99 protein-coding genes, 2 pseudogenes and 1 riboswitch (1 of these 102 running past the window's edge) are annotated in these 115,343 nt (G+C 73.1%); of the genes and pseudogenes, 68 read left to right on the top strand and 33 right to left on the bottom strand.

Translation table 11 applies throughout. The features are described from left to right. The 3 genes from AB0K25_RS13615 to AB0K25_RS13605 all read right to left on the bottom strand — a co-directional run. Positions 1 to 923: the 5' portion of a DNA-processing protein DprA gene (locus tag AB0K25_RS13615; protein ID WP_357534542.1), read on the bottom strand. 241 nt of this gene lie to the left of the window's left edge; the window shows 923 of its 1,164 coding nt (coding positions 1-923); the start codon lies at positions 921 to 923; its stop codon lies off the left edge, out of view. Continuing rightward, positions 920 to 2,440, bottom strand: coding sequence for a YifB family Mg chelatase-like AAA ATPase (locus AB0K25_RS13610; RefSeq protein WP_208567181.1), 1,521 nt, complete (start codon positions 2,438 to 2,440; stop codon positions 920 to 922). Before AB0K25_RS13610 ends, AB0K25_RS13615 begins: the two co-directional genes overlap by 4 nt. A gap of 154 nt (positions 2,441 to 2,594) precedes the next feature. After that, on the bottom strand, positions 2,595 to 2,954 hold the full coding sequence (locus AB0K25_RS13605; RefSeq protein WP_208567180.1) for a YraN family protein: 360 nt from the start codon (positions 2,952 to 2,954) through the stop codon (positions 2,595 to 2,597). Between the two features lie 235 nt (positions 2,955 to 3,189). Here AB0K25_RS13605 and AB0K25_RS13600 point away from each other — a divergent pair, with 235 nt between their 5' ends. The 8 genes from AB0K25_RS13600 (at position 3,190) to AB0K25_RS13565 (ending at position 12,351) form a co-directional block, all read left to right on the top strand. Continuing rightward, positions 3,190 to 4,374, top strand: coding sequence for a hypothetical protein (locus AB0K25_RS13600; protein ID WP_363820311.1), 1,185 nt, complete (start codon positions 3,190 to 3,192; stop codon positions 4,372 to 4,374). A gap of 445 nt (positions 4,375 to 4,819) precedes the next feature. Further along, entirely contained in the window at positions 4,820 to 5,719 is a 900-nt protein-coding gene (gene rpsB, locus AB0K25_RS13595) for a 30S ribosomal protein S2 (protein ID WP_363820308.1), read from the top strand. Positions 5,720 to 5,851: 132 nt separating this feature from the next. After that, entirely contained in the window at positions 5,852 to 6,679 is an 828-nt protein-coding gene (tsf, locus tag AB0K25_RS13590; RefSeq protein ID WP_208567177.1) for a translation elongation factor Ts, read from the top strand. A gap of 170 nt (positions 6,680 to 6,849) precedes the next feature. Beyond that, the gene (gene pyrH / locus AB0K25_RS13585; RefSeq protein WP_219468356.1) at positions 6,850 to 7,617 is read left to right on the top strand and encodes a UMP kinase; all 768 of its coding nucleotides are present in this window, start codon (positions 6,850 to 6,852) and stop codon (positions 7,615 to 7,617) included. An 84-nt stretch (positions 7,618 to 7,701) separates the two neighbouring features. Beyond that, positions 7,702 to 8,259: a ribosome recycling factor gene (frr, locus tag AB0K25_RS13580; protein ID WP_219468359.1), complete on the top strand. Its 558-nt coding sequence runs from the start codon at positions 7,702 to 7,704 to the stop codon at positions 8,257 to 8,259. A gap of 261 nt (positions 8,260 to 8,520) precedes the next feature. Further along, positions 8,521 to 9,834, top strand: a complete 1,314-nt coding sequence (locus AB0K25_RS13575) for a phosphatidate cytidylyltransferase (protein ID WP_219468362.1) — start codon at positions 8,521 to 8,523, stop codon at positions 9,832 to 9,834. Between the two features lie 104 nt (positions 9,835 to 9,938). Next, entirely contained in the window at positions 9,939 to 11,090 is a 1,152-nt protein-coding gene (gene rlmN / locus AB0K25_RS13570) for a 23S rRNA (adenine(2503)-C(2))-methyltransferase RlmN (protein ID WP_357534534.1), read from the top strand. A 22-nt stretch (positions 11,091 to 11,112) separates the two neighbouring features. After that, positions 11,113 to 12,351 carry a DivIVA domain-containing protein gene (locus tag AB0K25_RS13565; RefSeq protein ID WP_219468369.1) on the top strand — a complete coding sequence of 413 codons (1,239 nt, stop codon included), beginning with the start codon at positions 11,113 to 11,115 and terminating at the stop codon, positions 12,349 to 12,351. 67 nt (positions 12,352 to 12,418) lie between these two features. Here AB0K25_RS13565 and AB0K25_RS13560 read toward each other — a convergent pair whose 3' ends face one another. Next, on the bottom strand, positions 12,419 to 12,640 hold the full coding sequence (locus AB0K25_RS13560; protein ID WP_091245943.1) for a DUF2631 domain-containing protein: 222 nt from the start codon (positions 12,638 to 12,640) through the stop codon (positions 12,419 to 12,421). 340 nt (positions 12,641 to 12,980) lie between these two features. On the opposite strand from AB0K25_RS13560, the gene AB0K25_RS13555 reads away from it, so the two are divergent. Beyond that, positions 12,981 to 14,549, top strand: a complete 1,569-nt coding sequence (locus AB0K25_RS13555) for a Rieske 2Fe-2S domain-containing protein (protein ID WP_219468373.1) — start codon at positions 12,981 to 12,983, stop codon at positions 14,547 to 14,549. 173 nt (positions 14,550 to 14,722) lie between these two features. Continuing rightward, the gene (locus AB0K25_RS13550) at positions 14,723 to 15,394 is read left to right on the top strand and encodes a TMEM175 family protein (protein ID WP_219468375.1); all 672 of its coding nucleotides are present in this window, start codon (positions 14,723 to 14,725) and stop codon (positions 15,392 to 15,394) included. Between the two features lie 135 nt (positions 15,395 to 15,529). On the opposite strand, the gene AB0K25_RS13545 is transcribed toward AB0K25_RS13550, so the two are convergent. Continuing rightward, the gene (locus AB0K25_RS13545; protein ID WP_363820300.1) at positions 15,530 to 17,131 is read right to left on the bottom strand and encodes an NAD(P)/FAD-dependent oxidoreductase; all 1,602 of its coding nucleotides are present in this window, start codon (positions 17,129 to 17,131) and stop codon (positions 15,530 to 15,532) included. Between the two features lie 202 nt (positions 17,132 to 17,333). On the opposite strand from AB0K25_RS13545, the gene AB0K25_RS13540 reads away from it, so the two are divergent. Next, positions 17,334 to 19,754, top strand: a complete 2,421-nt coding sequence (locus tag AB0K25_RS13540) for an MMPL family transporter (protein ID WP_219468383.1) — start codon at positions 17,334 to 17,336, stop codon at positions 19,752 to 19,754. Here AB0K25_RS13540 and AB0K25_RS13535 read toward each other — a convergent pair. Next, positions 19,712 to 20,533: pseudogene (locus AB0K25_RS13535) on the bottom strand (YhjD/YihY/BrkB family envelope integrity protein); the annotation flags it as partial. The gene AB0K25_RS13540 and the pseudogene AB0K25_RS13535 overlap by 43 nt on opposite strands. Positions 20,534 to 20,584: 51 nt before the next feature. Here AB0K25_RS13535 and AB0K25_RS13530 point away from each other — a divergent pair. Continuing rightward, a complete protein-coding gene (locus tag AB0K25_RS13530) occupies positions 20,585 to 21,151 on the top strand; it encodes a GNAT family N-acetyltransferase (protein WP_357534527.1) in 567 nt (188 codons plus the stop codon). A 367-nt stretch (positions 21,152 to 21,518) separates the two neighbouring features. Then, positions 21,519 to 23,138, top strand: a complete 1,620-nt coding sequence (locus AB0K25_RS13525) for a pectate lyase (RefSeq protein ID WP_363820296.1) — start codon at positions 21,519 to 21,521, stop codon at positions 23,136 to 23,138. A gap of 183 nt (positions 23,139 to 23,321) precedes the next feature. Here AB0K25_RS13525 and AB0K25_RS13520 read toward each other — a convergent pair whose 3' ends face one another. Both AB0K25_RS13520 and AB0K25_RS13515 read right to left on the bottom strand, forming a co-directional pair. Next, positions 23,322 to 23,654, bottom strand: a complete 333-nt coding sequence (locus tag AB0K25_RS13520) for a hypothetical protein (protein WP_357534871.1) — start codon at positions 23,652 to 23,654, stop codon at positions 23,322 to 23,324. 89 nt (positions 23,655 to 23,743) lie between these two features. Then, positions 23,744 to 24,004, bottom strand: a complete 261-nt coding sequence (locus AB0K25_RS13515; RefSeq protein WP_363820294.1) for a hypothetical protein — start codon at positions 24,002 to 24,004, stop codon at positions 23,744 to 23,746. A 188-nt stretch (positions 24,005 to 24,192) separates the two neighbouring features. On the opposite strand from AB0K25_RS13515, the gene AB0K25_RS13510 reads away from it, so the two are divergent. The 6 genes from AB0K25_RS13510 to ispG all read left to right on the top strand — a co-directional run bounded on the left by AB0K25_RS13510 (position 24,193) and on the right by ispG (position 29,922). Then, complete coding sequence (locus AB0K25_RS13510; RefSeq protein ID WP_240762669.1) at positions 24,193 to 24,999, top strand: helix-turn-helix transcriptional regulator; 807 nt, start codon at positions 24,193 to 24,195, stop codon at positions 24,997 to 24,999. Continuing rightward, positions 24,990 to 25,199 carry a DUF397 domain-containing protein gene (locus AB0K25_RS13505; RefSeq protein ID WP_219468388.1) on the top strand — a complete coding sequence of 70 codons (210 nt, stop codon included), beginning with the start codon at positions 24,990 to 24,992 and terminating at the stop codon, positions 25,197 to 25,199. The genes AB0K25_RS13510 and AB0K25_RS13505 overlap by 10 nt, the downstream gene beginning before the upstream one ends. 302 nt (positions 25,200 to 25,501) lie before the next feature. Continuing rightward, complete coding sequence (locus tag AB0K25_RS13500) at positions 25,502 to 26,245, top strand: Uma2 family endonuclease (RefSeq protein WP_363820290.1); 744 nt, start codon at positions 25,502 to 25,504, stop codon at positions 26,243 to 26,245. 43 nt (positions 26,246 to 26,288) lie between these two features. Next, entirely contained in the window at positions 26,289 to 27,500 is a 1,212-nt protein-coding gene (dxr, locus tag AB0K25_RS13495) for a 1-deoxy-D-xylulose-5-phosphate reductoisomerase (RefSeq protein ID WP_208569277.1), read from the top strand. Next, positions 27,500 to 28,741: a site-2 protease family protein gene (locus tag AB0K25_RS13490; RefSeq protein WP_363820287.1), complete on the top strand. Its 1,242-nt coding sequence runs from the start codon at positions 27,500 to 27,502 to the stop codon at positions 28,739 to 28,741. The genes dxr and AB0K25_RS13490 overlap by 1 nt, the downstream gene beginning before the upstream one ends. Before the next feature lie 8 nt (positions 28,742 to 28,749). Further along, positions 28,750 to 29,922, top strand: a complete 1,173-nt coding sequence (gene ispG / locus AB0K25_RS13485; protein WP_219468397.1) for a flavodoxin-dependent (E)-4-hydroxy-3-methylbut-2-enyl-diphosphate synthase — start codon at positions 28,750 to 28,752, stop codon at positions 29,920 to 29,922. 324 nt (positions 29,923 to 30,246) lie between these two features. On the opposite strand, the gene AB0K25_RS13480 is transcribed toward ispG, so the two are convergent. Further along, positions 30,247 to 30,825, bottom strand: coding sequence for a helix-turn-helix transcriptional regulator (locus tag AB0K25_RS13480; protein WP_219468400.1), 579 nt, complete (start codon positions 30,823 to 30,825; stop codon positions 30,247 to 30,249). A gap of 159 nt (positions 30,826 to 30,984) precedes the next feature. Here AB0K25_RS13480 and AB0K25_RS13475 point away from each other — a divergent pair, with 159 nt between their 5' ends. Then, positions 30,985 to 31,824, top strand: a complete 840-nt coding sequence (locus tag AB0K25_RS13475) for a DUF4081 domain-containing GNAT family N-acetyltransferase (RefSeq protein ID WP_219468403.1) — start codon at positions 30,985 to 30,987, stop codon at positions 31,822 to 31,824. Between the two features lie 364 nt (positions 31,825 to 32,188). Next, a complete protein-coding gene (locus tag AB0K25_RS13470; protein ID WP_363820283.1) occupies positions 32,189 to 35,983 on the top strand; it encodes an ATP-binding cassette domain-containing protein in 3,795 nt (1,264 codons plus the stop codon). Between the two features lie 126 nt (positions 35,984 to 36,109). Here the strand turns inward: AB0K25_RS13470 and AB0K25_RS13465 are convergent, their stop codons facing one another. The 4 genes from AB0K25_RS13465 to AB0K25_RS13450 form a co-directional block, all read right to left on the bottom strand. Further along, positions 36,110 to 37,177, bottom strand: coding sequence for an NADH:flavin oxidoreductase/NADH oxidase (locus AB0K25_RS13465; RefSeq protein ID WP_363820281.1), 1,068 nt, complete (start codon positions 37,175 to 37,177; stop codon positions 36,110 to 36,112). A gap of 65 nt (positions 37,178 to 37,242) precedes the next feature. Then, positions 37,243 to 38,559, bottom strand: coding sequence for a dicarboxylate/amino acid:cation symporter (locus AB0K25_RS13460; protein WP_363820477.1), 1,317 nt, complete (start codon positions 38,557 to 38,559; stop codon positions 37,243 to 37,245). A gap of 206 nt (positions 38,560 to 38,765) precedes the next feature. Then, positions 38,766 to 39,467, bottom strand: coding sequence for a DUF998 domain-containing protein (locus AB0K25_RS13455; RefSeq protein ID WP_357534516.1), 702 nt, complete (start codon positions 39,465 to 39,467; stop codon positions 38,766 to 38,768). Then, positions 39,460 to 40,425 carry a glutathione S-transferase C-terminal domain-containing protein gene (locus AB0K25_RS13450; protein ID WP_357534514.1) on the bottom strand — a complete coding sequence of 322 codons (966 nt, stop codon included), beginning with the start codon at positions 40,423 to 40,425 and terminating at the stop codon, positions 39,460 to 39,462. The genes AB0K25_RS13455 and AB0K25_RS13450 overlap by 8 nt, the downstream gene beginning before the upstream one ends. Positions 40,426 to 40,624: 199 nt before the next feature. Here AB0K25_RS13450 and pcaF point away from each other — a divergent pair, with 199 nt between their 5' ends. From pcaF to AB0K25_RS13430, 4 genes are all read left to right on the top strand, one after another. After that, positions 40,625 to 41,830: a 3-oxoadipyl-CoA thiolase gene (gene pcaF, locus AB0K25_RS13445; RefSeq protein WP_219468417.1), complete on the top strand. Its 1,206-nt coding sequence runs from the start codon at positions 40,625 to 40,627 to the stop codon at positions 41,828 to 41,830. A 377-nt stretch (positions 41,831 to 42,207) separates the two neighbouring features. Continuing rightward, positions 42,208 to 43,026 (top strand): SAM-dependent methyltransferase, encoded by an 819-nt coding sequence (locus AB0K25_RS13440; RefSeq protein ID WP_208569286.1) that lies wholly within the window; start codon positions 42,208 to 42,210, stop codon positions 43,024 to 43,026. Between the two features lie 7 nt (positions 43,027 to 43,033). Further along, positions 43,034 to 45,196, top strand: a complete 2,163-nt coding sequence (locus AB0K25_RS13435) for an EAL domain-containing protein (protein ID WP_363820278.1) — start codon at positions 43,034 to 43,036, stop codon at positions 45,194 to 45,196. Between the two features lie 200 nt (positions 45,197 to 45,396). Beyond that, positions 45,397 to 45,897 (top strand): DUF456 domain-containing protein, encoded by a 501-nt coding sequence (locus AB0K25_RS13430; protein WP_219468422.1) that lies wholly within the window; start codon positions 45,397 to 45,399, stop codon positions 45,895 to 45,897. A gap of 39 nt (positions 45,898 to 45,936) precedes the next feature. On the opposite strand, the gene AB0K25_RS13425 is transcribed toward AB0K25_RS13430, so the two are convergent. Then, the gene (locus AB0K25_RS13425; protein ID WP_219470768.1) at positions 45,937 to 46,131 is read right to left on the bottom strand and encodes a DUF397 domain-containing protein; all 195 of its coding nucleotides are present in this window, start codon (positions 46,129 to 46,131) and stop codon (positions 45,937 to 45,939) included. Beyond that, the gene (locus AB0K25_RS13420; protein WP_219468425.1) at positions 46,128 to 46,895 is read right to left on the bottom strand and encodes a DUF5753 domain-containing protein; all 768 of its coding nucleotides are present in this window, start codon (positions 46,893 to 46,895) and stop codon (positions 46,128 to 46,130) included. The genes AB0K25_RS13425 and AB0K25_RS13420 overlap by 4 nt, the downstream gene beginning before the upstream one ends. A gap of 191 nt (positions 46,896 to 47,086) precedes the next feature. Here AB0K25_RS13420 and AB0K25_RS13415 point away from each other — a divergent pair, with 191 nt between their 5' ends. The 3 genes from AB0K25_RS13415 (at position 47,087) to AB0K25_RS13405 (ending at position 49,575) form a co-directional block, all read left to right on the top strand. Then, on the top strand, positions 47,087 to 47,221 hold the full coding sequence (locus tag AB0K25_RS13415; RefSeq protein WP_255597924.1) for a hypothetical protein: 135 nt from the start codon (positions 47,087 to 47,089) through the stop codon (positions 47,219 to 47,221). A 5-nt stretch (positions 47,222 to 47,226) separates the two neighbouring features. Beyond that, positions 47,227 to 47,478 (top strand): flavin reductase, encoded by a 252-nt coding sequence (locus AB0K25_RS13410; protein WP_363820276.1) that lies wholly within the window; start codon positions 47,227 to 47,229, stop codon positions 47,476 to 47,478. 453 nt (positions 47,479 to 47,931) lie between these two features. Continuing rightward, positions 47,932 to 49,575, top strand: a complete 1,644-nt coding sequence (locus AB0K25_RS13405) for an amino acid permease (protein ID WP_363820274.1) — start codon at positions 47,932 to 47,934, stop codon at positions 49,573 to 49,575. Between the two features lie 113 nt (positions 49,576 to 49,688). On the opposite strand, the gene AB0K25_RS13400 is transcribed toward AB0K25_RS13405, so the two are convergent. Beyond that, positions 49,689 to 50,237 carry a hypothetical protein gene (locus tag AB0K25_RS13400; protein ID WP_219468429.1) on the bottom strand — a complete coding sequence of 183 codons (549 nt, stop codon included), beginning with the start codon at positions 50,235 to 50,237 and terminating at the stop codon, positions 49,689 to 49,691. 570 nt (positions 50,238 to 50,807) lie between these two features. Between AB0K25_RS13400 and AB0K25_RS13395 the strand changes: the two genes are divergently transcribed. From AB0K25_RS13395 to AB0K25_RS13370, 6 genes are all read left to right on the top strand, one after another. Then, a complete protein-coding gene (locus AB0K25_RS13395) occupies positions 50,808 to 52,172 on the top strand; it encodes a glutamine synthetase family protein (RefSeq protein WP_219468431.1) in 1,365 nt (454 codons plus the stop codon). 119 nt (positions 52,173 to 52,291) lie between these two features. Further along, entirely contained in the window at positions 52,292 to 53,638 is a 1,347-nt protein-coding gene (locus tag AB0K25_RS13390) for an aldehyde dehydrogenase family protein (RefSeq protein WP_308291133.1), read from the top strand. Positions 53,639 to 53,643: 5 nt separating this feature from the next. Beyond that, positions 53,644 to 54,411 carry a 3-oxoacyl-ACP reductase gene (locus AB0K25_RS13385; RefSeq protein ID WP_219468438.1) on the top strand — a complete coding sequence of 256 codons (768 nt, stop codon included), beginning with the start codon at positions 53,644 to 53,646 and terminating at the stop codon, positions 54,409 to 54,411. Next, positions 54,408 to 55,142 carry a gamma-glutamyl-gamma-aminobutyrate hydrolase family protein gene (locus tag AB0K25_RS13380; RefSeq protein ID WP_363820272.1) on the top strand — a complete coding sequence of 245 codons (735 nt, stop codon included), beginning with the start codon at positions 54,408 to 54,410 and terminating at the stop codon, positions 55,140 to 55,142. Before AB0K25_RS13385 ends, AB0K25_RS13380 begins: the two co-directional genes overlap by 4 nt. Positions 55,143 to 55,202: 60 nt before the next feature. Beyond that, a complete protein-coding gene (locus AB0K25_RS13375) occupies positions 55,203 to 55,754 on the top strand; it encodes a pyridoxamine 5'-phosphate oxidase family protein (RefSeq protein WP_219468441.1) in 552 nt (183 codons plus the stop codon). Positions 55,755 to 55,928: 174 nt separating this feature from the next. After that, entirely contained in the window at positions 55,929 to 59,603 is a 3,675-nt protein-coding gene (locus AB0K25_RS13370; RefSeq protein ID WP_219468443.1) for a SpoIIE family protein phosphatase, read from the top strand. A 22-nt stretch (positions 59,604 to 59,625) separates the two neighbouring features. Here the strand turns inward: AB0K25_RS13370 and AB0K25_RS13365 are convergent, their stop codons facing one another. After that, positions 59,626 to 59,940, bottom strand: a complete 315-nt coding sequence (locus AB0K25_RS13365) for an STAS domain-containing protein (protein WP_219468445.1) — start codon at positions 59,938 to 59,940, stop codon at positions 59,626 to 59,628. Between the two features lie 92 nt (positions 59,941 to 60,032). On the opposite strand from AB0K25_RS13365, the gene map reads away from it, so the two are divergent. Beyond that, on the top strand, positions 60,033 to 60,890 hold the full coding sequence (map, locus tag AB0K25_RS13360) for a type I methionyl aminopeptidase (protein ID WP_219468448.1): 858 nt from the start codon (positions 60,033 to 60,035) through the stop codon (positions 60,888 to 60,890). Beyond that, the gene (locus tag AB0K25_RS13355) at positions 60,887 to 61,603 is read left to right on the top strand and encodes a VIT1/CCC1 transporter family protein (protein WP_208569298.1); all 717 of its coding nucleotides are present in this window, start codon (positions 60,887 to 60,889) and stop codon (positions 61,601 to 61,603) included. The genes map and AB0K25_RS13355 overlap by 4 nt, the downstream gene beginning before the upstream one ends. An 86-nt stretch (positions 61,604 to 61,689) precedes the next feature. Here AB0K25_RS13355 and AB0K25_RS13350 read toward each other — a convergent pair whose 3' ends face one another. The 7 genes from AB0K25_RS13350 to AB0K25_RS13320 form a co-directional block, all read right to left on the bottom strand. Continuing rightward, positions 61,690 to 62,421, bottom strand: a complete 732-nt coding sequence (locus AB0K25_RS13350) for a nucleotidyltransferase domain-containing protein (RefSeq protein WP_308291054.1) — start codon at positions 62,419 to 62,421, stop codon at positions 61,690 to 61,692. Then, positions 62,418 to 62,897, bottom strand: coding sequence for a nitroreductase family deazaflavin-dependent oxidoreductase (locus AB0K25_RS13345; RefSeq protein ID WP_208569299.1), 480 nt, complete (start codon positions 62,895 to 62,897; stop codon positions 62,418 to 62,420). Before AB0K25_RS13345 ends, AB0K25_RS13350 begins: the two co-directional genes overlap by 4 nt. A 69-nt stretch (positions 62,898 to 62,966) precedes the next feature. Beyond that, entirely contained in the window at positions 62,967 to 65,687 is a 2,721-nt protein-coding gene (locus AB0K25_RS13340; protein WP_363820268.1) for an ABC transporter permease, read from the bottom strand. Between the two features lie 275 nt (positions 65,688 to 65,962). Beyond that, the gene (locus AB0K25_RS13335; protein ID WP_208569300.1) at positions 65,963 to 66,700 is read right to left on the bottom strand and encodes an ABC transporter ATP-binding protein; all 738 of its coding nucleotides are present in this window, start codon (positions 66,698 to 66,700) and stop codon (positions 65,963 to 65,965) included. Beyond that, a complete protein-coding gene (locus AB0K25_RS13330) occupies positions 66,697 to 67,284 on the bottom strand; it encodes a PadR family transcriptional regulator (protein WP_088645558.1) in 588 nt (195 codons plus the stop codon). Before AB0K25_RS13330 ends, AB0K25_RS13335 begins: the two co-directional genes overlap by 4 nt. A 57-nt stretch (positions 67,285 to 67,341) precedes the next feature. Next, complete coding sequence (locus AB0K25_RS13325) at positions 67,342 to 67,791, bottom strand: ferritin-like domain-containing protein (RefSeq protein ID WP_208569301.1); 450 nt, start codon at positions 67,789 to 67,791, stop codon at positions 67,342 to 67,344. Next, positions 67,788 to 68,237, bottom strand: a complete 450-nt coding sequence (locus AB0K25_RS13320; protein WP_208569302.1) for a hypothetical protein — start codon at positions 68,235 to 68,237, stop codon at positions 67,788 to 67,790. The genes AB0K25_RS13325 and AB0K25_RS13320 overlap by 4 nt, the downstream gene beginning before the upstream one ends. Positions 68,238 to 68,466: 229 nt before the next feature. Between AB0K25_RS13320 and rimP the strand changes: the two genes are divergently transcribed. From rimP to AB0K25_RS13235, 17 genes are all read left to right on the top strand, one after another. Further along, positions 68,467 to 69,177, top strand: a complete 711-nt coding sequence (gene rimP / locus AB0K25_RS13315) for a ribosome maturation factor RimP (protein ID WP_219468451.1) — start codon at positions 68,467 to 68,469, stop codon at positions 69,175 to 69,177. Next, positions 69,174 to 70,217 (top strand): transcription termination factor NusA, encoded by a 1,044-nt coding sequence (gene nusA / locus AB0K25_RS13310; protein ID WP_208569304.1) that lies wholly within the window; start codon positions 69,174 to 69,176, stop codon positions 70,215 to 70,217. The genes rimP and nusA overlap by 4 nt, the downstream gene beginning before the upstream one ends. A gap of 16 nt (positions 70,218 to 70,233) precedes the next feature. Then, entirely contained in the window at positions 70,234 to 70,566 is a 333-nt protein-coding gene (locus AB0K25_RS13305; RefSeq protein ID WP_208569305.1) for a YlxR family protein, read from the top strand. 81 nt (positions 70,567 to 70,647) lie between these two features. Beyond that, positions 70,648 to 73,665 carry a translation initiation factor IF-2 gene (gene infB, locus AB0K25_RS13300; RefSeq protein ID WP_363820265.1) on the top strand — a complete coding sequence of 1,006 codons (3,018 nt, stop codon included), beginning with the start codon at positions 70,648 to 70,650 and terminating at the stop codon, positions 73,663 to 73,665. A 90-nt stretch (positions 73,666 to 73,755) separates the two neighbouring features. Next, positions 73,756 to 74,049, top strand: a complete 294-nt coding sequence (locus AB0K25_RS13295; protein WP_219468453.1) for a DUF503 domain-containing protein — start codon at positions 73,756 to 73,758, stop codon at positions 74,047 to 74,049. Positions 74,050 to 74,339: 290 nt separating this feature from the next. After that, the gene (rbfA, locus tag AB0K25_RS13290; protein ID WP_219468455.1) at positions 74,340 to 74,822 is read left to right on the top strand and encodes a 30S ribosome-binding factor RbfA; all 483 of its coding nucleotides are present in this window, start codon (positions 74,340 to 74,342) and stop codon (positions 74,820 to 74,822) included. Beyond that, a complete protein-coding gene (locus AB0K25_RS13285; protein ID WP_219468458.1) occupies positions 74,819 to 75,919 on the top strand; it encodes a bifunctional oligoribonuclease/PAP phosphatase NrnA in 1,101 nt (366 codons plus the stop codon). Before rbfA ends, AB0K25_RS13285 begins: the two co-directional genes overlap by 4 nt. Positions 75,920 to 75,938: 19 nt before the next feature. Continuing rightward, the gene (locus AB0K25_RS13280; RefSeq protein WP_219468461.1) at positions 75,939 to 76,346 is read left to right on the top strand and encodes a hypothetical protein; all 408 of its coding nucleotides are present in this window, start codon (positions 75,939 to 75,941) and stop codon (positions 76,344 to 76,346) included. Next, positions 76,346 to 76,555: a DUF6186 family protein gene (locus AB0K25_RS13275; protein WP_208569311.1), complete on the top strand. Its 210-nt coding sequence runs from the start codon at positions 76,346 to 76,348 to the stop codon at positions 76,553 to 76,555. Before AB0K25_RS13280 ends, AB0K25_RS13275 begins: the two co-directional genes overlap by 1 nt. Before the next feature lie 739 nt (positions 76,556 to 77,294). Beyond that, positions 77,295 to 78,620: an MATE family efflux transporter gene (locus tag AB0K25_RS13270; protein WP_208569312.1), complete on the top strand. Its 1,326-nt coding sequence runs from the start codon at positions 77,295 to 77,297 to the stop codon at positions 78,618 to 78,620. A gap of 80 nt (positions 78,621 to 78,700) precedes the next feature. Then, the gene (truB, locus tag AB0K25_RS13265; RefSeq protein WP_219468467.1) at positions 78,701 to 79,585 is read left to right on the top strand and encodes a tRNA pseudouridine(55) synthase TruB; all 885 of its coding nucleotides are present in this window, start codon (positions 78,701 to 78,703) and stop codon (positions 79,583 to 79,585) included. Between the two features lie 122 nt (positions 79,586 to 79,707). After that, the gene (locus AB0K25_RS13260; protein ID WP_208569314.1) at positions 79,708 to 80,634 is read left to right on the top strand and encodes a bifunctional riboflavin kinase/FAD synthetase; all 927 of its coding nucleotides are present in this window, start codon (positions 79,708 to 79,710) and stop codon (positions 80,632 to 80,634) included. 217 nt (positions 80,635 to 80,851) lie between these two features. Beyond that, positions 80,852 to 81,121: a 30S ribosomal protein S15 gene (rpsO, locus tag AB0K25_RS13255; protein WP_091246098.1), complete on the top strand. Its 270-nt coding sequence runs from the start codon at positions 80,852 to 80,854 to the stop codon at positions 81,119 to 81,121. 221 nt (positions 81,122 to 81,342) lie between these two features. Then, positions 81,343 to 83,727, top strand: a complete 2,385-nt coding sequence (locus tag AB0K25_RS13250) for a polyribonucleotide nucleotidyltransferase (protein ID WP_219468470.1) — start codon at positions 81,343 to 81,345, stop codon at positions 83,725 to 83,727. Positions 83,728 to 83,931: 204 nt separating this feature from the next. Beyond that, the gene (locus AB0K25_RS13245; protein WP_219470775.1) at positions 83,932 to 85,218 is read left to right on the top strand and encodes a pitrilysin family protein; all 1,287 of its coding nucleotides are present in this window, start codon (positions 83,932 to 83,934) and stop codon (positions 85,216 to 85,218) included. A gap of 172 nt (positions 85,219 to 85,390) precedes the next feature. Next, positions 85,391 to 86,158, top strand: a complete 768-nt coding sequence (gene dapB / locus AB0K25_RS13240) for a 4-hydroxy-tetrahydrodipicolinate reductase (protein ID WP_219468473.1) — start codon at positions 85,391 to 85,393, stop codon at positions 86,156 to 86,158. Between the two features lie 215 nt (positions 86,159 to 86,373). Beyond that, complete coding sequence (locus AB0K25_RS13235) at positions 86,374 to 86,844, top strand: GNAT family N-acetyltransferase (RefSeq protein ID WP_363820260.1); 471 nt, start codon at positions 86,374 to 86,376, stop codon at positions 86,842 to 86,844. A gap of 11 nt (positions 86,845 to 86,855) precedes the next feature. On the opposite strand, the gene AB0K25_RS13230 is transcribed toward AB0K25_RS13235, so the two are convergent. Both AB0K25_RS13230 and AB0K25_RS13225 read right to left on the bottom strand, forming a co-directional pair. Then, positions 86,856 to 87,236, bottom strand: a complete 381-nt coding sequence (locus tag AB0K25_RS13230) for a VOC family protein (RefSeq protein ID WP_219468478.1) — start codon at positions 87,234 to 87,236, stop codon at positions 86,856 to 86,858. A 129-nt stretch (positions 87,237 to 87,365) separates the two neighbouring features. Further along, positions 87,366 to 87,971: a GNAT family N-acetyltransferase gene (locus AB0K25_RS13225; protein ID WP_208569320.1), complete on the bottom strand. Its 606-nt coding sequence runs from the start codon at positions 87,969 to 87,971 to the stop codon at positions 87,366 to 87,368. 36 nt (positions 87,972 to 88,007) lie between these two features. Here AB0K25_RS13225 and AB0K25_RS13220 point away from each other — a divergent pair, with 36 nt between their 5' ends. Next, positions 88,008 to 89,375, top strand: a complete 1,368-nt coding sequence (locus AB0K25_RS13220) for a glycosyltransferase 87 family protein (RefSeq protein WP_363820258.1) — start codon at positions 88,008 to 88,010, stop codon at positions 89,373 to 89,375. Here the strand turns inward: AB0K25_RS13220 and AB0K25_RS13215 are convergent. Further along, entirely contained in the window at positions 89,274 to 89,825 is a 552-nt protein-coding gene (locus AB0K25_RS13215; RefSeq protein ID WP_219468488.1) for a GNAT family N-acetyltransferase, read from the bottom strand. The two genes, AB0K25_RS13220 and AB0K25_RS13215, sit on opposite strands and share 102 nt — an antisense overlap. A gap of 78 nt (positions 89,826 to 89,903) precedes the next feature. On the opposite strand from AB0K25_RS13215, the gene AB0K25_RS13210 reads away from it, so the two are divergent. From AB0K25_RS13210 to AB0K25_RS13190, 5 genes are all read left to right on the top strand, one after another. Continuing rightward, positions 89,904 to 91,133 carry a crosslink repair DNA glycosylase YcaQ family protein gene (locus AB0K25_RS13210; RefSeq protein WP_357534490.1) on the top strand — a complete coding sequence of 410 codons (1,230 nt, stop codon included), beginning with the start codon at positions 89,904 to 89,906 and terminating at the stop codon, positions 91,131 to 91,133. A 4-nt stretch (positions 91,134 to 91,137) separates the two neighbouring features. After that, positions 91,138 to 91,851, top strand: a complete 714-nt coding sequence (locus tag AB0K25_RS13205; RefSeq protein WP_219468496.1) for a DUF2752 domain-containing protein — start codon at positions 91,138 to 91,140, stop codon at positions 91,849 to 91,851. A 215-nt stretch (positions 91,852 to 92,066) separates the two neighbouring features. After that, a complete protein-coding gene (gene thyX, locus AB0K25_RS13200) occupies positions 92,067 to 92,810 on the top strand; it encodes an FAD-dependent thymidylate synthase (protein ID WP_208569371.1) in 744 nt (247 codons plus the stop codon). A gap of 46 nt (positions 92,811 to 92,856) precedes the next feature. Continuing rightward, on the top strand, positions 92,857 to 93,783 hold the full coding sequence (dapA, locus tag AB0K25_RS13195) for a 4-hydroxy-tetrahydrodipicolinate synthase (RefSeq protein ID WP_357534488.1): 927 nt from the start codon (positions 92,857 to 92,859) through the stop codon (positions 93,781 to 93,783). A gap of 52 nt (positions 93,784 to 93,835) precedes the next feature. Beyond that, positions 93,836 to 95,524 (top strand): ribonuclease J, encoded by a 1,689-nt coding sequence (locus AB0K25_RS13190; RefSeq protein WP_145918435.1) that lies wholly within the window; start codon positions 93,836 to 93,838, stop codon positions 95,522 to 95,524. A gap of 73 nt (positions 95,525 to 95,597) precedes the next feature. Here AB0K25_RS13190 and AB0K25_RS13185 read toward each other — a convergent pair whose 3' ends face one another. Both AB0K25_RS13185 and AB0K25_RS13180 read right to left on the bottom strand, forming a co-directional pair. Next, entirely contained in the window at positions 95,598 to 96,578 is a 981-nt protein-coding gene (locus tag AB0K25_RS13185; protein ID WP_219468500.1) for a hypothetical protein, read from the bottom strand. Positions 96,579 to 96,757: 179 nt separating this feature from the next. Further along, positions 96,758 to 97,642: a helix-turn-helix transcriptional regulator gene (locus AB0K25_RS13180; RefSeq protein ID WP_357534486.1), complete on the bottom strand. Its 885-nt coding sequence runs from the start codon at positions 97,640 to 97,642 to the stop codon at positions 96,758 to 96,760. Positions 97,643 to 97,827: 185 nt separating this feature from the next. On the opposite strand from AB0K25_RS13180, the gene AB0K25_RS13175 reads away from it, so the two are divergent. Next, positions 97,828 to 99,063 (top strand): S1 family peptidase, encoded by a 1,236-nt coding sequence (locus tag AB0K25_RS13175; RefSeq protein ID WP_219468506.1) that lies wholly within the window; start codon positions 97,828 to 97,830, stop codon positions 99,061 to 99,063. A 179-nt stretch (positions 99,064 to 99,242) separates the two neighbouring features. On the opposite strand, the pseudogene AB0K25_RS13170 reads toward AB0K25_RS13175, so the two are convergent. Together AB0K25_RS13170 and AB0K25_RS13165 are read right to left on the bottom strand one after the other, a co-directional pair. After that, positions 99,243 to 100,855 (bottom strand): annotated as a pseudogene (locus tag AB0K25_RS13170) (YbjN domain-containing protein). Then, on the bottom strand, positions 100,852 to 101,328 hold the full coding sequence (locus AB0K25_RS13165) for a YbjN domain-containing protein (protein ID WP_357534482.1): 477 nt from the start codon (positions 101,326 to 101,328) through the stop codon (positions 100,852 to 100,854). Before AB0K25_RS13165 ends, AB0K25_RS13170 begins: the two are co-directional and overlap by 4 nt. Positions 101,329 to 101,441: 113 nt before the next feature. Here AB0K25_RS13165 and AB0K25_RS13160 point away from each other — a divergent pair, with 113 nt between their 5' ends. Further along, on the top strand, positions 101,442 to 103,913 hold the full coding sequence (locus AB0K25_RS13160; protein ID WP_357534480.1) for a DNA translocase FtsK 4TM domain-containing protein: 2,472 nt from the start codon (positions 101,442 to 101,444) through the stop codon (positions 103,911 to 103,913). A gap of 160 nt (positions 103,914 to 104,073) precedes the next feature. On the opposite strand, the gene AB0K25_RS13155 is transcribed toward AB0K25_RS13160, so the two are convergent. After that, positions 104,074 to 104,319, bottom strand: a complete 246-nt coding sequence (locus AB0K25_RS13155) for a hypothetical protein (protein WP_208569332.1) — start codon at positions 104,317 to 104,319, stop codon at positions 104,074 to 104,076. A gap of 159 nt (positions 104,320 to 104,478) precedes the next feature. Between AB0K25_RS13155 and AB0K25_RS13150 the strand changes: the two genes are divergently transcribed. After that, positions 104,479 to 105,006, top strand: a complete 528-nt coding sequence (locus AB0K25_RS13150) for a DinB family protein (protein WP_219468516.1) — start codon at positions 104,479 to 104,481, stop codon at positions 105,004 to 105,006. Positions 105,007 to 105,091: 85 nt separating this feature from the next. On the opposite strand, the gene AB0K25_RS13145 is transcribed toward AB0K25_RS13150, so the two are convergent. After that, positions 105,092 to 105,406 (bottom strand): SMR family transporter, encoded by a 315-nt coding sequence (locus tag AB0K25_RS13145; protein ID WP_219468518.1) that lies wholly within the window; start codon positions 105,404 to 105,406, stop codon positions 105,092 to 105,094. 54 nt (positions 105,407 to 105,460) lie between these two features. Continuing rightward, a riboswitch (guanidine-III (ykkC-III) riboswitch) is annotated at positions 105,461 to 105,524 on the bottom strand. A 127-nt stretch (positions 105,525 to 105,651) separates the two neighbouring features. Between AB0K25_RS13145 and AB0K25_RS13140 the strand changes: the two genes are divergently transcribed. The 6 genes from AB0K25_RS13140 to AB0K25_RS13115 all read left to right on the top strand — a co-directional run. Continuing rightward, positions 105,652 to 106,575 (top strand): ornithine cyclodeaminase family protein, encoded by a 924-nt coding sequence (locus tag AB0K25_RS13140; RefSeq protein WP_363820472.1) that lies wholly within the window; start codon positions 105,652 to 105,654, stop codon positions 106,573 to 106,575. 182 nt (positions 106,576 to 106,757) lie between these two features. Further along, positions 106,758 to 108,299, top strand: coding sequence for a 30S ribosomal protein S12 methylthiotransferase RimO (rimO, locus tag AB0K25_RS13135; RefSeq protein WP_255597929.1), 1,542 nt, complete (start codon positions 106,758 to 106,760; stop codon positions 108,297 to 108,299). Between the two features lie 77 nt (positions 108,300 to 108,376). Further along, positions 108,377 to 108,964 (top strand): CDP-diacylglycerol--glycerol-3-phosphate 3-phosphatidyltransferase, encoded by a 588-nt coding sequence (gene pgsA / locus AB0K25_RS13130; protein ID WP_219470779.1) that lies wholly within the window; start codon positions 108,377 to 108,379, stop codon positions 108,962 to 108,964. Positions 108,965 to 109,222: 258 nt separating this feature from the next. Then, positions 109,223 to 112,414, top strand: coding sequence for a hypothetical protein (locus AB0K25_RS13125; protein WP_219468523.1), 3,192 nt, complete (start codon positions 109,223 to 109,225; stop codon positions 112,412 to 112,414). Positions 112,415 to 112,780: 366 nt separating this feature from the next. Then, positions 112,781 to 113,242 (top strand): hypothetical protein, encoded by a 462-nt coding sequence (locus AB0K25_RS13120; protein ID WP_219468526.1) that lies wholly within the window; start codon positions 112,781 to 112,783, stop codon positions 113,240 to 113,242. A 45-nt stretch (positions 113,243 to 113,287) separates the two neighbouring features. After that, positions 113,288 to 115,343: histidine kinase (locus AB0K25_RS13115; RefSeq protein WP_363820248.1), on the top strand; the 2,056-nt coding region annotated here is incomplete at its 3' end.

Below are 115,343 nucleotides of genomic sequence, written 5' to 3'. Positions count from 1 at the left end.
ACCTCCTCCAGCACGTGCGCCAGCCCGGTCACGAGTCGGGTGCGCTCGTATTCACGGAGCAGTTCGTGCGCGCCGACGGACAGCGCCGAGGTGACGGGGCCGGGCACCACCATCGCCGGTCGTCGCAGGGCGATCGCCCGGTGCATGGTCTGGGCTGCGCCGCTGCGGGCCGCCGCCTCCACCAGCACGCTGCCCCGGGTGCCGGCGGCGATCACCCGGTTACGGATCAGGAAGCGGGGACGCAGCGGCTCCGCACCGGGCAGCCACTCGCTGATCAACAACCCGGTCTCGGCGATCCGGTCGAACAGGGCGGAGTTGCCCATCGGATAGGGGCGGTCCACCCCACATGCCAGCACCGCCACCGTCACCCCACCGGCGTTCAACGCGCCCCGGTGGGCGGCGGCGTCGATGCCGAACGCGCCGCCGGAGACCACCGTCCACTCCCGGTCGGCCAGGCCGTAACCGAGTTCCGTGGCGACGTGTACGCCGTACCCGGTGGCGGCCCGCGCGCCGACCACCGCCACCGAGCGGTCCAGCACCTGGGCCAACGGCCACCCGCCGCGTACCCAGACGCAGAGCGGTGGGGCGGTCTCCCGGTCGACCTTCCGGCTTGCCCCGGGCAGCACCAGCCCTTCCAGGTCGCCCAGCGGGGCGGGCCACTCGTCGTCGTGCGGGGAGACGATCCGCGCGCCGAGCCGGTCGGTGAGCGCCACCGCCTCGGCGGCTGCCGCCCGGGGGTCGCCCGCGTGCAGCCGGGCCGCCACCGCCGCCCGCAACGTCTCGTCGGGTGCCCCACCGTCGAGCAGGAGGTCCAGCGTGGCGACCGGACCGAGCCGGCACACCAGCCGGTGCACCAACCGGGTGCCCGGCTCGGTCAGCCAGGTCAGTGCCACCCGGGCGTGCAGATCCTCGGTGCTGTTCACACTTCCTCCCCCGTTCTCAGGCCGGTGGCCTCCCGGACGTCCTCAAGATCGGGCCGTGGCCGGCCGTCAAGATCGGCGATCGTCCAGGCGAGCCGGATGATGCGATCGAAGCCCCGGGCCGACAGCGAGCCCCGGTCGAGCCGCCCCCGTAGTTCGGCAGTGGCCTGGGCGGCGAGCCGCCACGGTGGTCGGCGCAGCAGCGGGCCCGGCACCTCCGCGTTGAGCCGGTGCCCGACCGGGGCCCACCGTTCGGCGGCAGCCGCGCGCGCCACCGCCACCCGGGCGGCGACCACCGCCGACGGTTCGCCGTCCGGGTCGACGCCCATCAGTTCGGCCGCCCGTACCGGCAGCACCCTGACCTGTACGTCGATCCGGTCGAGCAGGGGACCGGAGAGCCGGCCGAGGTAGCGCCGTCGCACCAGCGGACTGCACTCGCAGAGCGAGTCGCCACCGGGCTTCGCACAGGGGCAGGGATTGGCCGCCATGATCAACTGAACCCGGGCCGGGTAACGGGTGCTGCCCCGGGCCCGGGTGAGATGGACCTGCCCACTTTCCAACGGCTGGCGCAGCGCCTCCAGGGCTCCTTTGCTGAACTCGGCTGCCTCGTCGAGAAAGAGCACCCCCCGGTGGGCCAGCGACACCGCGCCCGGCCGGGCCAGCCCCGAGCCGCCGCCGACCAGCGACGGCACGGTCGCCGAGTGGTGGGGTGCCTGGAAGGGCGGCCGACGCAGCAACCGGCCGTCAGGTGGCAGTGTGCCGGCGATCGAGTGCAGTGCGGTGACCTCCAACGCGGCCTCGTCGTCGAGCTCCGGCAGGATCGACGGCAGGCGCTCGGCGAGCATCGTCTTGCCGGCGCCGGGCGGCCCCAGCAGACAGAGGTGGTGCCCGCCGGCCGCCGCCACCTCCAACGCCCGCCGACCCAGCCCCTGCCCGGCGACGTCGGCGAGATCCGGCCCGGACGGCGTCCCGGCGGGAGCAGCCGGCGGCGGCTCCAGCAGGGGAGCGCCGTCCCGGACGAAGGCGACGAGCCGGTGCAGGGTGTCGACGGCGCGCACCTTCACCCCCGGGATCACCGCCGCCTCCGCCGCGTTTCCCACCGGCACGACCACCCGGCCCAGCCCGGCGCGTACCGCCGCGGTGACCATCGGCAGCACGCCGCGGACCGGGCGGACGGTGCCGTCGAGCCCCAACTCGCCCAGGACCACCACCCCCTCCATCGGCAGCAGCGGCAGCTCACCGGCGGCACCGAGCAGGGCGACCGCGATGGCCAAGTCGAACGCCGAGCCGTACTTGGGGAGCGTGGCGGGAAGCAGGTTGAGGGTGATCCGGCGGTTGGGCCAGCGCTGGCCGGAGTTGACCACGGCGGCGCGGACCCGGTCCCGGGCCTCGTGCAGGGCGGTGTCCGGCAGCCCCGAGATGACCACGGCCGGTAGCCCGGGGGAGAGGTCCGCCTCCACCTCGACCAGGTGGCCGGTGACCCCCACCAGGCCGACCGCGTGCACCTTGGCGTAGCTCACCGTGCCACCCCCGCCCCCGGCCGCCCGGCGTGGTGCCGGATGACCCGACGGGCGCGGTGACGGGCCAGGGCCGGCCGGACGCGGTGGCCAGTCGGGGCCGACCGGGCGCGGTGGCGGGCCAGAGCCGGCCGGGCGCGGTGGCGGGTCGGGATCATCAGAAGGCCCCCTTGAGGTGCTCGACCTGTGCCGGGCCGGCCGGCGGCAACCGGACCGACAGGACGTCGAAACGCACCTCGTCGGTGGTCGTCCCGGTCTCGGCCAGCCAGCGGGCGGCGAGCCCCCGCAGCCGTCGGGCCTTGGCCGGGACGACCGCCTCTGCGGGGCTGCCGTAGGCGTCGCCGCGTCGGGTCTTCACCTCGCAGAAGGCGAGGACCGGGCCGTCCCACGCGATGACGTCGATCTCACCTTCGCGGCAGCGCCAGTTGCGGGCCACCGGGCGCAGCCCGGCCCCGATCAGATGCCGTACGGCGCACCTCTCGCCGTACGCGCCGATCGCCTGGTTCCGCTTCGTCATGCCCGTCAGGCTGCGGGTGGGGCGGGGGTGGGCGCGACATCCGAGGCCGCACCTGTGGACAACTCGACGCCCTGTGGACGAGCGGACGATCAAGGCCCAGACCTGCTATGTGATCTGCTGATGCCCTGCTCCCGGGGGGTGGCCGGCGATCGTCCGTCGACCCGTCCGATCGGTCCCGTGCGCCGGTACGACCTGCGAATGGCGCCGGGCGGGTCGGTCGCATACGGTGCCGGACGTGGACGCACGACGGAGCTACCCCGAAGATCAGGAGTCACGCTGGTACCCGGCCGGCCGGGAACGCGCGTACGACGACTCCGACTGGCGGACGGCGAGCGGGGTGCGCCGGCGCGACGACGAGGCCCGCACCCCCGACCAACGAGCTGCCGAGGAAGGCCGGTACGGGGACGCCAGCCGTTTCGACTCGGGACGCCTCGACACGGCTGATCCCTTGGGTGCCGCCGGGGGCGAGAGCACCGGATACCGGCCGACCCGGTCCCGCCGGGACGACCCGGATGTCTCCGGCGAACTGCCCGGTGACCGGGTGGGTCGACGCGCCGCCCGCGAGGCCGCAGTCAGTGGCGTCGGCCCGCTCGGGGACACCGGTGCGGGCCCGCTCGGCGGCATCCCGGTGCGGGGCGTGGGCGACACCGGCACCGGCCGCCTGTCCGACACCGGTATTGGCCGGGGCGTTGGCGACACCGGCACCGGCCGCCTGGCCGACACCGGCACCGGCCGCCTGGCCGACACCGGCACCGGCCGCCTGGCCGACACCGGCACCGGCCGCTTGTCCGACACCGGCACCGGGCGGCGTGTCGGCGATACCGGTACGGGTCGGTTGGGTGGTACCGGGGGTGGTCGGCTCGGCAGCGGTGACAGTGGCACCGGCCGGTTCACCGCCGATTCCGGACTGTTGGGGGTCAGCGGGGTCGGCCCGCTGGCGGGGACCGATCCGGTCCGGCCGGCGGCGCTGGGCAACTACCCGATCGTCGAACCCACCCGACCGGCGGAGCCCTCCCCCCTGGAGGTGCCGACCGGCCCGATGGTGCCGGTCACGCCGCGGGCGGATGACCTGGCCAGCCCGGACGGGGCGTACCGCACGGGTGGCCCGACCTCCGACGGCGTGTACCGCACCCGGCGGCCGGCGCTGGCGGTGCTGCTGGGGTTGTCGGCCCTGGTCTTCGAGGTTCCCGCGCTGCGGGTGCTGCTGCACGGACTCACCGGTGACCCGGTCTCGGCGTCGCACGTCGTCGTGGGCACCTTCCTGGTGATCGGGTTGCCGGTCTTCGCCGGCGGCCTGTACGGGCTGCGCACCGGTGGCCTGGCGATGGCCGACGGGGCCCGGGGCTGGCTGCGCCCGCCGACCGCCTACCTCACCGTCGGGCTGGTCCTCTTCCTCGCCGCCGCCCTCGCCGCCCGCTGAACCGCCCCCGGACCGCCCCCGGACCGCCCCTGAACCGCCCCCGGACCGCCCGTCGAACGGCGGCCTGCGGAGAACCGTCACCGTCCCCGACCCGCTGGACCCCCGTCGCCTGCCGACACCTCGGCACCCACCCGATCCAACCCGAGACCCGAGACCGGGAGCCGGGAGCCGGGAGCTGAGCCCCGAGAGCCGAGAGCTGGGGGCGGGAACCGGATGCGCGGCTGGATGGTGGGGCGGGGGTCGGGTGGCAGGGCGGGGGCGTACACTGGCCTCTTGGCGACCGCCTCGGCGGTCGACCTCGCGTGCCCTCTCCACGTCTCGTCGTGGGGCGACGGCCTCCCTGGTCCCGATCTCCTTCGGGCCCACCATGGGCCGGCGACCAGGCACCAGGACGCCCGGCCACCGGCCGGGCGTGACAACCAGGGATCTTGAGGAGTACCCCACCATGGCCGTCGTGACCATGCGTCAGCTGCTGGAGAGCGGTGTCCACTTCGGGCACCAGACCCGGCGCTGGAACCCGAAGATGAAGCGCTTCATCATGACCGAGCGCAACGGCATCTACATCATCGACCTGCGCCAGACCCTCGACTACATCGAGAAGGCGTACGACTTCGTGCGCAACACGGTGGCCGAGGGCGGCAGCATCCTGTTCGTCGGCACCAAGAAGCAGGCTCAGGAGGCCATCTCCGAGCAGGCCACCCGGGTCGGCCAGCCGTACGTCAACCACCGCTGGCTCGGTGGCATGCTGACCAACTTCCAGACGGTGTACAAGCGGCTCCAGCGGATGAAGGAGCTTGAGGCGCTCGGTGACCTGACCGGCACCGCCGCCGGCTACACCAAGAAGGAGACCCTGCAGCTGTTCCGCGAGAAGACCAAGCTCACCAAGACCCTTGGTGGCCTGCGGGACATGCAGAAGCTCCCGGCCGCGGTCTGGATCGTCGACACCAAGAAGGAGCACATCGCCGTCGACGAGGCCCGCAAGCTGGGCATCCCGGTGATCGCGGTGCTGGACACCAACTGCGACCCGGACGAGGTCGACTTCCCGATCCCGGGCAACGACGACGCGATCCGCTCCGCCGAGCTGCTGACCCGGGTGGTGGCCGCCGCCGTCGCCGACGGTCTGATCGCCCGGTCCGGCCGTCGTCGTGGTGGCGACGAGAAGCCGGAGGCGGGTCAGGTCGGCAGCGACGAGCCGCTGACCGAGTGGGAGCGTGAGCTGCTGGAGCCGAAGAAGGCCGACGAGCAGCCCGCCGCCGAGCAGCCGGCCGCCGAGCCTGCCGCCGCCGAGCAGCCTGCCGCCGAGCAGAAGCCGGCCGAGCAGCCGGCGGCCGCCGCCGCCGAGTGACCCGTACCGCCGGATCCCCGCCGCTCGTCCGGGCGGCGGGGTCCGGCGGTCACCGCCGGGCGCATCCGGCCTGTTCCGGGTAGCCGGCATCCCAGACCACCCACCGCAGACTCAACACCCGAAGAGAGAGTCATGTCCAACTTCACCGCCGCGGACGTCAAGAAGCTCCGCGACCTCACCGGCGCCGGCATGATGGACTGCAAGAAGGCGCTCACCGAGGCTGAGGGCGACTTCGACAAGGCCGTCGAGATCCTGCGCGTCAAGGGCGCCAAGGACGTCGGCAAGCGGGCCGGCCGGACCGCCGCCAACGGCCTCGTCGCGCACTCCGGCAAGGCGCTGCTGGAGCTCAACTGCGAGACCGACTTCGTGGCCAAGACCGACGCGTTCGTCGCGCTGGCCCAGCAGCTGGTCGAGCACGGTGAGCGCAGCGGCGTCGGCACCGCCGAGGAGCTGCTCGCCACCGAGCTGGACGGCAAGACCGTCGCCGACCTGATCCAGGAGCAGTCCGCCAAGATCGGCGAGAAGCTGGTGCTCAACCGCTTCGCCAAGCTCGACGGCACCGTCGCGGTCTACCTGCACCGCAAGAGCCAGGACCTGCCGCCGGCCGTCGGTGTGCTGGTGGAGTACAGCGGCAAGACCGACGAGGCCGGCGACGCCGACGCCCGGGGCACCGCCATGCAGATCGCCGCGATGCGGCCGAAGTACGTCACCCGTGACGAGGTGCCGGCCGAGGTCGTCGAGTCCGAGCGGCGCATCGCCGAGCAGACCGCCCGCGAGGAGAACAAGCCCGAAGCGGCCCTGCCGAAGATCGTCGAGGGTCGGGTGAACGCCTTCTTCAAGGACTACGTCCTGATCGAGCAGGCGTCGGTCTCCGACAACAAGAAGACCGTCAAGCAGGTGCTGGCCGAGGCCGGCATCGAGGTGACCCGCTTCGTCCGGTTCGAGGTCGGCCAGGCCTGAGCCGCCACCGTCCGGGCGCGCGTGCCGCGCCCGGACGGGCACGCAACGTCGACGAGGAGGCCGCAGGTGTACGCGACAGGCACCGCGGCCTCCTCGTCGCATAGGGTCGGCAACGGGCAGGTACGCGGTGACGCGGCGCGGTCGACGCGCACGCGGGAGGGGCGGGGCGGATGACACAGGTTGTGAACGACCGGAGCCTGGAGGCGGACGACCCGACGGCGCCGCCGGCCGGCCGCGCCCGCCGGGTGGTGCTGAAGCTCTCGGGTGAGGTCTTCGGCGGTGGGGCGATCGGTGTCGACCCGGACGTCGTGCAGGCCATCGCCCGGCAGATCGCCACCGTGGTCCGCCGTGGTGTGCAGGTCTCCGTGGTGGTCGGCGGCGGCAACTTCTTCCGTGGGGCGGAGTTGCAGAAGCGCGGCATGGACCGGGCCCGCGCCGACTACATGGGCATGCTGGGCACGGTGATGAACTGCCTGGCGTTGCAGGACTTCCTGGAGAAGGAGGGCATCGAGACGCGGGTGCAGAGCGCGATCACGATGGCCCAGGTCGCCGAGCCGTACATTCCGCTGCGGGCGATCCGGCACCTGGAGAAGGGACGTGTGGTGATCTTCGGTGCGGGCGCCGGGATGCCGTACTTCTCCACCGACACGGTGGCCGCCCAGCGGGCGCTGGAGATCCGCGCCGACGTGGTGCTGATGAGCAAGAACGGCGTGGACGGCGTCTACAGCGCCGACCCGCGGATCGACCCGGCCGCCAGCAAGTTCGACTCGATCACCTTTTCCGAGGTGTTGCAACGCAACCTGCGGGTGGCGGACGCGGCGGCGTTCAGCCTCTGCATGGAGAACGGGCTGCCGATGCTGGTCTTCGGCGCCCAGGGCGAGGACACGATCATCCGGGCCGTCGGCGGCGACACGATCGGTACGCTGATCACCGCCTGACCGGTCCCGGCGACCCGAGCGGTCCTCCGCACCAGAGCAGCAGCTTCAGCCCACGACGAGCAACAGAAGGAGGCGAGGAGACCGGTGATCGACGACACCCTCCTCGAGGCCGAGGAGAAGATGGAGCGTGCGGTCGAGCACGCCAAGGAGGAGTTCGGCGCCATCCGTACCGGTCGCGCCAACGCCGCCATGTTCTCCAAGGTCATCATCGACTACTACGGCACGCCGACCCCGCTGCCCCAGATGGCGTCCATCGGGGTGCCGGAGCCGCGCATGGCCATCATCAAGCCGTACGACAACTCGCAGATCAACGCCATGGAGAAGGCGATCCGCGACTCCGACCTGGGGTTGAACCCGAACAACGAGGGCAACCAGCTGCGCATCCTGCTCCCGCAGATGACCGAGGAACGTCGCCGCGAGATGATCAAGGTGGCTCGGCACAAGGGCGAGGAAGCCAAGGTGGCGGTCCGCAACGTCCGCCGCAAGGGCAAGGAAGAGCTGGACCGCCTGGTCAAGGACGGTGAGGTCGGCGAGGACGACGGCCGCCGCGCCGAGAAGGAACTCGACGACATGACCCAGCGTTACGTCGCCACGGTCGACGAGCTGGTCAAGCACAAGGAGTCGGAGCTGCTCGAAGTCTGAGCCCGGCCCACGGCACCGGCGCGTCACCGCTCTGCGGAGGCAGCGCCGGTGCCGTCGTCGTCCGTCGGCCGGACGGCCGGGCCGACGTCCACCGTGCCCGGCTGGCCGGTGCAGTAGGCTCGGCAGGATTCCTGGCCACCGGGCGGTGAACGGCGGGGATCGATCGGTCGTCGGGCCGGTCAACCGGAAGTAGTCACGCGGGTAGGGGATGGTTGTGGTCTTGCGTCATGTGGTGGCACTCGTACCCTCGTCCGGTGCGTGATGTCCCCCCTCGACCCCTACAGCGGCACCGAGCCCCGTGGCTGGGAGCGGTCCGACCGTCCCCCGGCCCTGCCCTGGCCGGAACGGGAGGTCGAACCGTGGTCGCCCCGGCAGTCCGGCCCCGGATTGTCGGCCGGGCCGCAGGCCCCGCTCCGGCCACCGGTGCGTGGCCACGACGAGCCGAACGGCGGGCCGTACGACGAACCGGTCGGTGACCTCTTCGGTGCCGATCACCCGGGCGGGCCGCTCGCCGACGACGCCTCGACCGCGCAGTTCGCCGCGGTGCGCGACGACGACGCCCCGACCGCGCACCTGACGCCGGTGCGCGACGGCGACCTGCCGACCCCCCAGTTCGTCCCGGTCGGTGACGACGGCGGTACCGGGTCGCGCTTGCCGTCGCCCGATGCCGAGGCGGATCCGGAGCCACCGGCCGGTCGACGGTTCCGGGGCCGACGGCGGGCCAGTGCCGACCGGCCGGCCACCCCACTGCCGGCGACCGGGCGGGCCGGCCGTAACCTGCCGGCCGCCATCGGCGTCGGGCTGGGGCTCGGCGCGTTGGTCCTGGTGCCGCTCTTCTTCTTCCTGCCCGGCTTCCTGGCCGTGCTGGCCGGCGCGATCGGGGTGGGCATCTGGGAGATGACCCGCGCGGTCCGGCGCAGCGGAGCGCACCCGCCGCTGGTGCCGCTGCTCGCCGGTGGCGTGCTCACCATCGGGTTGGCCTGGTTCGCCGGGCCGGACGCGCTGAGCCTGGGGCTGCTGGTCACCGTGCTGGGCGCGATGGTCTGGCGGCTGGGTGACGGCCCGGCCGGCTTCCAACGGGACATCACCGCGGCCACCCTGATCGCGGTCTACGTGCCGTTCCTGGGTGGTTTCGCGGCGATGCTCGCGGCGGCTCCGGGCGACGGCCACCTGCGGGTGCTGGTCACCGTGGTCGGCGTGGTGCTCTCCGACACCGGCGGGTACGCCGCCGGGGTGTCCTTCGGTAGGCACCCGATGGCACCCAGGATCAGCCCGAAGAAATCCTGGGAGGGGTTCGCCGGCTCGGTCGCCGCCGCAGCGCTCGGCAGTGCCCTGCTGATCTGGCTGCTCTTCGACGTGGCGCCCTGGTGGGGTGCGGTGTTCGGGATGGCGGTCTCCGTCGCGGCGGTGCTGGGCGACCTCGCCGAGTCGATGATCAAACGGGACCTCGGCGTGAAAGACATGAGCACCCTGCTGCCGGGGCACGGTGGCCTGATGGACCGGCTGGACTCGATCCTGTTCGCCGTACCCACCGCCTACCTGCTGCTGGCGATCCTCGTGCCGGTGGTGGGCTGAGGGATGAATCACGCCGCGCCACCCGGGTGGTCCCCCTGGTGGGGGCCGATTCGGCACCTCCGGACGGGTGGGTCCGGCGACCGGCGTGACAGACTGGACCAGCCATGACGAGCCTGCCTGTGATCCCCGTTGACCCGGACGCCCCCGGCCGCCGCCCGGCGATGCCACCCCGACACCTCGCCGACCTGGACCTGCCGGGCCGGCGGGCGCTCGTCACCGAGCTGGGTGAGCCAGCCTTCCGGGCCAAGCAGGTCTCCCACCACTACTTCGGGCGACTGGTGCGCGACCCGGCCGAGATGACCGATCTGCCGGCGGCCACCCGGGACCGGTTGGCCGGGGCGCTGCTGCCCCGGCTGCTCACCCCGGTCCGCGAGCTGGCCTGCGACGACGGGGCCACCCGTAAGGCGCTGTGGCGGTTGCACGACGGGTCGCTGGTGGAGAGCGTGCTGATGGGTTACCCGGACCGGGTCACCGTCTGTATCTCCAGCCAGGCGGGCTGCGGCATGGCCTGCCCGTTCTGCGCCACCGGCCAAGCCGGGTTGACCCGCAACCTGTCCGCCGCCGAGATCGTCGACCAGGCGGTCTATCTCGCCGGGGTCGCCGCCTCGGGCGCGGTGGCCGGGTCGCCGCCCCGGTTGTCGCACGTCGTGTTCATGGGCATGGGTGAGCCGCTGGCCAACTACTCCCGGGTCGTCACGGCGATCCGGCGGCTGGTCGCGCCGGCCCCGGAGGGGCTGGGTCTGTCGCAGCGGCACATCACCGTCTCCACGGTCGGTCTGGTGCCGGCCATCCGCCGACTGGCCAGCGAAGACCTCGCGGTGACCCTTGCGTTGTCGCTGCATGCGCCCGATGATGAGCTGCGCGACGAACTCGTGCCGGTCAACCAGCGCTGGAAGGTAGCCGAGGTGCTGGACGCAGCGTGGGACTACGCGGCGACGACGGGGCGCCGGGTGTCGATCGAGTACGCGATGATCAAAGACGTGAACGATCAGCCGTGGCGGGCCGACCTGCTCGGGCGGTTGTTGGCCGGTAGGTCGGCGCACGTCAACCTCATCCCGCTCAATCCGACACCGGGTAGCCGGTGGGACGCCAGCGCCAAGCCGGTGGAGCGGGAGTTCGTCCGACGGTTGCGGGAGTCCGGCGTCTCCACCACGGTGCGTGACACCCGGGGGCGTGAGATCGACGGTGCGTGCGGGCAGTTGGCTGCCGCGGTGGACAGTGACATCGAAGCGCCGCGCGGGCGCGACCGGGCGTAGCGGTACGAGACCAGGAGACATAGTGGCGAGTCAGGGTCAGCGTTTCCGGCGTAAGGCGCTCCGCCGGGGCTACAAGGTCGACGAGGTCGACGCCTTCCTGGACCGGGTGGAGGCCACCCTCGCCGGTCAGCCGGTCGGTGCCCCCGTGGCCTCCCAGGAGGTCCACGACGTCGTCTTCCGGGTCCGCTTCAACGGCTATGACGAGTGGCAGGTCGACCTGCACCTGGATCGGGTGGAGCGGCAGTTGGCCGAGCTGGAGGAGCGCGCCGCCCCCGGTGGCCGGGTCGCCGACCCGCGTGGCGCGGACCGGCTCGCCCCGCCGATGCGCGACGACCACCGGGGTATGTCGCCGGTGCCGCAGCCGATGCCGCCCCGCGCGATGCCGGCCCAGCCTGGTCCGCCGGACCGTTACGGCAGCCGCTACGACGAGCCGAGTGGCGCCTTCGCCGTCGGACGTGACGCGCCTCGCGGTGGGTACGACGAGCCGAGTGGCACCTTCGCCGTCGGACGTGACGCGCCTCGCGGTGGGTACGACGAGCCGAGCGGCGCCTTCGCCGTCGGACACGACGCGCCGCGCGGTGGGTACGACCCGCCTCGTGGTGGGTACGACGCGCCGCGCGGCCAGTTGGGCCCGGGCCCCGGCGGGCCGATGGGCCCCGGTCCGAGCGGGCCGATGGGGCACGGTGGCCCACCGCCGCGGGGTCTGCCGGCCGGCCCGGGTAGTGGCTACGGCCCCCCGGACGAGCAGCGCTTCGACGGTTTCGAGGCGGGCCGGCACGGTCGTACCGACATGACTGCCGAGATCCGGATGCCCGAGCGTGACCGGATGCCGGAACGCGACCGGATGCCCGAGCGGGACCGGATGCCCGAGCGGGACCCGCGGGAGATGCGTGGTCGTGGTCCGGGAGGCCCGCCGCCGATGGGTGGCCCGTCGATGGGCGGGCCCGCGCCGATGGGCCCGCCGGCCGGTGGCCCGCCGATGGTGGGTCCGCCGATGGCCGGCCCGCCCGGCAGCGAGCTGTACCGGGTCGACCAGATCCGGCGCAGCTTCCAGGTGCGCCGCTTCGGCAGCGGGTACGACCCCGACCAGGTGGACCGGTTCTTCGAGAGCCTGCTCGGTGGGATGCAGGGCCGTAACCAGATGCCGGTGAACCCCAAGGACCTGGACACGCTGCGGTTCGGGCTGGTGCCCGGTGGTTACTTCGAGGCGGAGGTCGACGCCGCGCTCAAGGACGTCCAGGACATCCTCTTCGGCCGTTGATCCAGCAGATGTGACGAGGGCCCATCCCCGACCGGGGTGGGCCCTCGTACGTCTGTGGGGCGGTGCGTCAGGAGCGTAGCCCGCTGCGGCGCAGCACGGCGTCGCCGATGACGATCGCCAGCAACAGCACGGCCAGGCCGACCAGCCAGATGTCCTCGACCTTGCCCTCGTGGTTGCCGCACAGCATCGCCAGCAGCGCCAACGCGGAGAGCACCGCGCCGATCCGTCCGGCCTTGCGGTGCCCGGGCCTGTGCTGATCTGGCGCGGTTACCGGCTCGCTTCCTGCCACTGTCGGTCCTTCCCTCGCGATCGGATCTCCGGCTAGTCTGGCACGCCCTGCCCCGGCCCCGGTGCGGGGTCCGCCCTGCCGAAGCCCGGCGGACCGGGAAACTCGTGGCGCGCGGCCGGCTGTTGACCAGCAGCGCCCGGGCCGCCGGGGGCCGGGCCGGCAGGATCGGGGTGCCGGGTGGCCGGGCCGGGCAGGAGTGGGCAGGGCTGGCCGGGGACCGGGCCGAAAGACCCCGGCCCGGTGGGGCGGGTCGGCTCTACCGGCGTCGCGGGCCGTCGACCACACTGCCTCCGGTAGCGTTCGGGCGTACACCTTGATTGTCTGTTTGAGGGGGACTGCGGTGCGAGTGACCGGTACGGGACATGCCAGCATGCGGATCGACACGGCTGCGGGCAGCATCCTGTGCGACCCGTGGGTCAATCCGGCCTACTTCGCCTCCTGGTTCCCGTTCCCCGACAACTCCCTGCTCGACTGGGAGGCCCTGGGCCAGGTCGACTACCTGTACGTGTCGCACCTGCACCGGGACCACTTCGACGCCAAGCACCTGCGGGAGTTCGTCTCGAAGGACGCCACCGTCCTGCTGCCCGAGTTCCCCACCTCGGAGATGGCCGACGAGCTGCGGGCGCTGGGCTTCACGAAGTTCCTGCGGGCCCCCAACGAGCAGGTGGTGGAGCTGCCCGGCGGCCTGAAGATCATGATCCAGGCGCTGACCAGCCCGACCGACGGCCCGATCGGCGACTCGTCGCTCTGGGTGGAGTACGACGGGGTCCGGCTGCTCAACCAGAACGACGCCCGCCCCACCGACCTGACCGTCTTCGCCGAGCTGGGCCACGTGCACGCGCACCTGCTCCAGTTCTCCGGCGCGATCTGGTACCCGATGGTCTACGAGCTGCCGCAGTCGGCGAAGACCGCGTTCGGCAAGCAGAAGCGGGAGCGGCAGTTCGACCGGACCTGGCGCTACATCGACGACCTGAAGGCCGACCACGTCTTCCCGATCGCCGGCCCGCCGTGTTTCCTCGACGACGCGTTGTGGCAGTTCAACGACATTCACGGCGACGAGGGCAACATCTTCCCGGACCAGTCGGTGTTCCTGTCGGAGTACGCGAAGGTCGGCGGCACCAACGGCATCGTGCTGCTGCCGGGCAGCGTCGCCGAGGTGACCACCTCCGGCGCGACCACCACCCACCCGCAGCCGGTCGAGGAGTTCTTCGCGAACAAGACCGCGCACCTGGAGGAGATGCGGGAGCGCAAGCGCCCGGTCATCGAGGCCGAGAAGGCGTCCTGGCGGCACCCCGAGATCGACGTGCTGGCCGGGATGAAACGCCGGATCGAGCCGCTGCTCGACGAGTCGATCTACCTGGCCAAGGGGGTCGGCGGCCCGGTCCGCTTCGACCTGGTCGGCTACGACGGGGACAGCGTCGAATCCATCGTGGTGGACTTCCCCGGCAAGCAGGTCCGGCCGTACGCCGACGAGAAGGTCAGGTACCGGTTCCGTACCGAGCGGGCGCTCATCGAGCACCTGCTCCATATCGACGAGGTGGACTGGGTCAACTCGCTCTTCCTGTCCTGCCGGTTCTCGGCGGCCCGGATCGGCCAGTACAACGAGTTCGTCTACGCCTTCTTCAAGTGCCTGTCCACCGAGCGCCTCCAGTACGCCGAGGGCTGGTACGACGAGCACGAGCGGGCCGTCGACGCCGAGGACATCACCCTGGGTGACTGGGTGGTGCAGCGCCGTTGCCCCCACCTCAAGGCGGACCTGACCCGGTTCGGCATCGTCGACGGCGACCAGCTCACCTGCCAGCTGCACGGCTGGAAGTTCGACCTGCCGTCGGGCCGCTGCCTGACCAGCGTCGGCCACAAGATCCGCGCCGCCCGGGTGGACGCGGAAGCTCCCGCCCCGGCGAACTGACCGGCCGCGCCCGGCCGCTCCCGTCCTCGCTGCCGCCCGATGGGGTGGCGGCAACTGACCCCGTTCCCACCCCGCCATCCCCCGTTTCCGGCGACCATGACGTGGTGCCGGCCCGGCTGACCGGTGCACTCCGGGCACGGTGACGTCAGGACCGACAGGGCGGGTGGGGCGGGGTGGTGGACGAGGAGGAGTACGAGTTCGGGCACCGGCGGGAGAAGGAGCGGGACGCCTCCCGGGTGGAGGCGTTCAGCGACGCGGTGATCGCGATCGTGCTGACCCTGATGGCGGTGGAGCTGCTCCAACTCAGCCCGCAGCGGCCCGAGGGGCAGGATCTGCCCGGGGCGCTGTTCCACGAGTGGCCCGCCTACCTGGCGTACGTGATCACGTTCGTGATCGTCGGTCAGGTCTGGTTGACCCACCACAACATGTGGCGGTACGTCGTCAAGGTCGACCAGTTGCTGCTCGTCCTCAACCTGCTGTTGTTGCTGTTCGTGGCGGCCATTCCGTTCGCGGCCAGCCTGCTCGCCGACAACCTGCGGGGCACCGTCGCCGACCAGCGGTTGACCGCCGCCCTCTATGTCGGCACGGTGCTCGGTGAGGCGCTGTTCTTCAACCTGAGCTGGTGGTGGGCCCGCCGCCGACGGCTGCTCGACCCGGGATTGGATCCCCGGCTGGCCCGCGCCGTGGCCCGCCGCTTCCTGCTCGGCCCGGTCCTGTACCTGGTGGCGTTCGGCATCTCCTTCGTCGACCCGGTGCTCAGCCTCGCGGCGTACTTCCTGCTCACCGGGCTCTATCTGATCCGGGGCCCCGGCGACCTGCCGTCCTCCCGTCCAGCTCCCGCCTGAGCCGGGCAGGCCCGTCACCGCCCGCCCGGACGGCGACGGTGTCACCCGGCCCGCCCGCCCGGCGGCGGTCTCACCCGGCCCGGCCGGACGGCGACGGTGTCACCCGGTCCGCCTGCCGGGACGGGCCGGTGGGCGTCAGCGGCCCAGGTCGGCGAGGATGCGTCGGGCGGCGTTGTGGCCGGCCGCGCCGATCACGCTGCCCGCCGGGTGGCAGCCGGCGCTGCCCGCGTACACCCCGTCGATGCCGGTGGCGTACGGCATCCGGTCGGTGAACGAGACGGTGTTGTCGACGTGGTGGATGTGCCCGCCGGTGATGCCGAAGTGCGCCTCGATGCCGGGCGGGGGCAGCGGCACCGCGTCGGCGATCAGGTCACCGGTGCCCGGGGCGTACCGTTCGCAGATCTCCACCAGTCGGGTGACGTAGCCGGGCAGCGCGCTGTCCCAGTCGGTGCCGGCCAGCGTGTAGGGCACCGACTGGACGAACAGCGCCGACGAGTGGTGCCCGGCCGGGTCGGACAGCGACGGGTCGACCGTGGTGTGCAGGTACCACTCGATGGTCGGTTCGTCGGGCAGCCGCCCGGCCTGCACGTCGGCCCACATCGCCCGCAGCGCCGCCATCGGTGACTCGCCGCCGGCCCCGACCAGCGACGCCGACCCGGGCAGCAGGTGGATGGTGGACCCGAACGGGCTGGGCGCGTCGGCCGGCAGGCAGGAGAACCGGGGCAGCCCGGTCAGCGCCAGGTTGAGCTTGAGGGTGGTGCCGGGCCGGCGGACCGCCGCCATCCGCGCGCCCAGCTCCGCCGGGAGCGCGCCGTCGGGCACCAGCTCCATCAGCCGGTACGGGTCACACGCGCCGAGCACCACCTCGGCGGCGACCTCCCGCCCGTCGGCGAGCCGGACGCCCGACGCCGCGCCCCCGGTCAGGGTGACGGCGTCGACCCGGGCACCGGTCAGGATGGTCGCCCCGGCGGCGCGGGCGGCCTCGGCGAAGGTGCGCGAGACGGTGCCCATCCCGCCCTCGGCGATCATCCAGGTGCCGTCCGCGCCGGGCAGCCGGCACATGTTGTGCACCAGGAAGTTGTGGCCGGTGCCGGGGTCGTCCGGGCCGGCGTTGAGGCCGGACAGCCCGTCGGTGACCGCGTACATGCTGACCAGCAGTTCGGAGCGGAAGTCGAAGCGGGCCAGGTAGTCGGCGACGGAACCACGGACCAGGTCGACGAAGACCTGCCGCAGCTCGGGGCGGACGTAGCGTTCGGCGGTCTGCTCCACCGGCAGCGGCTCGGCCAGCCACGCCGGGGCCAGGTCGGCGCGCAGCTGCGCCAGCTCGGCCTGGAGCGCGTCGTCGGCGGCCACGTCGGCGGGGGAGAAGAACTCGGTGAGCTGCCGCCGGGTCGCGGCGGTGTCGCTGCCGAACAGCAGGTACGGCGCTCCGGGCCCGCCCGGGGTGGGCAGGAAGTAGTGCGGGTCCCGGCGCAGCACCGGGATGCGCACGTCGAGGGTGGCGAGCAGCTCCGGCGGCATCAGCCCCAGCAGGTACGACCCGGTGGAGTGGCGCAGCGCGGGCACCTTCGGGAACGGGTTCTCGGTGCGGGTGGCCCCGCCGATCACCTCCGCCGCCTCCAGCACCAGCACGTCCAGCCCGGCGCGGGCCAGCAGGACGGCGGAGACCAGCCCGTTGTGCCCCGATCCGATGATCACGACGTCGGCGCGGGACGGCAGCTCACTCGCATCGCTCATGCCTGGGCAGCCTAGTGCGGCGGGCGGCGTCCGTCTGCCGGCTGGACCGGCGGGGCCGGTTGGTCCGGGCCGGCCCGTCGAACGTGAACGGTTGTTGCGATAGTGGACGGCGATCGCTGCGGGGCCGACACCGGTCTCCGCCGGTCGACGGCCCGGGTGTGGGTGACGGCGGGTCGGTGGGGGTCGACGAGGGGAGAGGTGGATGTTCGCCTGGTGGGGGCGGGTGGTGGTGCGTGCCCGGTGGGTGGTGCTGGCCACCGCCGGGGTGCTGGTGGCCGTCGGGGCCACCTGGGGCGCCGGGGTGTTCGGGGAGCTGACCGGGGGCGGGTTCGACGACCCGTCGAGCGAGTCCAGCCGTACCGTGCAGCGGGTCACCGCCGAACTCGGCCGGCAGGGTGCCGACGTGATCGTGCTCTGGTCCAGCGGCACCGCGTCCGTCGACGACCCGGAGTTCCGCGACCCGGTCACCTCCACCGTGGCCGGGCTGCGCCAGCGCGCCGAGGTGGCCGAGGTGACCACCTGGTACGACACGCCCGCGCCCGCGTTTGTCGCCGAGGACCGGCGGGCCACCTACGCGCTGGTCAAGCTGACCGGCGGTGACGAGGACGCCCGCTCGGCGCAGTTCACGGCGCTGCGCCCCGCGCTGGATGCACCCGGGCTGCGTACCGACGTCGGCGGGCTGGTGGCGTTCCAGGCGGAGGCCACCACCCAGAGCACCGAGGACATCACCCGGGCCGAGTTGCTGTCCATGCCGGTGCTACTGGTGCTGCTCGTGCTGATCTTCGGCGGGTTGGTCGCCGCCGGCACCCCGCTGCTCGTCGGCGGCCTGGCCATCCTCGGCGCATTCGTGGCGGTACGCCTGGTCAACCTGGTCACCGACGTGTCGATCTTCGCGATCAACGTGATCACCCTGATCGGGCTCGGGATGGCGGTGGACTACGCGCTGTTCGTCATCAGCCGATTCCGGGAGGAGCTGGCCGCCGGGCACGGCACCGCCGAGGCGATCCGGCGCACCATCCTCACCGCCGGCCGTACCGTGTTCGTCTCCGGGCTGACCGTCGCGCTCGCCATGGCCAGCCTGCTGATCTTCCCGCAGCCGTTCCTGCGGTCGATGGGCTTCGGCGGGATGGCCGCCGTCCTGATCGCCATGCTGGCGGCGCTCACCGTGCTGCCGGCCCTGCTGGTGGTGCTCGGCCACCGGGTGGACGCGGTGCGCGTACCGCTGCCGTGGCGGCGGGGGACGCGGGGTGACCGGCGGGCGACGGGTGACGAGGGTGGTGCCTGGGCCCGGATCGCGCGCAGCGTGATGCGCCGGCCGGTGCTCTACCTGGTGGGGGTCGCGGTGCTGCTCGCCGTGCTGGCCACCCCGTTCGCGCGGATCACCTTCGGCGGGGTCGACGAGCGGGTGCTGCCGGCCGACGCCGCACCCCGGGTGGTCTCCGAGCGGATCTCCGCCGAGTTCCCCGGCGGCACGATCGCCCCGATCGAGGTGCTGGTCTCCGGGGCTGCGGCCGACGCGGTGCGACCGTTCGCCGACCGGATCGCGGCGCTGCCCGGGGTGACCGGGGTCCAGGTCACGGCGGCGAAGGGGGAGTCGACCCTGCTGTCGGTGAGCTACCCGGGGGAGCCGACCGGCGACGACGCCCGCGACCTGGTCCGGACGCTGCGCGACCTGCCCGGCCCGGCCGGGGCGCAGGTGCTGGTCGGCGGGCGGCCCGCCGCCGACGTGGACCTGCTGGACAGCCTCGGCGACCGGTTGCCGTGGATGGCGCTGCTGATGGCCGGCGCGACCCTGCTGCTGCTGTTCCTCGCCTTCGGCTCGGTGGTGCTGCCGGTCAAGGCGGTGCTGATGAACCTGCTGTCGATCGGCGCGTCGTTCGGCGTGGTGGTCTGGATCTTCCAGGACGGCCACCTGGCCGGTCTGCTCGGTTTCACCTCCACCGGGTTCATCGAGCCGAGCAACCTCATCCTCATGCTCGCGGTGTTGTTCGGGCTGGCCACCGACTACGAGGTGTTCCTGCTCAGCCGGGTACGCGAGGAGTGGGACCGCACCGGCGACAACACCGCCTCGGTCGCCACCGGCCTGCAACGCACCGGCCGGATCATCACCGCCGCCGCGCTGCTGCTGATCATCGTGGTGGCCGGCTTCACCACCGGCGGGATGGCCTACATCAAGCTGATCGGTGTCGGCATGATCGTGGCGATCGTGGTGGACGCGACCCTGGTCCGGGCGCTGCTCGTGCCGGCGACCATGCGGCTGCTGGGGCGGTGGAACTGGTGGGCCCCGGCACCCCTGGCCCGGCTCTGGGCCCGTTACGGCCTGCGCGAGACCGACGACCCGGCGGATCCGCCGACGACCCCGGACACGTCGGCGTCGGCGTCGCCCGTGTCGTCGCCGCCGCCCGCTCCGCCGGTGCCGCCCGCCCCGGCGGCGGGCACCCGGGGTGGGTCGGCGGATGCCTCGGGCTGGTTCGCCGTGGCCGCTGCGGCATCGACGCCTGCGGACGCGCTCCCGGAGCCGGACGTCGACCCCGAGCCGGCGGTCGACCCCGAGCCGGACGTCGACCCGGAGGCGGCGACGCGGCGGGCCCGCCAGCGGGACAACGCGAGGGTGGCCGAGTAGCCGGCCAGCACGATCACGTGGAACAGGTAGAGCCAGAGCAGCACCGCGACGCCGGCCCCCACCGGGTCGAAGCCGCCGAACGGGACACCGAGGTCCAGCGGGAGCGAACAGAACAGCACGAAGCCGTGCAGGAAGCCGGAGAGGTTGGCGGCGGTGAACGAGCCGACCGCCAGCGTCGACAACCAGTCCGGTGAGGCCGGCCCGACCACCCGGAACACCCACATCAGCACCGGGGTGAGCACCAGCCACACCGCCAGGAACGACAGCACGATGCCGAGGGCGGCGACCCAGCCACCCTGCCGGATCAGCCGGGTGGTGGTGGGCAGCGCGATGAGGATCGACAGCAGCAGGGCGGGGGCGGGGGCGAGCAGCGGCAGCAGCAGCAACCGCCCCCGCCAGCCGACCAGCGACTCGTCCGGGTTGGGGGCGACGGCCACCGAGACGAACGCCCGGCGCAGCCCCTCACCGTAGAGCGAGGCGGGCAGCAGGGAGGCCAGCGCCAGCAGCGGGGTCAACTGCACCCCGGCGTTGACCAGCGCGTCCACCGCCTCGGGCGCACCGATCGCGTCCGGCAGCGTCTCCACGGCGTACGCGGTGAGCCGGCGTACCCGGTCCGCGCCGGCCAGCAGCGAGGTCAGCCAGATCGCCAGCAGGGCCACCGGCACCACGGCGATCGCCCCGTAGAAGGTGATCGCGGCGGCGTGCAGGGAGAGGTCCCGCCCGCGTACCGGCCGGAACGCGGCACTGGTGATCCGCTTCGTACGCTGCCATGCGCCCATCGTGGTGTTCTTCCCCCTCACGTCCGTCGGCACGCATTACGATCCCGCGACATGACCGTGCTCACCACCGACCGGCTGATCCTGCGGAACTGGACCGACTCGCCGGCCGACCTGGCCCGGATCTTCGACATCTACTCCCGCAACGAGGTGGTGCGCTGGCTGGGCGCGGCCCCCGGTCTGCCGTTGGCCGACCCGGCGCAGGCGGCCGACCGGTTGGCGCTCTGGCGGGCCCGGCACGCCGACCATGGCGACCGGTACGGCACCTGGGCGGTGCAGGTGCGCGACACCGGCCTGGTGGTCGGCACGATCCTGCTCAAGCCGTTGCCCGGCCGGGACGAGCAGGTGCCCACCGCCGACATCGAGGTGGGTTGGCACCTGCACCCCGACTCGTGGGGCCACGGCTATGCCACCGAGGCGGCCCGCGTCCTGGTCGACCGGGAACTCGCCACCGGCACCGGGCAGGTGTACGCGGTGGTGGCCCCCGGCAACGGGGCGTCGATGGCGGTGGCCCGCCGGCTCGGGATGACCCACCTGGGTCGGCGCACCGACTGGTACGGCGGTGAGGAACTGGAGACCTTCGTGCGCCGGGCGCTCCCGGGCTCCCCAGGTGGCCGATAGCCACCTCAGGCGGTCATTAGCCCGCAATCCGGACGACATCTTGCGGTATCGATCGACGTCGTCCTATCCTCGCTTGTGGAAAGCGCTTTCCAGATGCTCAGTGCGGGTGTCCCGGCGAGTTCTGCTGCCGCCGGAGGCACCAGTTCGCCGTGCGCGGCAGCACGGTGAGCGGGTCGATCCGGTACCCGGCGCAACCACCCTGGCCGACCGGCGACTCCGCCCGACGGCCGCGAAGGCCCGGCCCGTCCCCGGCGCGCAGAGGTTCGCAGGATCACCACCATCACCGCCGCCCGGCCGGGCACCACACCAGGCACCACACCCCCCGGCGGCGGCACCACCACCAGGTACTGAGAAAGGTGACGCGAGGATGAGACGACCAGTTGCACGACGAGTCCAGGCGGGGCTGGCCACGGCCGCCGTCGGTGCCGCGATCTGCGTGGCCCTGCCGGTGCACCAGGCGTCGGCGGCGGCCGGCAGCGCCAGCGGCTACGCCACCCAGAACGGCGGCACCACCGGCGGCGCGGGCGGCCAGACGGTACGAGCCAGCACGGGCACCGCGATCCACGCGGCCCTGTGCAACCGGGCCAGCAGCAGCACCCCGATCGTCATCGAGGTGCAGGGCACGATCAACCACGGCAACACCACGAAGGTCTCCGGCAACAGCTGCAACACCGCAGCCGACAAGATCGAGCTGAAGGAGATCAGCAACGTCACCATCGTCGGGGTCGGCAGCGGTGCGGTCTTCGACCAGCTCGGCATCCACATCCGCGACTCCCGCAACATCATCATTCAGAACGTGACGGTGCGGAACGTCAAGAAGTCGGGCTCGCCCATCTCCAACGGCGGTGACGCCATCGGCATGGAGAGCAGCGTGCGCAACGTCTGGGTCGACCACACCACGCTGGAGGCGTCCGGCGGCGAGTCGGCCGGTTACGACGGGCTGTTCGACATGAAGGACGACGTCCAGTACGTGACGCTGTCGTACAGCATCCTGCGCAACTCCGGCCGGGGCGGCCTGATCGGCTCCAGCGAGAGCGACCGGGGCAACGGCTTCGTCACCTTCCACCACAACCTCTACCAGAACATCGACTCCCGTACGCCCCTGCTGCGGGGCGGGATCGCGCACATCTACAACAACTCGTACGTGCAGCTCAACGAGTCGGGGATCAACTCCCGGGCCGCTGCGCGGGCCAAGGTGGAGAACAACTACTTCAAGAACTCCCGGGACGTGCTGGGCACCTTCTACACCAGCGAGGCCGGCTACTGGCAGGCCAGCGGCAACATCCTGGACAGCGTGACCTGGTCCAGCCCGGGTAGCGAGACCAACCCCGCCGGGCCGGGCATGCCGTCGAACACCAGCGTCAGCATCCCGTACTCCTACCGGCTGGACGGGGCGAGCTGCGTGCCGGACATCGTCCGGCAGACGGCCGGCGCGAACACCGGCCTCAAGGAGTCCAACGGAAGCTGCTCGCCGACCACGCCGACCCCCACCACCCCGGGACCGACCACGCCCGCGCCGACCACGCCGACCCCCACCACCCCGGGACCGACCACGCCCGCGCCGACCACGCCGGCCCCTACCACCCCCGCCCCGACCACCCCGCCGCCCACCAGCAACCCCGGCGGGACCAACCTCAGCATCGGCGCCGGCTCCGACGGCTCCAGCAAGGCCAGCGGTACGAGCTACGGCGACGTCCGCGACGGCAACATGGGCACCTTCTGGTCGCCGGCCGGGTCGACCGGTGACATCTCGATCAAGTGGGGCTCGGCGACCGGCATCTCCTCGATCAACATCCGGGAGGCGTCGGGCTCGGCCGGCAGCATCACCTCCTGGCAGGTCCTCAACGGCGACACCGGCGCGGTGCTGGCCTCCGGCAGCCGGGCCGGCGTGATCACCTTCGCCCGGACCTCGCTGAAGAAGGTCACCTTCCGGATCAACAGCTCTGCTGCCACCCCGAAGGTGGCCGAATTCGAGACCTACGCCTGACGGCCTACCCCAGCGGTCCCGGGGCGGTGATCGCCTTCCTCCAGCCGTCCCCGGGTCGCTGACCGTCTTCCCCGGCCGGCGCGGGTCCGAGCCCGACCCGTCGAAGCGGTGATCAACTCAATGGGGCCGATGTGGGGGTGTCCGATCGGCGTGGACACCCCCACATCGGCCCCGTTGTGATGATCAACCCTCTCCCGAGGTCGCGGGCGACGCCCCGGGCTGTGGCCGGTCGTGGCGGGTCCAGGCGAGGAAGCGGGCGAAGTAGGCGGCCGGGTCGACCGTGCCGGTGCCGACCCGCAGCGCGTCGGTGATCGCGTCGTGCATGAGCAGGCACAGGTAGATCGCCAACGCCGGCCGGTCGTGGGCGTACTCCCAGCGGAGGCTCAGCTTGGCCGGCTGGCAGGGCCACGGGGCGGCGCAGGCCCGGCACCGCCAGGCCGGCCGGGCGGCGACGTGCCGACCGGCACCTTCCGGCCGGACCGCCGCCGGTTGCCCCCGCCGCGTGTCGTCCGTCAGCGGGGTCGCCGCCGATTGCCTTCGTTGCGCGTCGTCCGCCAATGGGGTGGCTGTCGGTCGCCTTTGCCGCGCGCGGTGCTCCGGCGGGGTCACCGGTGGCGGCCGTTCGCCCGGCGGGCCTGACCCCGGGTGACCAGGCCCGCCGCGCCCACCCAGTACACGGCGGTGGGACCGTTCCACCGGTGGTGCCGGGGCGCGGGCAACGGGGGCGGTGACGGTTCCCGCAGCGGTACGGCGGCCAGCCGGTCCGGGCACGGCCAGCGCAGCCCGCAGGTGCAGTGCCGACCCCACCGGGACCAGTCCCGCCGGTGCCGGGGCGTCGTCGGTACGGGCCTGTCGCGCTTCCTCATCCGCCTATTCCTTCCGCCTGCGCTGCCGCGCCCCGGACGCCTTGCCGGGGCCACCAGCGACCTGCCGCCTGTTCACACTCTGCTGTGGACGCGACTACTGTCGGAAGACGGCGCGGGACCTCAGCGTCGGTTGTGCCGACCGGGTCCGGGCAGGTGGCCGGCGCTGGCAGACGTGTGGTGGAGGTGTGATGACCGGCGGACCGATGTCGACCCTGGAATTCCTCGGCGCGGAGTTGCGCCGGGCGCGCAGGGAACGCGGGCTGAGCCAGGAGGATCTGGCCCAGCAGATCAGCTACTCGTCGTCGCTAGTGGGCATGGTGGAGATCGGCCACCGGACGCCGTCGCAGGACTTCATTACCCGCGCGGACGCCGCCCTGGAGGCCGGCGGCCTCTTCGAGCGGCTGCTCGCCCTGGTCCGCGCCGACTCCGCACCCCCGTGGCTGCGCGAGTGGATCAGCGTGGAGCGGGAGGCGACCTTGATCCGCTGGTTCGAGCCGTCTCTCATCCCCGGCCTCCTGCAAACCGAGGCGTACGCCCGCGCGGTGCTGCACGGCGGTGGAATGCTCCGGGAGAGTGAGGTCGAGCAGCGTGTCTCCTCCCGAATGGAACGGCAGACCGTGCTGACCCGGGAGCACCCGCCCGAGGTGGTGGCAGTGATCGACGAAACGGTGTTGCGCCGGGCGATCGGTGAGCCCGCGGTGATGGTCGAGCAGTTCGAGCATCTGTTGCGGCTGACCGAGCACTCGCACATCAGCCTGCACGTGGTGCCGGCGGATGCGGGGATGCACGCCGGGCTGGCCGGCCCGTTCATCCTGGTCCGCGTGCCCGACGGCGGAGAGGTGGCGCATCTGGACAGCGCGCTGCGCGCTCACATCACGGACCGGCCGGATGACGTTGATAGCCTTCAGCGCAGATGGGAGAGCCTTCGCGGCGAAGCACTGCCACGCAGGGCGTCCCGGGATCTCATACGGGAGTTGGCGAAGTCATGGACTTGAGCGGCGCAGTCTGGCGCAAGTCGACCCGCAGCGACAACGGTGGCTCCACCTGTGTGGAGGTGGCGACGAATCTGCCGCAGGTGGTCGGGGTGCGGGACAGCAAGGACCGGGGCGGCCCGGTGTTGACCTTCGCCCCCGCCGCCTGGGCCGGCTTCGTCGCCGTGACCCGCTCGGGTGACCTGAACTCCGCCCGCACCTGAGCCGTACCGCTGCCGAAGCGCCCACCGTCGGCGGCTCGGCGGTGTCGTCGGCGCACCGACGCCGGGGTGGTCACCCGTCACCGCGACGAGGCCGCCGCGCCCGCCCCGATGTGGTGATCGACTCAGTTGGGCCGATGTGGGGGCGTCCACGCTGCCCGGACACCCCCACATCGGCCCCGTCGTGTTGATCAACGCGGGCGGGCAGGTGTAGGGAGACGCACTGGCGGTGCGACGGGCGGCTCCGGGGGCTGCGGCGATTAGGCTGGGACCAGCAGGATGTTCCGCTGAGGGGGTGAGCCCGGATGGCCCAGGCCGCATTCGTGCCCGAGCCCGCGCCGCAGTCGCCCGACCCGACGTCCCAGAGGCCCGAGTCCGGCGGTCAGTCGCAAGGGTCGACCGACCGGCCGACCGGGCCGTCGTTCGACGTGCTGCGCTGGCACGACGAGCCGTGGACCGCCCAGCTCGCCCTCGACCTGTTGCCGGAGACCAACGGCCCCAAGGTTGAGGTCCTGAGCGGAAGCGTGATCGTGACACCACATGCCGGATACGACCATCAGAATGCCGAGCTGGATCTGGCCTACCTGCTCAAGCAGGCGGCCCGCCGAGAAAAGCTGTGGCTCTACGCCGAAGCCAACATCATTTCTGGTGCCGACCTCTTCATTCCTGACATCGTGATCCTCGACGTTCCCGGTGGTGGGCGGACGACGATGGACATCGGCCACGCCGTGCTGCTCGGTGAGGTCGTCTCGCCGGGTAACCGGCGCAAGGACGTGATCGACCGGCCCCGCGAGTATGCCGCCGCCGGTGTCCCGTTCTTCCTCCGCGTCGACCTGCGCAACCGGGTGCCCACCATCGCGCTCTTCGAGTTGACCGACGGGGAGTACCGGCCGGTCGCGGCCGCTGCCGCCGGGACGACGTTCGTCATGCGGCAGCCCTTCGCGTTCAGTATCGATCCGGCCGACCTGCTCGGCGAGGAGGCACCGGTCGAGGAGGCGGAACCGCCCGGCGGGGAGAAGTCGGGCGGGGAGGCGGACGTTCAGGGGTGAGGCTCCCAGCGGGAGTACAGCGGGGCCGGGGCAGAATGGCCGCGTGACAACTCCCCGGGATCTCGTACTGCTCGGCTCCACCGGCTCGATCGGCACCCAGGCGATCGACATCGTCAGGCGCAACCCGGACCGGTTCCGGGTGGTGGCGCTCGGTGCCGGTGGCGGCAACGTCGAGTTGCTCGCCACCCAGGCCCTCGAGCTGGGCGTGGACGCGGTCGGGGTGGCCAAGGCGTCCGCCGCGCAGGATCTCCAGCTCGCCTTCTATGCCGAGGCGAGTCGGCGCGGCTGGGCCACCGGGGACTTCAGGCTGCCGAAGATCATCGCCGGTCCGGACGCCATGACCGAGCTGGCGCAGTGGCCCGGCGACGTGGTCCTCAACGGGGTGGTCGGGTCGCTCGGGCTCGCGCCGACGCTGGCCGCGCTGCGCTGTGGTCGTACCCTCGCGTTGGCCAACAAGGAGTCGTTGGTGGCCGGCGGCCCGCTGGTGAAGGCCGCGGTGACGCGGCCGGGGCAGATCGTGCCGGTCGACTCGGAGCATTCGGCGCTGGCCCAGTGTCTGCGCGGCGGCACCCGCGGCGAGGTACGGCGGCTGGTCGTCACGGCCAGCGGTGGACCGTTCCGGGGGCGGCGGCGCGACGAGCTGACCGCTGTCACCCCGGAGCAGGCGCTCGCCCACCCGACGTGGAACATGGGCCCGGTCGTCACGATCAACTCGGCCACCATGGTCAACAAGGCGTTGGAGGTGATCGAGGCGCACGAGCTGTTCGACGTGCCCTACGCCGACATCACCGTGATGGTGCACCCGCAGTCGGTGATCCACTCGATGGTCGAGTTCGTCGACGGTTCCACCCTGGCCCAGGCGAGCCCGCCGGACATGCGGCTGCCCATCGCGCTCGGCATCGGCTGGCCCGACCGGGTGCCCGACGCGACCGCCGCCGTGGACTGGACCACCGCCCACACCTGGGAGTTCGCCCCCCTCGACGACGAGGCGTTCCCGGCGGTGGCGCTGGCCAAGGCGGCCGGCGAGGCGGGTCGCAGCCGACCGGCGGTCTACAACGCGGCCAACGAGGAGTGCGTGGCGGCGTTCGTCGCCGGCCGGTTACCGTTCCTCGGCATCGTCGACACCCTGGAACGGGTGCTGGAGGAGGCCCCCGATTTCGGCGAACCGGGTACGGTCGAGGACGTACTCGCCGCCGAATCGTGGGCGCGCGCGCACGCGCAGGAGATCATCGCGGGGTCGGGGAAGGAAGCCTGATGCTTTATCTGCTCGGGGTGGTGGTGATCGCCCTGGCGATCCTCATCTCGGTGAGCCTGCACGAGGCCGGTCACATGCTGACCGCCAAGGCGTTCGGCATGAAGGTCACCCGCTACTTCGTCGGCTTCGGGCCGACCATCTGGTCGTTCCGCCGGGGTGAGACGGAGTACGGCCTCAAGGCCATCCCGCTCGGTGGCTTCTGCAAGATCGTCGGTATGACGCCGCAGGACGACGACGTCGAACCCGGTGACGAGAAGCGGGCCATGTGGCGTTACCCGGTCTGGAAGCGGACGATCGTGATGTCCGCCGGCTCGGTCACCCACTTCGCGCTGGCGATCATCGCGATCTGGCTGGCCGCCATGTTCATGGGCCTGCCCAACAAGGACCTGCCCAACCCGCTGCCGGCGCACGTCAAGGTCGTCGACTGCGTCATCCCCACCGACGCCGCCCGCGAGTGCGCCCCCGGTGACCCGGTCAGCCCCGCCAAACAGGCCGGGCTGCGCGACGACGACAAGATCGTCGCGGTGAACGGGGTCGCCGTCGCCGACTACACCGCGCTGGTCAAGACCGTCCGCGACCTCCCGCCGGGCCAGCCCGCGACCATCAGGTACGAGCGCGACGGCGTGGCCGGTGAGGTCCGCGCCGATCTCGCCGCCGTGCAACGCAAGCCGCTCGACGACCCCAACGGCGCCCCGGTCACCGTCTCCGCCCTCGGCGTCGCCGGCCCGATGCTCCCGCCCGGCGTCCCGGCGAACGTCACGTACGGCCCGGTCGAGGCCATCCCGGCCACCGCCGGCTACACCAAGGACCTGGCCGTCGGCACCTTCGAGGCGCTCAAGCGGATCCCCGACAAGATCCCCGCCCTGTGGACCGCCGTCACCGGCGGCGAACGCGACAAGGACACCCCGATCAGCGTCGTCGGGGCCAGCCGGCTCGGCGGCGAAGCGCTGGAGAACGGCGTCTGGCAGCTGCTGGTCCTGCTGTTCATCTCGCTGAACTTCTTCGTCGGCGTGTTCAACCTGCTGCCGCTGCTGCCGCTGGACGGCGGCCACATCGCCATCGCCTGGTTCGAACGGGCCCGCTCCTGGCTCTACGCCCGGATCGGCCGGCGCGACCCGGGCCGGGTCGACTACCTCAAGCTGATGCCCATCACGTACGCGGTGATCCTCATCGGTGGGGCGTTCACGCTGCTCACCGCCACCGCGGACATCGTCAACCCGATCACGCTCTTCACGAGGTGAGTGCCCAAGTGACCGCTGTCAGTCTCGGTATGCCCGCCGTACCGCCCCCGCCGCTCGCCCCGCGCCGGGTCAGTCGCCAGATCATGGTCGGTTCGGTGCCGGTCGGTGGGGGTGCCCCCGTCTCGGTGCAGTCGATGACGACGACCCTCACCTCCGACGTCAACGCCACGCTCCAGCAGATCGCGGAGTTGACCGCGTCCGGTTGTCAGATCGTCCGGGTGGCCGTACCCAGTCAGGATGACGTGGAGGCGTTGCCGGCGATCGCCCGCAAGTCGCAGATCCCGGTGATCGCCGACATCCACTTCCAGCCGAAGTACGTCTTCGCCGCGATCGACGCCGGTTGTGCGGCCGTCCGGGTCAACCCGGGCAACATCCGCCAGTTCGACGACAAGGTCAAGGAGATCGCCGCAGCGGCCTCCGCCGCCGGTACGCCGATCCGGATCGGCGTCAACGCCGGCTCGCTGGACAAGCGGCTGCTCGCGAAGTACGGCAAGGCCACCGCCGAGGCGCTCGTCGAGTCGGCGCTGTGGGAGTGTTCGCTGTTCGAGGAGCACGGCTTCCGGGACATCAAGATCTCGGTCAAGCACAACGACCCGGTGGTGATGATCCGGGCGTACCGGCAGCTCGCCGAGCAGTGCGACTACCCGCTGCACCTGGGGGTGACCGAGGCGGGCCCGGCGTTCCAGGGCACCATCAAGTCGGCCGTCGCCTTCGGCGCGCTGCTCGCCGAGGGCATCGGCGACACGATCCGGGTGTCGCTGTCCGCCCCGCCGGTCGAGGAGATCAAGGTCGGCAACCAGATCCTGGAGTCGCTGGGCCTGCGCGAACGCGGCCTGGAGATCGTCTCCTGCCCGTCCTGCGGCCGGGCCCAGGTGGACGTCTACAAGCTCGCCGAGGAGGTCACCGCCGGCCTGGAGGGGCTGCCCGTCCCGCTGCGGGTCGCCGTGATGGGCTGTGTGGTGAACGGGCCCGGCGAGGCCCGCGAGGCCGACCTGGGTGTCGCCTCCGGCAACGGCAAGGGGCAGATCTTCGTGAAGGGGCAGGTCGTCAAGACCGTCCCCGAGGGGCAGATCGTCGAGACGCTGATCGAGGAGGCGTTGCGGATCGCCGACGAGATGGGCGCGGAGATCCCCGAGGAGCTGCGCGACCTCGTCCCCGGCCCCACCGTCACCGTGCACTGATCCACCGTCGACGAAGGCGGCCCTCCCGGTGGGAGGGCCGCCTTCGTCGGTACGAGGTGATCGTCGCCGGGATGCCCGGTGACCCGGCTCGGGGTCGTGGTGGTCCGGTCCGGCCTGATGGTGGCGGCGGTCCGGGCTGATGGTGGCGGTCCGGCCTGATGGTGGCGAGGGCCGGGCTGATGGTGGCGGTCCGGGCTGATGGTGGCAAGGGCCGGGCTGATGGTGGCGGCGGTCCGGGCCGGCCGGCGGGGTTCGTCGTGCCGGGCCCGGACGTCGCGGGTGGCCGTTGGCCGGGTCGCCGGGTCGCCGGGTCGTGCCCGGCGGTCACTCGGATTCGGCGAGGATCGCGTACAGCTTGCGTCGGGTCTCGTCGAGCACCTGGGCGGCGCGTTCCCGCTGGTCGTCGGTGCCGGTCATCATCACCTGGCGCAGCGCGTGCATGGCCTGCGCGCCCGCGTCGCGGATGTCGTGCCAGCTGTTGACGGTGTCCTCGGCGAACTCGGCCCAGGGCGGGGTCTGCGCGGCCGTGGTGGCCTCGTCCCGACCGGCGTCGGTGAGGCCGAACCGCTTGCGCCCGCCGCCGGCCGGGTCGGTGCTGGCGGCGATGACGCCCTCGTCCTCCAGCAGTTGCAGGGTCGGGTAGATCGATCCGGGGCTGGGCCGCCAGGCCCCGCCGGTGCGGGAGTCGATCTCCTGGATCATCTCGTAGCCGTGCATCGGCCGCTCGGTGAGCAGGGCCAGCACGGCGGCCCGGACGTTGGGCCGGCGTCCCCGGCCGCGCCCGCGACCACCCCGGCCGCCGCCCCAACCCCCGTGCCCGTGCGGGCCGGGTGGCATGGGCGGGAAGCCGAAGCCGCGTTGCCGTGCCTCTTGCAGGGCCTGCATCCGTCGGTGGAATCCCATCGTGTCGTTCCTTCCGTGGAGTGTCGCTGATGCATCAACGATATATCGCCAAAGTGTCGTCGACAAGAGTGTTCACGATGAGGCCCGGTCCGGGTCGACTGTCGCGCGGCTGCGCCGGTCGCCCGGCGGACCACCACCCGCATCTGGCAGGCTGGAACCGTGCTGACGGTGCCCGTACGCCAACTGGGAGAATCGGAGCGCCGCGCGGTCGAGCGGTTGCTCGACCTCGACCCGTTCGCGGGCGCGCAGGTCGCCGAGCGGGTCTCCGCCCGAGGGCTGGCCTGGTGGCGGGCCGAGGGGCGCATTCTCGGCTACGGCACCCGTCGCAACCTGGAGTCGATCTGCTGGCTCGGCGGCAACCTCACCCCGATCCTCGCCACGGAGTCGGCGGTCGCCGCCTTCGCCGAGCAGCTCTCCGGCGAGGAGCGGCTCTGCTCGTCCATCGTCGGGCGGGCCGACGCGGTGCTCGGACTCTGGGACCGGCTCGCCGACCACTGGGGGCCGGCCCGTGACGTACGCCCCAACCAGCCGTTACTGGCCACCGACACCGCGCCCCGCATCCCGGTCGACCCCGAGGTGCGCCGGGTCCGGCCCGACGAGGTGCCCCGCCTCTTCCCGGCGGCGGTCGCCATGTACGCCGAGGAGGTCGGCGTGTCACCGCTGGCCGACGACGGCGGCCGGGCCTACCGCCGACGGGTCGAGGACCTGGTCCGAGCCGGTCGGGCGTACGCCCGCATGATCGACGGGGAGGTCGTGTTCAAGGCCGAGCTGGCGGTGGTGACCCGCCGGACCGCCCAGATCCAGGGGGTCTGGGTGGCACCGCAGTGGCGGGGCCGTGGCATCGCCACCGCCGCGATGGCCGCCGTGGTACGCGACGCGCTGCTCCGGGTCGCCCCGACGGTCAGCCTCTACGTCAACGACTTCAACCTCCCCGCGCGCCGGGTCTACCAACACTGCGGCTTCCGCCCCGTAGGCACCCTCGCCACCATCCTCTTCTGACCCGCCCCGGCCCTCCCACCTCACCGAACACCCCACCCCCAACCCTCTAGCCCTCACCCCGCCCCCGCCCCCTGCCCCCGCCCCCTGCCCCCGCCGCTCACCGGCTCGTCCCAGTGATCAAGAGCTTTAGGTCAGTTGATCAAGAGGTTTACGTCATTTTGAAGATCAACTTTGACGTAAAACTCTTGATCACCGGGGAGGGGAGGGGCGGGGTGGGGAGGGGAGGGGTGGGGGGAGAGGGGTAAGGCGGGGAGGGGTGGGGGGAGAGGGGTGGGGGGAGGGTTGGTGGTAAATGCGTTGAGGGGAGGGGGGCGGGGGGTCAGGCTGGGGGGTACCGCCACCCCGAGTTCCGGAGGGAATCTCCATGCGCCTGCTCCGTGATCTCTGGGCGTCCGCGCCACGTCGCATGACGGTCGTGATCGTGCTCGTCGTGTTGGGGGCAGCCGGTCAGGCCGCCGCCTCGGCGGTCGCCGGCCCGGTGCTGGTGCACCGCTCGGCCGGCTGGTTCGTCGCGTTGGTCGTCGCGTTGGTCGTGGCAGTCTTCGGCGAGTTGGTGATCGCGCTGCTGATGGCGGGCATCACCGCCGACTGGTCCGCCGACGTGCGTCGCCGGCTCTGCCGGGTCGCCCTCGGGCAAGACCTGCCGACCCTGGAGGGCACCCCGGTCGGCGAGCTGCTCGACCGGATCGACAACGACGTCTACCAGGTCGCCTCCGAGCTGCGCAACACCGGCGTACGGCTGGTGCAGGGTCTGGTGCTCTGCCTGCTCGCCACGCTCAGCGCGCTGTTCGTCTGGTGGCCGGCCGGGGTGGCGATGCTGCTGCTCACCGTGCTGCTCATCGTGCTGCTGCGCCGTCCCACCGCCGCCATCGCCCCGGCCCGGATGTTCGAGGAGGAAGCCTGGTCCGACCTGGCCGCCGTGATGGAGGAGGCGGTGCACGGCCAGGACGACGTCCGCACCAGCCTCGCCCAGCCGTACGTGCTGCGGTTGTACGCCCGGCGGGCGGCCGAGGTGCTGAACCGCTGCCGCCGGGTCTTCCTGATGTCGGCGCGGGTCACCGCCGTCGCCGCCGGTGCCATCCGGGTCGGGATCGCCGGGGTGGTGCTCGCCGGGGCGTGGGCGTTGACCACCGGCCGGGTCGACGGGGCCCGGTTGACCGCGATCTGGCTGCTCGCGTTGAGCTTCGGCGCGACCGTCGAACATCTCGCCCGCTGGGTGCCGCACCTGCAGTACGCCCTCGGCGCCTGGGCCCGGGTGCTGCTGCTCTCCGACGCCCCGCAGGAACCCTCCGGCGGGGTCACCCCCACCGACGGCGACCTGACCCTGCGCGGGCTCACCTTCCGCTACCCGGCCACCGGCGAGGACGAGCGGGCGCCCGCGCTGCGCGACGTCCGGCTCAGCTTCGTCCGGGGACGGTCGTACGCGCTGGTCGGGCGGACCGGTTCGGGCAAGTCGACCCTGACCAAGGTGCTCACCCGGGCGGTCGAGGTGCCGCGCGGCACGGTACTGCTCGGCGACACCGACCTGTGTGACCTGGACGTCGAGGAACTGCGTCGGTGGATCGCGGTGGTGCCGCAGCGTACCGAGATCCTTGCCGGCACCCTCGCCGAGAACGTCGCCCTGTTCGACCCGGACCTGCTCGACGCCGCCCCCCGGGCGCTGGCCGAGCTGGGGCTCACCGGCTGGGTAGCGGAGCTGCCCGACGGTATCCGCACCCGGCTGGGTGAGGGCGGGTATGTGCTCTCCGCCGGTCAGGAGCAGCTGGTGGCGTTCGCCCGGATCCTGGTCCGCGATCCGCACGTGGTGGTCCTCGACGAGGCCACCGCGCGACTCGACCCGGTCACCGAGATCCGGGTACGCGAGGCCACCGAACGCCTGCTCACCGACCGGATCGGCATCATCATCGCGCACCGCCTCTCCTCCGTGCGGCGCTGCGACGAGGTGGTGGTGATGGCCGACGGGGCGGTCCTGGAGGCGGGGCCGCTGCACTCCTCGGCCCGCTTCGCCGAGCTGCTCGCCAGCAGTCGCGCCGCCGCGTACACCCCGGTGGGTGCGGCCCCGACGGGCACCGCCCGGGGCGGGGTGGACCTGCTCGACGGCCCGGGCCCCGCCTGGCCGCGGGCCGACGCACCCGGCTCCGCCCGGCCGCAGGCCGATGCATCCGGCGGCACCTGGCCGCAGGCCGACGCCTCCGGCCCCGCCTGGCCGCAGGCCGGCCGGCCGGGCGACCTGTACCCGGACGGGCCCGACACCCCCTGGGCGGACGCCGCCGCGCCGAACCGGGCCGCGCCGAACCGGGCCGAGACGGACGGCATCACGGCGGACGCCACCGGGCCGGACGGCACCGGGCCGGATGGCGGCATCACGGCGGACGGCACCGGGACGGGTGGCGTCGGGCCGGGGCGGGCCGGTGTCGAGGGGGCCGGGGTGTCCGGGCGGGCGGCGGTCGCCGTACCCAAGGGGGACCCGCCGCCGCTGCCACCCCTGCCGCCCACCCGGACGATGCGGGAGATCCTGCGGCTGGGCCTGAACGACCCGCGCTTCGGCCTGCTCTCGGTCGCGCTGTTCATGGTGATCACCGTGCTCGGCCTGGACGGCACCGTGCTGCCCTGGCTCTGGGCGGACGTCGTCGACGGCGGCGACCCGTGGCTGCCGGCGATCGGCATCGCCGCCGCGTTGGTGATCGTGCTGCCGCTGCCCTACTGGACCAACCTGCGGTTCCCCCAGTGGTGGGTACGGCAGATGCTGCGGATGAGTCTGCGGCTGGTGCACGGGCAGACCGGCCCGCGCCGGTCCAGCCGGCACACCCCGGCCGAGGTGGTGGCCCAGAGCGGCGACACCGAACGGGTCGTGCAGCTCGCCGACAACCTGATGGACCAGCTCATCGCCCTGGTGACCCTGGTGACCATGACGCTGGTCACGGGCAGCCTGGTGCCGGCGTTGTTCTTCGTCGGCACGATGGCCGTCTCGGGGCTGGCTGCCACCCTGTTCGGCCCCCGGTTGGAGCGTTCCGCCCGGGACACCGTGGCCGCCCGTGCCGCCTTCGCCACCGCGCTGGTCTCCTCGCTGTCGGCGGCCCGTACGGTCAAACTGGCCGGGGCGACCCGCCCGGTGCTCGACCACCTCTCCGCCCTGGACCTGGTCCGCAGCGACCGGCAGCGGCGGGAGATCGCCGCGCAGGTGTGGGCCCGCTCCACCCCGTCGGTGGCCAGTGGCCTGCTGCCGATCGCCGCCTGGGCGCTCTACCTGACCGGCGGGCTCTCCGCCGGTGCCACCCTGGTCGCCGTCTCCACCCTCGGGGCGGCCCGCTGGTTCGCCTGGACCACGGCGTCCCTGGTCTCGCAGTACCCGTCGGCTCGGGTGTGGACCCGGCGGACGGTGGCGATGACCGGGATCGGGGCGTACTCGGCGGAGGTGCCCGGGGTGGACATCGCCGCCGGCACCGCCCCCGCGCCGGAGCCGCCGCCGCGCCGGCCACTGCGCCGGCTGGAGCTGACCGGCTACGGGGCACTGCACTCCGACGGCACCCTCGCCGTGCGGGACGTCGACCTGACCGTCGACCGGGGCCAGTTGGTGCTGGTGGTCGGGCCGGTCGGGTCCGGCAAGTCGTCGCTGCTGCGGGCGCTGGCCGGGATCGTGCACCACGTCGGCGAACTGCGCTGGAACGGCGACCCGGTGACCGAACCGGAGCTGTTCCTGCGCCCCCAGCAGGTCGGTTACGTCGGGCAGCTGCCCCGGGTGCTCTCCGGCACCGTCGCCGACAACATCGCCCTCGGGCACGACGTGGACGCGGCCGGTGCGGTGAGCACCGCCCAACTGGAGCACGACCTGGCGGGTGGGGGTGGGCTGGGGCTGCTCATCGGGCACAAGGGCACCCGGCTGTCCGGCGGGCAGTTGCAGCGGCTGGCGCTGGCCCGGGCGCTCGCCCCGCGTACCGAACTGCTGGTCGCCGACGACGTGTCGTCCGCCCTGGACGTCACCACCGAGCTGGCCCTGTGGGCGGCGCTGCGCGAGCACGGGGTGACGGTGGTCGGCTCCACCTCGAAACGGGCGGCGCTGGTCCGCGCCGACCACGTGGTGGTGCTCATCGACGGCACGGCCGTCGCCCAGGGTCCGTGGCGTGACCTGGAGGACGACTGGGGCCACCTGGCAGGCTGACCAGGTCACCCGCGTCCTGCGTCCCGCGCCCGCCCGCTCGCGCCACCCGGGATCGGGGAGAGTTGTTGTCGCTCCAGCGACAACAACTCTCCCCGCAGTGGTCGACGCAGGCCGGTCGGCAGACGGTCAGAAGGCGCGGGCGTACGGGTCGGGCCAGCCGGGGGTGGCGCCGAGCTTCGCGGCGGCGCGGCGCGGCCAGTACGGGTCGCGCAGCAGTTCCCGACCGAGCAGCACCAGATCGGCCTCACCGGCTGCGACGACCTGCTCGGCCTGCTCCGGCTCGACGATGAGGCCGACCGCACCCGTCGGTACGCCCGCCTCGCGGCGGATCTGGGCGGCCAGCGGCACCTGGTAGCCGGGACCGACCGGGATGGCCGCCCGGGCCGACGCCCCGCCGGAGGAGACGTCCACCAGGTCCACCCCGGTCGCGGCCAGCTCGGCGGCGAGCGCGACGCTGTCGTCCGCCGTCCAACCGCCGTCGACCCAGTCGGTGGCGGAGATCCGGGTGAGCACCGGCACCTGTTCGCCGACGGTGGCGCGGACCGCGCGGGCCACCTCCAGGGTGAGCCGCATCCGGGCGGCCCGGTCGCCGCCGTACCCGTCGGTGCGGTGGTTGGTCAGCGGGGACAGGAACTCGTGCAGCAGGTAGCCGTGCGCGGCGTGGATCTCCACGACGGCGAAGCCGGCGTCGACGGCCCGGCTGGCGGCGGTGGCGAAGGCCGACACCACCCCGGCGATCCCGGCCTCGTCGAGCGCCGTCGGCTGCCGGTAGTCGGGCAGGAACGGTTCGGTCCCGGGCCCGACCGGCGTCCAACCGCCCTCGGCGTCGGGCACCCCGCCGCGTTCGGCCGCCCACGGCCGCCAGGTGCTGGCCTTGAACCCGGCGTGGGCGAGCTGCACGGCGGGCACCGCCCCCTGGCCGGCGACGAACGCGGTGACCGGACGCCACGCGTCGACGTGCGCGTCGGACCAGATGCCGGTGTCCTGGGGGCTGATCCGCCCCTCGGGGACGACCGCGGTGGCCTCGGTGACGATCAGTCCGGCACCGCCGACCGCCCGGGAGCCGAGGTGCACCAGGTGCCAGTCGGTCGGCAGGCCGTCCGGGCCGGCGCTGTACTGGCACATCGGGGCCAGGGCGATCCGGTTGGGCAGGGTGACGCCGCGCAGGGCGAGCGGGGTGAACAGGGCACTCATGCGAGTGATCCTCCGGTAGGGGCTGATGGCGGTGCAGGACGGGGCAGGGATCGCAGCCGTCGAGGTCAGGCGGGCGCCGGCGTCAGGTCGTCGCGGTGGGCCGGCCGGTCGGCGGTCCCGTCGGCGTCGGTCCCGTCGGCGTCGGTCAGGTCGCGCCGGCCGGCGTTGGCGTAGGCGTCGCGGTCCAGGATGCCCTCGCGGGCGGCCACGATGGTCGGCACGACCGCCTGCCCGGCCACGTTGGTGGCGGTGCGGATCATGTCCAGGATCGGGTCGATGGCCAGCAGCAGACCGGCTCCGGCCAGCGGCAGGCCCAACGTGCTCAGGGTCAGGGTGAGCATGACGATGGCACCGGTCAGGCCGGCGGTGGCGGCCGAACCGACCACCGAGACGAAGGCGATCAGCAGGTAGTCGCCGACGCCGAGGTCCACTCCGAAGACCTGGGCCACGAAGATCGCGGCGAGCGCCGGGTAGATCGCGGCGCAGCCGTCCATCTTGGTGGTGGCACCGAACGGCACCGCGAAGGAGGCGTACTCGCGGGGGACGCCGAGCCGCTCGACGGAACGCTGGGTCACCGGCATGGTGCCCACCGAGGACCGGGACACGAAGGCCAACTCGATCGCCGGCCAGGCACCGGCGAAGAACCGCAGCGGGTTGAGCCGGCCGGCGGTGACCAGCAGCAGCGGGTAGACCACGAACAGGACGATGGCGCAGCCGACGTAGACGGCGGTGGTGAACTTCGCCAGCGGGGCCAGCAGGTCCCAGCCGTACGCGGCGACGGCGTGGCCGATCAGCCCGAGGGTGCCGATCGGGGCGAGCCGGATCACCCACCACAGCGCCTTCTGCACGATGGCCAGCACCGCGCGGTTGAGCTCGACGAACGGTTCGGCAGCCGCACCGACCAGCAGCGCGGCGGCACCGACGACCAGGGCGAGGAAGACGATCTGGAGGACGTTGCCCTCGACGAACGCGCCCACCGGGTTGGTCGGCACGATGCCGGTGAGGAAGTCGGTCCACGAGCCGGTGGTCTTCGGGGCGGTCGCGCCGCCGACGTCCAGGCTCACCCCCCGGCCCGGGTTGGTGAGCAGACCGATGCCGATGCCGAGGCTCACCGCGATCAGCGCGGTGACGCCGAACCAGAGCAGCGTCCTCAGCGCCAGCCGGGCGGCGTTGGCCACCCCGCGCAGGCTGACCACGCTGACCACGATCGCGGTGAAGACCAGCGGCGGGACGGCCAGCTTGAGCAACTGGACGAAGAGCCCGCCGACGGTGTCGAGGGTGCCGGCAAGCCAGCTCAGGTCGCCCTCGCGGGCGAGGAAGCCCAGCGCCGCGCCGAGCACGAGGCCGAGCAGGATCTGGGCGGAGAAGGGGAACTTGCGCAGGGTGGAAGCCATCAGGATGCGTCCAAGGTCGGTAGGGGTCGGTCGGCGGGCGGCGTCAGGAGCGCGGCTGCGCCGGACAGACTCCACTGGCCTGGCGTCGGAGGTCGACGTACAGGCGCACGGTGAGGTGCCAGACATTGGTCATCGCCTGTCGACGCTACTCCCGGCCGGCCGACAGGTGGAAGGAGCGATCCCCGTGAGGCTCCTTACACGGAGGTTCTCGACCTGGTGATCCGTTCGTCACGTACGGCGTGCTCCCGCGCGCCGGGCACAGCCCGGTCGTCCGGTCCGGGGGCGGCCGGCCGGTGCCGGGCCAGCAGCAGAGCGGTGCCCAGGCCCCAGCCGGCACAGACCACCAGCAACACCCGTTCCAGCCCGGCCACCAGGTCGCCCCGGCCCACCGTCAGCAGGCCCAGCGCGACCACCCCGGCCACCGGCAACGCCACCACCCCGGCGACCCGGGCCACCCGGCGCAGCCCCGGCGTCGCCGGCCGGAGGAACCCGACCACCAGCATGGCGAGCACCGTCACCCCGGCCGCCACGATGCTCGCCCCGGCGTGCACCAGGTCGGCCGGCGTCGCCGCCTCGAACGGCGGCAGCGGGCACCCGGCGCTGCACGTCACCGCGCCGGAGACCACCGTGCCGGCCGCGCCGGCCAGCAGCAGGCCGGCCGCGAGCCGCAACGTCACCGGCAGCGCCGCGGCCAGCGACAACAGCGCCGCCGCCAGGGCGAACACCCCCATCCGGTACGTCGAGGCGAAGGCGCTGTCGCTGACGCCGGCCTCGCTGACGTACCCGCGCCACGGGCCACCCGGACCGGCCCCGACGGCGACGGTCACCGCGACCGCGCCGAGCAGCACACAGCCGGCGGCGACCCGGCCGGCGACCGCACGGGCGGCCTCAGGCACGGCCGTGCGGGGTGAGCCAGCCGGACGTGTCCGGGCCCACCGGCACCACCCCGGTGGGATTGATCTCACGGTGCGTGGCGTAGTAGTGCCGCTTGATGTGGTCGAAGTCCACCGTCTCGCCGAACCCCGGGGTCTGGAACAGATCCCGGGCGTACGCCCAGAGCACCGGCATCTCGGTCAGCTTCTGCCGGTTGCACTTGAAGTGCCCGTGGTAGGCCACGTCGAAGCGGACCAGGGTGGTGAACAGCCGCACGTCCGCCTCGGTGATCGCGTCACCCATCAGGTAACGCCGGTCGGCCAACCGCCGCGACAGCACGTCCAACCGGGCGAACAGCGCCGCGTACGCCTCGTCGTACGCCTGCTGGGAGGTGGCGAAGCCGCACCGGTACACGCCGTTGTTGACGTCGGTGTGGATCTCGGCCATCAACGCGTCCAGCTCGGGACGCAGCGCCACCGGGTACAGGTCGGGGGCGTCCGGGGCGTGCAGGCGTCGCCACTCGGTGGAGAGGTCGAGGGTGAGCTGCGGATAGTCGTTGGTGACCACCCGGCCGGTGAGTGTGTCCACCAGTGCCGGCACGGTCACCCGGCCCGTGTAGTCCGGGTCGGTGGTGAGGTAGGCCTCGGACAGCAAGCCGATGCCCAACGCCGGGTCGAAGCCGTCCGGGTCGAGGGTGAACCGCCAGCCGCGTTCGTCGCGGATCGGGTCGACCGTGCCCAGCGAGATCACCCCGTCCAGGCCGAGCAGACCGCGCACGATCATGGCCCGGTGCGCCCAGGGGCAGGCCCGGCACCAGATCAGCCGGTACCGGCCGGCCTCCAACGGCCAGCGCCCCTGGTCGTCCGGCCCACCGCCCTCGGGCGAGGTGGAGTGCGGGGTGACCCGGCCGGTGAACCGGTTGGGCTGGCGGACGAACGCCCCACCACCGGAGGTCTCTGCGCTGAACTGGGCCCGGGTCATGACGCCAACCTATCCGGCGTCCGCCCGCCGGGCCGGCGTCACGGGCCGCCCCGGCCGCCATCCGGCTCGGGAGGGTCGGCGCAACCCCCCGGCCGGGGGCCGTTCGGCACGGGCGTGGATATCCTGACGGCCGGCGTCCCTGTGATCCGGGCGACGCCGGCACCGCCAGCCCCTTCCCACCCCCGAAGGACGTGCGTCGATGACCGTGGCCTACCTCGTGTCCGGAGTCCGTACCCCGATCGGCCGGTACGCCGGCGCCCTCGCCGGGGTACGCCCCGACGACCTGGCCGCCCACGTGCTGCGCGAACTGGTCGCCCGGCACCCGGCGGTGGACTGGTCCCGGGTCGACGACGTGGTGCTGGGCTGCGCCAACCAGGCCGGTGAGGACAACCGCAACGTGGCCCGGATGGCGGCGTTGCTGGCCGGCCTGCCACAGGAGGTGCCGGGCAGCACCGTCAACCGGCTCTGCGGCTCGGGCCTGGACGCGCTGGCCATCGCCGCCCGCGCCGTGGTGGCCGGAGAGGCCGACCTGGTGCTCGCCGGTGGCGTGGAGAGCATGAGCCGGGCCCCGTTCGTCATGCCGAAGGCGACCACCCCCTACTCCCGCGCCGCCGAGGTGTACGACACCACCCTCGGCTGGCGGCTGGTCAACCCGCTGATGGCGGCCGGCTGGGGCACCGACTCGATGCCGGAGACCGCCGAGAACGTGGCCGCCGAGTTCGGCGTCGACCGGCGGGCCCAGGACGAGTTCGCCCTGCGCTCCCAGCAGCGGGCCGCGAAGGCGCAGGCCGACGGCCGGTTCGCCGAGGAGATCGTGCCGGTGACCGTGCCCGCCGGCCGGCGGGAGACGAAGCTGGTCGAGGTCGACGAGCACCCCCGGGAGACCTCGCTTGCGAAGCTGGCCGCGCTGCCCACCCCGTTCCGGTCCGGCGGCACCGTCACCGCCGGCAACTCCTCAGGCCTCAACGATGGCGCGGTGGCCCTGCTGGTCGCGTCCGAGGCGGCGGTGGCCCGGTACGACCTCACCCCGCTCGCAAGGATCGGCGGCGCGGCGGTGGCCGGCGTACCGCCCAGGATCATGGGGATCGGTCCGGTGCCGGCCACCCGTCGGCTGCTCGGCCGGCTCGGCGTCGCCCTGGCCGACGTGGACGTGGTCGAGCTGAACGAGGCGTTCGCCGCGCAGGGGATCGCGGTGCTGCGCGAGTTGGGCCTGCCGGAGGACGCCGAGCACGTCAACCCGAACGGCGGCGCGATCGCCCTGGGGCATCCACTGGGGGCCAGCGGGGCCCGGCTGGCGTTGACCGCTGCCCTGGAGCTGCGTCGCCGGGGTGGCCGGCGGGCCCTGGCGACCATGTGCGTCGGGGTCGGCCAGGGCATCTCGCTGCTGCTGGAATCCGTGGACTGAGCCCGGCGGGTCGACCGGCGTCGAGTGGGCCCGGCGGGTCGACCGGCGTCGAGTGGGCCCGGCCGGTGGGGAATGCCCGGGGACCGACCGACCGGCCGACGCCGGGTGCCCGGCCGGCCGGCCGAGCCGGGAGGTGGAGGTGTCACCGTCGGGTGTGCGGGTGGCAGCCCAGGGTGACGGCGGGGCGTCCGGGTTGTTCGCGCCGCCCGGCCGGCCACAGATCGGGGTCAGCTGATCTCCCGTACCTGGGCGGACGGGCCTAGAGTGGTCAGCACCACACGATCCGCGGGTCGGCCGGTGCGGCTCCGCGTGCCCGCGCACGCCGTCGACACCGGTGCCCTCCCGCACCGCGGCGACGAACTGGGGGCCAGACAGCGATGCAGACGCCGGACGGACTTCCCGCCGAGATCGACCTGAGCCGGCCCAGCGCCGCCCGGGTCTACGACTACTTCCTCGGCGGCGCGCACAACTTCGAGATCGACCGGCGGCTCGCCGAGCAGATCGCCAGCATGACCCCGAACCTCGCCGACACCATGCGGTCCGGTCGGGAGTTCCTGCGCCGTGCGGTCCGGGTGCTGCTCGACGCCGGCATCGACCAGTTCCTCGACATCGGCTCGGGCATCCCCACCGTGGGCAACGTCCACGAGGTCGCCCAGGCCGCCGACCCGCAGGCCCGGATCGTCTACGTCGACATCGACCCGGTCGCCGTGGCGCACAGCCGGGAACTGCTCGCCGGCAACGACCGGGCCGTCGCCGTGCACGCCGACCTGCGGGAACCGAAGCTGATCCTGGACGAGGCACGCGCCAGCGGCCTGATCGACTTCGACCGTCCACTGGGCATCCTGCTCGCCGGGGTCGTGCACTTCGTCCCCGACGCCGACCGGCCGGCCGACATTCTCGCCACCCTCCGGGCCGCCGCCGCACCCGGCAGCTTCCTGGTCGTCTCGCACTCCACCTTCGAGGACCAGCCCCAGGAGATGCTCGACGCACAGCGCCTCTCGGCGCGTACCGACACCGAGATCACGCTGCGGTCCCGCGCCGAGATCACCGGCTTCTTCGGGGACTGGACGCTGCTCGAGCCCGGCGTGGTGCACATGCCGCTGTGGCGGCCCGACTCTCCGTCCGACGTGGACGAGCACCCCGAGCGGTTCGGGGCGTTCGGCGGCGTCGCCCGGTACGACCGCACAGCCGGCTGAGTCGACCATGTCCGCCGTTCCGGACCCCGGCGGCACCGACGCGGCCCGTCCGGGTGCCCAGGGCTACGCCGCCGACTGGGCCCGGGCGGTACGCCGGCTCGGGTTCGTGCCGATGAGCGCGGACGAGACCGAGCGGCTGCTGCTCGTGCACACCGTACGGCTGGCGCAGGCCCTGCTCGCCGAGGAGTTCTCCGCCACCCCGGCGGAGGAGGTGGGCCGGGCGCTGGTGGAGGCGCACCTGACCGAACCGCGCATCCTCGACTGGTCGGTGCGGGCGCTCGGCGAGCAGTTGCCGCAGCGGGTGCTGCCTCCGGTGGACCTGCCGCCCGATCTGCCCGCCCGGGTGGCGGCGGTGCAGGGTGGGCTGGCCGCCGGATTCGGTCGGGCCCTACGCGACCGTACCTTCAGTCAGCAGGAGCGGATCGCCCGATCGGCCTGGCAGGCCCGGGACGCGGTTGAGCGGGCGCTACGTGACAGCGAGGCCCGGTTCCGGGCGGTCTTCACCGGCGCGGCCATCGGCATCGGCATCGCCGGCATCGACGGCCAGATCATCGACGTCAACCAGTCGTTCGCCGACATGCTCGGTTACAGCCGGGAGGAGCTGCAGCAGACCAACGTGTCGTCGCTGTTCCACGCCGAGGACGCGGCCGGCATGTGGGAGCTGTACCAGGAGCTGATCGAGGGCAAGCACGACACCGCCCGGGTGGAGAAGCGCTACTACCGCAAGGACGGCACCGTCGTGTGGACGGACCTGGCCGTCTCGCTGATCCGGCACGACGACGGCCGCCCCCGGTTCACGGTCGCGATGATCGAGGACATCACCCAGCGGTACGAACTCCAGCAGCGGCTGCGTTTCCAGGCGCTGCACGACCCGCTGACCGGCCTGCCCAACCGGACGTTGTTCTTCGAGACCCTCGGTCAGGTCTTCGCCGACGCCGGGCCGGAGCAGCGGATCGGCGTGTGTTTCCTGGACCTCGACGGCTTCAAGGCGGTCAACGACAGCCTCGGCCACGACCTCGGTGACCGGCTGCTGATCACCATCGCCCGACGGCTCTCCGACTGTGTCATCGGTCAGGGGCACCTGGTGGCCCGGATGGGCGGCGACGAGTTCGTCATCCTGGTCAACGAGGGCGAGGGCATCGACGACGCGGTCGGTGTCGCCGAGTTGGCGCTGGCCGCGGTGGCCGCCCCGGTGCTTGTCGGCGACCACCAGCTCGCCGTCTCGGCCAGCATCGGGGTGGTCGAGTGCCCGGCCAGCGAGACCAGCGTCTCCGAGCTGATGAAGGCCGCCGACACCACGCTGTACTGGGCCAAGGCCGAGGGCCGGGGCCGCTGGGCGGTGTACGACCCGGAGCGCAGCGCCGCCGACATCGCCCGGTCCGCGTTGGCCGCCGGCCTGCCGGCGGCCCTGGACCGGGGCGAGTTCGTGGTCCACTACCAGCCGATCGTCTCCCTGCTGGACGGCTCGATGATCGCGGTGGAGGCCCTGGTCCGGTGGGCCCATCCGGAGCTGGGCCTGGTCGGCCCGGACCGCTTCATCGGGCTGGCCGAGGAGACCGGGCTGATCGTCCGGCTCGGCGAGTGGGTGCTGCGCCAGGCGTGCCGCGACGCCCGAGCCTGGCACCGCGAGTTCCCCGAGGCGAAACTGGTGGTCAGCGTCAACCTGGCCGCCCGGCAGGCCGACGACCCGGCCATCGTGGACACCGTCGCCAGCGCGCTGAGCCGCACGGGCCTGCCGGCGGAGCTGTTGCAGCTGGAGCTGACGGAGAGCGCCGTGATGGGCACCGCCGGGGAGCCGTTACGGTCGCTGCACCGGCTGGCGGACCTGGGCGTACGACTGGCCATCGACGACTTCGGCACCGGCTACTCCAACCTGGTCTACCTGCGGCGGCTGCCGATCCACTGCCTGAAGCTGGCCGGCCCGTTCGTCGAGGGCATCCGGGGCGGCGACGACTCCCCGCCCGACCACCGCGACGAACGGATCGTCGACGCCCTGGTCCGGTTGGCGCACGCGCTGGAGCTGTGGGTGACCGCCGAGGCGGTGGAGACCGGGGAGCAGGCGGAGCGGTTGCGGGCGTTGCGCTGCGACACCGGGCAGGGCCGCTGGTTCGGCCCACCCGCCCCGGCGGACCAGATCACCGCCCGCCTGCGCGGGGCGACGACGGAGTGACCTGCTCCCCGGCCGGTTCGGGGGCGTCGTCGGCGCGCGGTGGTGCCGGGCGAGGTGTGGTCGTTCGGGGTGGGGCGTGGTCGTTCGGGGTGGGGCGGCCGGAAGCGGCCGGTCGGGTACGGGTGGCCGGCGGGGAGCCGGGTGCTCTGGCATGGTGACGAGGTGACCGGGGCGGAACCGGGCGGGGGAGAGGTGGCGGGGTGAGCCTGACCGATGGTGGGGCGGCGGTCTCGGTGGTCGCGGCGATCGCGATCGTGGCCGGACTGGCCGGGGTGGTGGTGCCCGGCCTGCCGGCGCTGCCGCTGTGCTGGGGCGGGGTGCTGCTCTGGGCGGTCTTCGGCGACGCCGGGCCGGGCCGCTGGGCGGTGCTCGGCGCGGCCACCGTGGTCGCCGCCGCCGGTGCCGTGATCAAGTACGCCTGGCCGGGGCGCAACCTCAAGCGCACCGGGGTGCCGACGTCGTCGCTGCTCGTCGGGGGCCTGCTCGGGCTGGTCGGGTTCTTCGTCATCCCGGTGATCGGCCTGGTGATCGGCTTCGTCGGCGGGGTGTGGGGGGCCGAGCGGCTGCGGTTGGGCAGCAACCAGCTCGCCTGGCCGGCCACGGTGCAGGCGCTGAAGGCGGCCGGCCTGTCGATGATGGTGGAGTTCCTGGCTGGCCTGGTGATTGCCGCCCTCTGGGTCGCCGGCCTCCTCTTCACCTGACCACCCACGTGGGCGGGGCGGTGGTGGTCGGGCGGCAGGTCAGGCAGCCGGGTCGATCTGCTTGGCCAGGTCGACGAACGCCTGCCAGCTGTCCGGCGCGAAGGTCAGGGTCCCGCCGTCGCGGTCCTTGGTGTCCCGCACCAGGACGACGCCGGTCAGGTTGTCGGCCACCTCGACACACGAGCCGCCGTTGCTGCCGCTCCTGGTGCTCTTGCGCCATTGTGCGCCGGTCAGGTCCATGTGCTCGCCGCTTCCTTGAGGAGGTTGAGTGACTGCCTGCGGGAGAAGGCTTCGCCTCTGATCATCTCCCAGGTCTGCTGGAGGGTAACAAGGTCATCGGCCTCATTCACCACCTGCGCTCGCACTTGATGATCGAGATGTGCCACTACTGAGCCGTCACCAAGGGTGGCAAGAATGAAGCCGCCCTGTAGTCCAGGATAGAGCCCAGTGTCCTCACTCACCACGAGGATCTGTATGTGCGGTAGCTCAGCCACATCGGCCAGGTGGGTGAGCTGTTCCTTCATTGCGGCGGGGTGACTCTTCATCGGGCGACGTAACGCCGCCATGTCGATGACGGCGACGAGTTGCGGGGGTCTGCCGCTGGTGAGAATGGAGCCGCGCTCAAGCCGGGACGCCACGCGCTCCTCGATCTCGTCCGCAGGCAGCAGGTTGTGTGCCAGAGTGGCCCGCGCATACGCCTCGGTTTGGAGTAGGCCAGGTATCCAGCAGTGTTCAAACCAGCGCAGGGCCAAGGCTTCACGCTCCCAGTCGACCCATTTTCTCAGCCACTGTGGCTCGCGGCGCTTGAGGACATCGGGCCATAGGTCACCAACGTCCCGGCCGAGGATCGCGGCCACGGTCACCCGTCGACGCGGTTGCGGCACACGTCCCGGAGATATCCACCGCGCTGCCGTCTTGGGGTCGACTCCTGTTTGAGCGGCAAGACTCTCTGCTGTCTCGCCGGCCTCGGCCATGGCCTCCTGAAGCGCGTGGTTCATCCCGCCTCCATCGTGGATGTCACGAACGTCCCTGAGCATAGATTAACGTCGTGTACTGATCCCGTCGCTCTGGGCAAGGTTGCCCCAGGTGGGTCGGCTCTGACGGAACGGTGTCGGGGCCGACTTCGCGGGGGCCGCTCCCTTTCTGGCCAGTGGGAGCGGCCCCTTCCCAGGCACGCGAGGAGGTCGACATGAAGGGTTCGGTCATGTGGTGGAGGATCATGAGGACGCCGCCCTGCCGGGTGCTCGGAAGCGTCAAGCGGTTCCTGTGGTCGCCTGACCTGATCGACGACGAGGCGCAGGCCGCTGCGCTGTGGGGGCGGTGATGGTGGTGGTCCGTCCGCCCGTCCCGCACGTCGCGATGCGTCCGCTGTGGCGCTGCCGCAACTGCGGCCGGCAGTGGCCCTGCCAGCCGGCCAAGCTCGCGCTGCTCACCGAGTACCGGCACGACCGGATGTCCCTGCTGATCTATCTCGGCACCCTCATGCACGAGGCCACCAACCAGCTCACCCAACTCCACCCGGCCCACCCGCCCACCGGCATGACCGAACGCTTCCTCTCCTGGGCCAGGGCCCGAGGCTGAGGGATTTACCAGGGGCGGTCGGCGGCAAGATCGACTCGTCTGGGCCGAAGTTGTGCTGTCCATGCCCGGCGGATTCCGCAACATCGACCCAGGCGGGTGGATCGGGGCGGGAGTGGGTGGCGGAGCGGGACGCCCGTCGGGTACGGCACGACGCCGTACGTGAGAGAGAGGTGGACGCCCCGCGCCGCCGTGGTGCCGGGCTCCTGCCGAGCGCCCGGCGTCGGCCCGTCGCGATCGGGCCTGGTCACGGGCTCAAGCATCCGTCGGTGCCGGCCCCGGGGCAACCCGATTACCGCCCCCGGGCGACCTGACCACCGCCCGCCAGGGATGACGCGAATTAACGAGTTCGGCACCGGCGACGGATTGACCGTGGTGATCGGCGGGACGAGACTCGGGCGCACTCGCACCGGGACCACCCGGGCAGTACCGGGTACCACCTCAGGGAGGTGTGCTGTGGCCACAACGCCCCCGCCGACCACCGGGCAACCGCCGACCGCCGGGAACGGGCAACCGCCGACCGCCGGGCAACCGCACGCGCCGGACGACGACGCCCGACGACTCGCCGAACTCGGCTACCAGCAGGAGTTGCACCGCACGTGGAGCGGCTTCTCCAACTTCGCCATCTCGTTCTCGATCATCTCGATCCTGGCCGGCTGTTTCACCACCTTCGGGCAGGCGTGGAACAACGGCGGACCGGTCGCCATCTCCTGGGGCTGGCCGCTGATCTCGCTGTTCATCCTGATCATCGGGTTCTGCCTGGCCGAGCTGGTGTCGGCGTACCCGACGGCCGGGGGGATCTACTGGTGGGCGGCGAAGATGGGCCGGCCGGTGCACGGCTGGTTCACCGGCTGGCTCAACCTGATCGGCCTGGTCGCGGTCACCGCGTCGGTGGACTACGGCTGCGCCACCTTCCTCAACCTGACCCTGTCGGCGCTCTTCGACGGGTGGGAGGGGACGCTGCGGCAGGCATTCGTCCTGTTCGTGATCATCCTGGCCCTGCACGGGCTGATCAACATCTTCGGGCACCGGATCATCGACGTACTCCAGAACGTGTCGGTCTGGTGGCACGTGGCCGGCGCCGCCGCCGTGGTGGCCATCCTGCTGCTGGTGCCCGACCGGCACCAGAGTTTCCAGTTCGTCTTCACCGAGCGGTTCAACAACTCCGGGTTCGGTGACGGCGACACCGGCGGGTTGACGTTCTGGTTCTACGTGCTGCCGCTGGGATTCCTGCTCACCCAGTACACGATCACCGGATTCGACGCCTGCGCGCACGTGTCCGAGGAGACCCGGGGCGCGTCGCAGGCCGCGGCCAAGGGGCTGTGGCGGTCGATCTTCTATTCGGCGGTGGGCGGGTGGATCCTGCTGCTGGCGTTTTTGTTCGCCGCCACCGACGTGGACGCGATCAACGCGGCCAACGGGTTCTCCGGCGCCATCTTCGAATCCGCGTTGACCCCGTTCTTCTTCAAGACGGTCATCATCATCTCCACCATCGGGCAGTTCTTCTGCGGGATGAGCTGCGTGACCTCGATGAGCCGGATGGCATACGCCTTCAGCCGCGACCGCGCGGTGCCCGGCTGGCGGCTGTGGTCGAAGGTCGACCGCAACGGCACCCCGGCCAACGCGATCATCGGGGCGACGCTGGCCGGCCTGGTGCTCACCCTGCCGGCGCTCTACCAGCGTGACGGCGTCCCGGTCGCCTTCTACGCGGTGGTGTCGGTGGCGGTGATCGGGCTCTACCTGTCCTTCGTCATCCCGATCGCGCTGCGGCTGCGCCTCGGCGACCGGTTCGAGCCGGGGCCGTGGACGCTCGGGCGCAAGTACAAGGTGTTCGGCTGGATCGCGGTGGTCGAGATCGTGATCATCTCGGTCTACTTCGTGCTGCCGATCGTGCCGGCCGGGGTGCCCGGCAACCCGGAGTTCAGCTGGTCGGCGGTGAACTACGCGCCGCTGGCCGTCGGCGGGGTGCTGCTCGGGGTCGGCATCTGGTGGTACGCCTCGGCCCGCACGTGGTTCACCGGCCCGCGCCGCACCGTCGACGTACCCGGGCCGGGGTCGCCTGCGGCGGTGGACGCCGCGCGGGCCGACGAGCCGGCCTGACCGCGACCGTCCGGGTCTTACGGTGGGCAGCCCCGGGCGGGGACCTCCTCCGAGGAGGGTCCCGCCCGGGGCTGCCCGGTCGCCTGCGGGCGTTTCCGCCGGTGCGGGGCAGGTCAGAGGTTGATGCTGTTGCTGAAGGTGAGCGGAATGAAGCTGGTCGGCCCGCCGTAGGTCCAGGTGATGTAGGCGTCCGCGCCCGTCTGGTACTGGCCGCTGGACCGAGGGTATTCGGTGTCGGCGGTCGTGGTGGTGGTGCTGTAGTTCGTGTGGGTGCCGTACGTGATCTGGGTGCCGTAGCGGAACAGGGCGACCTCGACCTGGGCCGCGTAGACGGGGTAGGTGCACCGGACCGTCGCGAGGCCCTCCTCGCCGCCACCGTACAGGCCGCCGTAGTAGATGAACGGGGTGCTCGGCGTCAGCGTGCAGGTGACGGTTATGGAACCGACGGTTCCCGTTATCGAGGTCGAGGCGAGCGTGCCGTAGGAATTCGCCGACCGGCCGGCGGATCCGCTGGAAAGGGGAATCAGGTGGCCGGTCGACTCGGCACCGGAGGCGGGTGCTGCCTGGGCCGGGGCGGCCACCGCGAGCATTACGGTGGACAGGGCGATCGCCACCAGGGCGGCGAAGGAGCGGGGCGTGCCACGCAGACGTACTCTCGTCATTACGCGTCCTTTGTGCGTCGTGATGGAGCAGTTCGGGCGGTGCGGAATTACCGTCGGGTGTCACCGGTGCGCCGACCAGCCGTTTTCCCGACGAACGCACCTGCGCATCGCGCGCACCCGCGCAGGTGGTCGACGGAAAAGACGGACGGGCCATTCGGGAAAGTGCCGAGCGTCGCACCCGATCGGTCAGATTCTGGCAACGCGGCGACTCTCCCGCAAGGTCACTGCGTGATTACGGATAGTTGTGTCGATGGTTTGTCCGAACGGATGAACGGCTTGTCGCCGCAGTTCTTTCCCGCGCGCGGAATAATTGTTTCCGGTGTGCCGCGCTTCTGCAATTCCCGTCCGGGTCGCCTGGCGTCGGGGCGCGGCGGGGAACACGAGGGCCGGCAGGAACGTCCTCACCGGACCGGTGCGTCCAGGTGCGGCCCCGGCCACCCGCCGGTGCGGCCGGCGACGTGACCCGGACCGGGTCGGCGGAACCCCGGGCGGGGGTTTGCCGGGACGCCCGAACGGGGCATTGACGGTGATCCGCTAGGCCCGGTAGACCTTGGTGATGGAGGCGCACGGATGAGGAAAGCCCCGCTCACGCTGGAACAGCTCCGGGTCGCCGTCGCCGATGGCGAGATCGACACGGTAGTGCTCGCCCTGACCGACATGCAGGGCCGCCTGCAGGGCAAACGGTTCCACGCCCCGTTCTTCCTCGACCAGGTGGTCGCCAACGGCAGCGAGGGCTGCAACTACCTGCTCGCCGTGGACGTCGACATGAACACCGTCGACGGGTACGCAATGTCGAGCTGGGAACGCGGCTACGGTGACTTCGCCATGCGCCCAGACCTGTCCACCCTGCGCCGGATGCCGTGGCAGCCGGGCAGCGTGCTGCTCCTGGCCGACCTGGAGTGGCTCGACGGTTCCGGCCCGGTGGTCGCCTCGCCCCGGCAGATCCTGCGCCGGCAGCTCGACCGGCTGGCCGACCACGGGCTGACCGCGTACGCCGGCACCGAGCTGGAGTTCGTCCTCTACCGCGACTCGTACGAGGAGGCGTGGCGGCGCGGTTACCGCGACCTCACCCCGGCCAACCAGTACAACGTCGACTACTCGCTGCTGGGCACCGCCCGGGTGGAGCCGCTGCTGCGGCGCATCCGCACCGAGATGGCCGGCGCGGGGCTGACCCCGGAGAGCGCCAAGGGCGAGTGCAACCTCGGCCAGCACGAGATCGCCTTCCGTTACGACGAGGCGGTGGCCTGCGCCGACCACCACGTGATCTACAAGAACGGGGCGAAGGAGATCGCCGCCCAGGAGGGCGTGTCGATCACGTTCATGGCCAAGCCCAACGCCCGGGAGGGCAACTCCTGCCACATCCACTTCTCCCTGCGTGACGTCGACGGCCGCTCGGCGATGCTCGGCGACGGGCCGGCGCAGCTCAGCGTCACCGGGCAGCGGGTGCTGGCGGGGCTGCTCGCCACCATGCGGGAGATGAGCGTGCTGTTCGCCCCCAACATCAACTCCTACAAGCGTTACCAGCCCGGCTCGTTCGCGCCGACCGCGCTGCGCTGGGGCACCGACAACCGCACCTGCGCGCTGCGGCTGGTCGGGCACGGGCAGGGGATGCGGGTGGAGAACCGGGTGCCCGGCGCGGACGTGAACCCGTACCTGGCGATCGCCGCCCTGGTCGCGGGGGCGGTGCACGGCATCGAGCAGGAGCTGGAGCTGGCCGACGAGTGCACCGGCAACGCCTACGACGACCCGGCCGCCGAACGCGTCCCACCCACCCTCCGCGACGCCCTGACCCTCTGGCAGAACTCCGACATCGCCCGCACCGCCTTCGGTGACGAGGTGCACGCCCACTACGCCAACCAGGCCCAGGTCGAGCTGGCCGCCTTCGACGCCGCCGTAACCGACTGGGAACTGACCCGTGGCTTCGAACGCCTCTGACCTCCACCCCCTGTCTGCGTCGATCTTGGAGTTGTGGTGGACGATGTGTGGCGGTATGTGGTCTGTGCGGGGCACCACAACTCCATGATCGACGGGGAAAGGGGTGGGGCGTGACGCAGGTGGTCGATCCGGCTAGTGGGGATGTGGTGGGGGAGGTGGCGGCCACCGGGCAGGGGGAGGTGGATGCGGCTATCTCGCGGGCGGCTGTTGCGTTCGAGGCGTGGCGTCAGGTTGCGCCGGGGGAGCGGGGGCGGGTTCTGCGGCGGTTCGCCGGGCTGGTGGACGCGCACCTGGAGGAGTTGGCCCAGCTGGAGGTGCGTAACTCCGGGCACACCATCGGTAATGCGCGGTGGGAGGCGGGCAACGTCCGTGACGTGCTCGACTACTACGCGGGGGCGCCGGAGCGGCTGACCGGGCAGCAGATCCCGGTGCCCGGCGGCTGGGACGTCACCTTCCACGAACCGCTCGGCGTGGTCGGGGTGATCGTGCCGTGGAACTTCCCGATGCCGATCGCCGCCTGGGGTTTCGCCCCCGCGCTGGCCGCCGGCAACACGGTCGTGCTCAAGCCCGCCGAGCTGACCCCGCTGACCGCGCTGCGGCTGGCGGAGTTGGGGCGCGAAGCCGGCCTGCCGGAGGGCGTGTTCACCGTGCTGCCCGGTCGCGGCGACGTGGTCGGCGAACGGTTCGTCACCCACCCGGCCGTGCGCAAGGTCTGCTTCACCGGCTCGACCGAGGTGGGCACCCGGATCATGGCCGGCTGCGCCGCCCAGGTGAAGCGGGTCACCCTGGAGCTGGGCGGCAAGAGCGCCAACCTGGTCTTCGCCGACGCCGACCTGGAGAAGGCGGCGGCCACCGCACCGTACGCCGTGTTCGACAACGCCGGGCAGGACTGCTGCGCCCGCTCCCGGATCCTGGTCCAGCGCCCGGTCTACGACCGGTTCCTGGAGTTGCTCGAACCAGCGGTGCAGGCGCTGCGGGTGGAGGACCCGGCCGCCGAGACCGCCGAGATGGGCCCGCTGATCTCCGCAGCCCACCGGGACCGGGTCGCCGGCTACGTCGACGGCGCGACTGTCGCGTTCACCGGCACCCGCCCCGACGGCCCCGGCTTCTGGCACGCGCCGACGGTGCTGCTCGCCGACTCCCCGGCCGACCGGCACTGGCGGGAGGAGATCTTCGGGCCGGTCGTCTCGGTGCTCCCCTTCGACGACGAGGCCGACGCGGTCCGGCTCGCCAACGACACCGAGTACGGCCTGTCCGGCTCGATCTGGACCCGGGACGTCGGGCGGGCGCTGCGGCTGGCCCGCGCGGTGCAGGCCGGCAACCTGAGCGTCAACTCGCACTCCTCGGTGCGCTACTGGACCCCGTTCGGTGGGATGAAGCGTTCCGGGCTCGGCCGTGAGCTGGGACCGGACGCGCTGCACGCCTTCACCGACGTCAAGAACGTCTTCATCAGCACAGAGGAGTGAGGCGCGTGCAGGGTCGGCTACAGGACCGGGTCGCCGTGGTGACCGGGGCGGGCAGCGGGATCGGGTTGGCCACCGTGCGGCGGTTCGCCGCCGAGGGGGCCCGGGTGGTCTGCGTCGACATCGACGACGAGGCCGGCGGGCGGGCCGCCGAGGAGGTCGGCGGCGAGTACGTGCACACCGACGTCGCCGACGAGGCGGCCGTGCGGGACCTCTTCGACGGGGTCGTGCAGCGGCACGGCCGCCTCGACGTGGCGTTCAACAACGCCGGCATCTCCCCGCCCGACGACGACTCCATCCTCGACACCGGCCTGGACGCCTGGGAACGGGTGCTGCGGGTCAACACCACGAGCGTCTACCTGTGCTGCAAGTACGCGATTGCGCACATGCGCCGGCAGGGCAAGGGCTCGATCATCAACACCGCCTCGTTCGTGGCGCTGATGGGGGCGGCCACCTCGCAGATCGCGTACACCGCGAGCAAGGGCGGGGTGCTGGCGATGACCCGGGAGCTGGGCGTGCAGTTCGCCCGGGAGGGCATCCGGGTCAACGCGCTCTGCCCCGGCCCGGTCGCGACCCCGCTGCTGATGGAGCTGTTCGCCGCCGACCCGGAGCGGGCCGCCCGTCGGCTGGTGCACGTGCCGATGGGCCGGTTCGGCGCACCGGAGGAGATCGCCGCCGCGGTGGCGTTCCTGGCCAGCGACGACGCGTCGTTCATGACCGCCGCGCAGTTCGTGGTCGACGGCGGCATCACCGGCGCGTACGTCACCCCGCTGTGAGCGGGCCGGCGGGTGGCGGCGCCGGGCCGTCCGGCCGCGGGGCGCGTCCGCTGATCGGCATCACCGGGTACGTCGAGCCGGCGAGCTGGGCCGTCTGGCGGGACGTCCCGGCGTCGCTGGTCCCGCAGGCGTACGTCCGCTCGGTGACCGCCGCCGGGGGTCGGGCCGTGGTGCTGCCCCCGGACGAGCTGGACGCCGACGTGGTGGACGTGCTCGACGGGTTGCTGCTGGCCGGCGGCGCGGACGTCGGCCCGCAGCGCTACGGCCAGCCGGTGGACCCGCGTACCGAGCCCCGGCCCGACCGGGACGCCGGGGAGTCGGCCCTGCTGGCTGCCGCCCTCGCCGTGGATCTGCCGGTGCTGGGGGTGTGCCGGGGCATGCAGTTGCTGGCCGTCGCGTACGGCGGGTCGTTGCACCAGCACCTGCCGGACGTGGTGGGTCACGACCGGCACCGCCCCGCCCCGGGGGTGTACGGGGCGCATCCGGTGCGGTTCGCGTCGGGGACCCGGACGGCGTCGGTGCTGGCCGGGGTGGACCGGGTCAACTCGTACCACCACCAGGCGGTGGCCGATCCGGGGCGGCTCACGGTCACCGGCTGGGCCGACGACGAGGTGGTGGAGGCGGTGGAGGACCCGGCGCGACGGTTTCTGCTCGGGGTGCAGTGGCATCCGGAGAACGACGACGACCCGCGCCCGGTTACCGCCCTGGTGAGGGCGGCCCGGGACCGCTGACGCTTCCTGCCAGGTGGGAAATCTGTCTCGAAATGCGGTCGGCGGCGGGAGGATGGCAGCATGGGGACCGTATATCCGGCGCTGGACGGGCGACTGCGGGAGTTCGTCGAGGCGCAGCCGATGTTCTTCGTCGCCACCGCGCCCACCGGCGGTGACGGGCACGTCAACCTCTCCCCCAAGGGCATGCGGGGCACCTTCGTCGTGCTCGGCCCGCACCGGGTGGCCTGGCTCGACTACCACGGCAGCGGCGCGGAGACGATCGCCCACCTGCGGGAAAACGGCCGGATCACGCTGATGTTCTGCGCCTTCGACGGCCCACCGAAGATCGTCCGACTGCACGGGCGGGGCGTCGCCACCCCGGTCACCGACCCCGACTTCGCGGCCCGGCTGGCCGACTTCCCCGAGCCGCCCGACGTGCACGCCGTCCGCGCGGTGATCGGGGTCACGGTGCAACGGGTCAGCGACTCCTGCGGCTACGCGGTGCCCCTGATGGACTATCGCGGCGACCGCGACCTGTTGCTCACGTCACACTCCCGACGGACCACCGAGGATCTGGTCACCTACCGCGCGACCAAGAACGCAGCCAGCATCGACGGACTCCCGGTCTTCTGAGCCCACCCCCTCACCGTGCGCTGTCGGGCAGATGACGGCAGGATGAGGCGAGAGTTACCAGCGTCCGTCCGAACCCGTGCGTTACGTTCCTGATCCGTCGGGGTAGAAGACGGACGCGACCGGCGTCAGCCGAGGCGTTCTGGGGGGCACGACCGGCCGAAGCAGGGGGCGCGGATGAGCTCGGCCCGTGGGGGCGAGGACGGACGAGGGCTGTCCGCCCTGTCCGCCGACCGCACACTCCCGCCCTGGCTGGCCGGGGCGTTCACGGCGGGCGGCGAGATGGGTCGCCGGCTGCGCGGGCACGACTGGGCGGACAACCCGATCGGCCCTCCGGACACCTGGCCGGCGGCGCTGAGCCACGCCATCGGCATGATGCTCTCCTCGCGGGCCCAGATCGTGCTGTTCTGGGGCCCCGACCAGCTGGCCTTCTACAACGACACCTACCGGCCCACCATCGGCGTCAAGCACCCGCAGGCGCTCGGCCGGCCGGCCCGGGAGCACTGGGCGGAGACCTGGGACGTGCTCGGCCCCCTGCTCGACGGGGTACGCCGCACCGGCGAGTCCTACCGGGGGGAGAACCACCCGTTCCTGCTCGACCGGCACGGCTTCGTCGAGCAGGTCTACTTCGACATCTCCTACGACCCGATCCGGGACGACGACGGCAGCGTCAACGGTGTCTTCTGCTTCGTCAACGAGACCACCGGGCGGGTCATCGGGGAACGCCGGCTGCGGGCCCTGGCCGAACTCGGCTCCCGGCTCGGCGCGGCGAGCAGCATGACCGAGCTGGGGCAGGCCACCGCCGCCGTGCTCGACGGGCACCGGGCCGACGTCCCGTTCGCCCTGATCTATCTCACCGACGAGACCGGTCGGCCGGTACCGGCCGGGGTCAGCGGCGTCGACCCGGACCAGGTGCCGGCCGAGTTGCCGACGGTGCTGTCCCGGGTCGCCGCCGGTGGGGCCGGCACCGAGATCGAGGTGGCCGACCTGTTCGGCGCGGTACCGGACGGCGTCTCCGACCGGGCCCTGGTGCTGCCGCTGACGGCCACCAGCGAGCCCGCCGGGGCACTGGTCGTCGGCCGTAGCTCCCGCCTGCCGTGCAACGACGAGTACCGCGACTTCGTCGGCCTGATCGCCGCGCAGGTGTCCCGGGTGGTCGGCCAGCAGCGGGCGTACGAGCAGGAGCGGGCGCGCGCCGCCGAACTGGCCGCGCTGGACCGCGCCAAGACCAACTTCTTCGCCAACGTCAGCCACGAGTTCCGTACCCCGCTGACCCTGGTCCTCGGCCCGCTGGAGGACATGCTGGCCGATCCGACGCTGCCCACGGCGCACCTCGACCGGCTGACCGTCATGCACCGCAACGCGCTGCGCCTGCTCAAGCTGGTCAACACGGTGCTCGACTTCTCCCGGCTGGAGTCCGGCCGGCTGGCCGCCCACTACCAGCCCACCGACCTCGCCGAATACACCTCCCGGCTGGCCAGCACCTTCCGCTCCGCGACCCAGCGGGCCGGGCTGCGGCTCGTGGTCGACTGCCCGCCGCTGCCCGCGCCGGTCTTCCTGGACCGTGACATGTGGGAAAAGATCGTCTTCAACCTGCTCTCCAACGCGCTGAAGTTCACCTTCGACGGCGAGATCCGGGTCCGGGTGGTCGCCGTCGCCGGCGCGGCGCGGCTGGAGGTGACCGACACCGGGGTCGGCATCGCCGCCGGGGAGGTCCCGCACGTCTTCGAGCGGTTCCACCGGGTGCCGGGGGTGCGCTCGCGTACCCACGAGGGCACCGGGATCGGCCTGGCCCTGGTGCGTGAACTGGTCGACATGCACGGCGGCGCGGTGGCCGCCACCAGCCGGGTCGACCACGGCACCACCTTCACCGTGACCGTCCCGTTCGGTTCGGCGCACCTGCCGCCCGACCGGGTCGCCTCCGCCGCGCCGCTGCCCACCACCGAGTCGTCACAGGCGTCGCTCTACGTCGCGGAGACCGCCCTGTGGACCGACGGGTCCGACCCGGCCGGCGACGGGCGGTCCGCCCCGGTCACCGGCGACCCGGGCCGGGCGGGCCGGGTCCTGCTCGCCGACGACAACGCCGACCTGCGCGAACACGTCACCCGGCTGCTCAGCCCCGAGTACGAGGTGGTGGCCGTACCGGACGGCGTGGTGGCCCTCCAGGAAGCCACCGGGAGCCCGTTCGACCTGGTGCTCACCGACGTGATGATGCCCCGGCTGGACGGTTTCGGCCTGGTCACCGCGTTGCGGGCCGACCCGCGCACCCGGCACGTGCCGATCGTGCTGCTCTCCGCGCGGGCCGGGTCCGCCGAAGCGGTCGCCGGCCTGTCGGTCGGGGCCGACGACTACCTCACCAAGCCGTTCTCCGGGGCGGAGCTGATCGCCCGGGTCCGGGCCAACGTCCAGCTGGGTCAGCTGCGGGGGCAGATCATCCGCCGGCTGCGGGCGCTCGCCGACGCCGCCGTGGCGGTCAACACCGCGAAGTCGACCGCCGAGGTGGTCCAGGTCGCCGCCCGGCACGCCCTGCGCCTGGCGGAGGCGGCCCGGGTGTCGGTCACCACGGTCACCGGCGCGCGGCACGAGGCCGACGGCGGCGGCACCGCGCCCGACCAGCCGTCCCAGGTGCTGCCGTTGACCGGCACCACCGGTGGGCAGCTCGGCGAGCTGCGGGTCTGGCGTCGCGAGGGCGACGGCACCGACCAGGCGGCCGTCGCGGAACTGGCCCGGCTGGTCGGGGTACGACTGGAGAACGCCCAGCTCTACGAGGCCGAACACCGGATCGCCACCACCCTGCAGCACAGCCTGCTGCCCCGCTCGCTGCCCCAACTGCCCGGAGCCGTGGTGGCCAGCCGCTACCTGCCCGGCAGCACCGACGTCGAGGTCGGCGGTGACTGGTACGACGTGATCGGCATCGGCGACGACGAGGTGGTGCTGGTCATCGGCGACGTGGTCGGCAAGGGGGTCGGGGCCGCCGCGGCGATGGGTCAGCTGCGCAACGGCCTGCGGGCGTACCTGCTGGAGGGCTACGACCCGGGGCAGTCGTTGACCCGGCTCAACCGGCTGGTCGGCTCGACCGAACGGCAGTCGTTCGCCACCGTGTTCTGCCTCTCCTTCTCTCCCCGCACCGGCCGGCTGCGGTACGCCAGCGCCGGTCATCCGTCCCCCCTGCTGATCCGAGGAGACGACGTGGCATTTCTGCACGAGCGGGCCCTGGGGCCGCCGATCGGTGCGATCGCCGGCACCGACTTCCGCACCGTCGAGGGTGAACTCGCCCCCGGCGGTCGGCTGTTGCTCTATACCGACGGGCTGATCGAGGACCGGCAGGCCGGCATCGACGCGGCGCTGGCCCAGCTGCGGGCGGACGCCGGCACCGGCGGTGAGCACGTCACCGACCTGGTGGACGCGGTGGTGCAACGGGTCGACGGGCGCAACCGGCACGACGACGTGGCGGTGCTGGCGCTGGAGGCCGCCGAGCTGAACCGCTTCACCCTGCGGCTGCCCGCCGACCCGACCCGGCTCAGCGTGCTGCGCAAGCGGCTGGAGGACTTCCTGGTGGCGCACGGCGTGGGGGAGAACGACCTGTTCGACCTGATCGTCGCCGTCTCCGAGGCCGCCGCCAACGCCATCGAGCACCCGGTCGCGCCGGTGGAGCCGACGATCGGGGTCGAGGTGTCGATCGTCGACCACACGGTGGTGGCGACGGTGCGGGACAGCGGTCGCTGGCGCGAGTCGACAGGGGCCGGGTTCCGGGGCCGGGGCCTCGCGTTGATCGAGGCGCTGGGCGAGCTGACGGTACGTCGTACCGCGGAGGGGACCGAGGTGTCGCTGCGCCGCCGGCTGGCCGACTGAGCCGGCCCGGCGCGGCCCCGGGTCAGACCGGGCGCAGCCACTCCTGGTCGCCGAGGCCGGAGATCTCCAACACCCGGTTGACCTGCCGGGACGGGAACACCGTCAGGGCACCGGGAAACCGGCGGGCGAGCTGGACCACCGCGTGGATGGCGGCGGAGTCGAAGAAGGTCACCGCGCGCAGATCCAGGGTGACCTGCCGGGCCGGCTCCCGCAGCGCGGTCTGCACCATCGTGTCGGCGGTGGCCATGTCGACCTCACCGGTCACCGTGACGTGGACGTGGTCACCTGCCAGCTCCGCGCTCGCGGAGAAAACGGGAGATACGCCCCCTAGATCCACGAAGCCACAATGGCACAGCCCGGTGGGCACGGCAACAACCGACGGGCCGGCCACGCCACGGCCCGCCGACCGCCCGGAGATAGGCTGTCGTCATGACCGTTCGTGCCCCGCTCACCCCAGGCACGCTCTCCCCCTGGCGAGCGGTCCCTGGCCACATCGCCCGACCGGAGTACGTGGGCAAGAAGCAACCCCGGCAGTGGCGCGGCTCGCACGTGCAGACCCCGCAGACCATCGAGAAGATGCGGGTCGCCGGCCGGTTGGCGGCGCAGGCCACCCAGCTCGCCGGTGAACACTGCAAGCCGGGGGTGACCACCGACGAGATCGACCGGGTGGTGCACGAGTTCCTCGTCGACCACGACGCCTACCCCTCGACGCTGGGCTACAAGGGCTTCCCCAAGTCCTGCTGCACCAGTGTCAACGAGGTCATCTGCCACGGCATCCCCGACTCCACCGTGCTCGCCGACGGCGACATCGTCAACGTCGACGTCACCGCCTACCTCGACGGGGTGCACGGCGACACCGACGCCACCTTCTGCGTCGGCGAGGTCAGCGAGGAGGCCCGGCTGCTTGTCGAACGCACCCACGAGGCGATGATGCGGGGCATCCGGGCGGTCCGCCCCGGCCGGCAGATCAACGTGATCGGCCGGGTCATCGAGTCGTACGCCAAGCGGTTCGGCTACGGGGTGGTGCGCGACTTCACCGGCCACGGCATCGGCGAGGCGTTCCACAGCGGCCTCTACGTGCCGCACTACGACAGCCCCCGGCCCACCGACATCATGGAGCCGGGGATGACCTTCACCGTCGAGCCGATGATCACCCTCGGCACCTACCAGTACGACATGTGGGACGACGGGTGGACTGTCGTCACCAAGGACCGGAAGTGGACGGCCCAGTTCGAACACACCATCGTCGTCACCGACGACGGTCACGAGATCCTCACCCTGCCGTGACCGACACCCCGGCCGCCCTGCGGGAGGCCCACCACGCGGACGTGTCCGGCGGGTGGCTGCGGCCTGCCGTCTTCGGTGCGATGGACGGGCTGGTCACCAACATCGCGCTGATCGCCGGCGTCGGCGGCGGCGGCGTCTCCGCGCACAGCATCGTGCTCACCGGCACCGCCGGCCTGGTCGCCGGCGCCATCTCGATGGGCCTGGGCGAATACACCAGCGTCCGCTCGGCCAACGAACAGGTCGCCGCCGAGGTGGCCAAGGAGCGCCGCGAGCTGGAACGCCACCCGGAGGCGGAGGCCCGCGAGCTGTCCGACGCCTGGGTGGCCCGGGGCCTGCCCCGCGACCTGGCGAACCAGGTCGCCGAGGCGGTACGCCGCAACCCGGAGGAGGCGCTGCGGGTGCACGTCCGGGAGGAGTTGGGCGTCGACCCCGACGAACAACCCAGCCCCTGGGCGGCGGCGATCTCGTCGTTCCTCTGCTTCTCCGTCGGCGCGCTGATCCCGCTGCTGAGCTACCTGCTCGGCTCCACCAGCCTCGCGTTGGCGCTCGCCGTCGGCGGGGTGGGGCTCTTCGTGGCCGGTGCGGTCGTGGCCCGGTTCACCCACCGCCCTTGGTGGGCGGGTGGGCTGCGGCAGCTGCTGCTGGGTGCGGCGGCGGCCGGCGCGACCTACCTGATCGGGATGCTCATCGGGGTCCAGGGCGGTCTCGGCTAGACCGTCGCCGCCGGCAGGGTCGCTCGTCGTGGCCGACCCGTTGATCCGCCGGTGCCCGGCCCGGTGCCCGGTGCCCGGTGCCCGGCTCAGCGGGTGAGCAGGTCGTCCACCGTGCCGTCGACCGGGCGGCCCCGGGCGGCCAACTCCTCGGCCTGCCCGGTGAGCACCCGACCCACCTCGGTCATGTCCGCGCCGGCCAACCCGGTACGCCGCACCGCGTCACCCGGGTCCCGGAAGTAGGTGCGGCCGAGCAGGCCGCTGACCGTGGCCGCCGCCAACCGGGCCTCGCCCAGCATCACCAGCGCCTGATCGGTCTCGTACCACTCGGCGAGCCGGGCCGCCCGGGCGTGCGCCGCCCAACCCCGGAACCAGGCGTCCCGCGCGGCGGTGCTGAACTCCGCCGGCCGGGCCCGCGCCAACCGGCCCAGGTGCTCGTCGCGCAGGGTGCGCAGCCAGCCGGTCGGGTCGTACAGCGCGACGGTGGTGACGTAGCGGTCGGCGGTCAGCGGCCAGGCCGGGGTCAGCGTCCGGGCCCGCCGCAGGTGCTCGTCGGCGTCGGTGACGGTCAACTCGACCAGCACCCCGTCGATCCGTCGGGTCGACGTCGGCGGCCCACCGCCCACCCGGTAGGTGACCAGCAGCAGCCCGACCTCGGCGTCCCCACCGCCGTCGTCGTCGCCGTGCGCCAACGGCCCGTGCACGGCCACCGCGAGGACGTCCGCCGGGAAACGTCGCCGCGCCGCGTCGGCCGTCCGCCCGGCGACCTGCCAGCGCGGATCGTCCAGGTCCACCCCGGTCGCCGGCTCCGGCCCGGTCACGGCAGGTCGGCACCGGTCGGGACCAGCCGGAAGATGTGGATCTCCCGGCCACCGGCCCGCTGCACGTACGTGCGGTACGCCGGCCACTCGGTGACCAGCAACTGCCAGAGCCGCTCCCGCTCGGCCCCGGTGGCCAGATCGGCCCGCACGGTGAGCCGACGACCCTTGACGGCCACCTCCGCCCGGGGCCGGGCACGCAGGTTGAGCACCCAGCCCGGCTGGCGCGGCTGGCCCCAGTTGGAGCCGATCACCACGAACCCCTCGCCGTCCGGCACATACAGCAGGGGGTTGCTGCGCGGCAGGCCGGAGCGGTGCCCGGTGGTCGTGATGATCAGCGAAGGGACCAGGCCCAGCGCCACCACCCGACCCCGGGTGAGCCGCCCGACCATCCGGTCGACGGGGACCAGTAGGCGCATGGTGGCACCGAACCACTCGTGGTGACCGAGCCGGCGGGTGAGGGTTCCGATGACGGGCACCCGGACAGTCTGCCTGGTCGACGCGGTGTCCGCACCCACCGACCCGGCCACCGGCTCCCGGCGGGCCGCTCAGTCCAACCGGCGTTCGACCGCGAGGCGGGACCGGGTCAACAGACCGGCACCGAGCATCGCCACCAGCGGCACCACCACCAGCACACCGAGGGTCTGCCAGGGCACCACCACCGGGTACGGCGACTGGGCCGGCCAGGTCTGTGCGTACTGGCGGTTCATCGAGGTCAGGATGATCAGGGCGGAGCCCAGCCCGGCCGCGATGCCGAGCACCGAGCCGACCACGGCGATCACCCCGGCCTGGCAGAGAGACAGCACCCGGCGTACCCGGGGACTGGCCCCCACCGCGGCGAGCGTGGACAGGTCCCGGCGGCCCTCCGCCGCGGCGAGACCGGTTGCCACCCCGGCCGCGCCCAGGGTGATCATCCCGGCACCGGCGGCCAGCAACAGCAGCACCGGCCGCTGCTGCGAGCGGGGCGGACCCTGTTCGGTCATCACCGACACCGGCAGCAACGGCCGCAGGGCGGTGACCACCCGGTCGAGCTGTGCGGTGGTCGGCGTGGTCCGGGTGTCGACGGCGAAACCGGCCGGCTCCGTGCGCAGGCCGACCCGGGCGGCGGCGGCGGGGGAGAGCACCATCCGGTCGACCGGCAGCCCGTCGCGCAGCAGGTGACCGGGGAGGGTGACGCTGGTCGCCACCGACGGGCGGGAGTCGCCGACCCACCGTTCGACCCGGACCGTCACCTGACCGTCGACCAGGTAACGGGGATCGGTCACCACCACGCCACCGGCGTGCAGCACGACGGCCGCCGCCGCCACCTCGGCCGCCGGCGCACCGCTGAGCACCCCCAGGACGGCGCCGTCGTCCACCATGGCGGGCAGGTAGAAGCCGCTGACGATACGGACCGGCGGGACGCAGCGCGGGTCGGCCAGCGCCGCACGGCGGACCTCGGCCGTACCGTAGGACTCCGCGTCGTACGGGCAGGCCCGGTCCCCGGGCAGCACCGCCGTGACCGTGCAGTAGTCCTCCGGGCGTTGCGGGTCGACGCAGCTGGGCACCGCCACCGGCAGCACCGCGTCGGTGCCCAGCTCGGCCCGGACCCGCTCGGTGATCAGCGGTAACGGGGGCAGCGGGCCGGTGCCGTCCCGGTCGGCGCGCAGCAGCAACACCTGGCCCGGCGGCATCCCCGGTTGCCAGTCGGCCCGGTCGCGGGCGTCGTTGCTGGCCACGTAGACGCCCAGGGCGACGCTGCCGGCGACGGCGGCCATCACCGCGGAGATGGCCGGAGCGGCCGACGAGCGGTTGCGGCTGGCGTCGCGCAGCGCGATACGGGGCGCGGGCGGCAGCAGCGGACCGAGCCGGGCCAGCAGACCGATCAGTGCGGGCGTGCAGAAGACCAGGCCCAGCTCACCCAGGACCAACCCGGCGAGGATCACCGGGCTGTCGCCCCTCGCGGCACCCAGCGCGGCGGCCCCGCTGCCCAGCGCGGTCAGCGCCACCCCGAGGAGCAGCCAGCGGCGGCGGTGCGGGGGTGCGGTCCGGCGACCGGCCAACCCGGCCGCCACGTCCTGCCGGGCCGCGGCCAGCGCCGGGGCGAGCGCGGCCAACACCCCGGCCAGCACCGCGACCGCCGCGATCGCGACGAGCGCCGCCGGGAAGACCCGGTAGCCCCCGCTGCGCGCCCCCAGCAGGTGCTCCTCGACCAGCGACCGACCGGCGAGCGCGGCGGTGACCCCGAGCAGCAGCCCGCACGCCGCCCCGAGCCCACCGAGGACCACCCCGTCGGCGAGCACGATCCGCCGCAGGTGCACCGGGTCACCGCCGGCCACCGCGACCAGCGCCAGGTCCCGCCGCCGCCGCCGGACCCCCACCGCGAAGGCCGGGCCGACCAGCAGGACGACCTCCAGCAGACCGAGACCGCCGACCAACACCGTGTTGCTCGCCAGCACCGGATCGGGCAGGTTGAGCGTCGACCCGTCGGGGGACCGGGCACCCGGCACCGGGTCCCGGGCGCTGACCAGGATGCCGTGCGCGTTGAGCCGGTCCACCAGCGCGGCGTCCAACGGGCCGGGAAGGTCGACCAGCCAGCTCTCGTCGTAGCTCCGCCCGTCCCGGGACGACCCGGTCGGCGTCAGGGCGGCGATCTCCCCGAGCTGGTCGGGAAACTCCACCACACCGACCACCCGCCACCGGCGGGTGCCGTCGGCCGCGTCGACCGACCCGCCCACCCGTACGCCCATCCGGGCGGCGGCCTGCGCGCTGACCGCGACCTCGTCGGGTGCGGTGGGGACCCGCCCGGACCGCAGGCGCACCATCGAGCGGGCCAGCGGGTCCGTCAGGTCCAACGCCCGCCCGTCGATGGTCCTGGTCCGGTCGCCGATCCGCACCTCGAACGGCACCCACCAGGTGACCCGGCTGGCCCGGCTGCCGGCCGGCAGGAGCGCCTCGACCTCCGCCCGACCCACCGGCCGTTCCCGGGCCACCAGGTCACCCGTGCGGGCCCAGTTCGTGTCCCCCCGGGAGTCCTGGTGGAGCGGGTTCTCCGCCACCCAGTGCAGCTCGACGTCGGCGGCACCGACCCGCTGGACGAAACTCTCCTCCGGGGTGAGCTCGGCCATGTCGTAGGTGACCGCGACGAAGCTCAGCACCAGTACCGGCAGCGCGATCATCGTCAGCACCAGCGCGGTGCGCCCCCGTGCCCGCCAGGCCTCCCGCCGGGCGATCCGCAGCGCGGCCCGCCAGGACCCGAGCGTCCCGGCGAGCCGACCGGGCAGTCCCACCGGGCCCCCCGCGTCGGGGTGGGCCGGCCGGGTCGCTCTGCCGGCTCCTGCCGGCCGGGCCGGGTCGTCGGGGTGAGCCGGGTTCTCGGGGTGAGCGGGCCGGGCCGGGTGAGCGGGCCGGGCCGGGTTGTCAGGCCGGGCCGGGTGAGCGGGGCGGGCCGGGCTGTCGGGGCGGGCCGGGTGAGTGGGGCGGGCCGGGTCGTCGGGCCGGGCCGGTGGGGTGCGGGCGGACAGGCCGTCGGGGCCGGAGGGTCCGTCCGGATGGGGCGGGGCGCTCACCGGCCGATTCCGGAGAGCAGGTGCTCGACCCCGGCCAACGGCGCGGTGGAGTCGACCATGACACCGTCGCGGAGGAAGACCACCCGGTCGGCCCAGCCCGCGTGCCGGGCCTCGTGGGTCACCAACACCCCGGCCGCCCCCGCGTCGACCCGGCGGCGCAGCAGGTGCAGCACGGCCTCCCCGGTCTGCGAGTCCAGGGCCCCGGTCGGCTCGTCGGCCAGCACCAACCGCCGCTCACCGACCAGCGCCCGCGCGATCGCCACCCGCTGCTGCTGCCCCCCGGACATCTGGTCGGGGAAGCGCGCACCGAGCCCGCCCAGGCCGACCTCCTCCAGTGCCGCCAGGGCCGCCCGCCGGGCCTGCCGTACGCCGACCCCGTCGAGTTCCAACGGGAGGGCCACGTTCTCCGCGGCGGTGAGGCTGCCGAGCAGGTTCAGATCCTGGAAGACGTAGCCGATCCGGCGACGGCGCAGCCGGGCCAGCCCCCGCCCGTCGAGCGTGCCGAGGGCCTCCCCCTCGACCAGTACCTCCCCGCCGGTCGGCCGGTCGAGCCCACCGGCCAGGGTGAGCAGGGTCGACTTGCCCGAGCCGGAGGGACCCATCACGGCCACCAGCTCGCCCGGTCGTACGGTGAGGCTCACCCCGCGCAGCGCGTGCACGGCGGCCTCCCCGCCCCCGTGGGTGCGGTGGACGTCGCGCAGTTCGAGCACCGCGCCGTCGTCCGGGCCGGTCACCGGTGTGCCTCCTCGTCGGCCCGCTCCACCACCTCCGGCGGTGACCCGCTGCGGGCTGTGGGGGCCGCCGGCCGGTGCCGGACCAGGCTGGTCTCGCAGTGGTCGAGCCAGCGGATCTCCGCCTCGGCCTGGAACATCATCGCGTCCAGCACCAGTCGCCAGGGCAGGTCCTCCGGCCGGTCGCTGGTGTACTTGAGCCGGGTCAGCTCCTGCAACGTGCGCATGGTCGCGCCACGCTGGGTCTGCACCACCGCCCGCACGTCCACCCCGGGGGTGGTCAACGCCAGGGCCAGCTTGATGGACAGCTCGTCGCGGGGGCGGTCGTTGCGGCTGATCGGGGTGACGAACCACAGCGCCAGGTCCGCCCGCCCGGCGTCGGTGATCTCGTACGGCCGCTGCCCGCCCTCGTGCTCGGGCAGCGAGCGGACCAGGCCGTCGCGTTCCAGCCGGTTGAGGGTGGTGTAGACCTGACCGATGTTCAGCGGCCAGGTGGAGCCGGTCGACTCCTCGAACGCGGCCCGGAGCTGGTAGCCGTACATCTGGCCGCGCTCCAGCAGGGCGAGCAGGCCGTGACGGATGGACATGCGACGGAGTATGCATACCCCGTATGCGGACCGCAACCGCAGGGTACGGGCGGTGGGTCAGGTGGGACTGCCGGGGAACGGGACGGTCAGTGGGGTGAGGCCCGCGCTGCGCCGCCAGCGGGTGGCCCGTACCGCGCAGTCGGTCAGCGCGTTGAGCGCCCGGGTGCGGTCCGCGCCGGTGGTGACCGGCAGCGCCGCCCGCCAGAACGCCGCGGTGCGCTCCTCCACCTGCACCGCCAGCCGCAACGCGGCGGCCCGGTCGGTGACCGGGAACGGCAGGGCGTAGCCGGCCTGGTCGGGGGGGACGGTGCCGCCGGTGGCGCTGAGCTGGAGCACCAGCGCGTCGCGTCGGGACCGGTGGGCCGCCTCGGCGGTGCGGGCCGCCCGCCGGTCGGCGTCGGTGAGTCGTACCCCGATCGGGCCGTAGGCGTAGATCGCGGCGTACTCGGCGGCCAACGCCCCGGCGAGCGCGTCGCCGGGGGTGGCGGGGGCGGTGCGGCGGTTCACTTCAGTGCCTCCAGGTGGGTGGCCCGGGCGGCGGCGATCGAACCGAGCAGTGCGGCCCGGTCACCCGGCGCGGCGGCGCACGCCTTGGCCGCGTTGTCCCGGCCGCTCTGCTCGGCGGTCCGCAACCCGGCCAGGAGGGCGCTGCGGGTGCCTTCCCCGGCGCTCGGAGCCGGTGTCGCCGGACCGGACGGCCCGGGGCGGCCGATCAGCCGGCGCAGCTCGTCGGCGTGCGCCGTGTGCGCCTCGGCGATCGGGGTGAGCCGGTCGGCGAGCCCCGGGTCGGCGGCGATCGCGGCCCGGTGCCGGGCGGCCAGTGCCCGGGCCTCGTCCGCCAGGGGTTCCAGCGGGTCGGGCGGCGGGCTGGGCTCGTCCCGGTCGAACAGCGCACAACCGGTCAGCGGCACCGTGGCGGCACCGACCGCCAGAAGTGCGCCGGAGCGCAGCACCGTACGTCGGGATTGCCCCGTTCCGTCGGGGTGTGTCGTCGTTCTGCCCGTGGCCACCGGACAAGTCAACACCATCCGCGCCGACCGCCGGGCGACCGCCGTCGGTGCGCCGCCGGGGCCGCCGTCCCGGCGGCGCGTTACGCTCTGCGCAGCCACCGGCGCTTCCGCCCCGGTGGCGTCCCGGCGTGCCGGTCCGACGACCGCAGCCGACCAGCAGAAGGGTGCCCAGATGACGCAGCGTGGCCGTGCCACCCGGCCGACGGCGCCGGCGGGACGATCCCGTCGCACCGACGGCGCCCGGGGCGGGGACCGTGCGGGCGCATCCCGGGGCGACCTGGCCGCCCGGCGTACCAGATTGCGCGACGTGATCGCGCCGGTGGTCACGGAGGCGGGCTACGACCTGGAGGACGTCTCCGTGTCCCGGGCCGGCCGGCGGCACGTGGTCCGGGTGATCGTGGACGCCGACGGCGGGATCAACCTGGACGCCGTCGCGGACGTCTCCCGGGTGGTCTCGGCGGCGTTGGACGCGGCCGAGGAGTCCGGCGGGGACATCGTGGCGGGGGAGTACCAGCTGGAGGTCAGCTCCCCCGGGGTGGACCGCCCGTTGACCCTGCCCCGGCACTGGCGACGCAACGCCGGCCGGCTGGTGAAGGTGACCGTCCGGGTCGAGCGGCCCGACGCGCAGCCCACGGTGGACCGTCAGGTCACCGGCCGGGTGGTGGCGGCCGACGACGAGCGTGTGGTGCTGGAGACCGAAGCCGGCCGGGCGGAACACCGCTACGCCGAGCTCGGCCCCGGCCGGGTGCAGGTCGAGTTCAACCGCCTCGACGAGATCGACGAGGCGGACGAGTTCGACGGCGCCGACGAAGACGACGAGATCGGCGACGACGAACACGCCGCCGACGATGACGACGATGATGTGGAGGACGAGGAGAGGTGAACATCGACCTCGCGGCGCTGCGCGCACTGGAGCGCGAGCGGGAGATCCCGTTCGACACGATCCTCGCGGCGATCGAGACCGCGTTGCTGACCGCCTACCGGCACACCGACGGCGCCGAGTCGCACGCCCGGGTGGAGATCGACCGTAAGAACGGGGCCGCCCAGGTCTACGCCCAGGAGCTGGACGACGACGGCAGCGTGGTGCGGGAGTGGGACGACACCCCGCACGACTTCGGCCGGATCGCGGCGATGACCGCCAAGCAGGTGATCCTCCAGCGGTTGCGGGAGGCCACCGACGAGGTGCACTTCGGTGAGTACGTCGGCCGCGACGGTGACCTGGTCACCGGAGTGGTGCAGGCGCACGAGGCGCGCAGCGAGAAGGGCATCGTCAGCGTCGACCTCGGCAAGCTGGAGGGTGTGCTGCCGCAGTCCGAGCAGGTGCCCGGCGAGCGTTACCACCACGGCGAGCGGATCCGCTGCGTGGTGGTGCACGTGACCAAGGGGATGCGTGGGCCGCAGATCACCCTGTCGCGGTCCCATCCGGCGCTGGTGAAGAAGCTCTTCGCGTTGGAGGTGCCGGAGATCGCCGACGGCACGGTGGAGATCGGGGCGATCGCCCGTGAGGCAGGTCACCGCACCAAGATCGCCGTGCGCTCCACCGTGCAGGGCGTGAACGCCAAGGGGGCCTGCATCGGCCCGATGGGCCAGCGGGTCCGCGCCGTGATGAGCGAGCTGCACGGCGAAAAGATCGACATCATCGACTGGTCGGACGACCCGGCGGCGTTCGTCGGCAACGCGCTCTCGCCGGCCAAGGCGCTGCGGGTCGAGGTGGTCGACCTGGCCACCCGGACGGCCCGGGTGACCGTCCCGGACTTCCAGCTCTCCCTCGCCATCGGGCGGGAGGGGCAGAACGCCCGGCTTGCTGCGCGTTTGACCGGTTGGCGGATCGACATCCGGTCGGACGCGGAGCAGGCGGGGCCCGGCGGTCGGGGCGGTGCCGAGTCCGTCTCGGAGCCGGGCGGAGCGATCTCGGGCGGCTAGGGGTAGACTTCTTCCAGTGGTACGACGCGCGCATCCGGAACGCACTTGTGTGGGTTGCCGGAAACGTGCGCCGGCCAGCGAACTGCTGCGGATCGTCGCGGTCGGTGACGAGGATGGTCACAGTCTCCGACCTGATCCGAGCCGCAGTCTGCCGGGTCGGGGAGCGAACATGCACCCGGATCCGGCCTGCTTCGCGCTGGCGGTGCGGCGTCGCGTCTTCGGGCGGGCGCTGCGACTCACCGAGGTCCCTGACCACGGTGCCGTCGCGGAGCACGTCGATGCGTCAACCACTACGTCCGGTCAACCCGACCGGGCGAGGGTCGCTAGCAAGGTAGGACGACCGACATGAGCACACGATGAAGTCCCTGAAATGACCAGGCTTCAAGTGCACGAGTGAGGTCGCTGCGGGTGCTGCCCGCACGACCTCGGAGTGAGGAGTGCAGTGGCAGGTAAGGCCCGCGTACACGAGCTTGCTAAGGAGCTCGGGGTCGAAAGCAAGACAGTGCTCGCCAAGCTGAAGGAAATGGGCGAGTTCGTGAAGTCCGCGTCCAGCACCGTCGAGGCGCCCGTCGCCCGACGTCTGCGTGGCGCATTCGTCGCGTCCGCCGGTGGTTCGTCGGCACCGTCCGCTCCGGCGGCGGCCCCGAGCCCGGCACCGACCCCGACGCCGTCCCCGACCCCGGGCGCCCCCCGGGTCTCGGCCCGGCCGATGCCGCCCCGGCGGCCGACCGCGCCGACCCCTGGACCGAAGCCCAAGGGCCCGGTCCCCGGCCCGCCGCAGCCGGTGACTCCGGTCGCCAAGCCGGCGAGCGCACACGACATCGAGGTGGCGGCCGCCGAAGCGCGCGCCGCCGCGCTGAAGGCCGAGCAGGAGGCGGCGGTCAAGGCCGCCCAGGCCGCCCGGCAGCAGCAGCGGGACAACGTCCGACGGGAGCCCCCGACCGAGGGTGGTCCCCGTCCGGGTCCGCGTCCCGGTCCGAACGCCGTACCGCCGCGTCCGGGTACCCCGGCCGCCGGTCGTCCGGGTGGCCCTCCGGCCGGCCCGGGTGCCCGTCCCGGCGGTCGTCCGCCGGCGCGCGGTGCCGGTAACAACCCGTTCGGCATCCAGGGTGGCCAGCAGCAGCGGCCCCCGGCCGCCGGTGGTGGCGGTCCCCGGCCGAGTCCGGCCGGCATGCCGCCGCGTCCGAGCCCGGCCTCGATGCCGCCGCGTCCGAGCCCGGCCTCGATGCCGAGCCAGCGGCCCACCACGGGTCGCCCCGGCGGCCCCGGTGGCGGTCGTGGTGGCCCCGGCGGCGGCGCCGGTCGTCCCGGTGGCGGTGGCGGTGGCTTCCGCCCCGGTGGCGGTGGCGGCGGCGGTGGCGGCTTCCGTGGCGGTCCCGGCGGCGGCGCTGGTGCCGGCGGCGGTGGCTACCGTGGTGGCCCCGGTGGCGGCGGTGGCGCTCCCGGCGGCGGTTTCCGCCCGGGTGCCCCGGCCGGTGGCGGTGGTCGTCCCGGTGGCGGCGGTCGTGGCCGTGGCGGCGGCGCCGCGGGTGCCTTCGGGCGTCCGGGTGGTCGGCCGACCCGTGGTCGCAAGTCCAAGAAGCAGCGCAGACAGGAGTTCGACAACCTGTCGGCTCCGACCATGAGCTCGGGTGCCCCCCGGGGTCAGGGTCAGGTCGTCCGGCTCTCCCGTGGCGCCTCGCTGTCGGACTTCGCCGACAAGATCAACGCCAACCCGGGTTCGCTGGTCCAGGAGATGTTCAACCTGGGCGAGATGGTCACCGCGACCCAGTCCTGCTCGGACGAGACCCTGTTGCTGATCGGTGAGCACCTCGGTTTCGACGTGCAGATCGTCAGCCCGGAGGACGAGGACCGCGAGCTGCTCGCGCAGTTCAACATCGACCTCGACGCCGAGGTCGCGGAGGACCGGCTGGTCAGCCGTGCGCCGGTGGTGACCGTCATGGGTCACGTCGACCACGGTAAGACCAAGCTGCTCGACGCGATCCGCAAGGCGAACGTGGTGGCCGGCGAGGCGGGTGGCATCACCCAGCACATCGGCGCATACCAGGTCCACGTTCCGCACGAGGGCATCGACCGCGCGGTGACCTTCATCGACACCCCGGGCCACGAGGCGTTCACCGCCATGCGTGCCCGTGGTGCCCAGGTCACCGACATCGTGGTGCTGGTGGTGGCGGCCGACGACGGCGTCATGCCGCAGACGATCGAGGCGCTCAACCACGCCAAGGCGGCCGACGTGCCGATCGTGGTCGCGGTCAACAAGGTCGACAAGCCGGAGGCCAACCCGGACAAGGTCCGCCAGCAGCTGACCGAGTACGGTCTCGTCGCCGAGGAGTACGGCGGCGACACCATGTTCGTCAACGTGGCGGCCAAGCCGGGCATCGGCATCGACGAGCTGCTGGAGGCGGTCCTGCTGACCGCCGACGCGTCGCTGGAGCTGACCGCTCCGATCGACGGGCCGGCACAGGGTGTGGCCATCGAGGCGCACCTGGACAAGGGTCGCGGTGCGGTGGCGACGGTGCTGGTGCAGAAGGGCACCCTGCGGGCGGGCGACTCGATCGTCGCCGGTGGGGCCCACGGCCGGGTCCGCGCCATGCTCGACGAGAACGGCAACCAGGTCGCCGAGGCCGGTCCGGCCCGTCCGGTCCTGGTGCTCGGTCTGACCGCGGTGCCGGGTGCGGGTGACACCTTCCTGGCCGCCGAGGACGACCGCACGGTGCGGCAGATCGCCGAGCAGCGGCAGGCACGACGGCGGGCGGCGTCCTTCGCCAACTCCCGCGGCCGGGCCACCCTCGAGACGCTCATGGAGCAGCTCAAGGAGGGCGAGAAGACCTCGCTCAACCTGGTGCTCAAGGGCGACGTCTCCGGTTCCGTGGAGGCCCTCGAGGACGCGCTGTTCAACCTCGACATCCCCGAGGAGGTCCAGCTCAGGATCATCCACCGGGGTGTGGGTGCGATCACCGAGAGCGACGTCATGCTCGCGAGCGCCTCGTCCGAGGCGGTCACGATCATCGGCTTCAACGTGCGGGCCGCCAACAAGGTCCGTGAGATCGCCGACCGCGAGGGCGTGGAGATCCGGTACTACACGGTCATCTACCAGGCCATCGAGGAGATCGACGCCGCGCTCAAGGGGCTGCTCAAGCCGGAGTACGAAGAGGTCGAGCTGGGCAGCGCGGAGATCCGCGACGTCTTCCGCTCGTCCAAGATCGGCAACATCTCCGGTTGTATCGTCCGGTCCGGCATCATCCGCCGCAACGCCAAGGCGCGGCTGCTGCGGGACGGGGCGGTCGTGGCGGACAACCTCACGATCAGCTCGCTCAAGCGGTTCAAGGACGACGCGACGGAGGTCCGCGAGGGCTTCGAGTGTGGTCTGACGCTGGCCGGTTTCAACAACGTCCAGGTCGGCGACACCATCGAAACCTTCGAGATGCGGGAGAAGCCGCGCGCCTGATCCGAGGCTGACAACAGTGCTCAAGGGGTTTACGCCACCCGGCGTAAACCCCTTGAGCATGTCCAGGGGGCTTCCGTAACGTCCTGGACGATGTATACCGGAACCGCACTCTTCGACCTGCTCCTGCCCGGCGACTCCCGTTCGCTCAAGGCCAAGCGCTCCTACGTCCGGCCCATCGTGGCCGCGCTGCGCCGCTTCGACGTGTCGGCGGCCGAGGTGGGCGCGCTCGACCTGCACGGTCGGGCCGAGATCGGGGTGGCCGTGGTGGCTGCCGAGGCGGCCCATGTCCGCGAGGTGCTCGATTCCTGCGAACGCCTCGTCGCCGGCCGCCCCGAACTGGACCTCCTCTCCGTCCGCCGCACCCTCCACACCCCCGAAGACTGACCCACCCCTCCCTCCCGCCCGGGCTCCCCACCCCCACCCGGGCTCCCTCCAGGCCCGCCTGTCCCCGGTGATCAAGAGGTTTGCGTCAGCTTTGATCTCCAGGCTGACGCAAACCTCTTGATCACCGGGGCGGGGCGGGGTGGGGCGGGGACGGGGTGGGGCGGGGACGGGGTGGGGCGGGCGGGTGGGGGTGGGGCGCGGGTAGTGTTCGAGATGTTGGGGTGGTTGGGTTCGGTGGGCTTCGGCGTCGCCGTTCCGGCTGCGGTGGGAACGCCCTGGAGGTGGGGGACATGTCTGATCCGGCCAAGGTTCGCCGGCACGCCGAGCGGATTCGCGAGCTGGTCGCTTCGGTGGTGCGGAGCCAGATCAAGGACCCCCGGCTCGGGATGATCACCATCACCGACGCCCGGATCACCGCCGACCTGCGCGACGCCACCGTCTTCTACACCGTGCTCGGCGACGCGACGGCCCAGGCCAGCACCGCCGCCGCGCTGGAGAGCGCGAAGGGGATGTTGCGCAGCACCGTCGGGAAGGCCCTGGGGCTGCGTCACTCGCCCTCGCTGACCTTCGTCCTCGACGACGTGCAGGACCAGGTCAAGCAGATCGACGACCTGCTCGCCCAGGCCCGGCACGCCGACGCCGAGGTGCAGCGGTTGGCCGCCCAGGCGAAGTACGCCGGTGACGCCCAGCCCTACCGGGTCGACGACGACGAGGACGATGACGTCGACGACGAAGCCGCCGACGCCGACGCCTCGACGACGGACCGGCGGTGACGGCCGCCCCGGACACGGCCGGTGAGCTCCGCGTCGGGTCGCCGTCCGCCGGCCCCGGCGAGGACGACTGGGCTGCCGCCGTCGCTGCGGTACGCGGCCTGCCGGCCGACGCCCGGGTGCTGCTGATCTGTCACGTCAACCCGGACGGCGACGCGCTGGGCAGCATGCTCGGCTTCGGGCTGGGACTGCGCCGGCTCGGCGTACGCCGGTTGCAGGCCACCTTCCCGGGGCCGCCCGAGGTGCCGGAGCCGTTCCGCTGGCTGCCCGGGATCGACCTGTTGGTGCCGGCCACCGAGGCGTACCCGGATCCGGATCTGGTGGTCTGTTTCGACGCCGCGAGTGAGTCGCGGCTCGGTGACCTGGTGGACCGGCTCGACACCGCCGGCACCTCGGTGGTCCTCGACCATCACGCCTCGAACACCGGCTTCGGTGCGGTGCACCTGGTGGACCCGACGGCTGCGGCCACCTCGGTCGTGGCCGAGCAGTTGCTCACCCGGCTCGACGTGCCGTTGGACGCGGAGATCGCGGCCGGCCTCTACGTCGCGTTGACCACCGACACCGGCTCGTTCCGGTACGCGGCGACGACGCCGGAGGTGCACCGGCTCGCCGCCCGGCTGCTCGCCACCGGCCTGCGCCCCGGTGACATCTCCCGCGAGGTCTTCGACACCCGGCCGTTCGGCGCGGTCCGGCTCTTCGGTGAGGTGCTGGGCCGGTCCCGGCTCGAACCGGAGGCCGCCGCCGGGCACGGTCTGGTCTGGACCCACGCCACCCTCGACGACCTGGACCGCCACGACCAGCGGCCGTACGTGCTGGAGTCGCTGATCGACTCGGTGCGCTGCACCGCCGAGGCGGACGTCGCGTGTGTGCTCAAGCAGGTCGGGCCGCACGCGTGGGCGGTGTCGATGCGCAGCAAGGGTGCGGTCGACGTCAGCGCGGTGGCGGTGGCGCTGGGTGGCGGAGGTCACCTGTTCGCCGCCGGATTCACCGGGCAGGGCGACGTCGACCAGGTCATCGCCCTGATCAGGGCGGAGTTGGGCGGGGCGTTGACCGCAGGTCACGGCGACGCCGACGGGTGTCGGTCTTCCCGCACGGGGTGAGCCCGGGGAGAATCGGACGATGGAGCAGCCGCACGAGATCGCCGTGGACGTCTCCCGCACCTGGGACCGGCCGGTGGTCACCGTGCCGGTGCTGGCCTGCCTCTCCCTGGTCGGCGGGCAGTTCCCGTCGTTTTCCGCCCAGGCCAACCTCTGGACGTTGGGCACCGGCGGCGCGCTGATCTGGCTCGGCCTCGGCAACCGGGTGCAGCGTCGGCCGGCACCACGCCGGTTGGGCCGGGGCACCGCCTGGTGGCTGCTCCCGGCGGCGCTGTTCGGGGTGCTGGAAGGCGCCACCTTCGTCATGGCGGTCGGGGACGAGTTCCCCACCCTGTCCCGGCTGGCCGACCCGCTGCTGGAGGACGAACTGGTCCGTTCGGCGGCCTGGTTCGCCTGGCTGGCCGCCTTCTGGGGGCTGGTGCGCCGGTGATGCGTACCCTCGCCATCAGTGGCTTCCTGACCTCCCTGGTGCTCTTCGCGGTGGTCGAGTGGGCCTCCCGCCGGGAGGGCTCCCGGATTCCGTCCCTGGGCGACGTCTGCGCCTACGTGATGCGGTACGAGGTGGGCCCGGTGCCGGTCGGCCGGATCGGGTTGTTCGGATTCTGGTGGTGGCTGGGCTGGCACTTCCTGGCCCGCTGAGCACCACCGTCCGCCGCCCGCCCGCCCTCCGCACATCTGTCGATGGGTCTCTTCGCCGGCACTCGCGCGACGTGTGTCCCTGCCGGCACGACGTGCGTCGCTGTCCGCGCGCGGCGGACCGTCCGTTTCCGGCCGCCCGGGGTGGCTGCCGTGGCGTCCAGATGACGGGAAGAGTGGACACCATGTGGAAAGTAAACGTTAACTTGGGAAAGGCCGACGTCGCGTCGCGACGCAGGTCGTGGGCGGTGGTGCCACACCCGGTGCCGCCTCCCTCCAGGGTCTGACCGACCCGGGCTCAACGCTGCCAGGCGAGCCGCTCCGGTGATCCCGGGCCGCCTTCCCGGCGCTCAGCAGGACCGCCCGTAGGGCCACCTGTTCCGGTGGTCCGCACCCTGGAAGGACACCGCCATGGCGACCAAGCCCAAGACCGAGACGACCGACGAGGCCCGCGAGCAGATGCGCCGCGCGCTGCAGACCTCGATGGACACCCGTCAGTGACGCTGCCGCCCCGGCGGTGACCCCACCGCCGGGCGGACTCTTCGCCCGCCCGGGCCCGCCCGGTCGAGTGGCACCGCCGTCCGTTGCCCGGGCCCGCCCGGCGCGGTGCCGGGGTGTCCGCCGGGCGGGTCCGAGGGGACGGGTGCCGGGGGCGGGTGCCGGGCCACCTCCGCCGGCCAGCCTTCGGTAAGTGTTGGCGGGGATTGCGTTCCTTACCGGCGGCGTGTCAGGATCGGCGGCGATGAGCCAGTCCACTCCTACCGCCACCGCGCTCGCCTCACCGCGCCGGATCGCCACCCTCGCCCTGCCCGCCCTGGTGGTGCTCGCGGCCGAGCCGCTCTACGTGCTGGTCGACACCGCCGTGGTGGGGCACCTGGGTCGGGTTCCGCTGGCCGCGCTCGCCGTCGGCGGCACGGTGCTGACCCTCACCGCCTGGCTCGGCACCGTGCTGGCGTACGGCATCACCGGGCGGGTGGCCCGACGGTTCGGTTCCGGTGACCGGGCCGCGGCGCTGGCCGAGGGCGTCCAGGCTTCCTGGCTGGCGCTCGGGGTGGGCGTCCTGCTGGCCGTCGGCATGCAGTTCGGCGGGGACGCGCTGGCGCGTACCCTCGCCGGTGGTGGTGGCGAGGTGGCCGACGCCGCCGGGCAGTGGCTGCGGATCGCGGCCCTCGGCGCACCCGGCCTGCTGCTGGCCGCCGCCGGCAACGGCTGGCTGCGCGGCATCCAGGACATCCGGCGGCCGCTGCTGTTCGTGCTCGGGCCCAACCTGCTCTCCGCGCTGCTCTGCCCGCTGCTGGTCTACCCCGCCGGGCTGGGCCTGCCCGGTTCGGCGGTGGCCAACGTGATCGCCCAGACCGTCTCGGGTGGCCTCTTCGTCGGCGCGCTGCTGCGGGAGCGGGCCGACCTGCGGCCCCGCCCGGCCCTGATCCGCCAGCAGCTGGTGCTCAGTCGGGACCTGCTCATCCGGGGGGTCGCCTTCCAGGCCAGCTTCCTGTCCGCCACCGCGGTCGCCGCCCGGTTCGGCGCCGCCGCCGTGGGTGCCCACCAGATCGCCCTGCAACTGTGGTTCTTCACCGCCCTGCTGCTCGACGCGCTGGCGATCGCCGCGCAGGCGTTGATCGGCGCCGCCCTGGGCGCGGGCGACGCCGCCGGGGCGCGCGCCCTGGCCCGGCGGTTCGCGCTGCTCGGTGGGGTGTGCGGGGTGGGCTTCGCGGTGCTCATCGCGGCCGGGGCCGGCGTCGTGCCGTCGCTGTTCAGTTCCGATCCCCAGGTGCGCGGCCAGGCGATGGTGGCCTGGCCGTGGTTCGCGGCGATGCAGCCGTTCGCCGGGGTGGTGTTCGCCCTCGACGGCGTGCTGATCGGTGCCGGCGACGTCCGCTACCTGCGCGACCTGACCGTCGTCGCGGCGCTCGGCGGTTTCCTGCCGTCGATCTGGTTCTCCTTCGCTTTCGACCTCGGGTTGGGGGGCATCTGGGCCGGCCTCACCCTGTTCGTGATCATCCGGCTCGTCGGGGTCCTGCTGCGGCTGCGTTCCGGCCGGTGGGCGGTGGTCGGCGCGGTGCGCTGACCCGCCACGGCCGGCTGGCCGTCCGGCATTGTGCCGTGCGGTGGCGGGCGGGGTGGACCCGTCTGGCAGGCTTGGCGGTCGTGAACGGTGACGGTCTGATCGTGGTCGACAAGCCCGGCGGCATGACGTCGCACGACGTGGTGGCACGCATCCGCCGGTTGGCCCGCACCCGCCGGGTCGGGCACGGCGGCACCCTCGACCCGATGGCCACCGGGGTGCTGGTGATCGGGGTGGGCCGGGCCACCCGGCTGCTGACGTACGTGATCGGGGCGGGCAAGAGCTACACCGCGACGGTCCGGCTCGGCCAGGCCACCGTCACCGACGACGCCGAGGGCGACGTGCTCACCGCCACGCCCGCCGGGGAGCTGACCGACGCCGCGATCCGGGCCGCGTTCGGGCCGTTGACCGGTGAGATCGACCAGGTGCCCAGCGCGGTCAGCGCCATCAAGATCAACGGGGAGCGGGCGTACAAGCGGGTCCGGGACGGCGAGAGCGTCGAGCTGCCCGCCCGCCGGGTCACCGTCTCCCGGCTGGACGTGTCGGCGATCCGGCGGGACACCCCGGACGTGGTCGACGTCGACGTCGACGTCGACTGCTCGTCCGGGACGTACATCCGGGCGCTGGCCCGCGACGCCGGCCGGTCACTCGGCGTCGGCGGGCACCTCACCGCGCTGCGGCGCACCGCTGTGGGCAGTTTCACCCTCGCCGAGTCGGCCACCCTCGAGACCCTGGAACAGCGCGCGCCCGAGGTGGTCAACCTGCCCCTCGACACCGCCGCCGACAGGTACTTCTCCCGTCGGGAGGCCACCGCCGACGAGGCGAAGGTGCTCTCCCACGGTGGGCCGCTCGACCCGGTCGGCATCGCCGGGCCGTACGCCGTCTTCGGACCGGACGGTGGCGTGATCGCTATCGTCAGCGAGCGGGACGGCCGGGCCCGCGCGGAGATCGTGCTCGCCCCGGCCTGACCGGGCCGCCGGCCGGTCCGGTCGGACGGTGCGGCGGGAGCGGGCGCGACAACGACGGCCGGGACGACCGGCGGGTGGGTACGGGTGGGAGCCGGTCAGTGGCGGAGCAGGGAAGGAGCGGCATGCAGCGGTGGCGGGGGTACGAGGCGGCACCCGGTGACTGGGGGCGGTCGGTCGTCACCATCGGCGTCTTCGACGGCGTGCACCAGGGACACCAGGCGACCATCGGACACGCCGTGGCGCGGGCCCGGGAACTGGGCGTCCGGTCGGTGGTGGTGACCTTCGACCCGCACCCGGCCGAGGTGGTCCGACCCGGATCGCATCCGGCCGTGCTCACCGAGCCCACCCGCAAGGCGGAGCTGATCGAGGCGCTCGGGGTCGACGTGCTCTGTGTGGTGCCGTTCACCGCCGAGCTGTCCCGGCTGCCGGCCGAGGCGTTCGTGCACGACATCCTGGTCGAACACCTGCACGCCATGCTGGTCGTGGTGGGGGACAACTTCCGCTTCGGGCACCGGGCCGCCGGGAACGTGGCGCTGCTCGAACAGCTCGGCGGGACCTTCGGCTTCGGGGTGGAGAACGCCCCGCTGGTCACCGCCGACGGCACGGTCTTCTCCTCGACGTACATCCGGGCCCGGATCGAGGCCGGGGACGTGGCGGCGGCGGCGGCCGTGCTCGGCCGGCCGCACCGGCTCGAAGGGGTCGTGGTGCTGGGTGACCAGCGTGGCCGGGAGCTGGGCTTCCCCACCGCCAACCTGCTCTGCCCGCCGCACACGGCGGTGCCCGCCGACGGGGTCTACGCCGGCTGGCTGGTGCGCCGGGGGACCGAGCGGCTGCCGGCGGCCATCTCGATCGGCACCAACCCGACGTTCGCCGGCCGGGAGCGCCGGGTCGAGGCGCACGTGTTGGACTTCGCCGGCGACCTGTACGGCGAGCGGGTCGCCCTCGACTTCGCCGCCCACCTGCGCGGCCAGATCCGGTACGACGCGATCGAACCGCTGCTCGTGCAGATGGCCGAGGACGTCGCGCGGACCCGGCTGGCGGTCGCCTGACCGGCCCGGCGGGCGGGGTGGGCGGGCCGCCGACGCCCGCCGCGTGGGCCTTGACCGGGCGCTTCCGCGACGGGCTGGTAGTGTGGCGGTGACGTCGGATGACCGACGCGGGGCCTCGCGTGCCTGCACGACGCCGCGGGTGCGAGGTTCGTCCGTCCCGGTCCGTTCGGACCCGAACGACGGACATCAGTTGTCAACCCACCGAAACAGGGAGAACATGGCGCTCGACCAGGAAGCCAAGGCCAAGATCCGCACGGAGTACGCGACCGCCGAGGGCGACACCGGTTCGCCGGAGGTCCAGGTCGCGGTCCTCACCAAGCGGATCGCGGAGCTGACCGAGCACCTGAAGGTGCACAAGCACGACCACCACAGCCGCCGGGGGCTGCTGCTGCTGGTCGGTCGGCGCCGTCGGCTGCTCAACTACGTCCAGAAGAAGGACATCAGTCGCTACCGGTCGCTGATCGAGCGGCTCGGCCTGCGCCGATGACGTGACGGGGGAGTGGCCACCGGGCCGCTCCCCCGCTCGGCACCACCAGAAGAAGAGGGTCGCGCGACCACCCGAGAGGGAGCCGGTCAGCGTACCGGTCTCCGGTAGTGGCCCCCGGGCATCCCGGCATCATGCCGGCCACCCGGGCGCTTCGATCGAAGACCGGCCGTCTGAGCAGCTCCGGTGTCGTGCGCCCACGACGCGAAGGAGTACCGCCGCACATGACCGAGACCAACCTCGGCACCGAATCCCGCACCGCCGTGATCGACAACGGGTCCTTCGGTACCCGCGAGATCACTTTCTCCACCGGTCGGCTGGCCCGCCAGGCCGCCGGTTCCGTCATCGCCCAGCTGGGCGAGACGGTCGTCCTCTCCGCCACCACCGCCGGTAAGCACCCGAAGGAGCAGTTCGACTTCTTCCCGCTGACCGTCGACGTCGAGGAGCGGATGTACGCCGCGGGCCGCATCCCCGGCTCGTTCTTCCGCCGTGAGGGTCGGCCCAGCGAGGACGCGATCCTCACCTGCCGGCTGATCGACCGGCCGCTGCGCCCGTCGTTCGTCAAGGGCCTGCGCAACGAGGTCCAGGTCGTCGAGACCGTCCTCGCGCTCGACCCGCAGCACCCGTACGACGTGGTGGCCATCAACGCGGCCTCGATGTCGACGAAGCTGTCCGGCCTGCCGTTCTCCGGCCCGATCGGGGCGACCCGGGTCGCGCACGTCGACGGCCAGTGGGTGGCCTTCCCGACCCTGGAGGAGCTGGCCCGCGCCACCTTCGACATGGTGGTGGCCGGCCGCACGCTCGACGACGGCGACGTCGCGATCATGATGGTCGAGGCCGAGGCGACGCCGAACGCCGTCGCCCTCATCGCGGGCGGCGCGACCGCCCCGACCGAGGAGATCGTCGCCAGCGGCCTGGAGGCCGCCAAGCCGGCGATCCGCGAGCTGTGCCGGGCGCAGAGCGAGCTGGCCGAGGTCGCCGCCAAGCCGGTCACCGAGTTCCCGGTCTTCCTGGACTACCAGGACGACATTTACCAGGCGGTGGCCGAGCTGGTCCGCGCCGAGGTGGCCGAGGCGCTCCAGATCGCCGGCAAGGCCGACCGCGAGGAGGCCCTGGACCGGATCAAGGCCAAGGTCGCCGAGGAGCTGGGCAGCCGGTTCGAGGGCCGGGAGAAGGAGCTGTCCGCGGCGTTCCGGTCGCTGACCAAGTCCGAGGTCCGCAACCGGGTGCTGCGCGAGCAGGTCCGCATCGACGGCCGGGGTCCGCGTGACATCCGGGCGCTCACCGCCGAGGTCGGCGTGCTGCCCCGGGTGCACGGCTCCGCGCTGTTCGAGCGGGGCGAGACCCAGATCCTCGGGGTCACCACGCTGAACATGCTCCGGATGGAGCAGATGGTGGACACCCTCTCCCCGGAGAACCGCAAGCGTTACATGCACAACTACAACTTCCCGCCGTACTCGACCGGGGAGACCGGCCGGGTCGGCTCGCCGAAGCGGCGGGAGATCGGCCACGGCGCGCTGGCCGAGCGGGCCCTGCTGCCGGTGCTGCCGTCGCGCGAGGAGTTCCCGTACGCGATCCGGCAGGTGTCCGAGGCGCTCGGCTCCAACGGCTCGACGTCGATGGGTTCGGTCTGCGCCTCGACGTTGGCGCTGCTGTCGGCCGGTGTGCCGCTCAAGGCGCCGGTGGCCGGCATCGCGATGGGCCTCATCTCCGACGAGGTCGACGGCAAGACCCAGTACGTGACGCTGACCGACATCCTCGGTGCCGAGGACGCGTTCGGTGACATGGACTTCAAGGTCGCCGGCACGCCGGAGTTCGTCACCGCGCTCCAGCTCGACACCAAGCTCAACGGCATCCCGTCGGATGTGCTCGCCGCCGCGCTCCAGCAGGCGAACGAGGCCCGGCAGACCATCCTCGGCGTGATGCAGGCGGCGATCGAGGCCCCGGCCGAGATGTCGGACTACGCGCCGCGGGTCACCACCGTCAAGATCCCGGTGGACAAGATCGGCATGGTGATCGGCCCGAAGGGGCAGACCATCAACGCCATCCAGGACGAGACCGGCGCCGAGATCTCCATCGAGGACGACGGCACGATCTACGTCGGCGCGACCAACGGCCCGTCGGCGCAGGCCGCCGTGGACCGGATCAACGGGATCGCCAACCCGACCCTGCCCAAGGCCGGCGAGCGGTTCCTCGGCACGGTGGTCAAGACCGCCGCGTTCGGCGCGTTCATCTCGCTGCTGCCCGGCCGCGACGGCCTGCTGCACATCTCCAAGGTGGGCGACGGCAAGCGGGTCGAGCGGGTCGAGGACTTCCTCAACGTCGGCGACAGGGTCGAGGTGGAGATCGCGGACATCGACGCCCGCGGCAAGATCTACCTGGACAAGGTCCGGCCGGAGGGCGCCGAGGCGCCGGCCGCCGGTGAGGCCGGCGAGGCCGCCGGTGGCGACCGGCCGGCGGGTCGGGGCGGTGACCGGGGTCCGCGTGACCGTGGTGACCGTGGTGGCGACCGGGGCGGTCGTGCCCCGGAGCGTGGCGAGCGCGGCCCGGGTGGCGGCGAGGGTGGCGACGGCGGCGAGCGTCCGCGTCGGCGTACCCGGCACAGCTGAGCAGTGACCGGCCGGGTGACGACGACGTCGTCACCCGGCCGGTGTGTCTCCCTCCACCCCTCGTCGCACGGAGAGCAGGTTTGCGTGAGCCGTTCGCCGTTCCCCCCGGCTCGACGGCCGGTGGCCCCGCCTGACGTCCGCCGGCACGCCACCACCGGCCAGCCCGGCCGCGCCGGTACGGCGTCCCGGGCGGTCACCCGCACGATCAGTGACGACCCGTTGGGTGGCACGGTGCGGCGGACCGTCATGCCGAGCGGGCTGCGGGTGCTCACCGAGGCGATCCCGACGATGCGCAGCGTCTCGTTCGGCATCTGGGTCACCGTCGGTTCGCGGGACGAGACCGGTCCGCAGGCCGGTGCGGCGCACTTCCTGGAGCACCTGCTGTTCAAGGGCACCCACAAGCGCACCGCCCTGGAGATCTCCTCCGAGATCGAGGCGGTGGGTGGCGAGACCAACGCCTTCACCACCAAGGAATACACCTGCTACTACGCGCGGGTCCTCGACGAGGACCTGCCGTTGGCCATCGACGTGATGTGCGACGCGGTCGCCGACTCGCTGCTGGAGCCGGCCGACGTGGAGACCGAACGCGGGGTCATCCTCGAAGAGATCGCCATGCACGACGACGAGCCCGGCGACGAGGTGCACGACCTGTTCGCCCGCGCCGTCTACGGCGACCACCCCCTCGGCCGGTTGATCTCCGGCACCGAGGAGACGGTCACCCCGATGACCCGTAGGCAGATCCAGAGCTTCTACCGCCGCCGCTACACCGCGCCGCAGATCGTGATCGCCGCCGCCGGCAACCTCGACCACGCCGCCGTGGTCCGGCTGGTCCGCCAGGCGCTGCACGGCACCCCGCTGGACACCGACCCGGCCGAGCCGGGCACCCCCCGGCCGACCACCCCGACGGTACGCACGAAGCCGGCCACCGTCCTGGTCGAGCCGAAGGAGACCGAGCAGGCGCACGTCATCCTCGGCTGCCCCGGCATCGACCGGGTCGACGAGCGGCGGTTCGCCCTCGGGGTGCTCAACAACGTCCTCGGCGGCGGGATGTCCAGCCGGCTGTTCCAGGAGATCCGGGAACGCCGTGGCCTGGCCTACTCGGTCTACTCCTACGCCAGCCAGTACGCCGACAGCGGCCTGTTCGCCGTCTACGCCGGCTGCGCGCCGGGCAAGGTCGACGAGGTGCTCCAGCTGACCCGCGCCGAGCTGGCCCGGGTGGCCGCCGACGGGCTCACCGAAGCGGAGGTGGCCCGGGGCAAGGGGATGAGCAAGGGTTCGTTCGTGCTGGGCCTGGAGGACACCGGTTCCCGGATGAGCCGGCTGGCCAAGGGCGAGCTGCTCTACGGCGATCTGATGCCGGTGGACGAGCTGCTGGCCCGGGTCGACGCGGTGACCGTGGCCGACGTGAACACCCTGGCCGCCGAGCTGCTGAGCCGGCCGATGTCGCTGGCGGTGGTCGGCCCGTTCGGGGAGCACGACTTCGCCGGCTGAGCCTGCCGCCGGCCGACCCGTTCCCGGCCGCGCGGTGCCGTGGGTGACGTCGGCCCGACCGGCCGGCGTCCGGACGGGCACCGGCTCGCGGTCGGGTCCCGGCCGGGACCGGCCGGTGGGACGGTGGTGGTCCGACGGTGGCCCGCGTCCCGATTGGGATAGGTTGTGCCGCGTGACTGACGAGCAGGAGCAGGGCCGCGACGGGTCGATCCGGGTCGGTGTGCTGGGTGCCCGGGGCCGGATGGGCGCCGAGGTGTGCCGGGCGGTCGACGGGGCCGACGACCTGGCGCTGGTGGCGGCGGTCGACCAGGGCGACGAGTTGGCCGGGGCCGAGGCCGCCGAGGTGGTCGTCGACTTCACCACCCCGGACGTGGTCATGGACAACCTGCGCTGGTGCGTCGACCGGGGTGTGCACGCGGTGGTCGGCACCACCGGCTTCACCCGGGCGCGGCTGGAGCAGGTGCGCGGCTGGCTGGCCGACCGGCCCGACGTCGGGGTGGTGATCGCCCCCAACTTCGGCATCGGCGCGGTCCTGATGATGCAGTTCGCCGCCCGCGCGGCCCGGCACTTCGAGTCCGTGGAGATCATCGAGCAGCACCACCCACGCAAGCTCGACGCGCCGAGCGGCACCGCCACCCACACCGCCCGGCTGGTCGCGCAGGCCCGCGCCGAGGCCGGTCTCGGCCCGATGCCGGACGCCACCAAGGACGAGGTGCCGGGGGCGCGGGGCGCCGACATCGACGGGGTACGCGTGCACGCGGTCCGCGCCACCGGCCTGCTCGCCCACCAGGAGGTGCTGTTCGGCACTCTCGGCGAGACGCTGACCATCCGGCACGACTCGTACGACCGGGTGTCGTTCATGCCCGGGGTGCTGCTGGCAGTGCGGGCGGTCCGGCAGCGGCCCGGGCTGACCGTCGGCCTGGACGCCCTGCTCGACTAGCCTCACCTCACTCACTGCCCAGCCCAGCCCGCGTAGCTCAGCCGCGCGCCGCGTAGCTCAGCCGCGCAGCCCGCGTCTCGGCCGGCGTGTCCGGGCCTGATGTGGAGCGGCGGGGCACGCCGGGTGGGGGCACGGACCGCGGGCGGAGCCGGGTGCCGTGGGTGGTGTCGGCCAATTCGTTTGGCGGTGCGCCGGGCCGGCCCTAGGCTGCCCCGGTGCTGGATTCCGGATTCACCGATCGGACCGGGCGGCGGGTCACCCTGCGTCCCGTGGACGACGACAACTGGCGGGCGGTGGCCGACCTGGCCCCCCGTGACGACCAACGCGACTGGGTGCCGGCACTGGCGGCCCGCTACCTGCTGCTGACCATGCGTTCCGACGTCTGGACGTCGTTGGCCGTGTACGCCGACGACGCAGTTGCCGGTCACGTCATGTGGGGCGTGGACGACGACGGGTCGCGGTGGATCGGTGGGATGGTGGTCGACGCCGCCGAGCAGGGCCGGGGGGTGGGCCGGGCCGCCGTGCGCACCCTCGCCGACTGGCTGGCCGGGCCGGACGCCACCCACCCCGTCCGGTTGTCGTACCACCCCGGCAACACGGCTGCCGCCGGGCTCTACACCTCGCTGGGTTTCGCCCCCACCGGCGTGCTGGAGGACGACGAACTGGTCGCCGAGCTGCGCCGCTGACCCCGGCGGCGTCACTCCTGCTCGATCACCGACAGGATGTTGCCGGCCGGGTCGGTGAACCAGGCGATCGTCGGCCCGTTGTCACGCATGATCCCCCGGTCGTCCTGCGGCAACCCCGGGTAGCGCGCGAACCGCACCCCCCGGGCGGTCAGCTCGTCGACCGCCCGGTCGACGTCGGCCACCGGGAAGTTGAGCACCGTGAACGTCGCCGGCACGTGGTCGGCCTTGGGATAGACCACCACGTCCCGGTCGCCGGCCAGGTGCAGCATCAGCAGCCCACCGGGGCCGCCGAGCTGCGACACCCGCAGGTCGAGGGTGCCGGCGTAGAACTCCCGGGCCCGGTCGGTGTCGTCGGCCGAGAACCCGCTGAACGCCTTCGTGTCCCGGAACATGCCCGTCTCCCTCACCGTCGGTGGCACCCCGCCGCCTCCGGTCTACCAGGGTGGACCGACAGATTCGGCCGGTTCAGGGCGGGCCGACAGATTCGGCCGGTTCAGGGCGGGCCGACAGATTCGGCCGGTTCAGGGCGTGTCGGTCGGCTCCGGCGCGGGTGTGTCGTCCGGTTCGGTGGGGACCGCGACGTGCAGCCGTACCTGGGGGACGAGCATGTCGTCGACGTCCAGCGCGCGGGCCGCGCCGTCCGGCTCCCACCCGGTGCTGGTGAGGAACTTACGGGTCGCCTCGTCGCCGTCGAACGCCCAGGCCACCGCGTGGGTGAACCCGTCGGCCCGCCAGCCGTCCACGGCGGCGGAGAGCAGCCGGCTGCCGTGCCCACGCCGCCCCCAGCGCGGCTCCACCAGCAGGTCGGTCACCGCGACCACCCCGGCGCCCAGCGCCGTGGCCGGCTCGCCCGGGGCGAGCGCCTCGGCGTCCGCCGGCCCGGAAGCCGCGAACCCCACCAGATAGGATTGCTCGGCCTGTTCCACGGCGACGAGCACCCGGTGCGCGGCCGAGGGCGGCTCCTGCACCGCCGCGCTCCACCGCCGGGCGAGCCACGCCTCGTCCAGGTTGTCGAGCACGTGCCGGGGCAGCAGCCGACGGTACGCGACCCGCCAGGTCGCGAGCTGCACACGGGCGATCTCGGCGGCGTCCTCCGGACGCGCCGGGCGGACGAACCCCAGAGCCATGGCACGAAAGCCTAGGCCACAGCGAGGGAGACGACGGTGGCGCAGGGGGCCAGGCGGACGACCGGGCAGGTCGTCGCGGTGGTGGTGCTCGCCGTCGCGGTGGCCGCCTTCCTCTCCGTGGCGGCCGTCCGGCACGGCTTTTTCGACCTGAAGGTCTACTACGGCGCGCTGACCTTCTGGGTGCACGACCACGGCGAGATCTACGACTACCTCAAGCCCGGCACCCAGTACGGTTTCACCTACCCGCCGTTCGCCGCGCTGGTGATGCTGCCGATGGCGTACCTGCCGTGGCCGGTGGCGATCACCGTCAGCGTGGCCGCCACGGTGGTGGTCAGCGCGGTGCTGGTCTGGTGGCTGCTCGACCCGGTCGCCAGGCGGGCCGGCTGGACCCGCTGGTTCGTCCTGGCGGTGGCGCTCTGTCTGGCCGCCGCGTTCGAGCCGATGCGCGAGACGGTCAACTTCGGCCAGGTCAACATGCTGCTGCTCTTCCTGGTGGCGGTGGACCTGCTGCGGCTGCTGCCGGCCGGCAACCGGTGGGCCGGGGTGGGCATCGGGCTGGCCACCGCGATCAAGCTGACCCCGGGCGTCTTCATCGTCTACCTGCTGATCACCAGGCGCTTCCGGGCCGCCGCCACCGCCGTCGCCGCCTCGGCCGCCGCCACGCTGCTCGCCGCCGCCCTCTTCCCCGACGCCACCCGGGAGTTCTGGACGTCGGCGCTGTGGAACACCGACCGGGTGGGCGAGCTGGCGTTCGTGTCCAACCAGTCGCTGCGCGGGGTGGTGGCCCGGCTGAACCCGGAGCATCCGAGCACCCTGGCCTGGTTGGCGCTGGTGCTGGTCACCCTGGCCGTCTGGGCCTGGCGCTGCCGGGCCGCCGTGGCGCTCGGCGACGAGGCCACCGGGCTGGCGTTGACCGGCGCGCTGATGTGCCTGGTCAGCCCGGTCACCTGGGTGCACCACCTGGTCTGGTTGATCCCGGCGCTGATCCTGCTGGTCGACAACGCCGTCGCCGCGCGTGCCGGCAGCCTGCGACGGCGGGCGCTGCTGGCCCTCGCGGTGGTCTGCTACCTGCTGCTGTGCAGCCGGATCGTCTGGGCCTGGGAGAAGGACTTCACCGGGGTCACCGGCTTCCTGGGCAGCAACACCTACGTCTGGATCAGCCTCGCGCTGCTGGCGCTGCTGCCGATCCGCACCTGGGCCGCCCCGGTCGGCGGCCGGCCGGGCGGCCCGTCGGGGCCCACCGGCCGGGATGGGACGACCCGGCCTGCCGGCCCGCCCGGTGCGGTGGTCCGGCCGGCCGGGTCAGCCGGGGAGCCGGCCGGTGTAACGCAGTTCGTCGAGGTGGACCGGGGGTCCGCCGCCGGCCAGCGGCACCCGGTAGCGGGACCGCTCACCGTCGGCTGACAGGCCGGCCCGCTCGTAGAACCGGCGGGCCCGGACGTTGTCGGCCAGCACCCACACCCGGTACTCCCGCCAGCCGTTGGCCGCCAGCCCGTCCCGGGCGGCGGCGAACAGCGCCTGCGCGGTGCCGTCACCCCAGCGCGCCGGCTCCACGTAGATCGCCAGCACCTCGCCGTACGTCGGGTCCAGGTCGCCCCGGTCCTGGTTGTTGCGGTACGGGCCGAAGGTGGTGAACCCGGACGGCACCCCGTCGACCTCGGCGAGCAGGGTGGTGAACGGGTGCTCCGGGTCGGCGGTGCCCACGTCCCGTCGGCGCTGCGCCCAGGCCACCGGGTTGAGCCGGACCAGCACCTCGGCCGGCATGATGCCGGCGTAACCGGCCTGCCAGCCGTGGATGTGCACCCGGGCGATCGCCTCGGCGTCGTCCGGCTCCTCGCGACGGATGGTGAGCATGTGTCCGTTCTATGCCTCGACGGGCGGTCGGTCCAGCGTCCGCTCCGGTGTCGTACCGTTGGTCTAGGGTCGTCGGCGATGGTCGCACCGGAATCGCTCTCGCTCGCCCAGGCCCGGCGGCTGACGCTCGCCGCCCAGGGGTTCGCCGACCCGACGCCCACCGGGGCACCCACCCGCCGGCACCTGCGCCGGGTGCTCGACCGGGTCGGGTTGATCCAGATGGATTCGGTCAACGTGCTGCAACGCGCGCACTACCTGCCGCTCTACAGCCGGCTCGGGCCCTATCCGACCGCCCTGCTCGACACCGCCGCCTACCGCCGCCCCCGGGAGCTGTTCGAATACTGGGGGCACGAGGCGTCCCTGGTGCCGGTGGGGCTGCACCCCGCGCTGCGCTGGCGGATGGCCAAGGCCCGCGACGACGCCTGGGGCGGGATGCGGCGGATCGCCGAGGAGCAGCCCGACCTGGTCGCCTGGGTCCGTGACGAGGTCGCCGCGCGGGGGCCGCTGACCGCCGCCGAGATCGAGCACGACGCGCCCCGGGAGACCGGCCACTGGGGCTGGAACTGGTCGGCGGTGAAGCGGGCCCTGGAGTTCCTCTTCTGGGCCGGCGAGGTCACCGCCGCCGACCGGACGCCCTCCTTCGCCCGCCGCTACGACCTGCCCGAACGGGTGCTGCCGGCGGCCGTGCTCGACGCGCCCACGCCGACCGACGCCGAGGCGTACCGGACCCTGGTCGCGGTGGCCGCCCGGTCGCTGGGGGTGGCCGCCGAGCCGGAGCTGCGGGACTACTTCCGGCTCCCGCTGGCCGGTGCCCGGCAGGCCGTCGCCGAGCTGGTCGAGGCCGGTGAGCTGGTGCCGGTGACGGTGCAGGGGTGGCGGCAGCCGGCCTGGCGGCACGTCGACGCCCGGCTGCCCCGCTGGGTCCGGGGCAACACCCTGGTCAGCCCGTTCGACCCGCTGGTCTGGGAGCGGGCCCGCACCGAACGGCTGTTCGGCTTCGCCTACCGGATCGAGATCTACGTGCCGGCCGCGCAGCGGGTGCACGGCTACTACGTGCTGCCGTTCCTGCAGGGGGAACGGTTCACCGCCCGGGTCGACCTCAAGGCCGACCGCAAGGCCGGGGTGCTGCTGGTGCCGGCGGCCTGGCAGGAGCCCGGCGTCGACCCGGGGGAGACCGCCGTCGCGCTCGCCGCCGAGCTGCGTCGGCTCGCCGGTTGGCTCGGCCTGGACGCGGTCGCCCCACCTGCGGCGGGTGACCTGGCCGCCCCGCTGGCCGCCGCGTTGCGCAGCCTCACCGGTGTACCGTGAGGCCGTGACGAGCGTTGACGGGCCGACCGGGCCGAGCCGGTCGGGGCAGGGCACCGATCCGACGTCGACCGGTTCCGCGCCGGCCGGCACCACCCACACGCTGAGCGACCCGTACCCCGTGGGCACGCCAACCGGTCCGTACCCCGTCGGCACGCCGACCGACCCGGCCGCCGTCCACGGGCACCCGCACCCGGGGGTGGGCGGAAACGTCGAGGGGCTGCCCCCCGGCTCCTGGTCGGCGGGGCCGCCGGTGGCGTGGCAGCAGCCCGAGCCGGACCGGCTCACCCGCTTCGTGCTCCGGCTGCACGCCCGTTCGCCGCGCTGGGCGGCCCCGCTGGCCGCCCTGGGCTGCGTCGGCGCCGGGATGGCGTACGCGCTGGTCAGTGACCCGACCACCAGTGACCCGGACGCCCCGCCGAGCTGCCTGCTCAAGCTGACCACCGGGCTGGACTGTCCGGGTTGCGGGGGCACCCGCGCGCTGTGGTACCTCCTGCACGCCGACCTGCCCGCCGCCGCCCGGCACCACGTCGTCTTCGTCTTCGCGGTGCCCTTCCTGGCCTACCTCTTCGTCGCCTGGGCCGGTAAGCAGGCGTTCGGGTGGCGGCTGCCCGAGCTGCGGCTCAGCTCCCCGGTGATCGGCGGGTTCCTCGCCGTCTGGCTGGCCTTCTCGGTGCTGCGCAACCTGCCCTGGCCCCCGTTCACCGCCCTCTACGTCTGACCCGGCCGCGCCGGGCAGCCCCCGTCGCCGGCCCGACCGTGACACACCGGGGCGGGCGGTCGGCTGCGACGACGTCACCCGGTGGCCCCGGTGCGAGACCTTGGCCACCCGCCGGCCGCCCGGAACCCGCACCATCGGTGATCGCGCTGGTCAGGGGCGGCGGCCCGGGTTTCCCCGCAGCCCACCCGGCCACTACAGTCGCAGGAATGCCGGAGATGGTGCAGCCCCAGGTGCAGCTGATCGCGTGGACCCAGTTCCAGGCCCCCGACGACGTGCCGTGGTCGACCGACGCCGAGGGCGGCCAGGCGCTCGCCGAGTTCGCCGGCCGGGCCTGCTACCAGAGCTGGAAGAAGCCGAACCCGGCGACCGCCACCAACGCCGGCTACCTGGCGCACATCCTGGAGGTCGGGCACCTGTCGGTGCTGGAGCACGGCAGCGTGACCTTCTACTTCACCGGGGTGTCCCGCTCGTTCACCCACGAGCTGATCCGGCACCGGCACTTCTCCTACTCCCAGCTCTCCCAGCGCTACGTCCCGGAGCGGGACGCGGCGATGGTCGAGCCGGCGGTGATCGCCGACGACCCGGAGCTGCACAAGCGGTTCGTCGAGGCGGCCGAGGCGAGCGTCCGGGCGTACACCGAGCTGCTGGAGGGGCTGGAGCAGCGGTTCGCCGACGAACCCAACCCGACGCTGCGCCGCAAGCAGGCCCGGCAGGCGGCCCGGGCGGTGCTGCCCAACGCCACCGAGACCCGGATCGTGGTCACCGGCAACTACCGCGCCTGGCGGCACTTCATCGGGATGCGGGCCACCGAACACGCCGACGTGGAGATCCGTGAGCTGGCCGTGGAGTGCCTGCGGCAGCTCCAGCGGGTGGCCCCGAACGTGTTCGCCGACTTCGCCGTCACCACCCTGCCCGACGGCACCGAGGTGGCGACGAGCCCGCACGCACAGCTGTCCTGAGCCCTTCCCCACCGGACGTCCGGTGCTCGTCCGCTAGGTTGTGAGCATGACGCACGACCACCCTGCCACCCCCGACCGGGGCCTGTCGCGCCCGTTCGGGCGACTGCTCACCGCGATGGTGACCCCGTTCACCGCCGATGGCTCCCTGCATCTCGACGGCGCCGTCCAGCTGGCGACGTACCTCGTCGACGAGCAGGGCAACGACGCGCTGGTGATCAACGGCACCACCGGCGAGTCACCGACCACCACGGACGCGGAGAAGGACGCCCTGCTCCGGGCGGTGGTGGAGGCGGTCGGCGACCGGGCCCAGGTGGTGGCCGGCGTCGGCACCAACGACACCCGACACACCATCGAGCTGGCCGCCGCGGCGGAGAAGGCCGGCGCGCACGGCCTGCTGGTGGTGACGCCGTACTACAACAAGCCGCCGCAGCGGGGCCTGCTGCGGCACTTCACCGCGGTCGCCGACGGCACCAGCCTGCCGATCATGCTCTACGACGTGCCACACCGCACCGGGTTGGCCGTCGAGACCGAGACGCTGGTGCGGCTGGCCGAACACGAACGGATCGTCGCGGTCAAGGACGCCAAGGGTGACCTGACCGCCACCAGTTGGGTGACCAGCCGCACCGACCTCGCCTTCTACAGCGGCGAGGACTCGCTCACCCTGCCTACCCTGGCGATCGGCGGGGTCGGCCTGGTCGGCACCTCGACCCACTTCACCGGCGCGCTCGTCAAGCAGATGATCGAGGCGTACGACGCGGGCGACTCCGGCACGGCACTGACCCTGCACCGGCGGCTGATGCCGCTGCTCACCGGGATCTTCCGCAGCCCGGGCACCATCCTGGTGAAGGCGGGCCTGAACGTGTCGGGCCTGCCCGCCGGGCCGGTGCGGCCGCCGCTGGCGGACGCCACCGACGACGAACTGGCCCTGCTGCGCGCGGACTGCGCGGCGGCGGGCCTGGACCTGCCCGAATGACCGAACGACACGACGGACGCCGGGTTACGGCGTCGCAGAATGAGGTGGACGCGTGACCGAGGCGCAATTCGAGGGTGAACTGCCCCCGCCGCTGCCCGAGGGCGGGCTGCGGATCATCCCGCTCGGCGGACTCGGTGCCATCGGTCGGAACATGACCGTCTTCGAGTACGACGGCAAGCTGCTCATCGTCGACTGTGGGGTGCTCTTCCCCGACGTCGAGCAGCCCGGCGTGGACCTGATCCTGCCCGACTTCGGGCCGATCCTGGACCGGCTGGCCGACGTGCAGGCGATCGTGCTGACCCATGGCCACGAGGACCACATCGGCGCGGTGCCGTACCTGCTCGCCCACAAGCCGGACATCCCCCTGGTCGGCTCCCAGTTCACCCTCGCCCTGGTCGAGGCGAAGCTGGCCGAGCGGCGGATCCAGCCCTACACGCTCACCGTCCGGGAGGGCGGCCGGGAGCGGCTGGGCCCGTTCGAGTGCGAATTCTTCGCGGTCAACCACTCGATCCCGGACGCGCTCGCGGTGGCCGTGCGTACCCCGGCGGGCCTGGTGCTGCACACCGGTGACTTCAAGATGGACCAGCTCCCGCTGGACGGCCGGATCACCGACCTGGCCGGCTTCGCCCGGCTCGGTGCGGAGGGTGTCGACCTGCTCCTGTCGGACTCCACCAACGCCGAGATCCCCGGTTTCGTCACCCCGGAACGGGAGATCGGGCCGGTGCTCGACTCGATCTTCGCGAAGGCGAAGGGGCGGATCATCGTCGCCTCGTTCGCCTCGCACGTGCACCGGGTGCAGCAGGTCTTCGACTCGGCGCTGGAGCACGGCCGCAAGGTGGCGCTGATCGGCCGGTCGATGGTCCGCAACATGGGCATCGCCCGCGACCTCGGCCTGCTCAACATCCCGGCCGGCCTGGTCATCGGGATCGAGGAAGCCACCACGCTGCCGCCCGACCAGATCGTGCTGATGTCCACCGGTTCGCAGGGTGAGCCGATGAGCGCCCTGGGCCGGATGGCCAGCGGCGACCACCGGCACATCACCATCGCCCCCGGCGACACCGTCGTGCTCGCCTCGTCGCTGGTCCCCGGCAACGAGACCTCGGTCTACCGGGTGATCAACCGGCTGGCCCGGGCCGGCGCGGTGGTGGTGCACAAGGACGTCGCCAAGGTGCACGTCTCCGGGCACGCCCCCGCCGGTGAACTGCTCTACCTGCTCAACGTGGTGCGGCCGAGCAACCTGATGCCGGTGCACGGCGAGTGGCGGCACCTGCGGGCGCACGCGCGGCTCGGCATCGAGTCCGGCGTCGCCCCGGACCGGGTGGTGATCTGCGAGGACGGCGACGTCGTCGACCTGGTCGAGGGCCGGGCCAGTGTGGTCGGGCACGTGAAGAGCCGTTACGTCTACGTCGACGGTCTGGCCGTGGGCGACGTCAGCGAGTCGCTGCTCACCGAGCGGCGGATCCTCGGCGACGGCGGTTTCATCGCCACCACAGTGGTGGTCGACTCGGTCACCGGCAAGGTGGTCGCCGGCCCGACCCTGTCGGCGAAGGGCTTCTCCGAGGACCCGGCCGCGTTCAACCCGGTGATCCCGCTGGTCACCGAGGCGCTGAACCGGGCCGCCGCGGACGGCATCACCGATCCGCACCAGCTCCAACAGATCGTCCGACGCACCGTGGGGCGGTGGGTCAACGACGCGTACCGCCGCCGTCCGATGATCGTCCCGACCGTGGTCGAGGTCTGAGCGGGTTCCCCACCCGGACGCCGTGGGCCGGCCACCGTCGTGACGACGGTGGCCGGCCCGTTTGCCGGTGGGCTCAGCGGTGGCGCAGGGTGGCCACGATCAGGTTGGGGTCGGTCGCGGTGACGTAGGCGGCGCTGGCCACCAGGACCGTGTGCCCGCGTACGGCCACCGAGGTCGGGTTCTGGAGCCCGTCTGCACCGGTCAGCAGGGTCCGGGTCCGCCCGTCGTGGTCGATGCCGACCACCGTGTTGGGCCCGTTGAGGGCGGCGACGACCCGGCCGTCGGGGGCGAAGGCGAAGTCGTCGATGCCGACCAGCCCGGTCGCCCTGACCTCGACGGCACCCGGCCGGCCCGCCCGCAGCGGAATCCGCAGCAGGGTGCCCTGGTCCAGGTTGGTCGCCCAGACCGCGCCACCCCGGACCTTGACGCCGTTGACGCCGAGGAAACCGGTCGGGGCGAGCGCGGACGCCGACGACCAGACCCGGGCGGGACCACCGGCCAGCGGGACGGTCGAGATGGTGCCGCGCACCGAGTCGGTGACGTAGAACGTCCGGCTCGTCGGGTCGAGCGCCAGCCCGTTCGGCAGCCCGTCGGCCGGTAGCGCGGCGATCCGCCGGGGCGTCTGACCCGGCGGAATCCGGTACAGACCCGTGCTGGCGGCGTCGCCGCTGGCGTACAGGACATAGATCGTGCCGTCGTCGGTGCGGACGATGCCGCTGGTCAGGGCGAAACCGAGCACGGGGGTGGCGACGCCGCCGTCGGCCGGCGCGGCCAGGGTGGCCAGCACCCGGGTCCGGCCGGCCGGGTCGACGGCGGCGACCTGCCGGGCCGCCGCGAACGTGAGGTAGGCCGTGCCGTCGGGGCCCAGGGTGATGTTCTCCGGCAGTTGCCCCCGCGTCAGGTCGAAGTGGACCGCGATCCGTGCCGCCGGGGCCGACCGGGCCGGGGTGACGGCGGAGGCCGGGACGCCCGCCGACGCCGGGACCGCCGACGGTACGGCCAGGGCGCCGGCCGCCGCGGCGGCCACCGCGAGGGTGAGGATTCTTCTGCGCATGGTTCGTCCTTCTGGTGAGGGGCCCGGGAGTGGGCCCGGTTTCGGGCGCGGACGGTCCGGCACCTGGTCAGGTGCCCTCGTCTCGCGGTGTCGGCGCAGCGTCGACCGGCCGGCTCACGCCGGCCCGCCGGTGCGGGTGGGGCAGCAGAGCCGCTCTGCTGCCCGGGTGGGGCGCGGGGTCAGCCGGGCGCGGGCAACGGCTGCCGGTCGGCGGCCCGGCCGGTGACCGCCGTGTGCACGAGCAGCGTCATCGCCGCCTGGGACGGGGAACCCGGCGCGGTGGTGGCGACGACCAGCACCTGGTCGTCCTCGGTCCGCAGGGTCTGCTGGGTGACGGCCAGCACGCCCACCACCGGGTGTCGCATCTCGTAGCCGGCGTGGCCGCCGGCCTTGACCCGGTGGTCGGCCCACGCGGCGGCGAACTCGGGGCTGCGTACCGCCAGCTCGCCGACCAGCGCGGCGAGCAACGGGTCCGCCGGGTGCTGCCCGGAGGTCGCCCGCAGGGTCGCCACCACGGCTCGTGCCTTGGCCGGCCAGTCGACGTACAGGTCACGGGTGTGCGCGTCGAGGAAGATCAGCCGCGCCATGTTCGGCCGCCGGTCCGGCCGGTCCACCGCCGCCGGCTCCAGGTGCCCGGCGAAGAGGGCGTGCCCGGCGACGTTCCAGGCCAGCACGTCGAGGCGACGGCCGAGCACCAGCACGGGTACGTCGCCGAGTGCGGCGACCAGTTGCCGCACGGTCGGATCGACCCGCTCCGGCGGGGGCCGGCGGGCGACCGGGCGGCGGCCACCGGCGGCCAGCCCGGACAGGTGACGGCGTTCGGCGTCGTCGAGGCGCAGGGCCCGGCTGAGCGCGTCCAGCACCTCGGGGGAGGCGTTGGTGGCCAGGCCCTGCTCCAACCGGGCGTAGTAGGAGGCGCTGACCCCGGCCAGCAGGGCGAGCTCCTCCCGGCGCAGCCCCGGGACCCGTCGCCGTCCGCCGTAGGTGACCACCCCGGCTTCCTCGGGGCTGAGCCGGGAGCGGCGCGAGCGGAGGAACTCGCCGAGCTGTCCTGATGCCTGCATGACTCCCAGTATTGGCGGCGGCCACCCGGCCAACCACACCCTGTCAGGGGTAGCCAGGACGCCCGACTGCGTGACGGGATGGACACGGTCCGTCGATAAGTGTGGATCGGCTCATCCGGGCGGTACCCGTTTCCGTACCCCATCGCGGCGGGCGTACCCCGCGTCGGCCGGGAGGAGCATGACGGATGGACCGCAGACGGATGACAGCGATCGGCGTCGTGCTGGCGGCAGCGGGACTGACGGCGGCGGTCACCCTGCCGTCGTTCGCCGGGGACCAGGGCACGCCGAACGCCGGTGGGACCGGCCCGAAGGCCACCGGCGGGGTGGCTCCGGAGGTGGTGGACGCGCTCAGCCGTGACCTGCGGATCAGCCGGGACCAGGCGGTCCGGCGGTTGACCGCCGAGCAGCAGGCCACCGGGCGGTTGGCCCGGCTGCGGGCCGCCCTCGGCAACGACTACGGCGGGGCGTGGCTCAGCGACGACGGCTCCACCCTCAACGTGGCGGTCGCCGACCCGGCGCAGGCGCAGCGGGTCCGGGCCGCCGGTGCGGTGCCCAAGCCGGTGGACCGCGCGGTCACCGAGCTGGACGCGGCCAAGAGCCGGCTCGACTCGGTGGGTCGGCAGGCGTCCCCGGCGATCACCGGCTGGTACGTCGACGTCGCCACCAACTCCGTGGTGGTGCTCGCCCAGCCGGGTGCCGAGTCGCGGGCCCGCCGGTGGGCGGCGGGCAGCGGGGCCCCGGCCGGGGCGGTCCGGATCACCACCTCACGGGAGCAGCCGCGTCCACTGTTCGACCTGGTCGGCGGGGACCCGTTCTTCATCAACGACGTGGGCCGATGCTCGATCGGTTTCTCGGTGGTGGGCGGCTTCGTCACCGCCGGGCACTGTGGGCGGGTCGGCGACCGGACGACCGGCTTCAACCAGGCCCAGCAGGGCGTCTTCGCGGCGTCGTCGTTCCCCGGGGACGACTGGGCGGTCGTGCGCACGAACGGCCAGTGGACCCCGCAGGGGGTGGTCAACGACTTCAACGGCGGCGTGGTGCCGGTCAACGGTTCCACCGAGATGCCGGCCGGCGCGTCGATCTGCCGTTCCGGCTCCACCACGGGGGCCCGCTGCGGTGTCGTCCAGGCCCGCAACGCCACCGTGAACTATCCGGAGGGGACGGTCACCGGGCTGACCCGCACCGACGTGTGCGCCGAACCGGGTGACTCCGGCGGTTCGTGGATCTCCGGCGACCAGGCGCAGGGCGTCACCTCCGGCGGTTCCGGTGACTGCACCGTCGGCGGGGTCACCTTCTTCCAGCCGGTCAACGAGATCCTGGAGCGCAACAACCTGACCCTGGTGACCGCCGACGGCCGGCAGGACGCGCAGCCGCAGACCACCACCCGGATGCGGGCGCGGACCGCCGGGTCGGCGCGCTGACCGCACCACCCGCCGCGCCCCGCCCCCTGCCGCTGTCGACAGGCTGCGCCGGGGCCTCCGGTACCGCGACCCCCGACCCCCACCGCCCGGTGGTCGGGGGTCGCGCCGCGTCCGGGCCGCCCGGGGCGGCGGCACGGCGCTGGGCTGTTCGGGGGCTGGGCTGTTCGGCGCCGGGCGGGTCAGGGCAGGGCGGCGACGGCCCTGGCGTACGCGACGCCGGTGCTCACCGCCGCGTCGACCAGGATGCCGAGCTGCGTCGGGGCCACCCCGTGCGCCAGGTCGGTGGTGACGTCGCCGGCCAGCACCAGCTCACCGCCGGGCAGCTCGTGCACGTACGCCTTCGGCAGCAGCCGGTCGTGGTTCCAGGCGTTGCAGAACTCGTACGCCTCGGCGAGCCGTCCCGCCGCCAGCCGCCGGGCCGCCACCACCCGGGCGTGCAGGATCTCCCCGTGCCCGCCCAACAGGCGGAACTGCACCACCGCCTCGTCCCAGCGACCCACCACCACGCCTGCGGCGTCCACCGCGTACACGTCGCCCCGGACGTCCAGCACGGCGGTGAGCTGCGTCAGGCTCAGCGGGGCGGGCTCCTCGGCCGAGGGCAGGAACGGTTCGTCGTCGGGCTCGTCGACGCCGTCCGGCTCGGGCAGGGGCACCGGGTCACCGGGTCACCGGTCGGTCGTCCGGCCAGCCAGGCGGCGATCCGGCCGGCGTGGTGGCCGGTGCCGTTGCGGGCGTCGAAGCTGCCCGCCAACCGGGTCGCCTCGGCGGACAGGTCGGTGCCGAGGGCCGCCACGTCCAGCTCGGCGGCGGGCCGGTCGCCGTGGCCGGGACGGCGTACCCGTCGACCGTCCCGGCCGGCCTCGACGGCGAGCGCGCAGACCAGCGCCCCGGCGGCGGCGAACTCCATCGCCGACAGGTCGTCGTAGGGGTGGTCCAGCCGGGGCAGCTGCTCGGCGAGGATGTCCAAAGCCTGGTCCGGGTGCCCGGCCAACGCGCAGAACCGCAACTGCGCGGCCAGGTACGGCAACGCCGCCCGCTCCCGCCGGTGCCGCCGGTACGCCCGCAGGTGCGCCGTCGCGGCCCGTGCGGTCGCCCCGGTGCGCAGCCACGGCAGCAGCCCCACCGCGAGGGCCCGTTCCGGCTGGTCGGTGCAGTCGACCCCACCGTCGAGCGCGGGGCGCAGCGTGTCCAGTGCGGCCCGGTCGTCGCCCCAACCGGCGAGCAGGTCGGCGCGGCGTACCAGCAGGCAGCCGGGGCAACCGGCCTCCGGGTCCGCCTCGGCGGCCGTCCACCGCTCGTACCACTGGCGGGCGGTCGGCTCGTCGCCGCGGTGGTCGGCGAGCCGGCAGCGCAGCTGGGCGACCACACCCGCGTCCTCGCCGACCCGCCGGGCCAGCGCGTCGAGGAACGACTGCGCCTGGTCCAGCCCGATCCGGGGGGTGCCGATCGCCGCCTCCACCGCCTGCCGCAGGTGCCGCCGCAGCAGCTCCGCGTCGCCGGGCCGGCCGTCGAGCAGGTCGGGGGAGCCGTCGACGGCGGCCAGCAGGCGGCGTACCGGCTCGATGATCCGCCACCGCCCGCCGTGCCGCAGGTAGGCCGCCACCAGCGCGAACCGGGCGTCCAGGGCGGAGTGCGGGTCGCCGAGCGCGTCGGCGCGGGCGGCGATCCGGTCGAGTTCGGCCAGCCGGGCCTCGCCGTCGGGCAGATCCGCGGCCCCGGCGAGCGCGGACGCCAGGGTGGGATCGCGGCGGGCGGGTGGCCGGTCCGCCCCGGGGCGGAACCCGGCGGTCATCCGGGCGTCCCCCCGGGCAGCAGGCCGACGGCGGCGGCGAGCCGGCAGCCGGCGGTGATGCCGCAGTCGAGCAACTGGTCGAGCTGGTGCGGGGTGACCCCCCGTTCCAGGTCGGTGACCACCTCACCGCAGACCTGGGCCCGGCCGTCGTCGCCGACGTGCACGAACGCCTTGGGCCAGAGCTGGTCGTGGTTCCACGTGTTGCAGAACGTGTAGAGCGCCGGCACGTGGTCGATGCCGAAGGTAGGTGCCGTCACGGTGCGGATCTGGAGCAGTTCGTCGAGGGTGCCCCGGCGCAGGAACCAGATCAGGCTGTCGTCCCAGCGGCCCACCAGCTCCCCGTCGTCGTCGGTGACCACGGCGTACCCCCGGTGGGCCAGCACGGCGGCGACCAGGTCGGCGGTCAGCGGACGCAGGGCCTGCGGGTGACCCGCCAGCGGGTCCGGACGGTCCGCGAAAGCAGGCGACGCCATCGGGCATCCCTTCTGAGGCGAATAACACGTCTGCGGGCGTGGTACGCGCTGCGACGCGCGGACACGACCCGGAAAAGCGGCGGTCTGCCGGGTAACGCCGTTACGGTGACTCTATGGCGGGCCGTACCTCTCAGGCGAGTCGGCGACGCGGCGCGTCGCCGCGCGGTACCACGAACAGTCGTGCCCGTCAGCCGGCGAAGAAGACCACCCGGGCGACGGCGCGACGGCGTCCGGCCCCCCGGCCCGCTCCGGCGGCCTACCTGGGTCGTGCCGTCGGGGCACTGTGGATGGGTCTGGCGCACGGGGTCGGGTGGGGGTTCCGGGCCGCCGGTCGGCAGGCGGCCTCGGCCCGGGAGCTGGACCCGGAGCACCGCCGTGACGGTGCCGGGCTGCTGCTGTTCGGCCTGGCCATCCTCAGCGCGGTGGCGATCTGGTTCTCCGGCGCAGGCCCGTTCGGTGCGCGCCTGGCCGACACCGTGCGCCTGTTCCTGGGCGCGATCGCGGTGGTGGTGCCGGTGCTGCTGATGATCGGCGCGTGGCGGCTGATGCGTACCCCGGTGGACCCGGAGCACCGGGGGCGTGGCCTGATCGGCTGGGGTTCCATGCTGGTCGCCACGGCGGCGATGCTGCACATCGGACAGAATCCGGTCGACCCGGTGCAGCGCGACTACGCCGGTGGCCTGGTCGGCGCCGGGATCGGCGACCTGCTGGAGCGGGGGGTCACCGCGTGGGTGGCCATGCCGCTGCTGATTCTGCTGCTCGTCTTCGGCCTGCTGGTGGTCACCGCCACCCCGATCAACAAGATCCCGGAGCGGCTCGGTCTGCTCGCCGGCACGCTGGTCGCCCCGCCCGACGCCCCGGCGGAGGACGAGGAGCAGGAGGTGGCGGTCGCCCCGAAGCCGGCCCGCCGCCGGCCGGCCCGCAAGGCCGCCCCACCGCCGGTAGACCCGGACGACTTCGCCGACGTCGGCCCGGAGGTGGACCTCCAGGAGACGATCGTGCTGCCCCGCCGGCCGGCGAGCCGGGTGCCGGCCAGCCGCAAGCCGGTGGAGCCGCCGGAGCACTCCGCCCCGCCCACCCGGGCCGAGCAGCTCGCGCTGACCGGGCTGGCCGGCGACTATGCGCTGCCGCCGGCCAACATGCTCACCGGTGGCGCGGCCCCGAAGACCCGCAGCAAGGCCAACGACGAGGTGATCGCCGCGCTGACCGGCGTCTTCGACCAGTTCGGGGTGGACGCCGAGGTCACCGGCTTCACCCGGGGCCCGACCGTCACCCGTTACGAGGTCGAGCTGGGCCACGGGGTCAAGGTCGAGCGGATCACCCAGCTTTCCCGCAACATCGCGTACGCGGTGAAGTCGCCCGACGTGCGGATCCTCAGCCCCATCCCGGGCAAGAGCGCGGTCGGGGTGGAGATCCCCAACACCGACCCGGAGAACGTGGCCCTCGGTGACGTGCTGCGCTCCCGGGCCGCCACCAGCGACCACCACCCGATGGTGGTCGCCCTCGGCAAGGACATCGAGGGTGGCTTCGTGGTGGCCAACCTCGCGAAGATGCCGCACATCCTGATCGCGGGGGCCACCGGAGCCGGGAAATCCAGTTGTCTTAATACATTGTTGGTGTCCATTCTGACCCGGGCCACGCCGGACGAGGTGCGGCTGCTGCTGATCGACCCGAAGCGGGTCGAGATGACCGGGTACGAGGGCATCCCGCACCTGGTCACCCCGATCGTGACCAACCCCAAGAAGGCTGCCGACTCGCTGGAGTGGGTCGTCCGCGAGATGGACATGCGCTACGACGACCTGGCCGCCAACGGGGTCCGGCACGTCGACGACTTCAACCGCAAGGTACGCAACGGCGAGATCAAGGCCCCGCCGGGCAGCGAGCGGGAGATGCGGCCGTACCCGTACCTGCTGGTGATCGTGGACGAGCTGGCCGACCTGATGATGGTCGCCCCGCGCGACGTGGAGGACTCGGTCGTCCGGATCACCCAGCTGGCCCGCGCCGCCGGCATCCACCTGGTGCTGGCCACCCAGCGGCCGAGCGTCGACGTGGTGACCGGTCTGATCAAGGCGAACGTGCCGTCCCGGCTGGCGTTCGCCACCTCGTCGCTTGCCGACTCCCGGGTCATCCTCGACCAGCCGGGCGCGGAGAAGCTGCTCGGCCGGGGCGACGGGCTGTTCCTGCCGATGGGCGCGTCCAAGCCGGTCCGCATCCAGGGCGCCTGGGTGACCGAGCGCGAGATCGCCGACGTGGTGAAGTTCTGCAAGGACCAGCGGGAGCCGGAGTTCCGCTCCGACGTGCTGGCCCCGGCGCAGGAGAGCAAGAAGAAGATCGACGAGGACATCGGCGACGACCTGGACCTGCTGGTGCAGGCGGTCGAGCTGGTGGTCACCTCGCAGTTCGGCTCGACCTCGATGCTCCAGCGCAAGCTGCGGGTGGGCTTCGCCAAGGCGGGTCGGCTGATGGACCTGATGGAGACCCGGGGGGTGGTCGGCCCGTCCGAGGGCTCCAAGGCCCGCGACGTGCTGGTCAAGCCGGACGAGTTGGAAGAGGTCCTCGACGGCCTGCGCGGCGACGTGGACTGACCTGCGCGGGGCCGGTCGGTGCGACGGTCCCACCGGTCGGGTCCGCAACGGACCGTGACCGTGAGCGTGCGACGGTTCGTGGGCGTGGACGTGCGACGGGCCGTGGACGTGCGACGGGCCCGCCGGGATGCCGGCGGGCCCGTTCGCGGGAAGGCGTCAGTCAGCTGTTCATCATGGCGCTGACGATCACCAGGCTGAGGATGATGGCCACCACGTTAGCGGCGGCGGCGTACCAGCCCAGCGGCTTGTCGCCGAGCACCGCACCGACGATGCCGAGCACCAGGCCGATGACACCGAAGATGACCGGGGCGATCAGCAACGCGACGACGGCGAAGACGAACGCCAGGATGGTGCAGATGCGGGCGGCGTTGGTACGCGGGCGGGCGGGTGCGTGGGTGTCGGCCATGACGTCCTCCGTGGTCGGGAACATGAGTGCTGTGGTGATCGATCACTACCCACACCGGACGGAAACTACGCACCCGGCGGCGATATCCCACCCGGCCCGCTGTGGTGCCGGCGCGGAAATTCCGGTCGATCCGGCCGGCCGGTGTGGCAGCATCACCCGGTGCCGGCATCCCGTCGTGACCTGTTGCGGTCGCAGTTCGATCTGACCTGGTCCCTGTTCGAGTACCACCTGGAGCGCCTGGAGGCGGCGGACCTGCTCTGGGAACCCGTGCCGTACTGCTGGACGATGCGCCCGGATGCCGACGGCGGATGGACGCCGGACTGGGCGGACGTCGAGCCCGACCCGGTCCCGGTCCCGACGATCGGGTGGATCACCTGGCACATCGGCTGGTGGTGGACGGTCGCTGCCGACCATGCGCGGGGGCGCAGGCCGCGGGAACGTGACGAGATCGGTTGGCCCGGTGACCGGGACCGGACGGTGGCGTGGCTGGGTGACCTCCGTACCGCATGGTTGGCGGTGTTCGACCAGCTCAGCGACGTCGACCTCGATGCGACCGCGTCGTTCCCGTGGCGGGACGACCCCGCGTACACCGTGGCCCACATGATCGCCTGGGTGAACGCCGAGCTGATGAAGAACGTCGCCGAGGTCGGCCAACTCCGGTTGTTGCGGCACGCGAGCCGGCCCTGACCCGTCGGCCGGTCCCGGGGAGCGGGCTCGGCAGCCGGGACCGGCCGTCCACCGGCAGCCGGCCCGGCCGCGGGCGTGGGGCGGCTCAGTGGAAGAGCTTGAGGCCGACCACGCCGGCCACCACCAGCAGCAGGCTGAGCAGTCGGGGCAGGCTCGTCGACTCGCCGAGGGCCACCATGCCGACCAGTGCGGTGCCGACGGCCCCGATGCCGACCCAGACCGCGTAGCCGGTGCCGACGGGGATGTCGCGCAGCGCGTACGCCAGGCCGGCCATGCTGGCGACCAGGGTGACCGCGAAGACGGCCGAGGGCAGTGGCCGGGTGAATCCGGCGCTGCGGTCGAGGGAGACCGCCCACGCGGTCTCCAGGAGTCCGGAGAGCACCAGCACGATCCAGGCCATCGGGCATCACCTCGGGGGTGCGGGTCCCGGACCGGCCGGGACGAGTCGGTTGGTCACGGGGCGTCTTGGCCTGACCGGGTACGCCCACGACTCGTCCGGGGTGGCTGCGGGCCGGTAGGAGCCGCGGCACCGACCTGCCCACGCGGCCACCACGACCGACGCTAGCACCGCCGGCCGGCGGGGTGGGGTGATCCTCCCCACCACACCTTGAGTTGAAGTCAGCTTGAGGTTGCAGCATGGGGAACATGACGCTGCTCTTCGACGACCGGCAGGTCGCCGCCACCCTGGACGCGCCGACCACCGTCGCGGCGATGCGGGACGCCCTGCTGGCCGCCCACGCCGGCCGGCTCGTCGCCCCACCCCGGGCGTCCGCACCGCTGGCCGGCGGGCGGATGGTGCTCACCGCCGGGCAGCTCACCGACGAGTGGTACGGCTTCCGCTCCTACGACACCCTCGGCCACCCGGCCGGCGAGCAGCTGGTGGTGCTGCACGACGCCCGGACGGGGGCGGTCCGGGCCATCGCCGTCGGCGCGGAACTCGGCTCCCGGCGTACCGGCGGGCTGGGCGCGGTGGCGGTCGACGCCCTGGCCCGCCCGGACGCCACCACCCTGGGCGTGATCGGCTCCGGCGGGCAGGCGTGGACGCAGGTGTGGGCGACCGCCGCCGTCCGGCCCCTGCGCGAGGTGACGGTGCACAGCCGCTCGGCGGCCCGCCGCGAGGCGTTCGCCGCCCGGGTCCGCGCCGAACTGGGAATCCCCGCCCGCGCCGTCGGCTCGGCCGCCGAGGCGGTCCGCGACCGGGACGTGGTGGTGCTCGCCACCACCAGCGTCACCCCGGTGCTGGCGGCCACCGACCTCGCCCCGGGCACCCACGTCAACACCGTCGGCTTCAAGCAGGTGCACCGGCACGAGTTCGGCACCGACCTGCTCGACGCCGCCGAGGTGCTGGTCACCGACTCGCCGGCCCAGGCGGCGGCGTACGACCCGCCGATGTTGACCGCCGTCGGGCCGTACCCGGGACGGTTGCGTGACCTGGGGGCGGTGCTGGCCGGGGCGGTCCCCGGCCGGACCGGCGCGGACCAGGTGTCGGTGTTCTGCTCTACCGGCCTGGCCGGCACCGAGGTCGCCCTGCTGGACCGGCTGGTCCGGGTGGGCGCGACGACGGTCTGACCGCCGGTGTGTCGTCTGCGGCGGGCGGGTGCACCATGATCGGATTGCAATTTTGGCGAGTGTTCCCGGCGTGTCGTGCGCATTTTCGTCATTTGATCAACGATGGGCCGGGCGGCGGGGTGAACCGGCCTACACCGCACGCCGCCGTCGGTCGGGCCCGCTCCCGCGCCCGGTACCCTCGGATGGTGTCTGCCACCCCCACGCCTGACAACGCCGGCCCGACGCCCCGCCGCGACCTGGCGCAGCCGTCCGCCGACGGCCGACGGGTCGCCCTGCTGACCCTGGGCTGCGCCCGCAACGAGGTCGACTCGGAGGAGCTGGCCGCCCGGCTGCACGCCGACGGCTGGCAGGTCACCACCGACGGCGAGGGCGCCGACGTGGTGGTCGTCAACACCTGCGGGTTCGTGGAGAAGGCCAAGCAGGACTCGATCCAGACCCTGCTCGCCGCCGCCGACACCGGGGCCAAGGTGGTCGCCGCCGGCTGCATGGCCGAGCGGTACGGCCGGGAGCTGGCCGACAGCCTCCCCGAGGCGCAGGCGGTGCTCAGCTTCGACGACTACCCGGACATCGCCGCCCGGCTCGACTCGGTGCTCGCCGGCGAGGCGATCGGCGCGCACACCCCCCGGGACCGGCGCGAACTGCTGCCGCTCACCCCGGTCGCCCGGCGGGAGTCGGCGGTGTCGCTGCCCGGCCACGGCACCCCCACCCGGGTCGCGCCGGAGACCGACGCGCATACCCCCGCGCACCTGCGGCAGGTGCTGCGCCGCCGGCTCGACACCGGCCCGGTGGCCTCGCTGAAGCTGGCCAGCGGCTGCGACCGACGGTGCGCGTTCTGCGCGATCCCCGCGTTCCGGGGCGCGTTCGTCTCGCGTACCCCCGACGAGCTGCTCGCCGAGGCGGAATGGCTGGCCAAGACCGGCGTCCGTGAGCTGGTGCTGGTCAGCGAGAACTCGACGTCGTACGGCAAGGACCTGGGTGACCCGCGGGCGCTGGAGAAGCTGCTGCCGCAGCTCGCCGCGATCGACGGCATCGTCCGGGTGCGGGCCAGCTACCTCCAGCCCGCCGAGACCCGTCCCGGCCTGGTCGAGGCGATCGCCACCACCCCCGGCGTGGCCCCCTACTTCGACCTGTCGTTCCAGCACTCCAGCGAGCCGGTGCTGCGCCGGATGCGCCGGTTCGGCTCCACCGACCGGTTCCTGGAGCTGCTGGCCGGCGCCCGTGCCCTCGCCCCCGAGGCGGGTGCGCGGAGCAACTTCATCGTCGGGTTCCCCGGCGAGACCAAGCAGGACGTGGCCGAGCTGGTCCGGTTCCTGACCGACGCGCGGCTCGACGCGATCGGCGTGTTCGACTACAGCGACGAGGACGGCACCGAGGCCGCCGGGCTGCCCGGCAAGCTCTCCGCCGCCACCGTCAAGCGCCGCTACGACCGGCTGGCCGCGCTCGCCGACGAGCTGTGCTCGCAGCGGGCCGAGGAGCGGCTCGGCAGCACGGTCGAGGTGCTTGTCGACACCGTCGACGACGGCGTGGTGGAGGGGCGGGCGGCGCACCAGGCCCCCGAGGTCGACGGCTCGACCACCCTGGTCGCCCCGGTCGGTGGCGGCGTCGACCTGGCCGCGTTGCGCCCCGGTGACCTGGTGCGGGCCACGGTCACCGCGACCGAGGGCGTCGACCTGGTGGCCGTACCGGATGAGATGATCTCGGCGGCGCCCGGCGCGGAACGGTGACGGTGGGCCCGGACGGAGCGGGGGAGCCAGGTGGGGCGGTGCCAGGTGGGCCTCGACGGCCGGAGCGGGGCGCGGCGGTGACCGGGGCGGCGGAGTCCGCGCCGCCGGTGGCCCGGGTGCCGGTGCTCAACGCGGCCAACGGGCTGACCCTGCTGCGGTTGGTGCTGGTGCCCGTCTTCGCCGCGTCGGTGGTCGCCGCCGGGATGACCCACACCGGGTGGCGGATCGCCGCCTGCCTGATCTTCGCGTTCGCCTCGATGACCGACCTGGTGGACGGCTGGATCGCCCGCCGGTTCGGTCTGGTCACCTCGGTCGGCAAGGTGGCCGATCCGATCGCCGACAAGGCGCTCACCGGCGCGGCCCTGGTGCTGCTGTCCGTCTACGACCGGTTGCCCTGGTGGGTGACGGTGCTGATCCTCGTCCGTGAGTTGGGCATCACCGGGCTGCGGTTCTGGGTGATCCGGCACGGCGTGATCGCCGCCAGCCGGGGCGGCAAGCTCAAGACGGCGCTGCAGATCCTGGCCATCGCCTGGTACCTGTGGCCGATGCCGGCCGCCCTGGTCGCCGTCGGCCCCTGGATCATGGCCGCCGCCGTGCTGGTCACCGTGGTCACCGGCTTCGACTACGTCGCCCAGGCCCTGCGCCTGCGCCGTCCCCGCCCCTGACCGGGACTTCCCGGCCCCGCAGCCCGCACCGCGCAGCCCGCGCGTAGCCGGCGTCGATCCCGGGCGGCCCTCCGCGTCGGCTCCCGGCCCCGCGCCGCAATCCCGGGGCGGCGGGACGGCTGTCCCTGCCGCCCGGGACGCCCCGCCCAGCAGAGTCGGCACCGCACCGGCCTCAGTGGCCCGGTGCGGCGTCGGCCCGACCGGGTCGACGCCCGGCGACGGCGGGCGGGGTTGCGCCCGGTGGCGGGAGGAGCAGCGGTGCGGACAGCGACGAGACATGCCCGGGGACGGTCCCCGGGCGGCGGGTGGCGCAGCCGCCGGCTGTGGGCGGCCGGCCTGACGGCGGTGCTGGCGGTCACCATGCACCAGAGTCCGGCCCGCGCCGCCGACCCGGTGCCGTTCGACGAGCAGGCGGTGCACGGGGCGCTGTTCGGGGCCGTCGTGCAACTACGCGACGCCGGGGCCGTCGGCCTGAAGGACGCGCTGCTCACCGCTGAGCTACTCGACTGGCGTACCGGCCAGCCGGGTGCCGACGCGACGCAGGTGGCCGGGCACGTGGCCGCCATTCGGGCGGTCGCCGACGCGGCGGTCAGCGACGCGCGGGCCGAGGACCGGTCCCGGTTCGCGGTGGCGATGGCGGTGCTGGCCCGGCTCGGCGAGTCCACCGGCGCGGTGACCACCGGCCCGGCGGTGCGGGCCTTCCTGGCCAGCACGGTCGGCGCGGAAGGCGCGAACGTGGTGCCGGACGCGTTGAACCTGGTCCGGGGCGGCTACCAGGACGCGGCGTGGAACGCCCGCTCCCGGGACCTGGTCCAGGACACCTGGCGGGAGCTGCACCGGCGGGCCGCCACCGACGACGCGCTGGCCACCGGCTGGGACAGCGCCTTCGCGGGACGGACCGGCACCGGGGTGCGTACCCCGGTCGACGGGTTGCTGGCCGCGCGGATCCACGAGCCGCGCGCCGACGGCAACACCGGCACCCTCGGCTACTACGTGCCGCTGTCCGCGATCCGCGACGTCCGCGGTGACCCGACCGCCTTCAAGGCGCTGGTGCAGGAGCGGGCGTACGCGACGCTGAAGGTGCTCGACGCCGACGGCAACAACCGGATCACCGAGGTGGTCGGCTACGCCAACACGTACCCGCTCAACCAGGACCCGAAGCCGAGCCAGGCGGTGGTCGACGCGGAGAAGGCGAAGACCGAGTCGAACCGCAAGATCTTCGAAGGGCTCGGGTCCACCGTCACGGTGCTGTCCACCCTGGTCGGCTTCGTCGACAAGAAGTTCGGCAAGCAGCTGGAGACCATCGGCAAGGCCGTGGTGACCTCGGTGACCGCGATCAACACGTACGTGACGACGGTGCTCGGGCAGGGGCTGACCATGGCCGCGACGGCGATGGGCACGGCGGTGCTGACCGGCAACCTGCTCGGCGCGGCGGTGAGCCTGATCGGCCTGTTCGCCGGGGGCGGTGACCCGAACGCCGCGATCCAGGCGGAGATCGGCAAGCTGCGCCAGCAGATCGACCGGCTCGCCAAGGGCATCGACAAGCGGTTCGACCGGATCGAGTCGGCGCTCAAGGAGATGTACGCCGGGCTGGTCGCCCAGCTCGACGCGCTCACCAAGGGCCTCGACGAGGTACGCGCCAACCTGGGCCGGATCGCCACCCAGTTGCAGACCATCGAACGCAAGGTCGACTCGATGGCGCTCGCCACCCACGTGGCCCTGGAGAACATCGCCAAGAGCCAGCTCAACCAGGTGATCACCACGTACGTGCACCACAAGGAGATCACCGGGCAGCCGATCCCGGACTACCTGGGCACCTACTACCCGAAGGCCGAGTCGCCGACCTTCACCTTCGCCACCGTCAACGCCTCCGACGAGGGCACCTTCACCGCGCCGGCCGGGACCAGCCTCGCCGACCCGGTCAGCGTGCTCGACACCCACCTGCCCGCCGGTTCGATCAACTACCTCGGCCAGTGGGCGCGTAACCGGGTCGGTGGCACCTGGACCGTCGGCCCGGTCGCCAACGCCGCCGCCTGGACCACCGCCGCCCGGGTCTACAACATCCTGCAACTGGAGAACCCGCAGTTCGCCGCCCAGGTGGCCGCCGGGCGGGGCGACGCCGTCGCCGAGACCGGCCGGACCATCAACGAGCGGGTGCGGCAGTTCAGCCAGCCGACCGCCGACGGCGGCACCAACCCGTTGTTCACCGCGCTGATGGCCGACTACCGCACCGCGGTCGCCGGCTGGAACGCCCAGGTGGAGAACGTGCGCAAGGCGGTGGTCTGGAACGGCAGCGACACCCTGCCGGTGCACGACATGTGGGGCAGCCCGGACCAGGAAATCCCGGCCGCGAACCGGATTCCCGAGGCCGAGTCGATCGGCGGGTGCAGCGCGAGCCGGGTCGGCCGGCCGATCCCGTCGACGGTACGCCGCAGCAACCTGCCCAACGCGTTCCACCTGGCCCGCCACGCCATGCCGCCGGGGCACGCCCCGGAGTTCTCCACCTGCTACGACGCGAACTTCGTCAACGTGGAGGAGCACGAGGGGCCCCGGTTCCAGACCACCACCGGCGACCTCCAGATCACCCTGCGGTCGCGGGTGAAGTGGGCCGGCGGGGACTGGCAGGAGGTGCAGACCGCCACCCGCGTGTTCCCCATCGGCACGTTCTGCTCGTGGGACGTCCGGTCCCCGATCCCGCAGGGCTACTGCTACGACGAGAACAAGTACCTCACCGACCGGTGGGCGGGGACGTACAAGCCGGCGTTCGAGTCGGCGGCGATCCCGGTCGTCGCCACCCAGGCGACGTCCGCCCGCAGCAAGGCCGCCGCGATGCTGTCCGGCCGACAGAAGTACTTCTACCGGGTGATGCGGGCCGGCACCGGGCCGAACCCGCCGAGCAGCGACACCTGGGAGGTGTCCCGGGTGCTCTGGCAGAAGGGCAAGGCGGTCGCGGACGCGCTGCGGCTGTTGCAGGCGTACACCGAGCTGGGCTGGGGCACCGCGCTGGAACTCGACGACAGCCTCGCCGGCTTGCTCTTCGGGGGCAACGGGTTGCCCGCCGACTACAGCCGTCCGCGTAGTGACGCCGACCAGTCGGCCCACCAGCACCTGCGCAACGCGATGGCGCAGGCGGTGGCCAACTACGCCGACTGCGTCCAGACGTTCGACTGGAACCCGTGCGACGGGGAGCGGTCGGGCTTCGACCCGCTGCGTGACCAGGGCCAGTACGGTGCCGGCTGCGTCCAGGCCAGCGTGCCGGACAAGCCGCGTGACCCGCTGAGCGCCTGCCTGGCCAGCGCGGCGTTCGTCCGGGTCGGCCAGCTCGGCCAGCGGTACGACCACTGGTCGTCCCGGGTGCGTTCCGGCGGGCACACCGAGGGGCTGCCGGAGGTGACCGCGGCGACCGACATGACCCGGGCGACCACGGTGAGCATGCATCCGGCGGGCTGACCGCCCACGGACGCCCGACCGGGGAGGGTCCCGCCGGGACCGGGACCCTCCCCGGTCGGGACACCGCCGTGGCCCGATCGCCTCCGCGTCCGCGGCCCACAGATCGTCGGCGACCTTCTGACGACGGGTCGCAGTGCCGGCCCGTCGGGTGCGACGTGGTCGGGTGCCGCCGATCGGTCCCGCCGGCCCGGGACATTCGTCCCGGGCCGGCGGGACGACCCCTGGATGACGATGGTTCGACCGTTCACCGACGACCGCCGGTCCACCCGGCGGTGCCACTGTGGACGGTCGACCACCTACGCTGCGGCGGGGCGGGTGCCGGGAGACCCGCCCCGCCGTCCACGCACCGGCATCCAAGGAGTGATCATGACGCTGAGCGCTGGCGACGACCGACGGATCCTGTTGATCGCCACCAACGACACGTTCTGCCACGTCTACCAGAACCTGGCCGACCTGCTGTCGACCGCCGACCTCGGCGAGAAGCTCGCCGGGGCGGTCGAGTTCTTCGACGTCACCGGCCGACGGCTGCACCCGGTCTTCTCCGCCGACTGGCGGCTGGAGGAGTTGCAGGCCGGCACTGGCCCGGCGGAGCCGGAGGCCGTCCGGAACCGGTTGGCCACGGTGGTCGCGCACGTGACGCAGTACGTCCACGACCACCCGGACGTGCTCGTCCGCTCCCGGATCTCGCTGGAGCGGGCGCTGTCCGAGCTGCCCCGCCTCGACGACCCGGACCTGTCCGAGATCATCGGGGCCCTGCCGGAACACCTCGAACACGACTCCGGCAACTGGCTGCACAACGCCATGCACGCCGCCGGTTGGGCCGACTGACCCACCCGATCCCACCACCGACGACCAACCCCCGGAGGGCCTGCCGTGCCGTCGCCGATCGCCGCGCTGTCCCCGTCCCGCCGGGTCCTGGCCGGGGCGGGCCTGGTCGTCGCCGGGCTCGTCCTGGCCGGGCAGTGGTGGTATCCGCAGCCGGCGGCGCTCGGGCCGGCGGCGCTGACCGGCACGATCGCGGTCGCGTTCACCGCGCTCGGCGGGTTGGTGCTCGCCGGGCTGCCCGGTCACCCGGTGGGCCGGCTGATGCTTGCCGCCGGACTCGTCGCCGGGGCGGCGGTGCTGGCGTTGAGCTGGCCCGCTGTCACCCCGCTGGCCTGGCTGGGGCAGTGGCTCTGGTGGCCGCCGTACGGCCTGATCTTCCTGGCCCTGCTGGTCTTCCCGGACGGCCGGCTGCCGGGCCGGGGATTCCGGCCGGTCGCGGTCGGGCTGGTGGTCACCACGGTGGTGGTGGCTGTGGCGCTGGCGGTGGCCGCCACCAGCGACCCCCGGGGCCTGCTGTTGTCCGCCACGACGGCCGCCGACCCGACCGCGCGGCTGCTGGTCCGGGTCGCCCTGCTGACCGTCGCGGTCGAGTTGCTGCTGGTGGCCGCCGTGCTGGTGGGGCTCGCCCGGCGCTGGCGGCGGGCCGTCGGCGAGGCCCGTCAGCAGTTGGCCTGCCTGCTGGCCGCCGGTGCGCTGTTCCTGCTCGGCTTCCTGCTGGACTGGCTCAACCTCTCCGGCGCGTGGGTGCTGATGGTGATCGCGATCCCGGGCGCGATGACCCTGGCGGTGCTGCGTCACCGGCTCTACGGGCTGGAACAGGTGATCAACCGGACCCTGGTCTGGCTGGTGATGAGCCTGCTGGTGATCGCCGCCTTCGTCGGGGTCGTCGCGCTGCTGCGGGACCTCGTGCTGCGCGGGGACACCTCGAACGCGTCCCTGGTGGCCACCGGCCTGATCGCGGTGACCTTCGAGCCGCTGCGGCACCGGGTGCAGCGTGGGGTGAACCGGCTGCTCTACGGCGACCGCGACGAGCCGTACGCGGTGCTGGCCCGCCTCGGTGACCTGCTGGAGCGGACGGTCCAGCCGGAGGCGGTGCTGCCGCTGCTGACCGGCACCATCGCCCGTTCGCTCCAGGTGCCGTACGTGGCGGTGGAACTCGGCGGGGAGCACGCCGACGACGGGCGGCCCGGCCGGGTGCACGCCGCGCACGGCCAGGCCACCACCGCCCTGGAACGCTTCGACATGGTGACCCACGGGGAGTGGGTGGGGCGGCTGGTGGTGGCCCGCCGGGCAGCCGGTACCCGGTTCACCCCGGTCGAGCGGCGGCTGCTCAGTGACGTCGCGATGCACGCCTCGGTGGCCGCCGCGACCGCCCGGCTGATCCGTGACCTGCGGGACTCCCGGGAGCGCCTGGTGACGGCCCGGGAGGAGGAACGCCGTCGGCTGCGTCGGGACCTGCACGACGGCCTCGGTCCGACCTTCGCCGGCATGTCCATGCAGGTACGCGCGGCCCGCAAACTCGCCACCGCCGACCAGGACCGGCTGACCCGCATCCTCGACGGGCTCGCCGACGACCTGCTCACCTGCACCAGCGAGGTACGCCAACTGGTCGACCAGCTCCGTCCGGCCGCCCTGGACCGGGGGTTGGAGTCGGCGCTGCGGGCCGAGTGCCAGCGCTTCGACGGTCCGACGCTGACGGTCCGGCTGAGTGTCGCCGACGCCCTGCACCGGTTGCCGGCCGCTGTCGAGGTGGCGGCGTACCGGATCGTCGGTGAGGCGCTGGCCAACACGGCCCGGCACGCCGGGGCGACCTGCTGCGACGTGGTGGTGCGCCGGGGCCGGGCGCTGGTCGTCGAGGTGTCCGACGACGGCACCGGTATCGTCGCCCGCCGCCCCGGCGGGGTGGGCCTGGACTCGATCCGGGAACGGGCCGCCGAACTGGGCGGCGACTGCGAGTTCGTCGACCGGTCCCCGCACGGCACCCTGGTCCGGGTCCGCCTCCCCCTCCCACCCCCCGACACCCCCCCCCCCCCCCCCCCCCCCCCCCCCCCCCCCCCCCCCCCCCCCCCCCCCCCCCCAGCCCCCCCGGATAAAGAAGGTTTCG

This window comes from Micromonospora sp. NPDC049257, assembly GCF_040678915.1.
In the GTDB taxonomy this organism is placed as follows: Bacteria; Actinomycetota; Actinomycetes; order Mycobacteriales; family Micromonosporaceae; genus Micromonospora; species Micromonospora antibiotica.
This window is presented reverse-complemented; position numbering and strand designations above follow the sequence as displayed.

Bases quoted from the DNA above. Each gene is read 5' to 3' on its own strand.
- rimP (WP_219468451.1), top strand. From the start codon at position 68,467: ATGACGCAGCGTGGCCGTGCCACCCGGCCGACGGCGCCGGCGGGACGA.
- AB0K25_RS13370 (WP_219468443.1), top strand. From the start codon at position 55,929: ATGAGCTCGGCCCGTGGGGGCGAGGACGGACGAGGGCTGTCCGCCCTG.
- AB0K25_RS13140 (WP_363820472.1), top strand. From the start codon at position 105,652: ATGACGCTGCTCTTCGACGACCGGCAGGTCGCCGCCACCCTGGACGCG.
- rpsB (WP_363820308.1), top strand. From the start codon at position 4,820: ATGGCCGTCGTGACCATGCGTCAGCTGCTGGAGAGCGGTGTCCACTTC.
- AB0K25_RS13145 (WP_219468518.1), bottom strand. From the start codon at position 105,406: ATGGCCTGGATCGTGCTGGTGCTCTCCGGACTCCTGGAGACCGCGTGG.
- AB0K25_RS13465 (WP_363820281.1), bottom strand. From the start codon at position 37,177: ATGAGTGCCCTGTTCACCCCGCTCGCCCTGCGCGGCGTCACCCTGCCC.
- AB0K25_RS13450 (WP_357534514.1), bottom strand. From the start codon at position 40,425: ATGACCCGGGCCCAGTTCAGCGCAGAGACCTCCGGTGGTGGGGCGTTC.
- AB0K25_RS13500 (WP_363820290.1), top strand. From the start codon at position 25,502: ATGGCCCAGGCCGCATTCGTGCCCGAGCCCGCGCCGCAGTCGCCCGAC.
- AB0K25_RS13480 (WP_219468400.1), bottom strand. From the start codon at position 30,825: ATGGGATTCCACCGACGGATGCAGGCCCTGCAAGAGGCACGGCAACGC.
- AB0K25_RS13295 (WP_219468453.1), top strand. From the start codon at position 73,756: ATGTATACCGGAACCGCACTCTTCGACCTGCTCCTGCCCGGCGACTCC.
- AB0K25_RS13180 (WP_357534486.1), bottom strand. From the start codon at position 97,642: ATGCAGGCATCAGGACAGCTCGGCGAGTTCCTCCGCTCGCGCCGCTCC.
- AB0K25_RS13215 (WP_219468488.1), bottom strand. From the start codon at position 89,825: ATGCTCACCATCCGTCGCGAGGAGCCGGACGACGCCGAGGCGATCGCC.
- AB0K25_RS13415 (WP_255597924.1), top strand. From the start codon at position 47,087: ATGAAGGGTTCGGTCATGTGGTGGAGGATCATGAGGACGCCGCCCTGC.
- AB0K25_RS13120 (WP_219468526.1), top strand. From the start codon at position 112,781: ATGACGCTGAGCGCTGGCGACGACCGACGGATCCTGTTGATCGCCACC.
- map (WP_219468448.1), top strand. From the start codon at position 60,033: ATGACCGTTCGTGCCCCGCTCACCCCAGGCACGCTCTCCCCCTGGCGA.
- rpsO (WP_091246098.1), top strand. From the start codon at position 80,852: ATGGCGCTCGACCAGGAAGCCAAGGCCAAGATCCGCACGGAGTACGCG.
- dapA (WP_357534488.1), top strand. From the start codon at position 92,857: ATGACGCACGACCACCCTGCCACCCCCGACCGGGGCCTGTCGCGCCCG.
- AB0K25_RS13280 (WP_219468461.1), top strand. From the start codon at position 75,939: ATGGAGCAGCCGCACGAGATCGCCGTGGACGTCTCCCGCACCTGGGAC.
- rbfA (WP_219468455.1), top strand. From the start codon at position 74,340: ATGTCTGATCCGGCCAAGGTTCGCCGGCACGCCGAGCGGATTCGCGAG.
- AB0K25_RS13250 (WP_219468470.1), top strand. From the start codon at position 81,343: ATGACCGAGACCAACCTCGGCACCGAATCCCGCACCGCCGTGATCGAC.
- AB0K25_RS13260 (WP_208569314.1), top strand. From the start codon at position 79,708: ATGCAGCGGTGGCGGGGGTACGAGGCGGCACCCGGTGACTGGGGGCGG.
- AB0K25_RS13230 (WP_219468478.1), bottom strand. From the start codon at position 87,236: ATGTTCCGGGACACGAAGGCGTTCAGCGGGTTCTCGGCCGACGACACC.
- rimO (WP_255597929.1), top strand. From the start codon at position 106,758: ATGGTGTCTGCCACCCCCACGCCTGACAACGCCGGCCCGACGCCCCGC.
- AB0K25_RS13160 (WP_357534480.1), top strand. From the start codon at position 101,442: ATGGCGGGCCGTACCTCTCAGGCGAGTCGGCGACGCGGCGCGTCGCCG.
- AB0K25_RS13530 (WP_357534527.1), top strand. From the start codon at position 20,585: ATGACCGTGCTCACCACCGACCGGCTGATCCTGCGGAACTGGACCGAC.
- AB0K25_RS13395 (WP_219468431.1), top strand. From the start codon at position 50,808: ATGAGGAAAGCCCCGCTCACGCTGGAACAGCTCCGGGTCGCCGTCGCC.
- AB0K25_RS13540 (WP_219468383.1), top strand. From the start codon at position 17,334: ATGTTCGCCTGGTGGGGGCGGGTGGTGGTGCGTGCCCGGTGGGTGGTG.
- pyrH (WP_219468356.1), top strand. From the start codon at position 6,850: ATGACACAGGTTGTGAACGACCGGAGCCTGGAGGCGGACGACCCGACG.
- AB0K25_RS13490 (WP_363820287.1), top strand. From the start codon at position 27,500: ATGCTTTATCTGCTCGGGGTGGTGGTGATCGCCCTGGCGATCCTCATC.
- AB0K25_RS13175 (WP_219468506.1), top strand. From the start codon at position 97,828: ATGGACCGCAGACGGATGACAGCGATCGGCGTCGTGCTGGCGGCAGCG.
- AB0K25_RS13155 (WP_208569332.1), bottom strand. From the start codon at position 104,319: ATGGCCGACACCCACGCACCCGCCCGCCCGCGTACCAACGCCGCCCGC.
- AB0K25_RS13275 (WP_208569311.1), top strand. From the start codon at position 76,346: ATGCGTACCCTCGCCATCAGTGGCTTCCTGACCTCCCTGGTGCTCTTC.
- AB0K25_RS13165 (WP_357534482.1), bottom strand. From the start codon at position 101,328: ATGGCGTCGCCTGCTTTCGCGGACCGTCCGGACCCGCTGGCGGGTCAC.
- rlmN (WP_357534534.1), top strand. From the start codon at position 9,939: ATGACGAGCCTGCCTGTGATCCCCGTTGACCCGGACGCCCCCGGCCGC.
- tsf (WP_208567177.1), top strand. From the start codon at position 5,852: ATGTCCAACTTCACCGCCGCGGACGTCAAGAAGCTCCGCGACCTCACC.
- AB0K25_RS13515 (WP_363820294.1), bottom strand. From the start codon at position 24,004: ATGAGGAAGCGCGACAGGCCCGTACCGACGACGCCCCGGCACCGGCGG.
- AB0K25_RS13510 (WP_240762669.1), top strand. From the start codon at position 24,193: ATGACCGGCGGACCGATGTCGACCCTGGAATTCCTCGGCGCGGAGTTG.
- AB0K25_RS13225 (WP_208569320.1), bottom strand. From the start codon at position 87,971: ATGGCTCTGGGGTTCGTCCGCCCGGCGCGTCCGGAGGACGCCGCCGAG.
- AB0K25_RS13185 (WP_219468500.1), bottom strand. From the start codon at position 96,578: ATGCGCAGAAGAATCCTCACCCTCGCGGTGGCCGCCGCGGCGGCCGGC.
- AB0K25_RS13210 (WP_357534490.1), top strand. From the start codon at position 89,904: ATGGTCGCACCGGAATCGCTCTCGCTCGCCCAGGCCCGGCGGCTGACG.
- thyX (WP_208569371.1), top strand. From the start codon at position 92,067: ATGGTGCAGCCCCAGGTGCAGCTGATCGCGTGGACCCAGTTCCAGGCC.
- AB0K25_RS13330 (WP_088645558.1), bottom strand. From the start codon at position 67,284: ATGTCCATCCGTCACGGCCTGCTCGCCCTGCTGGAGCGCGGCCAGATG.
- AB0K25_RS13470 (WP_363820283.1), top strand. From the start codon at position 32,189: ATGCGCCTGCTCCGTGATCTCTGGGCGTCCGCGCCACGTCGCATGACG.
- AB0K25_RS13545 (WP_363820300.1), bottom strand. From the start codon at position 17,131: ATGAGCGATGCGAGTGAGCTGCCGTCCCGCGCCGACGTCGTGATCATC.
- AB0K25_RS13505 (WP_219468388.1), top strand. From the start codon at position 24,990: ATGGACTTGAGCGGCGCAGTCTGGCGCAAGTCGACCCGCAGCGACAAC.
- AB0K25_RS13440 (WP_208569286.1), top strand. From the start codon at position 42,208: ATGCAGACGCCGGACGGACTTCCCGCCGAGATCGACCTGAGCCGGCCC.
- AB0K25_RS13525 (WP_363820296.1), top strand. From the start codon at position 21,519: ATGAGACGACCAGTTGCACGACGAGTCCAGGCGGGGCTGGCCACGGCC.
- AB0K25_RS13435 (WP_363820278.1), top strand. From the start codon at position 43,034: ATGTCCGCCGTTCCGGACCCCGGCGGCACCGACGCGGCCCGTCCGGGT.
- AB0K25_RS13575 (WP_219468362.1), top strand. From the start codon at position 8,521: ATGTCCCCCCTCGACCCCTACAGCGGCACCGAGCCCCGTGGCTGGGAG.
- AB0K25_RS13400 (WP_219468429.1), bottom strand. From the start codon at position 50,237: ATGACGAGAGTACGTCTGCGTGGCACGCCCCGCTCCTTCGCCGCCCTG.
- AB0K25_RS13375 (WP_219468441.1), top strand. From the start codon at position 55,203: ATGGGGACCGTATATCCGGCGCTGGACGGGCGACTGCGGGAGTTCGTC.
- AB0K25_RS13605 (WP_208567180.1), bottom strand. From the start codon at position 2,954: ATGACGAAGCGGAACCAGGCGATCGGCGCGTACGGCGAGAGGTGCGCC.
- AB0K25_RS13270 (WP_208569312.1), top strand. From the start codon at position 77,295: ATGAGCCAGTCCACTCCTACCGCCACCGCGCTCGCCTCACCGCGCCGG.
- AB0K25_RS13420 (WP_219468425.1), bottom strand. From the start codon at position 46,895: ATGAACCACGCGCTTCAGGAGGCCATGGCCGAGGCCGGCGAGACAGCA.
- pcaF (WP_219468417.1), top strand. From the start codon at position 40,625: ATGACCGTGGCCTACCTCGTGTCCGGAGTCCGTACCCCGATCGGCCGG.